This is a genomic window from Corallococcus silvisoli, assembly GCF_009909145.1.
Classification (GTDB): domain Bacteria; phylum Myxococcota; class Myxococcia; order Myxococcales; family Myxococcaceae; genus Corallococcus; species Corallococcus silvisoli.
The window spans coordinates 114,095-228,330 of record NZ_JAAAPJ010000011.1; the positions used below are offsets into that span (position 1 = coordinate 114,095).

Annotated in this window: 95 protein-coding genes and 1 tRNA gene (1 of these 96 cut by a window edge); 49 read left to right on the forward strand and 47 right to left on the reverse strand. The window is 70.9% G+C overall.

Translation table 11 applies throughout. From position 1 onward, the window contains the following. The first annotated feature begins 70 nt into the window (after positions 1-70). From GTY96_RS22385 to GTY96_RS22400, 4 genes are read left to right on the forward strand one after another with little or no spacing between them, the layout of a single operon-like run. Complete coding sequence (locus GTY96_RS22385) at positions 71-607, forward strand: periplasmic heavy metal sensor (RefSeq protein WP_161665731.1); 537 nt, start codon at positions 71-73, stop codon at positions 605-607. A gap of 30 nt (positions 608-637) precedes the next feature. Then, on the forward strand, positions 638-853 hold the full coding sequence (locus tag GTY96_RS22390) for a hypothetical protein (protein ID WP_143906904.1): 216 nt from the start codon (positions 638-640) through the stop codon (positions 851-853). Positions 854-868: 15 nt separating this feature from the next. Beyond that, a complete protein-coding gene (locus tag GTY96_RS22395; RefSeq protein ID WP_143906902.1) occupies positions 869-1,549 on the forward strand; it encodes a response regulator transcription factor in 681 nt (226 codons plus the stop codon). Beyond that, a complete protein-coding gene (locus GTY96_RS22400) occupies positions 1,549-2,952 on the forward strand; it encodes a HAMP domain-containing sensor histidine kinase (RefSeq protein WP_143906900.1) in 1,404 nt (467 codons plus the stop codon). Before GTY96_RS22395 ends, GTY96_RS22400 begins: the two co-directional genes overlap by 1 nt. A 401-nt stretch (positions 2,953-3,353) precedes the next feature. Here GTY96_RS22400 and GTY96_RS22405 read toward each other — a convergent pair whose 3' ends face one another. From GTY96_RS22405 to GTY96_RS22425, 5 genes are all read right to left on the reverse strand, one after another. Next, the gene (locus GTY96_RS22405; protein ID WP_161665732.1) at positions 3,354-4,187 is read right to left on the reverse strand and encodes a carboxypeptidase regulatory-like domain-containing protein; all 834 of its coding nucleotides are present in this window, start codon (positions 4,185-4,187) and stop codon (positions 3,354-3,356) included. Between the two features lie 87 nt (positions 4,188-4,274). Continuing rightward, positions 4,275-5,141, reverse strand: coding sequence for an ABC transporter permease (locus GTY96_RS22410; protein ID WP_143906896.1), 867 nt, complete (start codon positions 5,139-5,141; stop codon positions 4,275-4,277). Beyond that, positions 5,138-6,127, reverse strand: a complete 990-nt coding sequence (locus GTY96_RS22415; protein ID WP_143906894.1) for an ABC transporter ATP-binding protein — start codon at positions 6,125-6,127, stop codon at positions 5,138-5,140. The genes GTY96_RS22410 and GTY96_RS22415 overlap by 4 nt, the downstream gene beginning before the upstream one ends. 39 nt (positions 6,128-6,166) lie before the next feature. Next, on the reverse strand, positions 6,167-7,051 hold the full coding sequence (cyoE, locus tag GTY96_RS22420; protein WP_143906892.1) for a heme o synthase: 885 nt from the start codon (positions 7,049-7,051) through the stop codon (positions 6,167-6,169). A gap of 210 nt (positions 7,052-7,261) precedes the next feature. Beyond that, complete coding sequence (locus GTY96_RS22425) at positions 7,262-9,613, reverse strand: tetratricopeptide repeat protein (protein WP_161665733.1); 2,352 nt, start codon at positions 9,611-9,613, stop codon at positions 7,262-7,264. Positions 9,614-9,809: 196 nt separating this feature from the next. On the opposite strand from GTY96_RS22425, the gene GTY96_RS22430 reads away from it, so the two are divergent. From GTY96_RS22430 to GTY96_RS22445, 4 genes are all read left to right on the forward strand, one after another. Then, positions 9,810-9,885 (forward strand) — tRNA-Ala (locus GTY96_RS22430). 96 nt (positions 9,886-9,981) lie between these two features. Next, positions 9,982-10,596: a DUF2760 domain-containing protein gene (locus tag GTY96_RS22435; protein WP_143906888.1), complete on the forward strand. Its 615-nt coding sequence runs from the start codon at positions 9,982-9,984 to the stop codon at positions 10,594-10,596. 87 nt (positions 10,597-10,683) lie between these two features. Then, complete coding sequence (locus GTY96_RS22440; protein WP_143906886.1) at positions 10,684-12,546, forward strand: Hsp70 family protein; 1,863 nt, start codon at positions 10,684-10,686, stop codon at positions 12,544-12,546. A gap of 25 nt (positions 12,547-12,571) precedes the next feature. Continuing rightward, positions 12,572-15,352, forward strand: a complete 2,781-nt coding sequence (locus GTY96_RS22445) for an Hsp70 family protein (protein ID WP_161665734.1) — start codon at positions 12,572-12,574, stop codon at positions 15,350-15,352. Between the two features lie 490 nt (positions 15,353-15,842). Here the strand turns inward: GTY96_RS22445 and GTY96_RS22450 are convergent, their stop codons facing one another. From GTY96_RS22450 to GTY96_RS22460, 3 genes are all read right to left on the reverse strand, one after another. Beyond that, the gene (locus GTY96_RS22450) at positions 15,843-16,280 is read right to left on the reverse strand and encodes a hypothetical protein (protein ID WP_143906882.1); all 438 of its coding nucleotides are present in this window, start codon (positions 16,278-16,280) and stop codon (positions 15,843-15,845) included. Positions 16,281-16,512: 232 nt separating this feature from the next. Continuing rightward, a complete protein-coding gene (locus GTY96_RS22455; RefSeq protein ID WP_161665735.1) occupies positions 16,513-18,312 on the reverse strand; it encodes a bifunctional metallophosphatase/5'-nucleotidase in 1,800 nt (599 codons plus the stop codon). A 51-nt stretch (positions 18,313-18,363) separates the two neighbouring features. Beyond that, complete coding sequence (locus GTY96_RS22460) at positions 18,364-19,638, reverse strand: myxosortase-dependent phytase-like phosphatase (protein ID WP_161665866.1); 1,275 nt, start codon at positions 19,636-19,638, stop codon at positions 18,364-18,366. Positions 19,639-19,781: 143 nt separating this feature from the next. On the opposite strand from GTY96_RS22460, the gene gmd reads away from it, so the two are divergent. After that, on the forward strand, positions 19,782-20,753 hold the full coding sequence (gene gmd, locus GTY96_RS22465; RefSeq protein ID WP_143906876.1) for a GDP-mannose 4,6-dehydratase: 972 nt from the start codon (positions 19,782-19,784) through the stop codon (positions 20,751-20,753). A 1-nt stretch (position 20,754) separates the two neighbouring features. Then, positions 20,755-21,678: a GDP-mannose 4,6-dehydratase gene (locus GTY96_RS22470; RefSeq protein ID WP_161665736.1), complete on the forward strand. Its 924-nt coding sequence runs from the start codon at positions 20,755-20,757 to the stop codon at positions 21,676-21,678. 18 nt (positions 21,679-21,696) lie between these two features. On the opposite strand, the gene GTY96_RS22475 is transcribed toward GTY96_RS22470, so the two are convergent. Then, positions 21,697-22,434 (reverse strand): hypothetical protein, encoded by a 738-nt coding sequence (locus GTY96_RS22475; protein ID WP_235685781.1) that lies wholly within the window; start codon positions 22,432-22,434, stop codon positions 21,697-21,699. 93 nt (positions 22,435-22,527) lie between these two features. On the opposite strand from GTY96_RS22475, the gene GTY96_RS22480 reads away from it, so the two are divergent. After that, complete coding sequence (locus tag GTY96_RS22480) at positions 22,528-23,037, forward strand: NADAR family protein (RefSeq protein ID WP_143906870.1); 510 nt, start codon at positions 22,528-22,530, stop codon at positions 23,035-23,037. Here GTY96_RS22480 and GTY96_RS22485 read toward each other — a convergent pair. Beyond that, complete coding sequence (locus tag GTY96_RS22485) at positions 23,027-23,584, reverse strand: flagellar basal body L-ring protein FlgH (protein ID WP_161665738.1); 558 nt, start codon at positions 23,582-23,584, stop codon at positions 23,027-23,029. The genes GTY96_RS22480 and GTY96_RS22485 overlap by 11 nt on opposite strands. A 55-nt stretch (positions 23,585-23,639) precedes the next feature. After that, positions 23,640-24,749, reverse strand: a complete 1,110-nt coding sequence (locus GTY96_RS22490; RefSeq protein ID WP_161665739.1) for a glycosyltransferase family 4 protein — start codon at positions 24,747-24,749, stop codon at positions 23,640-23,642. 30 nt (positions 24,750-24,779) lie between these two features. On the opposite strand from GTY96_RS22490, the gene GTY96_RS22495 reads away from it, so the two are divergent. Beyond that, a complete protein-coding gene (locus tag GTY96_RS22495) occupies positions 24,780-27,017 on the forward strand; it encodes a glycosyltransferase family 4 protein (protein WP_161665867.1) in 2,238 nt (745 codons plus the stop codon). Continuing rightward, the gene (locus tag GTY96_RS37775) at positions 27,014-27,967 is read left to right on the forward strand and encodes a hypothetical protein (protein WP_235685782.1); all 954 of its coding nucleotides are present in this window, start codon (positions 27,014-27,016) and stop codon (positions 27,965-27,967) included. Before GTY96_RS22495 ends, GTY96_RS37775 begins: the two co-directional genes overlap by 4 nt. Positions 27,968-27,985: 18 nt before the next feature. Here GTY96_RS37775 and GTY96_RS22505 read toward each other — a convergent pair whose 3' ends face one another. Both GTY96_RS22505 and GTY96_RS22510 read right to left on the reverse strand, forming a co-directional pair. After that, positions 27,986-29,878 carry a hypothetical protein gene (locus tag GTY96_RS22505; protein WP_161665740.1) on the reverse strand — a complete coding sequence of 631 codons (1,893 nt, stop codon included), beginning with the start codon at positions 29,876-29,878 and terminating at the stop codon, positions 27,986-27,988. Positions 29,879-29,894: 16 nt separating this feature from the next. Further along, complete coding sequence (locus GTY96_RS22510) at positions 29,895-30,830, reverse strand: class I SAM-dependent methyltransferase (RefSeq protein ID WP_235685783.1); 936 nt, start codon at positions 30,828-30,830, stop codon at positions 29,895-29,897. A 188-nt stretch (positions 30,831-31,018) separates the two neighbouring features. Between GTY96_RS22510 and GTY96_RS22515 the strand changes: the two genes are divergently transcribed. Beyond that, positions 31,019-34,798 carry an FAD-dependent oxidoreductase gene (locus GTY96_RS22515; RefSeq protein WP_161665741.1) on the forward strand — a complete coding sequence of 1,260 codons (3,780 nt, stop codon included), beginning with the start codon at positions 31,019-31,021 and terminating at the stop codon, positions 34,796-34,798. Between the two features lies 1 nt (position 34,799). On the opposite strand, the gene GTY96_RS22520 is transcribed toward GTY96_RS22515, so the two are convergent. Then, on the reverse strand, positions 34,800-35,480 hold the full coding sequence (locus GTY96_RS22520) for a hypothetical protein (RefSeq protein ID WP_143906860.1): 681 nt from the start codon (positions 35,478-35,480) through the stop codon (positions 34,800-34,802). A gap of 187 nt (positions 35,481-35,667) precedes the next feature. Here GTY96_RS22520 and GTY96_RS22525 point away from each other — a divergent pair, with 187 nt between their 5' ends. Beyond that, positions 35,668-36,210, forward strand: a complete 543-nt coding sequence (locus GTY96_RS22525; protein ID WP_143906858.1) for a SixA phosphatase family protein — start codon at positions 35,668-35,670, stop codon at positions 36,208-36,210. 19 nt (positions 36,211-36,229) lie between these two features. Next, positions 36,230-36,562, forward strand: a complete 333-nt coding sequence (cyaY, locus tag GTY96_RS22530) for an iron donor protein CyaY (RefSeq protein WP_143906856.1) — start codon at positions 36,230-36,232, stop codon at positions 36,560-36,562. A gap of 72 nt (positions 36,563-36,634) precedes the next feature. Here cyaY and frr read toward each other — a convergent pair whose 3' ends face one another. From frr to secA, 5 genes are all read right to left on the reverse strand, one after another. Next, positions 36,635-37,189 carry a ribosome recycling factor gene (frr, locus tag GTY96_RS22535; RefSeq protein ID WP_143906853.1) on the reverse strand — a complete coding sequence of 185 codons (555 nt, stop codon included), beginning with the start codon at positions 37,187-37,189 and terminating at the stop codon, positions 36,635-36,637. A gap of 46 nt (positions 37,190-37,235) precedes the next feature. Continuing rightward, positions 37,236-37,979 carry a UMP kinase gene (gene pyrH / locus GTY96_RS22540; protein WP_143906851.1) on the reverse strand — a complete coding sequence of 248 codons (744 nt, stop codon included), beginning with the start codon at positions 37,977-37,979 and terminating at the stop codon, positions 37,236-37,238. 204 nt (positions 37,980-38,183) lie between these two features. Beyond that, entirely contained in the window at positions 38,184-38,837 is a 654-nt protein-coding gene (gene tsf, locus GTY96_RS22545) for a translation elongation factor Ts (RefSeq protein ID WP_143906849.1), read from the reverse strand. Positions 38,838-39,013: 176 nt separating this feature from the next. Continuing rightward, a complete protein-coding gene (gene rpsB, locus GTY96_RS22550) occupies positions 39,014-39,988 on the reverse strand; it encodes a 30S ribosomal protein S2 (RefSeq protein WP_143906847.1) in 975 nt (324 codons plus the stop codon). Positions 39,989-40,325: 337 nt separating this feature from the next. Continuing rightward, positions 40,326-43,151, reverse strand: coding sequence for a preprotein translocase subunit SecA (gene secA, locus GTY96_RS22555; protein ID WP_161665742.1), 2,826 nt, complete (start codon positions 43,149-43,151; stop codon positions 40,326-40,328). A gap of 449 nt (positions 43,152-43,600) precedes the next feature. On the opposite strand from secA, the gene rlmM reads away from it, so the two are divergent. Both rlmM and GTY96_RS22565 read left to right on the forward strand, forming a co-directional pair. Then, complete coding sequence (gene rlmM, locus GTY96_RS22560) at positions 43,601-44,626, forward strand: 23S rRNA (cytidine(2498)-2'-O)-methyltransferase RlmM (protein ID WP_161665743.1); 1,026 nt, start codon at positions 43,601-43,603, stop codon at positions 44,624-44,626. A gap of 122 nt (positions 44,627-44,748) precedes the next feature. After that, on the forward strand, positions 44,749-45,453 hold the full coding sequence (locus GTY96_RS22565; RefSeq protein WP_161665744.1) for a diguanylate cyclase domain-containing protein: 705 nt from the start codon (positions 44,749-44,751) through the stop codon (positions 45,451-45,453). Between the two features lie 15 nt (positions 45,454-45,468). Here the strand turns inward: GTY96_RS22565 and GTY96_RS22570 are convergent, their stop codons facing one another. The 4 genes from GTY96_RS22570 to GTY96_RS22585 all read right to left on the reverse strand — a co-directional run bounded on the left by GTY96_RS22570 (position 45,469) and on the right by GTY96_RS22585 (position 52,663). After that, positions 45,469-46,386 carry a M23 family metallopeptidase gene (locus GTY96_RS22570; RefSeq protein WP_143906839.1) on the reverse strand — a complete coding sequence of 306 codons (918 nt, stop codon included), beginning with the start codon at positions 46,384-46,386 and terminating at the stop codon, positions 45,469-45,471. Positions 46,387-46,611: 225 nt separating this feature from the next. Next, on the reverse strand, positions 46,612-47,412 hold the full coding sequence (locus GTY96_RS22575) for a Stp1/IreP family PP2C-type Ser/Thr phosphatase (protein ID WP_120526812.1): 801 nt from the start codon (positions 47,410-47,412) through the stop codon (positions 46,612-46,614). Between the two features lie 105 nt (positions 47,413-47,517). Beyond that, positions 47,518-49,251, reverse strand: a complete 1,734-nt coding sequence (recN, locus tag GTY96_RS22580) for a DNA repair protein RecN (protein ID WP_161665745.1) — start codon at positions 49,249-49,251, stop codon at positions 47,518-47,520. 157 nt (positions 49,252-49,408) lie between these two features. Next, the gene (locus tag GTY96_RS22585; protein ID WP_143907074.1) at positions 49,409-52,663 is read right to left on the reverse strand and encodes a DEAD/DEAH box helicase; all 3,255 of its coding nucleotides are present in this window, start codon (positions 52,661-52,663) and stop codon (positions 49,409-49,411) included. A gap of 310 nt (positions 52,664-52,973) precedes the next feature. Between GTY96_RS22585 and GTY96_RS22590 the strand changes: the two genes are divergently transcribed. From GTY96_RS22590 to GTY96_RS22610, 5 genes are all read left to right on the forward strand, one after another. Further along, entirely contained in the window at positions 52,974-53,510 is a 537-nt protein-coding gene (locus tag GTY96_RS22590; protein ID WP_143906835.1) for an adenine phosphoribosyltransferase, read from the forward strand. Positions 53,511-53,623: 113 nt separating this feature from the next. Beyond that, a complete protein-coding gene (locus tag GTY96_RS22595; RefSeq protein WP_143906833.1) occupies positions 53,624-54,232 on the forward strand; it encodes a TetR/AcrR family transcriptional regulator in 609 nt (202 codons plus the stop codon). Between the two features lie 85 nt (positions 54,233-54,317). After that, entirely contained in the window at positions 54,318-54,815 is a 498-nt protein-coding gene (coaD, locus tag GTY96_RS22600; protein ID WP_143906831.1) for a pantetheine-phosphate adenylyltransferase, read from the forward strand. After that, on the forward strand, positions 54,812-55,558 hold the full coding sequence (locus GTY96_RS22605; protein ID WP_143906829.1) for an MBL fold metallo-hydrolase: 747 nt from the start codon (positions 54,812-54,814) through the stop codon (positions 55,556-55,558). Before coaD ends, GTY96_RS22605 begins: the two co-directional genes overlap by 4 nt. A gap of 162 nt (positions 55,559-55,720) precedes the next feature. After that, entirely contained in the window at positions 55,721-57,313 is a 1,593-nt protein-coding gene (locus GTY96_RS22610) for a bifunctional metallophosphatase/5'-nucleotidase (RefSeq protein WP_143906827.1), read from the forward strand. A 53-nt stretch (positions 57,314-57,366) separates the two neighbouring features. Here GTY96_RS22610 and GTY96_RS22615 read toward each other — a convergent pair whose 3' ends face one another. Genes GTY96_RS22615 through GTY96_RS22625 form a run of 3 tightly spaced genes read right to left on the reverse strand, consistent with a single transcriptional unit; the run spans position 57,367 to position 60,894 of the window. Next, positions 57,367-58,146 (reverse strand): YdcF family protein, encoded by a 780-nt coding sequence (locus GTY96_RS22615; RefSeq protein ID WP_143906825.1) that lies wholly within the window; start codon positions 58,144-58,146, stop codon positions 57,367-57,369. A gap of 14 nt (positions 58,147-58,160) precedes the next feature. Next, a complete protein-coding gene (locus tag GTY96_RS22620; protein ID WP_161665746.1) occupies positions 58,161-59,996 on the reverse strand; it encodes a serine/threonine-protein kinase in 1,836 nt (611 codons plus the stop codon). A 52-nt stretch (positions 59,997-60,048) separates the two neighbouring features. Next, positions 60,049-60,894, reverse strand: coding sequence for an NAD(+)/NADH kinase (locus tag GTY96_RS22625; RefSeq protein WP_143906821.1), 846 nt, complete (start codon positions 60,892-60,894; stop codon positions 60,049-60,051). A gap of 121 nt (positions 60,895-61,015) precedes the next feature. On the opposite strand from GTY96_RS22625, the gene GTY96_RS22630 reads away from it, so the two are divergent. Beyond that, a complete protein-coding gene (locus GTY96_RS22630; protein WP_143906819.1) occupies positions 61,016-62,353 on the forward strand; it encodes a replication-associated recombination protein A in 1,338 nt (445 codons plus the stop codon). A 28-nt stretch (positions 62,354-62,381) separates the two neighbouring features. On the opposite strand, the gene GTY96_RS22635 is transcribed toward GTY96_RS22630, so the two are convergent. The 3 genes from GTY96_RS22635 to GTY96_RS22645 form a co-directional block, all read right to left on the reverse strand. After that, positions 62,382-63,857 carry a sigma-54-dependent transcriptional regulator gene (locus GTY96_RS22635; protein WP_143906817.1) on the reverse strand — a complete coding sequence of 492 codons (1,476 nt, stop codon included), beginning with the start codon at positions 63,855-63,857 and terminating at the stop codon, positions 62,382-62,384. Then, positions 63,854-65,434, reverse strand: coding sequence for an ATP-binding protein (locus GTY96_RS22640; protein ID WP_143906815.1), 1,581 nt, complete (start codon positions 65,432-65,434; stop codon positions 63,854-63,856). Before GTY96_RS22640 ends, GTY96_RS22635 begins: the two co-directional genes overlap by 4 nt. Positions 65,435-65,600: 166 nt before the next feature. Then, positions 65,601-66,551 (reverse strand): diguanylate cyclase, encoded by a 951-nt coding sequence (locus GTY96_RS22645; protein ID WP_143906814.1) that lies wholly within the window; start codon positions 66,549-66,551, stop codon positions 65,601-65,603. Positions 66,552-66,688: 137 nt separating this feature from the next. Between GTY96_RS22645 and GTY96_RS22650 the strand changes: the two genes are divergently transcribed. Then, positions 66,689-67,477 carry a glycosyltransferase family 2 protein gene (locus GTY96_RS22650; protein WP_143907072.1) on the forward strand — a complete coding sequence of 263 codons (789 nt, stop codon included), beginning with the start codon at positions 66,689-66,691 and terminating at the stop codon, positions 67,475-67,477. 6 nt (positions 67,478-67,483) lie between these two features. Further along, complete coding sequence (locus GTY96_RS22655; RefSeq protein ID WP_161665747.1) at positions 67,484-68,320, forward strand: ChbG/HpnK family deacetylase; 837 nt, start codon at positions 67,484-67,486, stop codon at positions 68,318-68,320. Positions 68,321-68,377: 57 nt separating this feature from the next. Here the strand turns inward: GTY96_RS22655 and GTY96_RS22660 are convergent, their stop codons facing one another. The 5 genes from GTY96_RS22660 to hemE form a co-directional block, all read right to left on the reverse strand. Next, positions 68,378-69,037: a class I SAM-dependent methyltransferase gene (locus GTY96_RS22660; protein WP_328700970.1), complete on the reverse strand. Its 660-nt coding sequence runs from the start codon at positions 69,035-69,037 to the stop codon at positions 68,378-68,380. Positions 69,038-69,071: 34 nt separating this feature from the next. Next, positions 69,072-70,211, reverse strand: a complete 1,140-nt coding sequence (locus GTY96_RS22665; RefSeq protein ID WP_328700971.1) for a mannosyltransferase family protein — start codon at positions 70,209-70,211, stop codon at positions 69,072-69,074. Between the two features lie 93 nt (positions 70,212-70,304). After that, positions 70,305-72,542, reverse strand: a complete 2,238-nt coding sequence (fadJ, locus tag GTY96_RS22670) for a fatty acid oxidation complex subunit alpha FadJ (RefSeq protein WP_161665748.1) — start codon at positions 72,540-72,542, stop codon at positions 70,305-70,307. Beyond that, positions 72,542-73,843, reverse strand: a complete 1,302-nt coding sequence (fadI, locus tag GTY96_RS22675; RefSeq protein WP_161665749.1) for an acetyl-CoA C-acyltransferase FadI — start codon at positions 73,841-73,843, stop codon at positions 72,542-72,544. Before fadI ends, fadJ begins: the two co-directional genes overlap by 1 nt. Positions 73,844-73,961: 118 nt before the next feature. Further along, positions 73,962-75,005 (reverse strand): uroporphyrinogen decarboxylase, encoded by a 1,044-nt coding sequence (hemE, locus tag GTY96_RS22680; RefSeq protein ID WP_143906806.1) that lies wholly within the window; start codon positions 75,003-75,005, stop codon positions 73,962-73,964. A 65-nt stretch (positions 75,006-75,070) separates the two neighbouring features. Here hemE and GTY96_RS22685 point away from each other — a divergent pair, with 65 nt between their 5' ends. Continuing rightward, complete coding sequence (locus GTY96_RS22685; RefSeq protein ID WP_161665750.1) at positions 75,071-75,694, forward strand: hypothetical protein; 624 nt, start codon at positions 75,071-75,073, stop codon at positions 75,692-75,694. A gap of 60 nt (positions 75,695-75,754) precedes the next feature. Here GTY96_RS22685 and GTY96_RS38325 read toward each other — a convergent pair whose 3' ends face one another. From GTY96_RS38325 to GTY96_RS22705, 4 genes are read right to left on the reverse strand one after another with little or no spacing between them, the layout of a single operon-like run. Next, positions 75,755-76,381 carry a peptidase associated/transthyretin-like domain-containing protein gene (locus tag GTY96_RS38325; RefSeq protein WP_161665751.1) on the reverse strand — a complete coding sequence of 209 codons (627 nt, stop codon included), beginning with the start codon at positions 76,379-76,381 and terminating at the stop codon, positions 75,755-75,757. Then, positions 76,381-78,066 (reverse strand): caspase family protein, encoded by a 1,686-nt coding sequence (locus tag GTY96_RS22695; RefSeq protein ID WP_161665752.1) that lies wholly within the window; start codon positions 78,064-78,066, stop codon positions 76,381-76,383. Before GTY96_RS22695 ends, GTY96_RS38325 begins: the two co-directional genes overlap by 1 nt. Next, positions 78,053-78,844 (reverse strand): hypothetical protein, encoded by a 792-nt coding sequence (locus GTY96_RS22700; RefSeq protein ID WP_161665753.1) that lies wholly within the window; start codon positions 78,842-78,844, stop codon positions 78,053-78,055. The genes GTY96_RS22695 and GTY96_RS22700 overlap by 14 nt, the downstream gene beginning before the upstream one ends. Before the next feature lie 3 nt (positions 78,845-78,847). Continuing rightward, positions 78,848-79,522, reverse strand: a complete 675-nt coding sequence (locus GTY96_RS22705) for an RNA polymerase sigma factor (protein WP_143906796.1) — start codon at positions 79,520-79,522, stop codon at positions 78,848-78,850. A 230-nt stretch (positions 79,523-79,752) separates the two neighbouring features. Here GTY96_RS22705 and GTY96_RS22710 point away from each other — a divergent pair, with 230 nt between their 5' ends. Continuing rightward, a complete protein-coding gene (locus GTY96_RS22710) occupies positions 79,753-80,517 on the forward strand; it encodes a hypothetical protein (RefSeq protein WP_143906794.1) in 765 nt (254 codons plus the stop codon). A 45-nt stretch (positions 80,518-80,562) separates the two neighbouring features. Here GTY96_RS22710 and uvrA read toward each other — a convergent pair whose 3' ends face one another. Then, a complete protein-coding gene (gene uvrA, locus GTY96_RS22715) occupies positions 80,563-83,106 on the reverse strand; it encodes an excinuclease ABC subunit UvrA (protein ID WP_161665754.1) in 2,544 nt (847 codons plus the stop codon). 364 nt (positions 83,107-83,470) lie between these two features. Between uvrA and GTY96_RS22720 the strand changes: the two genes are divergently transcribed. Both GTY96_RS22720 and GTY96_RS22725 read left to right on the forward strand, forming a co-directional pair. Beyond that, the gene (locus GTY96_RS22720) at positions 83,471-84,079 is read left to right on the forward strand and encodes a hypothetical protein (RefSeq protein ID WP_161665755.1); all 609 of its coding nucleotides are present in this window, start codon (positions 83,471-83,473) and stop codon (positions 84,077-84,079) included. After that, the gene (locus GTY96_RS22725; RefSeq protein WP_328700972.1) at positions 84,076-84,597 is read left to right on the forward strand and encodes a hypothetical protein; all 522 of its coding nucleotides are present in this window, start codon (positions 84,076-84,078) and stop codon (positions 84,595-84,597) included. The genes GTY96_RS22720 and GTY96_RS22725 overlap by 4 nt, the downstream gene beginning before the upstream one ends. Before the next feature lie 16 nt (positions 84,598-84,613). Here GTY96_RS22725 and GTY96_RS22730 read toward each other — a convergent pair whose 3' ends face one another. After that, positions 84,614-85,516 (reverse strand): LysR family transcriptional regulator, encoded by a 903-nt coding sequence (locus tag GTY96_RS22730; protein WP_161665756.1) that lies wholly within the window; start codon positions 85,514-85,516, stop codon positions 84,614-84,616. Positions 85,517-85,704: 188 nt separating this feature from the next. Here GTY96_RS22730 and GTY96_RS22735 point away from each other — a divergent pair, with 188 nt between their 5' ends. From GTY96_RS22735 to GTY96_RS22745, 3 genes are all read left to right on the forward strand, one after another. Next, positions 85,705-87,015: an FAD-binding oxidoreductase gene (locus tag GTY96_RS22735; protein ID WP_161665757.1), complete on the forward strand. Its 1,311-nt coding sequence runs from the start codon at positions 85,705-85,707 to the stop codon at positions 87,013-87,015. A gap of 216 nt (positions 87,016-87,231) precedes the next feature. Beyond that, positions 87,232-88,443 carry an acetyl-CoA C-acetyltransferase gene (locus GTY96_RS22740; RefSeq protein ID WP_143906784.1) on the forward strand — a complete coding sequence of 404 codons (1,212 nt, stop codon included), beginning with the start codon at positions 87,232-87,234 and terminating at the stop codon, positions 88,441-88,443. Positions 88,444-88,481: 38 nt separating this feature from the next. Next, positions 88,482-90,659, forward strand: coding sequence for a 3-hydroxyacyl-CoA dehydrogenase NAD-binding domain-containing protein (locus GTY96_RS22745; RefSeq protein WP_161665758.1), 2,178 nt, complete (start codon positions 88,482-88,484; stop codon positions 90,657-90,659). 66 nt (positions 90,660-90,725) lie between these two features. On the opposite strand, the gene GTY96_RS22750 is transcribed toward GTY96_RS22745, so the two are convergent. Further along, positions 90,726-91,229: a hypothetical protein gene (locus GTY96_RS22750; protein ID WP_143906780.1), complete on the reverse strand. Its 504-nt coding sequence runs from the start codon at positions 91,227-91,229 to the stop codon at positions 90,726-90,728. A gap of 56 nt (positions 91,230-91,285) precedes the next feature. Between GTY96_RS22750 and GTY96_RS22755 the strand changes: the two genes are divergently transcribed. From GTY96_RS22755 to GTY96_RS22790, 8 genes are all read left to right on the forward strand, one after another. After that, the gene (locus GTY96_RS22755; RefSeq protein WP_143906778.1) at positions 91,286-91,531 is read left to right on the forward strand and encodes a hypothetical protein; all 246 of its coding nucleotides are present in this window, start codon (positions 91,286-91,288) and stop codon (positions 91,529-91,531) included. 4 nt (positions 91,532-91,535) lie between these two features. Further along, entirely contained in the window at positions 91,536-92,312 is a 777-nt protein-coding gene (locus tag GTY96_RS22760) for a hypothetical protein (RefSeq protein WP_161665759.1), read from the forward strand. A gap of 121 nt (positions 92,313-92,433) precedes the next feature. After that, on the forward strand, positions 92,434-96,120 hold the full coding sequence (locus tag GTY96_RS22765; RefSeq protein WP_161665760.1) for a translocation/assembly module TamB domain-containing protein: 3,687 nt from the start codon (positions 92,434-92,436) through the stop codon (positions 96,118-96,120). Next, positions 96,117-96,656: a DUF1318 domain-containing protein gene (locus GTY96_RS22770; protein ID WP_161665761.1), complete on the forward strand. Its 540-nt coding sequence runs from the start codon at positions 96,117-96,119 to the stop codon at positions 96,654-96,656. The genes GTY96_RS22765 and GTY96_RS22770 overlap by 4 nt, the downstream gene beginning before the upstream one ends. Continuing rightward, positions 96,650-100,117 (forward strand): PD40 domain-containing protein, encoded by a 3,468-nt coding sequence (locus tag GTY96_RS22775; protein ID WP_161665762.1) that lies wholly within the window; start codon positions 96,650-96,652, stop codon positions 100,115-100,117. The genes GTY96_RS22770 and GTY96_RS22775 overlap by 7 nt, the downstream gene beginning before the upstream one ends. Before the next feature lie 58 nt (positions 100,118-100,175). Then, the gene (locus GTY96_RS22780) at positions 100,176-100,841 is read left to right on the forward strand and encodes a hypothetical protein (RefSeq protein WP_161665763.1); all 666 of its coding nucleotides are present in this window, start codon (positions 100,176-100,178) and stop codon (positions 100,839-100,841) included. A gap of 151 nt (positions 100,842-100,992) precedes the next feature. After that, entirely contained in the window at positions 100,993-102,627 is a 1,635-nt protein-coding gene (locus tag GTY96_RS22785) for an LVIVD repeat-containing protein (RefSeq protein ID WP_161665764.1), read from the forward strand. Positions 102,628-102,710: 83 nt separating this feature from the next. Then, positions 102,711-103,421, forward strand: coding sequence for a hypothetical protein (locus GTY96_RS22790; RefSeq protein ID WP_161665765.1), 711 nt, complete (start codon positions 102,711-102,713; stop codon positions 103,419-103,421). Here GTY96_RS22790 and GTY96_RS22795 read toward each other — a convergent pair. Next, complete coding sequence (locus GTY96_RS22795) at positions 103,411-104,019, reverse strand: isochorismatase family cysteine hydrolase (RefSeq protein WP_143906762.1); 609 nt, start codon at positions 104,017-104,019, stop codon at positions 103,411-103,413. The genes GTY96_RS22790 and GTY96_RS22795 overlap by 11 nt on opposite strands. Before the next feature lie 167 nt (positions 104,020-104,186). Here GTY96_RS22795 and GTY96_RS22800 point away from each other — a divergent pair, with 167 nt between their 5' ends. Beyond that, on the forward strand, positions 104,187-105,347 hold the full coding sequence (locus GTY96_RS22800) for a hypothetical protein (protein WP_161665766.1): 1,161 nt from the start codon (positions 104,187-104,189) through the stop codon (positions 105,345-105,347). A 9-nt stretch (positions 105,348-105,356) separates the two neighbouring features. Here GTY96_RS22800 and GTY96_RS38330 read toward each other — a convergent pair whose 3' ends face one another. The 3 genes from GTY96_RS38330 to GTY96_RS22810 all read right to left on the reverse strand — a co-directional run bounded on the left by GTY96_RS38330 (position 105,357) and on the right by GTY96_RS22810 (position 108,018). Beyond that, a complete protein-coding gene (locus tag GTY96_RS38330; protein ID WP_268903964.1) occupies positions 105,357-105,488 on the reverse strand; it encodes a hypothetical protein in 132 nt (43 codons plus the stop codon). 324 nt (positions 105,489-105,812) lie between these two features. Continuing rightward, positions 105,813-107,207 carry a hypothetical protein gene (locus GTY96_RS22805; protein ID WP_161665767.1) on the reverse strand — a complete coding sequence of 465 codons (1,395 nt, stop codon included), beginning with the start codon at positions 107,205-107,207 and terminating at the stop codon, positions 105,813-105,815. Positions 107,208-107,601: 394 nt separating this feature from the next. After that, entirely contained in the window at positions 107,602-108,018 is a 417-nt protein-coding gene (locus tag GTY96_RS22810) for a hypothetical protein (protein WP_143906755.1), read from the reverse strand. A gap of 149 nt (positions 108,019-108,167) precedes the next feature. On the opposite strand from GTY96_RS22810, the gene GTY96_RS22815 reads away from it, so the two are divergent. Beyond that, positions 108,168-108,590, forward strand: coding sequence for a hypothetical protein (locus GTY96_RS22815; protein ID WP_161665768.1), 423 nt, complete (start codon positions 108,168-108,170; stop codon positions 108,588-108,590). A gap of 326 nt (positions 108,591-108,916) precedes the next feature. Here GTY96_RS22815 and GTY96_RS22820 read toward each other — a convergent pair whose 3' ends face one another. Further along, positions 108,917-109,882: an alpha/beta hydrolase gene (locus GTY96_RS22820; RefSeq protein ID WP_161665769.1), complete on the reverse strand. Its 966-nt coding sequence runs from the start codon at positions 109,880-109,882 to the stop codon at positions 108,917-108,919. A gap of 51 nt (positions 109,883-109,933) precedes the next feature. Further along, entirely contained in the window at positions 109,934-111,481 is a 1,548-nt protein-coding gene (locus GTY96_RS22825) for an HD domain-containing phosphohydrolase (protein WP_161665770.1), read from the reverse strand. 244 nt (positions 111,482-111,725) lie between these two features. Between GTY96_RS22825 and GTY96_RS22830 the strand changes: the two genes are divergently transcribed. From GTY96_RS22830 to GTY96_RS22855, 6 genes are all read left to right on the forward strand, one after another. Beyond that, the gene (locus tag GTY96_RS22830) at positions 111,726-111,914 is read left to right on the forward strand and encodes a hypothetical protein (protein WP_161665771.1); all 189 of its coding nucleotides are present in this window, start codon (positions 111,726-111,728) and stop codon (positions 111,912-111,914) included. Beyond that, entirely contained in the window at positions 111,907-112,671 is a 765-nt protein-coding gene (locus GTY96_RS22835) for a hypothetical protein (protein WP_201756304.1), read from the forward strand. The genes GTY96_RS22830 and GTY96_RS22835 overlap by 8 nt, the downstream gene beginning before the upstream one ends. Positions 112,672-112,856: 185 nt before the next feature. Then, positions 112,857-113,243, forward strand: coding sequence for a hypothetical protein (locus tag GTY96_RS22840; RefSeq protein WP_161665772.1), 387 nt, complete (start codon positions 112,857-112,859; stop codon positions 113,241-113,243). A 194-nt stretch (positions 113,244-113,437) separates the two neighbouring features. Next, on the forward strand, positions 113,438-113,905 hold the full coding sequence (locus tag GTY96_RS22845; RefSeq protein WP_161665773.1) for a hypothetical protein: 468 nt from the start codon (positions 113,438-113,440) through the stop codon (positions 113,903-113,905). Continuing rightward, positions 113,902-114,216, forward strand: coding sequence for a LexA family protein (locus GTY96_RS22850; protein WP_161665774.1), 315 nt, complete (start codon positions 113,902-113,904; stop codon positions 114,214-114,216). The genes GTY96_RS22845 and GTY96_RS22850 overlap by 4 nt, the downstream gene beginning before the upstream one ends. Beyond that, on the forward strand, positions 114,213-114,236 hold the 5' portion of the coding sequence (locus GTY96_RS22855) for a DNA cytosine methyltransferase (protein ID WP_161665775.1). Its footprint extends 888 nt past the window's final position; only the first 24 of its 912 coding nucleotides appear in the window; its start codon is at positions 114,213-114,215; its stop codon lies beyond the right edge, outside the window. The genes GTY96_RS22850 and GTY96_RS22855 overlap by 4 nt, the downstream gene beginning before the upstream one ends.

The following is a 114,236-nucleotide window of genomic DNA, read 5'->3' on the forward strand; positions in this document are numbered from 1 at the left end:
TACCTTGAGCTCCGTCAGAAACGACACGGGCCCGCCTGGTCGGTGCCCGGCCTGCTTTCAGGAGCCACACATGTTCGGATTCGTTTTCGGTACCGCCTGCCTCGCCGGTCTCTTCGCCACCCTGCACCGCGGGCGGCACGGCCACTACCACCACCACGCGGGCCATGGGGGCCGCTGGAGCGCGCGCCCCCGGCTCCGCTGGCTCTTCGAGCGGCTGGAGACGTCGCCCGGCCAGGAGAAGGTCATCGTGAAGGCGGTGGAGGACGTGCGCGAGGCCTTCGCCAAGGTGAAGGACCAGTGGGGCCCCAGCCGCACGGCGCTCGCGGGGTCGATGCGCGGGGAGCACTTCGACGGCGCCATGCTGCGGGAGCTGTTCAGCCGCCACGACGTGGCGCTGGAGACGTTGCGCAACGCGGTGCAGGACGGGCTGTCCCGGATGCACGAGGCGCTGGAGCCCAACCAGCGCCGCGAGCTCGCGGACATCATCGAGCACGGCTGGGGCTACGGCTGGCGCGGGGGCCGGGGCTGGCACGGGCGAGGCTGCGGTGGACGCGGCCGTTGGGGAGGCCGTCCCCACAACGATGACGGCCCGGCGTCCTTCGTCTGAGCCCCCTGCCCTTCGTCTGGAGACCGCCACATGAGACACCGTCTGCTCGTCGTCCTGCTCGCCGCGGGTGCCATCGGAGGCTACGCCTCCGGCTTCGCGAACCTCGCCCGCCACCACCGCTCGGCCTGCCACCGGGGCGACTGGGGAGGCCCCGCCTACCGCAACGGGATGCCTCCGTACTGGGACTGGCACGCGCAACCGCCTCCAGGCGCCGCGGGCCCCGCCGACGCGCCGGGAGCGCGTTAGGATTCCGCCCCGCCCATGCCCACCCGCGTCCTGCTCATCGATGACGACACCCGGATGTTCGAGCTGCTCGCGGAGTACCTCGGGCAGAACGGCATCACCGTCAGCCACGCGCCCGACGGCGGCCGGGGGCTGGCGGCGCTGGAGGCGAACGCCTTCGACGCCGTGCTCCTGGACGTGATGATGCCGGGCATGGACGGCCTGGAGGTGTGCAAGCGCATCCGGGCCAAGAGCCGCATCCCGGTGCTGATGCTCACCGCGAAGGGCGACGAGACGGACCGGGTGGTGGGCCTGGAGCTGGGCGCGGACGACTACCTGCCCAAGCCCTTTGGCCCGCGCGAGCTGCTCGCCCGCCTGCGCGCGGTGTTGCGGCGAGCGCAGCCGTCGGCCGTGGCGGACCGGCTCGAGTCGAGCGGGGTCTCCATCGACGTGTCCGGGCGCGAGGTGCGGGTGGAGGGACGCGCGGTGGATTTGACGGGGCTGGAGTTCGACCTGCTGCTCGCGCTGGTGCGGCGGGCGGGCCGGGTGATTCCCCGCGACGCGCTCCTGGGCGAGGCGGGGCGAAATGACACCGTGGTGAGCGAGCGCACCGTGGACGTGCACATCTCCCACCTGCGCCAGAAGCTGGGGGACGTGGGCACACGCCTCATCAAGACGGTGCGCGGCGTGGGGTACGTCTTCGCGAAGGAAGGCACCTGATGGGCTGGGGCCACCGGCATCCCCACGGGGGGCCCTGGGGACGGAGGCCCCCTCCGGGTTTCCGCCACCATCACCCTGAACATCCCCACCACCGGCGCAAGTTCCACCTGGGCCGGCTCGGGTCCTTCGTGCAGGCGCGGCTGCGGCGGCGGCTGTTCGTCATGTTCGGGCTCACCATCCTGGTGACGGTGTTCGTGGTGTCGTGGGTGATGAACCTGACGGGCGGCAACTCCTGGAGGCAGGAGACGGAGCGCGTGCGCTCGTTCGTGGGCCACCGCTTCGCGGAGGTGTGGGACGCGCCCGCGGCACGCGACTCCCTGGTGCGGAGCATCTCCGACGACCTGGACGTGGAGGTCGAGCTGAAGGACCTGTCCGGCGCGGTGGTGGCCCAAGGAGGCGCCCCGTGCCCGAAGCCGGACGCCTCCATCCCCGTGATGCGGGAGGACGCGCAGCTGGGGACGCTGCAGGTGTGCTACCTGCGCACCCGCACGCGAAGCCCCTGGCAGGCTGTCTTGCCGCTGGGCATCGCGGTGCTGGTGCTGTGGACGGCGGCGGGCGGCATCTCGTACCGGATGGCGCGCCCGGTGGACACGCTGGTGCGAGCCACGCAGGAGCTGGGCGAGGGCCGGTTGGGCACGCGGGCGAGCCTCCACCACCACGCCACCGGTGAGTTCGCGGTGCTCGCCGAGTCGTTCAACGACATGGCGGCGCGCATCGAGAAGCAGATGGCGGATCAACGCGAGCTGCTGGCCGCGGTGTCGCATGAGCTGCGCACCCCCCTGGCGCGGCTGCGGGTGCTGACGGAGCTCTTGCGCGACGGAGGAGGCAACCCGCGCACGTTGGATCAGGTGGACCGCGAGGTGGTGGAGCTGGACGCGCTGGTGGGCGAGCTGCTGGCGAGCTCGCGCCTGGACTTCGGACAGCTCACGCCCAAGGCGCTGGAGGCAGGCGTGCTCGCGGCCCAGGCGCTGGAGCGCACCGGCCTGTCCGCCACGCTGTTGCAGCCGGAGACGGATGACGTGACGTTGCTGGCGGACGCGACGCTGCTGGGCCGCGCGCTGGTGAACCTGCTCGACAACGCCCGCAAGCACGGCGCGGGGGTGGAAGCGCTCCGGTTGCAGGAGCACGGCACGGAGCACCTGGCCTTCAGCGTGGAGGACCGGGGCCCGGGGCTCCTGCCTGGCGAGGAGACGCGCATCTTCCAGCCGTTCTACCGCAAGGACCGGGGCGGCGAGGCGCGCGAGGCGGGTTCGCTGGGGTTGGGGCTCGCGCTGGTGCAGCGCATCGCCCGGGCCCACGGCGGCGAGGTCTTCGCGGAGAACCGGCCCGACGGAGGCGCGCGGGTGGGCTTCACCGTCCGCAAAGCGGGCCCACCGACCCTCCCCGTGACCCCGCAGGCCTAGCGGCCGCGAACCGCCGGGCGCGCAGGCGCCGCCCTACCGAAGCGCGCCGCCGAACGTCACGACCACCGCGAAGGCGCAGCGCCCGCGAACCGCCGGGCGCGCAGGCGCCGCCCTACCGAAGCGCGCCGCCGAACGTCACGACCACCGCGAAGGCGCAGCGCCCGCGAACCGCCGGGCGCGCAGGCGCCGCCCTACCGAAGCGCGCCGCCGAACGTCACGACCACCGCGAAGGCGCAGCGCCCGCGAACCGCCGGGCGCGCAGGCGCCGCCCTACCGAAGCGCGCCGCCGAACGTCACGACCACCGCGAAGGCGCAGCGCCCGCGAACCGCCGGGCGACTCCACGCACGACGCGGCCTGGAAGGGGGCCGGATGAACCGTCCCCCCGGTCCAGGCGGACGCGCTACTGCTTCGCCTGGGCGTCGGTCACGGCGAAGGTGAAGGACGCCTCCGTGGGAGCGCCCTCCTTCACGGTGACCTCCGCCGCCTTCGTGCCCAGCGTCTCGTGCCACGCCTCCAGCGTGTACGTGCCCGCGGGCAGGCCCGTCAGGGTGAACGTGCCGTCAGCGCCGGTGGTGGTGAAGTACGGGTTGGGGTTGCTCACCACGTAGGCCGTCATCCACGGGTGCACGTCGCACTTCAGCCGCAGCACCTCCGCGTCCGAAGGCAGGGGCTTCTGCACGGGCGCACCCGAGGGCGGCTGGGCCACGTTGAACACCGGCCGGGTGCCCACCACGCCGCGCACGTTGTGCAGCGTGCCGTCGCTGTTCTTGAACACCACCTGCTGGCCCGCCACCGCGCCCTGCACGCGCGGCACATAGGCGCACTTGGACTGGTCCACCTCCACCGGCGTGGACGGCGCCGCGGGCGCGCCAGCCACCGGGCCCTTCACGCGCACCAGCACGTTCTGGAGCTTGCCGTCCTTCACCAGCACGGACTGCTCCTTCTCCGGCCGGCCGTCGCACGCGGGATCCGCGCTGGGCGCCAGCTCCGCCATCGCCGGAGGCGTGCCGGTGAACGACACCGTGCCCTTCACCACGCCATTGCCCGCGGGCGCCGGAGCCGCCGCCTCGCCCGTGCCCGCGCCCGCCGTGGGGGTGGGGGGGACGGCTTCCTGCGTGGGCGCCGACGGACGCGTGGCGGGCGCCGAGGGGGGGGCTTCGTCCTTCTTGCACGCGGGCAGGGCCATGAGCCCCGCCACACCGACCATCGACAAGCCAAGCGTACGCAGCTTCATGAGGCGGCCTCCTCTGGAAGTCTTCCGTGTTGCGATGCCCGCCGTCGTAGTGGAAGGCACCGGTCAAGTCCAACGCCCCGCGGGGGGCTACTCGCGGCGGCTCACGCTGAATGCGGCCAGCCCCACGAACACCGCCGCGAACGCCAGCAGCGCGGGCACCTCCCACCCCACCGCGACCCCACCCTCCGAGCCCACCGCCAGCGACGCCTGCGCCCCGTACAGCGCGCGGCGCACGCCCTCCACCGAGAAGCGCATCGGGTTCAGGCGCATCACCCACGACAGCACCGGCCCCGCGCCCTTCACCGGGAACATCGCGCCGGACAGCACCCACATGGGCAGCATCACCAGGCTCATCACCGCGTGGTAGCCCGCGCTGGAGCGCACCCACCACGCCAGCGCCATCCCCATGCCGGTGAGCGCCAGCGCCGACAACACCATCACCGCGGCGAGCAGCGGATAGTCCACCGCCTTCACGTCCACGCCCGCGAGCGGCGCGAAGAGCAGGAACAGCGACGCCTGCATCAGCGCGATGGTGGACGACCCCAGCGCCTTGCCCAGCACCACCGCCAGCCGCGACCCCGGCCCCGCCAGCACCGCCTGGAGGAAGCCCTCCTTGCGGTCCTCGATGACGGTGATGGTCGCGAAGATGGCGCTGAAGAGCACCACCATGGTGACGACGCCCGGGAAGAAGAACTGCTGGTAGCCCAGCCCCTGCGCGCCCTCCACGCGGAACGAACCCGCGAAGCCTGAACCAATCACGAACCAGAACAGGATGGGCTGCGCCAGCGCGCCAATCACCCGGCTGGGCTGGCGGAAGAAGCGGACCACGTCGCGCGAGAGCAGCACCCGCACGGTGGCCCACTGCAGCGCGAGCGCGCCCGGCTCCCGCCGGGGCACCGGGGCGCTGGGCGCCTCGACGGACGACGGAACAGGCACGGGGATGTCGGCGCTCATCGGCGTTTCCTCGGCGCGGGCGTGGGTGCGGGAGCATCCGCTCCCAGGGCCTTCCCGGTGAGCTGGAGGAACACGTCCGCCAGCGTGGGCCGGCGCAGCGACACGGAGGCGAACCGCCCCGGAGGGAAGGCCTCCACCAGCCGCGGCACCAGCGCATGTCCCTGCGAAGCCTCCACCTGCACCCGCCCCTCCACCACCTTCGCCTCCAGCCCCAGCCGCTCCGTCACCTGGGCGGCCAGCGCCTCCGGCTCCGGCCCCTCCAGCGTGAGGATGTCCCCGCCCATGCGCGAGGCCAGCGCGCGGGGCGTGTCACACGCCACCAGCTTCCCGGCGTCCAGCACCGCCAGCCGGTCGCACCCCTCCGCCTCGTCCGCCCGGTGCGTGGTGAGCAGCACGGTGACCCCCTGCGCGTCGCGCAGCCGCTTGAGGTGCGTCCAGAACGTGCGGAAGGCGGCCTCGTCCAGGCCCTGCGTGGGTTCGTCCATCAGCACCACGCGCGGCTGGTGCACCAGTGCCCGCGCCAGCTCCAGGCGCCGGCGCATGCCGCCCGACCAGGTGCCGACCTTCTCGTCGCCCCGGTCCGACAAGCCGATGAGCGACAGCATCGTCTCCCCGCGCGCCTTCGCCTCCGCGCCGGTGAGCCCGTACAGCCGCGCACCCAGCAGCAGGTTCTCCCGCGCGGTCAGCAGGTCGTCCAGGCTGCCGCGCTGGAAGATGACGCCCATCTGGCGCCGGAGCGCGGGATCGCTCAGCGAGAGCACCCGGCCGGCGAAGTGCACCTGCCCCGCGTCTGGCGCGAGCAGGCCCGCGAGCAGTTGGAACGTGGTGGACTTGCCGGCGCCGTTGGGCCCCAGGAGGCCCAGGATTTCGCCCGGCTGCACGGACAGCGACAGCCCGTCCACGGCGGTGCGCCCACCGAAGCGGCGCGTGAGCCCCTCGATGCGGAGCAGCGGTGGCGGCGGGTTGGGAACGGAGGTGTCAGGCATGCAGGGCGTCCGGGCGCAGGGACGCCGCGCGAGGGGGCACTAGCCGCGGGGAACGCGGTCCAGCGCCAGCGCGGCGAACAGGCCGGTGAGGTACACGAGCGAAAAGAAGAACGTCCGGCGCGCCCAGGGCTTCCCCAGGTGCTTGAAGAAGCCCCACGCTCCCAGGCCGAGGAAGCTCAGCCCGAGCACCACCGCCGCCGCCAGGTACCACGCCCCGACGATGTGCAGCTGGAAGGGCAGGAGCGTCATGGGCACCAGCGCCACCAGGTAGAGCACCACCTGCGCGCGGCTGGATTCATCCCCGCGCTCCAGCGGCACCGACTTGAGGCCCGCCGCCGCGTATTCGTCCTTGCGGAACAGCGCGATGGCGAGGAAGTGCGGCATCTGCCAGAGGAACATGATGGCGAACAGCGCGAAGCCGCCCGCGTCCACCGAGTTCGTCACCGCGGTCCAGCCCATCAGGGGCGGCAGCGCGCCCGGCACGGCGCCCACCAGCATGGCCGCGGACGTGCGCGCCTTGAGCGGCGTGTAGGCCAGCACGTAGGAGAGCAGCGCGACGAGCCCCAGCACGCCGGTGAGCAGGTTGGCCCCCAGCACCAGCGCCGGCAGCGACACCGCCGCCAGCGACAGGCCGAACCACAGCGCCGTCGCGGGGTCCATGCGCCCGGCGGGCAGCGGCCGGTTGCGCGTGCGCGACATGAACTGGTCGCTGTGGCGCTCCATGTAGCAGTTGAACGCGTTCGCCGCGCCCACGGTGCCCGCCGTCGCCAGCAGCGTCACCAGCGCCCGCACCGGGCCCAACGGCCCCGGCGCCAGGAACATGCCTCCCGCCGCGGTGATGAGCACCAGCGAGGACAGCCCCGGCTTCGTGAGGGAGATCAGGTCGGACGCGGTGGACGACAGGGACAAAGCACGCGTGCTCAAGCGGACTCCAGCAGGTGGCCCCGGACCGAGGTCGCTTCCGGACAGGGGGGCGTGGGGTGGACCCTCCCATACCGTCACCCGGCAGGGGTGGCAAGGCGCGGACGCCCCGCCACATCAGCCTGCCTTGTCGCCCCCCTTCAAAAACGAAGCGCCGCGAGCCCCGGAAAAGGGGCTTCGCGGCGCGGGAGGAAGCCAGCGGAAGGACGGGGCCTAGTTGCCCGCGAGCCGCTGCGCGTCGGCGAGGTACTCGCCCTTGGGCTCGCGCTTCACGTACTCCTGCGCCAGCGTGCGGACCTTGGCCGACTGCTTGGGGTCCTTGGAGAGCAGCGACGCGTAGAAGTAGTAGACCGGCGTGTAGTTCTCGTCGGAGGTGAGCGCGCGCTGGTAGGTCTCATCCGCCTTCGCCGCGTCACCCTTGCCCTGATAGACGCGGCCCAGCTCCGTGAGCGCCATGGCGGACCGGTCCGGCTGGCCGACGAACTCCTGGTTGGCCTTCTCCAACTGCTCCTTCGCCTTGTCCCAATCCGAACGCTCCCGGTAGATGGCGCCCATGGCGAGGCGGGCCTCGGGGTTCTTCGCCTTCGGGTCCTTCACCGCGCGCTGGTACTGCGCCAGCGCGTCGTCCAGCTTGCCCTGGCGGCGGTAGGCGTTGCCCAGCATCACCACCAGCTTGGGGCTCTCCCCCATCGTCTTGAGCGCGGTCACGAGCGCCTCGGAGGCCTCCTTCTCGCCGCCCGGCTTGCCCATGAGCGCCTTGGCCAGCTCCACATGGAACTGCGCGCGGCTGCCGTCCACGCGGATGGCCTTGCGGATCTCCTCCGCGGCCGCGTCGAAGTTGCCTTCGGCCAGCAGGCGCCGGCCCTTGATGAGGTTCAGCTCCGGGTTCTGCTTGTCGAGCGTGAAGCCGGTGTCTTCCGCCTTGGCCACCTCGGCCTTCGCCTTGGCTGGATCCACCGGCACGCCCGTCGATTCGGACAGCTTCTGCTGCATGTCCGGCTTCAGGGCGGGCATGGCCAGCGCCACGCGCGCGATGAGCAGCGAGCGCGCCAGCTGGGCGGCGGCGAGCTGGCGGGGGCTGGGCGGCGGCTCGGCCTCCAGCAGCTTCTTGATGTCGCGGCTGGCCACCGCGTAGATCGGCTCGTCCTGCTCCAGCATCAGCAGCGAGCGGCCCAGCAGCGACTCCGGGTGGTCCTTCTCGTAGCGGAGCGCGAAGTCGTAGTCCTTCCAGGCGGTGTTGTCCTGGCCCAGCCGGCGGTACACCGCGCCCAGGCCCGCGTAGACGCGCGGGTCGTCCGGCGCCAGCGCCTGCGCGCGCTCCAGGCTGTCCCGCGCGCGCTCCAGGTCGCCCGCGTTCATCTGGATGAGGCCCAGCGTGAGGTACAGGAGCGAGGACGCCTTGCCCTTGTCGTTGAGGTCCTTGACCTGCGCCTCCAGCGACGCCAGCGCGCCCTTGCCATCACCGCTGTAGGTCTTGATCAGCGCCTGCGCCGCGATGAGGTGGCTGGACAGCTCCTTGCCCTTCTGGGCCGCCGCCAGGTGCTCCTCGGCCTTGCGCCGGGCGTCGTCACCGCCGCCGTGCTCACCCCAACGGATGGCGTACGCGTACGCCAGGTAACCGTGGGCCGCCGTGGAGTCCGGGTCCACCTCCAGCGCCAGGTCCGCCGCCTCGCACGCCTTCTTGTAGCTGGCGAACGAGTCGTGCTTGAGCTGATCAGTGGCGACATCCAGGTTCTTCTTGAGTTCGCGGCCGCGCTTCTTCGCCTGCGCCGAGTACCAGCCGTAGCCACCCGCGAACAGCGGGATGAGGACGAGCAGGACCAGCGACAGCACCTTGCTGCCCTTGCCCTTGGGCGCGCTCTTGCGGCGCGACGCCGGCTCGTCGTCGTCCTCGTCCACCTCTTCCACCACCACCTGCGGGCGGCGCGGGCCGGTGGGGCGAGCGCCCGCGTCCGCGGTCCTCGCGGGACCCGCCGTGCGGGCCGCCTGCTGCGTGGGGGCGTTGACGCGGCCCACGGCGGCGGGCGCGGCCACGGGAGGGCTCGCCACGGGCACGCTCGCCGCGGCGGGGGCCTCGGGAGCGGCCGGGGGCGGCGGGGCCACCGGCGCGAGCACCGGGGTGGGCGCCGCCGGGCGGGGAATCTCCACCTTGTACTGCTGGAGGAGCGTGACGGTCTCCGGGTCACCCGGGTCCGCCTGGTAGGCCTTGAGCAGGTTGCCGCGGCCGACGTCCGCTTCGCCGCCCTTGATCTGCAGGACGCCCGCCATGCGCAGGGCTGCCTTGTCCTCGGGCTGGACCTGGAGCGCGCCCATGACCTCCTCGAGCGCCTTCTTGTCCTTGTTCTGCGCGGCGTAGACGCGCGCGAGCAGGAGGCGGGGATCGGCCGCGGTCGGGTGTGCCTTCACGCCCTTCTTGCAGACGACCATCGCCTCCATGAAGCGACCCAGGTCGAGGTACGCCTCCGCCAGGGGCTTGTACGCATCCGACGAGGGATCGGAAGCGAACGAATGCTCAAGCTTCGCGAGCTCGGTGGGGCTCAACGTCTTCGAAGGGGAGGTGGACATGAACCAGAAGGGGGCCCGGAATGGCCGGGAAGGATGCGGTACCGAAGAACGGTTTTTATGGCATCCGCTGCGCGGCACGTCAATCGCAGGGTTGTTGGCGAAAACGAGCTGCTTGACAGCGCGGTGGGGCTCCGGTACTAGCCCCATCACTTCGCCGGTCCCAACACCGGCGCGGCGGCAGCAGGCAGTCCCTTATGGGGGTGTAGCTCAGTTGGGAGAGCGTCGCGTTCGCAATGCGAAGGTCGTCGGTTCGATCCCGTCCACCTCCACCATGAAGAACCGAAGGGCCTCACGGGAAACCGTGAGGCCCTTTGCATTTCGGGCCATTGGTGAATTGCAAAGGCTTCCGGCTTTGTTATCCGGGGCCGATGACCGACCCGTCCGCCTCCCTGTCGTTCTTCGCCCGCTTCTGGCTCGCCTGGCTGTGCTTCTGGCGCTGCCTCGTGTCCCGCGAATTCGCGCAGGCCGTGCTGCCGGCCAGCCGCGCCTACGATTCGGGGCAGCTCAAGGAGCTCCCGTCCGGGGACACGGCCGCCCCAGCGCTTCCGAGGGCGCCCGCCATCCCGCCCCCGGTGGCGGCGGCGCCCCTTTCGCCCGAGCGCGAGCACGCGAGCGCGCTGGCCCTGCTCTCCATGCTCCAGCGCGAGGGTCGCTTCGTGGACTTCGTGCAGGAGAACGTGGCGGCCTTCCCGGACGCGGACGTGGGCGCGGCGGCCCGCATCGTCCACGAGGGCTGCCGCAAGGTGGTCCACCAGTACCTGACGCTCCAGCCGGTGCTCCCGCAGGGCGAGGGCGACGCGGTGACGGTGCCGGACGGGTTCGACGCGCAGCGCATCCGGCTGACGGGCAACGTCGCCGGCCAGCCCCCCTACGGGGGCACGCTCCGGCACCACGGCTGGGTGACCACGGAGGTGAAGTTCCCGTCCGTCAGCCCGGCCATGGAGCCGCGCGTGCTGGCGCCGGCGGAAGTCGAGCTCGCCTGAAGCTCGCTTGAGCCCCAGGCGGCGCTGCCCTGAAGTCCCCTTCCCTTCGAGGAACCACAAGGCCCCCTTCGGGGGTTCCTGACCGATATGGCGCGATACTCCATCGGCATCGACCTGGGCACCACGCACTCCGCGGTGTCCTACTTCAACCTCGAGGACGGCAAGCCCCGAGGCCCCTCGCAGTCCATGCTGCCCGTGCCGCAGGTGACGGCGCCCGGAACGGTGGAAGCGCGTCCGCTGCTGCCTTCCTTCCTGTACCTCCCCAGCGCGCAGGAGTTCCCCGAAGGCAGCCTGGGCCTGCCGTGGAACCCGGAGTCGAGCGTCATCGTCGGTGACTTCGCCCGCTCGCACGGCGCCAAGGTGCCCACGCGGCTCGTGTCCTCCGCGAAGAGCTGGCTGTCGCACCCCGGCGTGGACCGCCGCTCCGCGCTCTTGCCCTGGCAGGCGCCCCCGGAGGTGCAGCGCGTGTCTCCGCTGGACGCGTCCGCTCGCTACCTGCGCCACCTGAAGGAGGCGTGGGACCACACCTTCGCCCGCGCGCAGGAGGAGTCCGGCAACGCGCTGTCCCGGCAGGAGGTCATCGTCACCGTCCCCGCGTCCTTCGACGCGGCGGCGCGCGAGCTGACGCTGGAGGCGGCGAAGGCGGCGGGCATCGAGCACCCCACCCTGCTGGAGGAACCGCAGGCCGCGCTCTACGCGTGGCTGGAGGCGATGGGGGAGAACTTCCGGCGGCTCGTGAAGCCCGGCGAGGTCATCCTGGTGGTGGACGTGGGCGGCGGCACGTCCGACTTCTCCGTCATCACCGTGAAGGACCGCGAGGGCGACCTGGAGCTGCTGCGCGTGGCGGTGGGCGACCACATCCTCCTGGGCGGCGACAACATGGACCTCGCGCTGGCGCACACGCTCAACCAGCGGATGGCGGCGGAGGGGCGCAAGCTGGACGCGTGGCAGTTCAACGGCCTCACCCACGGGTGCCGGCAGGCGAAGGAGACGCTGTACGCGGACGCCTCCCTGGACCGGGTGCCCATCGCCATTCCGGGCCGGGGCTCGTCGCTGATTGGTGGCACGCTGCGCACGGAGCTGACGCGCGAGGAGCTGGACCGCGTCCTCACGGACGGCTTCTTCCCCGTGACCGAGGTGGGCGACCTGCCCCGCACCGCGCGGCGCACGGGCCTGGCGCAGATGGCGCTGCCGTACGCGCAGGACGCTGGGGTGACGCGCCACCTGGCGTCGTTCCTCACCCGGCAGGCGCAGGCCCTGGCCGCCAGCGAGGACTCCCCGGTGGACGTGACGGGCAAGGGCTTCCTGCACCCCACCGCGGTGCTCTTCAACGGCGGCGTCTTCAAGGCGGGGCCCCTCAAGGGCCGCGTGATGGAGGTCCTCAACCAGTGGCTGGCCGCGGAAGGCGCGCCGCCGGCCCAGGAGCTGGAGGGCGCGGACCTGGACCTCGCGGTGGCGCGGGGCGCGGCGTACTACGGCTGGGTGCGCCAGGGCCACGGGCTGCGGATCCGCGGCGGGACGGCGCGCGCCTACTACGTGGGCGTGGAGACGGCGATGCCCGCGGTGCCGGGCATGGAGCCGCCGGTGAAGGCGCTCTGCGTGGCCCCCTTCGGCATGGAGGAAGGGACGCAGGCGGACGTGCCCCCGCAGGAGTTCGGGCTCGTCACGGGAGAGCCCACGAGCTTCCGCTTCTTCGCGTCGTCCCTGCGGCGCGACGACAAGGTGGGCGTGCTCCTGGACGACGTGGAGTCGGAGCTGGCGTCGGGGGAGCTGGAGGAGGTGGCGCCCATTGAAACGACGCTGCCCGGACAGCCCACGCCGTACGGGGACCTGACGCCGGTGAACCTCCAGGCGGTGGTGACGGAGGTGGGCACGCTGGAGCTGCGGTGCCTGGAGAAGAACGGCTCCGGGCGCTGGAAGCTGGAGCTCAACGTGCGCATGAGGGAGTAGAAGGGGCCCCGCACACCGGAGGCGTATGCGAATCGTTGGCATCGACCTGGGCACCACCCATTGCGCGGTGGCATCCGTGGATCCAGGCAAGGGCGCGGGGGCGCCCGTCGAGGACTTCCCCCTGCCCCAGCTGGTCCGCCAGGGCGAGGTGGCCCCGCGCGCGCTCCTGCCGTCCACCGTCTACATCCCCGAGGGCCACGAGCTGGCGCCGGAGGTGCTGCGCCTGCCCTGGGGCGATGACGGCGGCCCCTGGGTGGTGGGCGAACTGGCCCGCTGGCAGGGCGCGCGCGTGCCCGGACGGCTCGTGGCCAGCGCCAAGAGCTGGCTGTGCCACCCGGGCGTGGATCGCTCCGCTCCCATCCTCCCGTGGGGCGCGCCCGCCGACGTCCAGAAGCTGTCCCCGGTGGACGCGTCCGCCCTGCTCCTCACGCACATGGCCCGCGCGTGGGACTTCGCCCACCCGGACGAGCCGCTGTCCAGGCAGGAGGTGGTCATCACCGTCCCGGCCTCCTTCGACGAGGCGGCGCGCGCCCTCACCGTGAGCGCGGCGCGCAAAGCGGGGCTGGAGAAGTTCACGCTGCTGGAGGAGCCGCAGGCGGCGTTCTACGACTACACCGCGCGCCACCGCTCGGGCCTGGAGCAGACGCTGTCCCAGGTGCGGCTGGTGCTGGTGGTGGACGTGGGCGGCGGCACCACCGACTTCACGCTGGTGCACGCGGGCGTGTCGCCGGAGGGCCCCATGCTGCGGCGGCTCGCGGTGGGCGACCACCTGATGCTGGGCGGCGACAACATGGACGCGGCGCTCGCCCGGCGCATGGAGGAGAAGCTCTCCCAGGGAGGCCGGCGCCTGTCCGCGACGCAGTGGACGCAGGCCATCCAGGCCGCGCGCACCGCGAAGGAAGCGCTGCTGGGGCGCGAGCCGCCGGAGAAGTACGGCCTGTCCCTCATCGGCGAGGGCAGCCGGCTGCTGGGCGGCACGCTCTCCACGGAGCTGGGCCGCGACGAGGCGCAGGCGCTGGTGCTGGACGGCTTCTTCCCCGTGTCTCCCGCGGAGGACAGGCCCCGGCGCACGGCGCGCATGGCGCTCCAGGAGCTGGGCCTGCCGTACGTGCAGGACCCCGCCGTCACCCGACACCTGGCGGCCTTCCTCGCGCAGCACGCGGCGGCGGGCTTCGCGGCGCTGGGGGAGACGCCGTCGCACGAAGGCGCCCTGCCCCGCCCGGACGCCATCCTGCTCAACGGCGGCGTGTTCAACTCGCCCCAGATTTCAGCGCGGTTGGTGGACGCGCTGTCCGCGTGGTGGCCGCGCGCACCGCGGATCCCGCTGCTCAAGCACGAGTCGCTGGAGCTGGCCGTGGCCCGGGGCGCCGCCTACTACGGCCTGGTGCGGCGCGGGCACGGCCTGCGCATTGGCGGCGGCGCGGCGCGGGCGTACTACGTGGGCCTGCAGCGCGGACCGGAGAGCGCGGAGCAGCCCACGCTGTGCCTCATCCCGCGCGGCTTCGAGGAGGGCCAGAAGGTGGACCTGGGCGAGCGCCCCTTCACGCTCACCCTGGGCCGTCCGGTGCAGTTCGCGCTCTACTCCACGACGAGCGACCGCATCGACAAGCCGGGGGACCTGGTGCCCCTGGCGGAGGACCTGAAGCCGCTGCCGCCCATCCACACGCTGCTCAAGGGCGCGTCGGGCAAGGTCTCCGAGGTGCCGGTGCACCTGCAGGCCGCGCTCACGGAGATCGGCACGCTGGAGCTGTTCTGCGTGTCGGACGTCGTGGACGAGCGCTGGCGCCTGGAGTTCGAGCTGCGCGGCACCGGCGGCTCGCACGAGCTGACCGTCACCGAGTCCATGCCCGCGCGCTTCGCCGAGGCGAAGGACAACGTGGAGCGCGTCTACGGCAACAAGCCGCTGCCGCTGGGGCCCAAGGACGTGAAGCAGCTGTCGCGCACGCTGGAGAAGGTGCTGGGCCCGCGCGAGACGTGGCGCGTGCCGGTGATCCGCGAGCTGTGGAGCACGCTGTACGCGGGGGCCAGCAAGCGCCGCCGCTCGGATGATCACGAGCGCGTCTTCTACAGCCTCACTGGCTTCTGCCTGCGCCCCGGCTTCGGCTACCCGTTGGACGGCTGGCGCGCGGAGCAGACGTTCAGCCTCTTCGACGCGCTGGTGCAGCACCACACGGACAAGGCCGTGTGGACGGAGTTCTGGGTGATGTGGCGCCGCATCGCGGGCGGCCTCACCGAGGCCCACCAGCAGAAGCTGTACGCCTACCTCCAGCCGCACCTGTCCCGGCGCGTGCCCCCCGACGCGCCCCCGCAGGCAGGCAAGCTCAAGGGCATCCAGCCCGAGGGCCTGGACGAGATGGTCCGCACCGTCGCCTCGCTGGAGCACCTGTCGCCGGGCGACAAGGCGGAGGTGGGCCGGTGGATCGCCGCGCGGCTGAAGGCGGATCCCCGCGCCGGTGGCCCCTGGGCCTGGGCACTGGGTCGGCTGGGAGCCCGCGTGCCCCTGTATGGCAGCGGCCACAAGGTCGTGGACGTGGAGACGGCGGAGGCCTGGCTGGAGCTGCTGCTGTCGCTCGACCTGCGCAAGGTGGACGGAGCGCCGTTCGCCGCCGCCCAGCTCGCACGCCTCACCGGGGACCGCACGCGGGACCTGGAGCCAGAGCTGCGCGAGCGCACGGCCCAGGCCCTGGTCGCGTCGAAGGCCTCGGACACCTGGGTGCGGATGGTCCGCGAGGTGGTGGCCCTGGAGGCCGCGGACGAGGCCCGGGCGCTCGGCGACACGCTGCCGGCGGGCCTGCGGCTGTCGTGAGCCGAAGCGCGGCCTCCCGACCTCACACGGCGGGTCAACCCATGACATGTGCTTGGGACGCCGTGCGTCGGCGGCCCGGTGCATCGACGCCGCGCGGCCTTGCTTCGGGGGCTCCGCGGTCCGTGCGGCTCAGCGCCGAGCGGCGGGACGAAGCTGCGGGTGGAGCTCCATCCCGCGAGGATCAGCACCGAGCAGAGGGACCGAGCTCCGGGCGGATCTCCATCCCGCGCGGATCACCGCCAAGCGGCGGGACCGAGTTACGGGTGAATCTCCATCCCGCGCGGATCACCGCCAAGCGGCGGGACCGAGTTACGGGTGAATCTCCATCTCGCGCGGATCACCGCCGAGCGGCGGGACGGAACTCCGGGCGGATCTCCATCCCGCGCGAATCAGCGCCGAGCGGCGGGACGGAACTCCGGGCGGATCCCTCCCGTGCGGGGCGTGAGCAAACTGCGCACTCCCCAGCAGGGCGGATCCGCCGTCGGGTGGATCAGACCTGGGCGGTGACTGACACGTCGCCCGCGGCCTCGCCCGCTGGAGCGCGATCGACGAGCGTGGGTTCCACCGGGGCGGCGTCGAGGGACATGGCCTCCACGACCTCCAGCACGGGCTCCACGACCGAGACGGCGGGCACCTGGACGGTGGCGGCCTGCGTCTCGTCCTTCTTCGGCTTCTTCGTGCCCGCGCCCGAGCGACAGCCCCGGCACCAGGGCTGGTTGCGGATGGCGCCATCCGCCATCTTCCGCAGCCCGAACTGCGCCAGCGGCTTGAGCGTCTTGCACTTCAGGCACATCAGCGAGATCAGCACCTCGTGGCCGTCGGCGTCGTAGACGGAGGACTTGCGCCGCTTGCGCGGTTGCCCCGGCTCACGCGCCTTGTCCTTCTCGGGCGCCGCCGGGACCATCATCGGGGTTACTTTGTAGAGCATCTCTCTGTCCCTCCCACGCACGGGCTCCGGCTTGCGCTCGCGGGCTCAGGGCCACACCGGCAAGGGATCTCGCGTGCCTTAGAGTAGGGAGGTTTCCCGCCGTTGGAAACTGATCCCAGGCCGAAAATTCGGCCTGGACTCGATGTGTCGATCTTTCGCTGGGTTGCGGCCAGATCCAGCCGCAGCGGATCAGCGCGGAGAGAAAATTTCCAACGGCGGGCACACCCTTTTTTCAGGGCTTCGCGTCCGCGCAGGGCTTCCCGCCCCGCACCAGGTGCACGCGCCCGAGCGCCGGAGGCTTCAGGGCATTGCCGTTCGCGCGCCCATAGGCCGTCAGCACCTCGCGCAGGTCCTCTCCCTGCAACAGGTGGATACGGGCCGGTGGCAGCGTGGTCGTCAGCGGTCCCACCCCGTCGCCCCCGCGCAAGAGGAAGTCCGGCACGGCGACCCGGTAGGTTCCCCGCGCCTTCAGCGGCCGGCCGCCCGGCAGCGTCACGCCCTGGAGGCGCTCCGGCCCCGGACACACGCTCAGCGTCACCTCCAGCCCGGACACCGCGAAGACGCCCTTGCGACCGCCGTAGGCCAGCGTGAGGAAGCGGCGCAGCTCGTCCGCGGACAGCTCCAACACCGCGAGCGTGTTGTCGAAGGGCAGCACCTCGTAGAGCTTCCCGAAGGTGAGCGGCCCCTGGGGCAGGTCGGTCCGGATGCCGCCGGCGTTCATCACCGCCGCGTCGGAGCGGGCCGCCTGCCGCATCGCGTCCGCGATGAGGTTGCCCAGCGCGCTCTCGCCCTCGTACACCTGGGGCATGCGGGCCTGGACCTCCACGCCCACGGTGCGGCGCTGCTCCTCCTCCACGCGCGCCTCCGCGGGGGCCACCAGCGCCTCCACCCGGGCATCCGGCGTCACCGGCTTGCCCAGGAAGGTGGCCGGCACCAGGCGCACGTCGTTCGCCTCGCGCAGGCGCTGCGCATCACAGGTGCCGAGCGTGGCGTCCACGGCCCCACACACGGGGATGGCGGCCTGGATGCGCGTGCGGTCGGGCAGCACGCGGTGGCTCACCGGATCCACGAAGAGCTCCACCACCCCGAACGAGCGCGCCATGCCCGTCGTCTCGATGACCGGCACGTCGCCGAAGAAGTGCCCCATGGTCTGGTGCGTGTGGCCCGCCACCACCGCGTCCACCGCGCCCTTCGGCAGCGCGTCCAGCACCGCGTAGATTTCACCGTCGTCCCGCACGCAGCTGGAGGTGTCGCGCGGGTGCGCCAGGTCCGTGCACTTGCCGCCCGCGTGGGCGATGGCGACGACGACCTCCGCGCCCTGCTCGCGCAGCGAGCGCGTGGCCTCCAGGGCGGAGTCCGCCAGCGACTCGAACTTCAGGCCCGCGACGTTCGCGGGGTTGGTCGTCTGCGGCGTCTGCGACGTGGACAGGCCCAGCAGCCCCACCTTCACGCCCTTCACGGTGACGACCGTGGTGCCGTCATTGCCCAGCCACGCCGGATGGCGGCCATCGCCCTCGCGCACGTTGGTGGACAAGAAGGGGAACCTCGCCTGGGCCATGCGGGCCTTCAGCGCGCCCAGCGGATCCTCGTCCGGACGGGTGGCCACCGGCCCCGGTCCCACGGGCCCGTAGTCGAACTCGTGGTTGCCGATGGCGACCGCCGAGTAGCCCAGCAGGTTGTAGACGTCCACGACGATGGCGCCCTCGACCAGGTTGGATGCCAGCGTCCCCTGGAACAGGTCGCCCGCGTCCACCAGCAGCACCCCGCCCGGGTTGTCCTCGCGCAGCCGCTCCACGTAGGACGCGAAGAGCGCTGCGCCGCCCTCCTCCACCTTCTGCCCGTCCGGCAGCGTGGCGCGGTGGGGCATCACCCAGCCGTGGAAGTCGTTGGTGCCCACCAGCGTGAGCCGCACGGGGGCCGTGGCGGCCGGCGCGGGGGGCGTGGCGGGAGCAGCGGGAGCGGGCGTCGGGCCGCCCTTGCAGGCGGCGGCGAGCACCGCGAGCGCCAGGGCGGTGGAGCGGAAGGAGCGCATGGGGCGCGCACTTCATCCCGGCCCCACCTCCCTTTCAACCCGCTTCGCGCCTCAGCCGTGACGGCGCCGGCCCCGCAGAGCCATGCCGAGCAGGCCCAGCATCGCGACGGAGGACACCGGCGCGCTCGTGCAGCCGCAGCCGCTGTCGTCGGAAACAGCCCCGCCGCCGCCAATCGGGTTGTCGTCTCCCGGCAGGACGACGACGCCGCCACCGCCATCCCGGGGGCCACCATCCGTACCGCCATCTTCAGAGCCCCCATCCGCCTGCGGCTGCGCGATGGCCAGGGGCGGCGTGAACGCCCGGGCCACGTTGCCCCAGGAGGTGAGCTTCAGGTTGTCGCCCTGCGTGCTGCTGCTCATGCCGTCAATCGCGGCGAAGAGGCCCTCCGGGAAGGCCTTCCCCAGCGAGCCCGAATACGCCACCAGGCCGCGCGACTGCTCCACGGCGTCGGTGCCCCCGTCCTGCGGCACCACCCGGAAGGCGCCCACCCGCCCCAGCGTGCGCCGGTCGAAGACCACGAAGGCGTTCGCGTTCGGATCCGACGCCACGATGTAGCCGTCCGTCGAAGACGTCTCGTACAGCGCGAGCCGCCCCACCGAGGACAGGCCGCCATCCGCGATCGCCACCACCTGCGTTCCCGCGACGCCGGCGTCCGCGGCCGCGGCATAGCGGTAGAGGCCCTGCCCCTGCTGCGCCACGTAGACGGCGCCCTGGCTGCGGTCCACCACGAGCCCCATCACCAGGCCGGCCGGGATGTCCCGCAGGGGGGTCGCCGTGACGCCCCCGTCCGTGGGCGTGAGCGCGAACTGCCGCAGGCCTCCCGACGCGAGCCCCCCGAAGGCCTGGAACGACCCGTCCGCGCCGCGGGTCATGCGCACCGTGCCATAGCTCACCCCCACGTCCAGCGGGGCCGTCGTGGGCGACAGGCGGGTGAGCCCCGCATCCGCCGTGGCATCCATCACGTAGGGAACGAGCCCCGTCAGCGTGGGGTTCGCGCTGAGCACCAGCGACTGCGATGTGCCGGCCACGCCCGGGAACCCGGACACCACGTCCACGCTCGCCGACGTGCCCTCGGTGACGGATTGCAGCTCCCCTCCGTCCAGTGCGTAGGTGAACAGGCCGTTGTTCACGTCCGCCGTGATGAGTCGGCTCGCGCCGGGATTGACCGGGTTCACCCACAGGGCCACGTCGTACACGGTGCCGCCGCCGGAGCGGGCCCCCGGCTGCGTCTGCACGGTATAGGGCACCTGGACAGGAGTCGTCTGGGCCCCAGCGGCCGCGCTCACGAAGAGGGCGGTCAACGCGGGGAGAGAGGGGTTGCGCATGGGTGGGTGGCTCCTGGGCAGGTCGCTCCCTACCTAGGCATGGGCGCACGCCACATCAAGTTCTCTGGAACCGTGGAACGGTTGGCAGACGGTGAAAGCCTCGGGTACAACGAACACCGTCTCCCAGCGAACAGACAAGGGCCATGGCCAAGCGCGCACTCATTACGGGCATCACGGGGCAAGACGGCAGCTATCTCGCGGAGCTGCTCCTGAAGAAGGGCTACGAGGTGCACGGCATGGTGCGCCGCTCTTCCGAGGAGAAGTTCGAGCGCATCGCGCACCTCCAGGGGAAGGTGCAGCTGCACCAGGGCGACCTGCTGGATCAGTTCTCGCTGGCGGCCCTGTTGAACCTCACCCAGCCGGACGAGGTCTACAACCTGGCGGCGCAGTCCTTCGTGCCCACCAGCTGGAACCAGCCGGTGCTCACCGGTGAGTTCACGGCGCTGGGCGTGACGAAGATGCTGGAGGCCATCCGGCACACCCGTCCGCAGGTGCGCTTCTACCAGGCGTCCTCCAGCGAGATGTTCGGCAAGGTGCTGGAAGTGCCCCAGACGGAGGACACGCCCTTCTACCCGCGCAGCCCGTACGGCGTGGCGAAGGCGTACGGCCACCACATCACGGTGAACTACCGCGAGTCCTTCAAGCTCTTCGCGGTGAGCGGCATCCTCTTCAACCACGAGTCGCCCCGCCGCGGCCTGGAGTTCGTCACGCGCAAGGTCACGTACAACGTGGCGCGCATCAAGCTGGGCCTCCAGGAGACGCTGCCCATGGGCAACCTGGACGCCAAGCGCGACTGGGGCTTCGCGGGCGACTACGTGGACGCCATGTGGCGCATGCTCCAGCAGGACACGCCGGAGGACTTCGTCGTCGCCACCAACGAGACGCACACCGTGCGGGAGCTGGTGGAGATCGCCTTCGGCCGCGTGGGCCTGGACTGGCAGAAGCACGTGAAGATCGACCCCGCGTTCGTGCGCCCCGCGGAGGTGGACCTGCTCATCGGCGACTACAAGAAGGCGAAGGAGAAGCTGGGCTGGGAGCCCACGGTGCGCTTCAAGCAGCTGGTGGAGATGATGGTCGACGCCGACCTGGAACGCGTCAAGGCAGGGCAGCGGTAAGATGCGCGTCCTCGTCACGGGAGCGGACGGATTCGTCGGTCGGCATGCCTGCGCGGCCCTTCGGGCAGCCGGCGACGAAGTGGTGGAGGTGCATGGACCCCGGGGCGAGGGCATCAGCAGCACCGCCCTGCATTTCGACATCGCCGACGAGGCGAAGGTCAAGGCGGCGGTCGCCGAGGTGAAGCCGGAGGCGGTGCTGCACCTGGCCGGCTTCAGCTCCGTGGCCAAGAGTCACCAGAACCCCGCGCGCGTCTTCGCGGTGAACACCATGGGCGTGGTGCACCTGCTCACCGCGCTGCGCGAGAGCGCCCCGAAGGCCCGCGTGCTGGTGGTGGGCTCCGGGGAGGTCTACGGCCCCGTCGCCGAGGGCACCCGCGCCCTGGAGACCCACCCGCACGTGCCGCTGAGCCCCTACGCCGCGTCGAAGTCCGCCGCGGAGCTGGCCGGGGAGCAGTTCTTCCGCAGCTACGGCATGGAGATCATCCTCGCGCGGCCCTTCAACCACCTGGGCGCGGGCCAGGACCCCACGTTCGTGGTGCCGTCGTTCGCGGCCCAGATTCGCGCCATCGCGCTGGGCACGGTGGATCCGCTGCTGCGCACGGGCAACCTGGACGCCATCCGCGACTTCTCGCACGTGAAGGACGTGGTGGACGCGTACCGGCTGCTGCTCCAGCGCGGCGAGGCGGGGCAGGCCTACAACGTCTGCAGCGGCGAGGGCCGCACCATCCGGAGCTTGCTGGAGGAGATGCTCCAGCTGTCCGGCGTGCAGGCGCGCATCGAGCTGGATCCCGCGCGGCTGCGCCCCTCGGACATCCCCAGCCTCGTGGGCTCGCCGGACAAGCTGCGCGCGCTGGGCTGGACCCCGAAGCTCACCGTCGCGGACGCGCTGCGCGACGTGCTGGGCCCCCGGGTGACGTCGCACTGAGCGCCCCCCGGCCGCGCCTCACGCGGGGCGCGCCAGGGACGCCCACGCCTCCAGGCGCCGGTCCAACGCGGTGAGGGCCCACAGGTCCGCCGCGTTGCCCGGCGTCACGGCGGCCAGGTCTCGCTGGACGAACTCGCGGGCCTTCACCTCGCCCCACTCGGACAGGATGCGCAGGGCCATCAGCGACGGCTTGCGCGCCACCAACCGCAGCAGCACGTCCGCCACGCGCGGGCTGCGCTCCGCGTCCGCCAGCCGCTGCACCGCTTCGTGACGGGCCTCCGGCGTGGAGTCCTCCGCCTCCAGGGGCGCGGCCAGCTCCTCGAAACGCGCCGCGTCCAGCAGCGCCATGGGGCCCCTGCTCTCCCAGTGCTCCACCGTCACCGTGGTGCGCCCCTTCGCCACGCACTCGCGGCGGATGCCGTCCCCCCGGAGCACGTCCAGCACGCGCTCTGGCGCGGGCGTTCCCCCCTCCACCGTGCGCAGCGCGCGCTGCGCCAGCATGGGGGACAGGCCCAGCAGGTGCGTGCGCAGCACCGTGGCCTCCACCGCGCTGGGGCTGGCCCCGGCCGGCACCCGGTCCCACTTGAGGAACACCTCCGCCATGCCCCGCTCGCGCACGTACCAGCGGTACTCCAGCCACACCGCCCCACCCCGCCCCGCGAAGCGCGCATCCGAAGGCTCATGGAGGCGGGGCGCGCCCTCCCGCGTGCCGGAGAAACAACGGTCCAACAGCTTCTGGGCGTCTTGAAGTCGCATGGTCGGCGGGCGGCCATTGTAGGAGGCCCCGTCAGGTTCCTCCATCGCCGCACGTTCGTGTTATCAACACACTAAGACACAAGGAGGCTCGGGATGGGGACGCGGTCTAGGCGGTTCACGTTCTTCTGGCGCGAAGACTCACCGTTCTCACAGTGGCACCCCACCCTGTTCGAGGTGGAGGGCGTCCGCTACACGTGCGCGGAGCAGTACATGATGGCGGGCAAGGCGCGCCTGTTCGGGGACACGCGCGTGCTGGAGCAGGTGCTGCGCGCCGCCACGCCGAAGCAACACAAGGCGCTGGGCCGCAAGGTGAGCCCGTTCGACGCGGGGCTCTGGGAGCGCGAGCGCGAGCGCATCGTCTACGAGGGCAACCACGCGAAGTTCACCCAGCACCGCGACCTGCTGGACGCGCTGCTCGCCACGGCGGGGACGGAGCTGGTGGAGGCCAGTCCGCTGGACCGCATCTGGGGCGTGGGCCTGGGCGTGGAGGATCCACGCATCCAGGACCCCACCCGCTGGCGGGGGTTGAACCTGCTGGGCCAGGTGCTCACCCGGCTGCGCGAGGACCTGCTCGCGCGGGGGCACGGGCCCGTCAGAACTTGAAGTTCGCGGACTGGTCCGGCACGCCGTTGAAGTCCAGGTGGAGCGTGGCGTGGTCGCCATGGCCCTTCTCGCTCCACTCCTGTCGCAGCGTGGACAGGTCGAACGCCAGGACCTTGTAGACCAGCGCCTTGCACCGGTCGTTGTTCGCGTCATGCAGCAGGGTCAGCTCCGCGCGCGGCTCGCCCGCCGCTGTCTGGGTGAAGCGCCCGTCCCACGCGAGGCCGTAGCGGTGCTCCTTGCAGCCGCCGCCGTGGCGGACGTGGAGCGTCAGGACGTGGCCCTTCACGCTCTGGGACTCGACGACGAGCCGGTCGCGGGGCGCGGGCGTCTCCGTGATTTCCAGCGGCAGCACGACGTCCGCCTCCTGGCGCTCCGCCTCCCCGGCGGGCGAGGAGGCCTGCTGCTCCGGGGGCGTCACGGGGGTGGGCGGTGCCTCCTGCTCCGCGCTCGCGGCCGGCTCCTGCGCTTCCCCCTTGCGCGCCGCGTTCGAGCCCGCGCACCCGAGCAGCAGCCCGCAGATGATTCCACTCCAGACGAGCAGTCGCATGTTCCTCCAGGGGCCCTCGCGGGCCGGTTGGCGTCACGCTCCGTCCACCGGAAGGCTACCGGTGGTGCAGCGCCGCATCGTACGCGGCCCGCGTCAACTCCGCGGTGCGGGCCCAGGTGAACCTCGCGGCCTGGCGCAGGCCCGCTTCGCTCAGCGCCCGGCGCTCGCCCGGCGACCGCAGCAGCCGGTCGATGACCGCCGCCAGCCCCTCCGCGTCGTCCGGGTCCACCGCGGGCGCGGCCTCACCGCACACCTCCGGCAGCGAGCCCGCGGTGGACACCACCGTGGGCGTGCCCAGGCGCATGGCCTCCAGGGGCGGCAGGCCGAAGCCCTCGTAGCGCGAGGGGAAGACGAACAGCGCCGCGCGGCGCATCAGCGCGTAGAAGATGGCGGGGGTCTGGTAGCCCAGGGTCCGCACGTCCAGCCCCTCCGAGCGCAGCCGCGCGATGCGCGTCTCCACCATGCCGGAGCCGTACCAGCTCTGCCCCACCAGCACGAGCGTGAAGGGCCGGCCGCGCGCGCGCAGCCGCTCCTGCGCGTCCAGCACCAGGGACACGTTCTTGCGCACGTCGAGCGAGCCCGCGTACAGCACGTAGTCCTTGGGCAGGCTCAACGCGGCGAGGAAGTCCTCGCCCGCGGCGTCCAGCGTGCCAGCGTTCACGTGGTCCACGCCATTGGGCACCACCACGGCGCGAGGCTCCACCTGGGGGAAGCGGCGCAGCAGGTCCTGGCGCGTGCGTTCGCTGACGCACAACAGGCGGTCCGCGAGCATCAGGCTGCGCGCGAGCCACAGCCGGAACTGCCAGCGGAACGCGGTGGACACCGTGTCCGGCATGTCCAGGGGCACCAGGTCGTGCACGGTGAGCACGTACGCGGTGCCGGGCGTCCTGCGCAGGGGCAGGTTGAAGTTGCCGAGCGCGTGGTAGACGGCCGGCGACGAGTCCTTCAGCCGCTTCGGCAGCGTGGCCAGCGTCCACGCCGTCCGCTTCTGGACGCCCCGCGGGTGTTCGCCGGAGCTGCGCGCGCCCATCCGGTCCAGGCGGACGCCCTGGGCCTCAAGGGCCTCCGCGAGGCAGCGGGTATACAGGCCGATGCCGGTGGTGGGCTCGTCCCAGAGGGTGGCGTCGAGGGCGATGGGTCCAGGGGTCGACACGGGCCGCCTCATACCATGCCCCTGTGGTACACACGGCCCCGCATGGCGGTCCACCAGTTGATCCCGAGCTTCGGCCCCGGTGATGCCTCCGGTCAGGCCGCGCTGCACCTGCAACTCCTGCTGCGCCGCATGGGGCACGCGGGGGACATCTACGCCGAGGAGGTCGGCGGAGGACTGGAGGGCCTTGCCCGCCACGTCTTCACGCTGCGTCCCAAGCCAGACGACCTGGTCCTGTACCACCACGGCATCGCGTCCCCGCTGAGCGGGCGGCTGATGCACCTGGAGTGCAAGAAGGGCGTGGTGTTCCACAACATCAGCCCCGCGCGCTTCTACCGGGGCACGCCGCTGGAGCACGCGCTGGTAGCGGGCCGCGCGCAGGTCGCGGCGATGGCGCCCTTCCTGGACGTGTCCATCGGGGACTCGGACTTCAACTGCGCGGAGCTGCGCGTCGCGGGCCACCGCAACGTGCACACCGTGCAGCTCTTCATCGAACCGGAGCGCTTCGCCGCGTCGGGCGCGGATCCGAAGAAGCTCGCGGAGCTGTCCGGGCCCGGCCCCACCCTGGTGTCGGTGAGCCGGGTGATGCCGCACAAGCGCTTCGAGGATCTGCTCGCGCTGCACCGGGAGCTCCTGCGGATCCGCCCCCAGGCGCGGCTGCTGCTCGTGGGCGGCTACGAGCCGGGCAGCCGCTACTTCAAGCTGCTCCAGCGCGAGATGAAGGACCTGCGCGGGGTGCACTTCCTGGGGCGCCTGTCGCACCCGGAGCTGGTGGCCGTGTACCGCTCCGCGTCCGTGTTCGTCTCCATGAGCGAACACGAGGGCTTCAGCGTCCCCATCATCGAGGCCATGGCGTCGCAGGTGCCGGTGCTCGCGTACGCGGCGGCGGCGGTGCCGGAGACGATGGGCGGCGCGGGCATCGGGTTCGACCAGAAGCGCTACGCGTTCCTCGCGGAGCTGGCGGTGGACCTGACCGAGGACCGGGAGCTGCGCCGCTCCGTGCTCGAAGGACAGGCGCGACGGCTCCAGCACTTCTCCCCCACCGCCGCGCAGGTGTCGCTGGCGCGCGCGCTCCAGGGCGTGGTGGCCCCGCCGCCCCGTCCTCGCAAGGCCCCGGCGAAGCGGCCGCGCGTGGCGCTGGTGGTGCAGCGCTACGGAGAGGTGACGGGCGGTGCGGAGAGCCACGCCGCGCAGGTGGCCGAACACCTGGCGCCCCACTGGGACGTCACGGTGCTGACGACCTGCGCGAAGAACCACCTGACGTGGGAGAACGCCTTCCCTCCCGGCGAGGACCGGGTGGGCCGGACGAAGGTGCTGCGCTTCCCGGTGACGCGCACGCGCAACATCCACGCCTTCAACGGCCTGTCACGGCAGGTGTTCGACCGGGCCAACGAACGGCTGCGCGAGGAGCAGTGGGTGGCCGAGCAGGGGCCGCTGAGCCCCGGGCTCATCGAGCACCTGGCCGCCACGCAGGACGCATACGACGGGTATCTCTTCTTCACGTATCTCTACGCGCCCACGGTGTGGGGGCTGCCGCTGGTGGCGGACCGCGCGATGCTGGTGCCCACCGCGCATGACGAGCCGCCCATCCGCTTCGGCGTCTACGGGGACGTGTTCAACCGCCCCCGCGTGTTGATGTGCAACACGCCGGAGGAGATCACCATGCTGGAGCGCTTCCACCCGGAGCACGCGCGGGCGCGGGTGGTGGGCGTGGGCGTGGAGGCGCTGCCAGCGGTGCCGGACCGCTTCCGGGCGAAGTACGGCGTGCACGGCCGCTACCTGCTCTACGTGGGCCGGCTGGAGCCGGGCAAGGGCGTGCCGGACCTGCTGACGTTCCACCGCAAGCTGCGCGCGGGCTACCAGGATGCTCCGGAGCTGGTGCTCGCGGGCGAAGCACACATGGACGTGAGCGGCGAGGGCGTGCGGCACGTGGGGCGCATCTCCGAACAGGACAAGCACGACGCGCTGGCCGGAGCGCTGGCGGTGGTGGTGCCGTCGAAGTTCGAGAGCCTGTCGCTCCTGACGCTGGAGGCGTTCGCGCAGGGGACGCCGGTGTTGGTGAACGGGCACTCGGACGTACTGGTGGGACAGGTGGAGCGCAGCGGCGCGGGCCGGGTGTACCGGGGGCTGGCGTCGTTCATCGAAGGGCTGCGCGAGGTGGGCGAGGCCCGGGACGCGATGGGCCAGCGGGCCCGCATCTACGCGCAGCGGCACACGTGGCCCCAGGTGGTCGCGGCGTACCGGGAAGAAATGGCGCGCATCGTCGAGGAGACACACCGATGAAGCTGCTCGGACGGGACATTCCCACGGGGGCCCTGGTGGCCCGCATCGAGGAGCGGCTGCGCGTGCGCGGCCTGCCCACGTCGGAGGCGGCGCAGGTGCCGGACGACGGCGTGGAGCCGCGCGTGGATCCGCTGTCGTTCAACATGCACGCGCTGGAGGACAATGCGGACACGACGCGCGCCCTGCCGCTGCACACGCACCGAGGGGGGGCGGGCCGGGTGGTGCTGCTGGCCAAGTGGGCCTTCCGCAAGTCGTGCCAGGTGTTGATCAACGAGACCCTGGGCAGGCAGCGCGTGTTCAACGGGCTGGTGCGCGACTCGTACGCCCAGCTCTCCGCGGAGGTCCTGAGGCTGCGCCGAGAGGTCGACATGCTGAGGGCCCAGGCCGCGCGCGCACCGCAGGTCGAAGCCCCCCGGCCGCCCAAGCTCGCCCCAGACACCGGCTCCGAGCGTCCGCCGAAGCCGCCGCCGCACGGGGAGCACGCCCGTCCTCCCAAGCCGCCCCCCGATATCGATTACGGACGGCCTCAGAAGCCGCCGCACGGGGAGCACGCCCGTCCTCCCAAGCCGCCCCCCGCTATCGACTCCGGACGGCCTCCGAAGCCGCCGCACGGCGAGCACACCCGTCCGCCCGAGGCCGGACCGGGTCGCTCCCGCCCAGGAGACAAGGCCCGAAAGCAGGCCCGTGCCTCCTCTCCCGAGCCGGGGCAACAGGCTGCCTCGCGAAGCCCCGTGCACTCCACGCCGCCACGGTCCGTCGCTGCTCGCGGAACCCCCGCGCCCACCTCCCGTCCGTCAGGGCGAGCCCCGCGTGAGCCCACCGCATCCGCGCCCCGCCCGTCGAAGCCTCCTCGCGCGCCCCTGGAGCAGACGCCTCGCCCGGAGGGGGGCGCGGCCCCAGCCGCTTCGCGCCGCTCCCGTGCGAAGCGGGGCGGCGCGAAGAAGCCCTGACGACGAAGCGCGCCCCCGTCAGGGGAAGCGATAGACCGTCACGTAGCCGTCCTGGTGCACCAACACGCCCCCCAGCTCGTCCTCGATGAACCGGTGACGGATGGGGTGGAAGAGGTGCGTCACGTACCACTTGAAGTGGTGCTCCTTCAGGTAGCGCCGCATCTCCTCGCGCTCCTGCGGAGAGACGGTGCCGAACGCGTTGCGCATCCCTTCCGCCGCGCGAATCAGCCGCGAGTCCACCATCGCTGACTCGCGCACCGGCAGCCGGGACAGCCGCGCGAAGGACACCGGCTTGCCGTGGTAGATCTGCTCCCACTGCCCCTGGACGTTGTCCGTCAGCACCGCCGCGGGCATCGGCGCGTCGCGAATCTCGTCGAACACCTGCGGCAACCGAGGCACCGGGGGGACCGGCATCAGGAGGCCCCGGTACTCCACGTTCGGCACCAGCGCCACCGCGAGCGCCACCGCCACGCCCAGCCGCGCATCCCGCCGGGACGCCCACGCGCCCGCATGCGCCGCCGCGAACGCCACCAGCACCGCCAACGCCAGGAACGTGAGCAGCACGAAGCGCATCGGCATGCCGCCCCGTGAGAACAGCGGCACCACCTGCTTGAACACCACGTACGGCATCGGGATCTGGACCTTGAGGGGCACGTTGAACGCCGTCAGCGGCTCCGACAGCGCCAGCCAGATCGACACCGCCATCAGCAGCAACACGTCCCGCCGCCACACCCGCTCACGCCAGGCCGGCATCAGCGCCACGGCCACGAAGAGGGCGATGAGCAGCACCACCGGCGACACCCGGTCCTCCATGCCGATGTTGAGCACCGTGCCCATCGACAGCACGGCGAACCCCAGCCCCAGCCCCAACCACCGGCGCCCGTCCGGGACTCCGCGCCACAGCGCGAAGACGGCCAGCAGCGGCGTCACCCACCCCACGAAGGTCCCGGACTCCTCCGCGTTGCCAGACATCTTCGCGCGCAGGAGATCCTGGGCGAAGGCGCGGGCCTTCTCGGGCACCTCCGTCATCCACGCCGAGCGCGTATCCGGAATGAAGAACGCATACAGGTCCGTGAAGTAGTCGGAGTCGCCGTGGTGGATCTGCAGCGGGGCGGGAAAGGCATGGAGCAGCAGCGGCACCATGGGCGGCACGCACGCGAGCCCCGCGGCCACCCCCGCCACCACCGCGCGCCGCACGACCGGATCCTTCCACGTGTCCACGGAGAACAGCGGCCCCCGCTTCCACCGCTCCGCCACCACCCACAGCAGCGAGAAGAGCGCGATGTAGACGAGGTAGTAGTAGTCACACAGCAGCACGTACAGCGCGCACAGCGCCAGCCCCACCAGCCACTTGCGCTTGCCCTCGTCCAACCAACGGAAGAAGCAGAGCAGGTACAGCGGCAGCCCCTCCAGCGCGGAGAGGTTCAGGTGCGCGATGGCGTGGTCCAGGTGGTAGCGCGAGAAGTTGAACACGCACGCGCCCGCCAGCGCCGCCGCCGCCGAAAGCCACGGCCCGTGGCCCGCGCGCTCCAGCAGGTAGCGCAGCAGCAGCCACGACGTGTACCCCGTCAGCACGAACGAGCCGAACAGCACGACGTTGTACGCCGTCTCCACCGGCATCCACGGCAGCAGCACGACCCCCCAGAGCGTCTTCGCGGGCGCGAGCGTGTGCCAGTACAGCTCCGCCCCCAGCGGCCAGTGCAGCAGCGGCGCGAAGAACGGATTCTGCGGCTGCACCCAGAGCGCCTGGCGCATCCACCACAGGTGCCACATGTTCATGTAGACGTCTTCGCGCCCGCCCAGGACGAAGCCCTTCAGGTGCGACAGCAAGGGCCAGGTGTGGAACACCGACAGCGCGAAGAACGCGAGCAGCACCAGCGGGTGGAGCACCCGCCGCATCAAGGGGGACATAGGGCGCGGAGGGGACTCAGAGGGGCCGTTCGGCGGCCATCAGCATGTTGTCGCCCAGGTTGAACGGGATGGACCAGTTGGACGGCACGCCCCGCCGCATCAACTCCAGCACCGGCGCCGCGGGCGTGAAGCTCGCGCCCACCTTCCGCAGCAGGTAGTCCGCGGAGATGATGTGCGTGTACGTCCGGACGTCCGAGACGTGGAAGCCCACCTCCTCCAGCAGCATCGCCAGGGTGCGGCGGCCGAAATAGAACAGGTGCATGTCCATCAGCCACGGCCACTGCCCGCCCAGCACGCGCGCCAGCAGGCTGCCCGCGTCGATGGTGGACAGGTAGATGCGGCCACCGGGGCGCACCAGCTTCAGCGCCGCCTTCAGCTCCTCGCGCGGATCCGCGAAGTGCTCCACCACGTCCCACAGCGTCACCACGTCGTACTGGAGCCCCCTCGCCGCCAGCTCCTTCAGGGGCACCCCATGCACGGTGAAGCCCAGGCTCCGCGCGTTGCCGGCCGCCCAGCGCGACAGCTCCAGCCCCTCCGGGCGGAAGCCCGCCTCGCGCGCCACATCCAGGAAGTAGCCACAGTAGGCGCCCACATCCAGCAGCGTGCGCCCCTGGGCGGGCCCCAGCTCGCGCAGCACGCGGCGGAAGGTGTGGTAGCGGTTGTCCTTCTCCGCGACGTAGAGCGGATCCTCCACGTCCTGGTACGCTTGGAGCAGCGCGTCCGGGGCCTGGATGGGCCACTGGAACATCATCCCGCAGTCCTCGCAGCCCCAGATGGGCGGGTGGCTCCGGTGGCCAAAGGACGTGCAGTTGTAGGCCGCCGCCCCCTCGGGTTGGGCGCCGCCCCGCGCCCGGTGCCGCAGCCGCAGGCGCCCTCCCTTGCACAGATAGCAGGCGTCCGGCACGGGGGTGAGGTGGGGTTCGGCGGCGCGCCGGGCTGCGTTGTCCATCATGGCGGCGCACCGTAGCCCCAAGGGCCCACCGCCTCAACACGTCGGAAGGGACAAGCCCGGCCAATGGCGTCCATCGCGCCATGGCCCTGCCGGACCGTCTGCCCCCTTGCTTTCCGGGCGGCACGCCGCGAAATAGGCCCCCCTTTGGAATCGTTGCTCCAGGTTCACTTCCCCTGAAGTCCTGTCACATGCGCGCACTGAACGACCCCGCCTCCGCCCCTCCCTCCACCCTGCACCTGGGCCTGCCGGGATTCTCCTTCGAAGACCTGTACCGCCCCAGCGGCCTGCGCCGGCTGGCGGAGCGCTTCGACGCGCAGCTCCAGAGCGACGCCCCCGACCTGTTCCAGGCCTTCGACGCCTATCGCAAGTCCGGCGGCACCGCGCCGTCCGGACCAGCGGAGTCCGACCTGCTCATCCAGGTGGCCCGCCACGTCTCGCGCTTCGTCGCCACCCTGTTCGGCGTCGGCACGGAGTCCGAGCGGCTGGCCCGCCACCTGCGCGGCGAGCTGCCCCTCTTCGACTTCAAGCGTGAGTTCATCACGCGCCGCGTCTTCAAGAAGGGCGCGCAGGACCGTCCCGCGCTGGCCGAGTTCCCGTCGCTGGACGGGCGCATGCGCCTGCTGATGCAGCTGGGCTTCCCGGACGCGCTCACCCACGGCGACCTGGAGCGGGGGCTGGCGGAGTCCATCCTGACGCTGCTCGACATCGAGCGGCTCTACTCCGGCAACCTGCCCCCCGCGCACCAGGACCGCGCCCCCGCCCTGCGCGAGCGCTGGGCCGCCCTGCGCGCCGCGCTGACCGCGGCCCCCGAAGGCGCGGACGCGTTCGGCTCCAGCCTGGTGACGAAGGGCGACGACGCGGCCGAGCTCCAGGCCGTGCGCGCGCTCATCTCCCTGGCGGACCGGTGGACGTACGCCCGGGCCCTGCACCCGGAGACCAAGGCGCTCTTCCACACCTGGCCCACGCTGCGGCTGCCCAAGCCCCTGGTGTTCGACCAGTTGGTGCAGCTGCAGCGCCCGGACGCGCAGCTGGAGGAGAAGACGGAGGGCCTGGAGCACCACCTGCGCCACCGCGACGGCTTCAAGCTGACCGACCGCCGGGGCACGCCTCGCGACGTGATGAACGAGGTGGACTACTGCGTCATCTGCCACGAGCGGCAGAAGGACTCCTGCAGCAAGGGCTTCCCCGCGAAGGACCCGGTGGCGGAGGGGCACTCGTTCAAGAAGAACCCCCTGGGCATCCCGCTCACCGGCTGTCCGCTGGACGAGCGCATCTCGGAGGCGCACGCGCTCAAGCGCGAAGGGGACTCCGTGGCGGCGCTGGCCATGGTGACGCTGGACAACCCCATGTGCCCGGGCACCGGCCACCGCATCTGCAACGACTGCATGAAGGCCTGCATCTTCCAGAAGCAGGAGCCGGTGAACATCCCGCTGGCGGAGACGGCCACCCTCACCGACGTGCTGGAGCTGCCCTGGGGCTTTGAAATCTACGGCCTGCTCACCCGCTGGAACCCGCTCAACATCCGCCGCCCGTACGCCCTGCCCTACGTGGGTCGCAACGTGATGGTGGTGGGCCTGGGCCCCGCCGGCTACACGCTGTCGCACTACCTGCTCAACGAAGGCTTCGCCGTCACCGGCGTGGACGGCCTCAAGATCGAGCCCTTCCCCGACGAGCTGGTGGGCCGCAACGGCCACGCGCTTTCGCCCATCCGCGACTGGCGCGCGCTCACGCGGGAGCTGGACGAGCGCGTGCTGGAGGGCTTCGGCGGCGTGTCCGAGTACGGAATCACCGTGCGCTGGGACAAGAACTTCCTCACGCTCATCCACCTGACGCTCGCGCGCCGCGAGGGCCTGCGCATCTACGGCGGCATCCGCTTCGGCGGCACGCTGACCCTCGACGACGCCTGGGCCCTGGGCTTCGACCACGTGGCCATCGCCGCGGGCGCGGGCCGCCCCACCATCATCGGGATGAAGAACAACCTCATCCGGGGCATCCGCAAGGCGTCCGACTTCCTGATGGCGCTCCAGCTCACGGGCGCCTTCAAGCGCGACTCGCTGGCGAACCTCCAGGTGCAGCTGCCCGCCATCGTCATCGGCGGTGGCCTCACCGGCATCGACACCGCCACGGAGCTGATGGCGTACTACCCGGTGCAGGTGGAGAAGACGCTGGAGCGCCACGAGAAGCTGGTGGCGGACCTGGGCGAGGCGGCCGTCGTCGCGCGCCTGGACGCCGAGGAGCGCGCCACCTATCAGACCTTCCTGGAGCACGGCCGCGCCGTCCGCGAGGAGCGCCAGAAGGCCCAGGTGGAGGGCCGCTCGCCGGACTTCATCCACCTGGTGCGCGCCTGGGGCGGCGTGAGCCTGGTGTACCGCCGCGGCCTCACCGAGTCCCCCGCCTACCGCCTCAACCACGAGGAGGTCTCCAAGGCGCTGGAGGAGGGCATCCGCTTCATTGAACGGATGAGCCCCACGGAGGCGCTGCCGGACGACACCGGCGCGGTGCGCGCCATCCGCTTCGAGCGCATGGTGACGGTGGACGGCAAGCTCAAGGGCAGCGGCCAGTTCTTCGAGCTGCCGGCGAAGACGGTGTGCGTGGCCGCGGGCACGTCCCCCAACGTCACCTACGAGAAGGAGTACCCGGGCACCTTCCAGCTCGACGAGGCGAAGGAGTACTTCCAGGGCCACGCCCTGGTGGAGGGCGACGCGGGCTTCACGCTCCAGCCGGTGGAGGCGCAGGAGGACCCCGAGGCGAAGGTGGGCTTCTTCACGTCCTATCAGCAGGACGGCCGCTTCGTGTCCTTCTACGGCGACAACCACCCGACCTACGCGGGCAACGTGGTGAAGGCCATGGCCAGCGCGAAGGACGGCCACCCGGAGGTGGCGCGCCTGTTCGCGAAGGAGGTGGCCGCCATGGACTTCCTGGACACGGCCGCCCAGGCGTCACGCGAGGCCGGGCGCGCCTCCCACTTCGCGAAGCTGGACGAGGCCTTCCTCGCCACGGTCGTCGCGGTGAACCGGCTGACGCCGACCATCGTGGAGGTGGTGGTGCGCGCGCCCTTCGCCGCGAGCCACTTCTCCCCCGGCCAGTTCTACCGGCTCCAGAACTTCGAGCGGAACGCGCCCGTCGTGGACGGCGTGCGCCTGACCATGGAGGGCCTGGCCCTCACCGGCGCGTGGGTGGACAAGGAGAAGGGCCTCATGGGCACCATCGTGCTGGAGATGGGCTCCTCCTCCCGCCTGTGCGCCGCGCTCAAGCCCGGCGAGCCGGTGGTGCTGATGGGCCCCACGGGCGCGCCCACGGAGATCGGCCACAACGAGACGGTGGTGCTGGCGGGCGGAGGCCTGGGCAACGCGGTGCTCTTCTCCATCGCGCGCTCGCTCAAGGCCGCGGGCTGCCGCGTCGTGTACTTCGCCGGCTACCGGCTGAAGTCGGACTCGTTCAAGCAGGACGAGATTGAGGCCGGCACCGACCAGGTCATCTGGTCCGTGGACTCCGGGGAGCTGTTGGACGTGCGCCGTCCGCAGGACACGGCGTTCCGGGGCAACGTGGTGCAGGCGATGGTGGCCTACGCGGAGGGCAAGCTGGGCGTCGCGCCGGTCATCTCCCTGAGCGAGGTGGACCGCATCATCGCCATCGGCTCGGACCGGATGATGCGCGCGGTGGCCGAGGCGCGGCACGGCGTGCTCCAGCCGTTCCTCAAGCCCGGACACGAGGCCATCGGGTCCATCAACTCGCCCATGCAGTGCATGATGAAGGAGATCTGCGCCCAGTGCCTCCAGCGGCACGTGGACCCGGTCACCGGAAAGGAGACCTGGGTCTTCTCCTGCTACAACCAGGACCAGCGGCTGGACCACGTGGACTTCGTCAACTTGAACCAGCGCCTGCGCGGCAACACGGTGCTGGAGAAGGTGGGCGACACCTTCCTCGCGCAGCTGCTGAAGAAGGCCCCGCAGCTCAAGCGCGTCTAGGTCAGCGCCGCACGCCCGCGAAGGCCTTGAGCATGTCCTGGTAGTTCTTCGTCAGGTCGGCTTCGCGGGTGAGCACCACGTCCACGTTGGCGTCGCCGAAGTCACGGCGCGCCTCCGGGAGCTTCTGGAAGGCCTCCACCTGGCGCCGCATGGACTCCACCTGCGGCGCCAGCTCCTGCTGCTGCTCCACGGGCATGCGCGACTGGAGCGCCTCCAGCTTCTTGAGCTCCTCCTCGTACTGGAGCGTGCGCCCCATCTGCCGCTGGCTGATGACGGCGGTGACGACCTCCGCGATGCGGTTGACCTCCTCCGTGGACAGCCCCGCCGCCTTGCGCGCGTCCGCCTCCGCCTGGGCCTTGCGCTCAATCAGCTTGAGGCCCGAGCGCGCCGCCTCCAGCGCCTGGGGCGTGCCCGCGTCCATCAGCGGCCCCATGTCCTGCAGGCCCCGCATCAGCGACCCGTAGACCTCCAGCATCTTGCGCTGGTAGCCCACGTACGCATCCAGCTTGGCCTTCGTCACGGAGAAGGGTCCGGCCGCGTCGCCGTCTCCCGCCGCCCCACCCTCCAGGCGGGCGACCGTCTCCCCTACCTCGCTGCCCTCCTCCGGGGTGCCCTCCGTCGGTTCCTTGCGACACGAGGAGAGGGCCAGGACGACGGCCAGACACCACCACGGCTTGCGCATGCCACCTCCACTGAACGCCACCGGCATGAGGGCAGTGTATGCTCCAGCAGGCCCCCGCGAGCGGCGGTTCCCGAACGCCTCCCATGGGCAGGCTGTTCCGGGCACTGAACATTCGCCTCATTACCTTTGACCAACCGGGCCACGGTCATGTACGAACCGCGGTCTTGTCGCGACCGGTGGAGGGACTTTGAGGATTTTCCTGGTAAGGCACGGCGATGCGGACGCGGAGATCCCTGACGGTCTCGGCGACGAGGCGCGCGCGCTGACCGCGAAGGCCCGCGCGAACGTCGCCCTGCACTTCGCGGCGCTGTCGGAGCGCATGGGGCCCATCAGCCTCATCCTCACCAGCCCGCTGGTGCGCACGGTGCAAACCGCGCAGATCCTCTCCTACTCCACGAAGCATGAAGGCCTCCTGCGCGTTCACCGCTGCCTGCTGCCGGACATGCCGGTGGGCGCGGTGGAGCCCGTGCTCAAGGAGTACTCCGACGAGAACCTCGTCCTGGTCGGCCACCAGCCCTCCATGGGCGCGCTGGCGGCGCACCTCTTGGGGATGCAGTCGTTCCCCAAGCCGGTGAACCCGGGCACGGTCATCGCCATGGAGTGGCCGGACACGCCCACCAGCACGGCGGACCAGGTGCCCGGCGAGAAGGGGGAGAATCCCCCGGCCCAGCACCTGAAGTTCCTGTTCTACGCCGCCCCGGGCCAGCAGGTCCTCGACGTCATCCAGTGACGTCCCCGGGAGCGCGGCCATGATGGATGAAGCCCGCTACAACCCGCTCGTCGCCGCCGCCTTCAAGCGCATCCTGGCGGCGGCGGACGCCTTCGACCCGGACGTGATGGAGGCCGACGCCACCGGCGACATGGTGACGCTCACGGCCCAGTCCCGGGAGAAGTGCATCATCAACACCCAGCGCGCCGTGCGGCAGCTCTGGGTGGCCGGCCAGGGCCAGGGCATCCACTTCGACTACGACGAAGCCACGCGCACCTGGAAGGACGACAAGGGGCGCGGGCTGGAGCTGTTCGCCTTCGTCGCGGGCGTGGTGAAGCACCTCACCGGCCAGGACCTCGTCTACCCGTCCTGAAGCCGCGCCCCGCGCACGGCAAGGAGGCCCGTGGAAGTCCCACGAGCCCCCCGGCTCGGAGCGGGAAGCCGCTCAGACCTTCATCACTTCCTGTTCCTTGGCGGCGAGCAGCGTGTCCACCTGCTTGATGCCGGCGTCCGTCTTGTCCTGGACGTCCTTGGTGAGGCGCTTGAGGTCGTCCTCGGTGATCTTCTTGTCCTTCTGCTGAGTCTTGAGGGCCTCGTTCGCGTCGCGGCGGATGTTGCGGATGGCGACCTTGTGCTCCTCGCCCTTCGCCTTCACCTGCTTCACGATGTCCTTGCGGCGCTCCTCCGTGAGCGGCGGGAAGGGCAGGCGGATCATCTCGCCGTCGTTCATCGGGTTGATGCCCAGGTTGGCTTCACGCAGGGCCTTCTCGATGTCCTTCAGCACGCCCTTGTCCCAGGGCTTGATGGTGATGAGGCGGGGCTCCGGCGCGTTGATGCTGGCCACGCCCGCCAGCGGCGTCGGCGTTCCGTACTGGTCCACCTTGATGCCGTCCAGGATGGCGGTGCTCGCACGGCCGGTGCGCACCTTGGCCAGCTCCCGCTTGAGGTCGTCCAGTGACTTGTCGATACGGCTCTTCAGTTCCGCGGCGGCGTCAGCCATTGCAGTCTCCTCCAGAAAGGGGGGTTGTCGCAGTCCTGCTCGGGGTTCAGGCCCAGACGGTCTCGGAGGCACCCACGACGGTGCCGAACTCGCCCTGGCCCATGACGGCGCGCTGGATGTTCCCGCGCGTTCCCAGGTCGAACACGATGATGGGCAGCTTGTTGTCCATGCACAGCGAGATGGCCGTGGAGTCCATCACGTTGAGGTTCTGCTTGAGGACGTCCATGTACGTGAGCGTCCGGTAGCGCCTCGCGGCCGGGTCCTTCTTCGGGTCCGCGTTGTAGACGCCGTCCACCTTGGTCGCCTTGAGGATGACCTGCGCGTTGATCTCCATCGCGCGCAGCGACGCGGCCGTGTCGGTGGTGAAGTACGGGTTGCCCGTGCCCGCCGCGAAGATGACCACGCGGCCCTTCTCCAGGTGGCGCACCGCGCGCCGGCGGATGTAGGGCTCGGCGATCTGCTCCATCTTGATGGCGGACTGCACGCGCGTCTTCAGGCCCTGCTTCTCCAGCGAGTCCTGCAACGCCATGGAGTTGATGCAGGTGGCCAGCATGCCCATGTAGTCCGCGCTCGCGCGGTCCATGCCTTCGGTGGCGCCGGCCACGCCGCGGAAGATGTTGCCTCCGCCAATGACGACGGCCAGCTCGATGCCCGCCCGCGACAGCTCCGCGATTTCTTCCGCGATGCGCGTGAGGGTGGGCGGGTGGATGCCGTACTTCCCCTCGCCCATCAGGGCTTCGCCCGACAGTTTGAGGAGGATGCGCTTGTAGGGAGAGGTGGATTCGGACATACGCGTCCGCTTCTATCCCCCGCCCCGCGCCCAAGCAACGACGGAAGTCGTGACGCGCGCCGCACCGTCAGGTGCAGGGCGTCCGGGGGGCGCGGAGGGTCCTGGAATACCAAGGGCCGCGCTCCCAGCGCCCTTCCCCGTGAGGAAGGGCTCCAGGCACGCGGCCCCAGGTGACGGCGCGAAGCCGTGCGACGCGCGGGTTGCTTACGCCTGGCCCAGCGTCTTGGCGACCTCGGCGGCCAGGTCGTCCTTCTTCTTCTCGATGCCCTCGCCCACTTCGTAGCGGACGAAGCGGCGCACGGAGATCTTCTCGCCAATCTTGGCGGCGCGCTCGTTGATCATCTCGCCGACCTTCTTCTTGTCGTCCTTCACCCAGAGCTGATCCACCAGGCAGACGCCCTCGTAGTACTTCTCCATCTTGCCCACGAGGATCTTCTCCAGCATCGCCTCCGGCTTGCCCTGCTGCTTGAGCAGCTCGCGCTGGATCTCCTTCTCCTTGTCCATCGCGTCGGAGGGGACCTCCTCACGGCGGACGAACTTGGGGTTGGCCGCGGCGACCTGCATGGCCACGTCCTTCACCAGCTCCTGGAAGTCCGGGTTGCGGGCGACGAAGTCCGTCTCGCAGTTGACCTCCACGATGACGCCGATGCGGCCACCGTGGACGTAGGTGCCGACGATGCCCTCGGCGGCGACGCGGCCCGCCTTGCCCTCGGCCTTGGAGATGCCCTTCTTGCGCAGCCACTCCTCGGCCTTGGCGAAGTCGCCGCCGGACTCGGCCAGCGCCTTCTTGCAGTCCATCATGCCGGCGTTGGTCCGCTCGCGGAGGTCCTTCACCATCTGGGCAGTGATTTCAGCCATGTCGTGTCTCTTTCTTCGTCTGCTCCGAGCCCGGCGGCGTGCGCAGGGGGCGGAGGCCTGAGTTCAAAGGGGGGGAAACGCTGGAACGAAAAAACGGAGACGGCCGGACAGCGGGCCTTGGAAGGTGCCGCCCGGCCGACTCCGGAAGCTGCTGGGGAACGCGAAGGGACGGGCGGTTACTCCGCCGACGTGCCCTCGCCACCCTCGGGCGCCTGCTCGGTGGCGACGGGGGCGGCGGAGGCGCCCTTCATCTCCACGAGGGGCCCACGGCGCTCGCCGCCGCGGTCACCACCGCCCCGGCGGTCATCGCGGTCGCGGCGGTCATTGCGGCGCGGCCCACGGCGGTCGTCGCGGTCGCGGCGGTCGTCACGGCCCTCGCGCTCCTCCTGCTCGTCGCGCTCGGCGGCGCCGGACGCACGGTAGCGCGCCGCGCCCTCGAGGCACGCGTCCGCGATCTTCGACGTGAAGAGCTTGATGGAGCGGATGGCGTCGTCGTTGCCCGGGATGACGAAGTCGATGCCGTCCGGATCGCAGTTCGTGTCCACCAGGCCAATCACCGGGATGCCCAGGCGGGTGGCCTCGTGGATGGCGATGTGCTCCTTCTTCGGGTCGATGACGAAGACGCAGCGGGGCAGCTTCGCCATGTCCTTCACGCCGCCCAGGTTCTTCTCCAGCTTCTCGCGCTCGCGGTCGAGCTGGGCGACTTCCTTCTTGGGCAGGCGCTCGAAGGTGCCGTCCTCGGCCATCTTCTCCAGCGTCTTGAGGCGGTCGATGCCCTGCTTGATGGTCTTGAAGTTCGTCAGCGTGCCACCCAGCCAGCGGCTGGTGACGTAGAACTGACCGGCGCGGGCGGCCTCCTCGTGGATGACGTCCTGCGCCTGCTTCTTGGTGCCGACGAAGAGCACCGACCCGCCGCGGGCCGTGATGTCCGCCACGAAGCGGAAGGCCGCGCGGGCCATCGCCACGGTCTTCTGCAGGTCGATGATGTAGATGCCGTTGCGGGCGCCGAAGATGTACGGCTTCATCTTCGGGTTCCAGCGCTTGGTCTGGTGGCCGAAGTGAACGCCGGCCTCGAGGAGCTGGCGCATCGTGATGCCGCTGGCGGCGGCCATCGCCTGGGCCTGGGTCTGCGTATCCTGCTGGCTATCCATGGTGCGTGTACCTTCCGGTTGTTCCGCCACGCCCGTCGGACAACTTCCGGCCCTTGCCCTTCCACCCTGGAGGGGCACCGGGGACCGGTGACGTGCGTGTGAGTAGTGGGTGCTTCGACTGCGTCCGGGCGTACGGCCCGACCCCTTCCATAACGGGGCGCGGCGTCCTTAGCAGAACGCTCGAGAGGGGCGCAAGCTTCGGCACACCGCCCGTCCGGCCCGCTGGCGCCGGGCCTGCTCCCCTGCCCTCCAGGAAGACGACCGGCGCGGCCCCGCTCCCCGTTCCAGGGGAGGGCGACCGCGCCGGAGGGTCCACGGGGAGCCCGCGAAGACGCCCCTAGGCGTTGGCCTCGCTGGCGCCGTGGCACTTCTTGTACTTGCGACCGCTGCCGCAGGGGCAGGGGTCGTTGCGCCCGACGGTGCGGGCAGGGGCGGCGGCGGCCTCGCGCTGGGCGACCGGCGTGGCGGTGGACTCCTCGATCTTCCCCTCGGCGTCCGCGCGGCCCTCGACGGCCCGCTTCTGCTGCTGCGCGAGCTGCCGCTGGATGCGGGCCGTCTCCTCCGCCGCGTTGGACGCGGAGCGGGCCTGGACGCGCATCATCTGGCTGACGAACTGCGTCTTGATGGCGCCGAGCATCTGCATGAAGCCCTCGTAGCCCTCCTTCTTGTACTCCTGCTTCGGGTCCTTCTGGCCGTAGCCGCGCAGGCCGATGCCCTGGCGCAGGTGGTCCATGGCCAGCAGGTGGTCCTTCCACAGCTGGTCGATGGTGGCCAGGTACCGGTACTGCAGGAAGCGCATGAAGTCTTCGCTGAACTCCTGCTCGCGGGCGGTGAAGACCTTCTCCGCCGCCGCGTAGATCTGCTCCTGCAGCTCGTCGCGGCTGCCCGTGCCCTCGAAGCTCATCTCGAGGTTGAGCGACTCCTTCACCGCGTTGGACAGCGACGCGATGTCCCAGGTGTCGGAGCTGCGCGTGGGGGCGTAGGTGTCCGTCATGGACACGACGACGTCCTCCACCGCGTCCAACACCATCTCCCGGAAGTCCGCCCAGGAGATGACGCGCTCGGAGCGCGTCTTCACCCGCGTCTTCACATCCTCCTCGTACTCCACGAGGGGGATGCCCGCGCCCGACGCGAGCACCTGGCGGCGCAGCTTGTAGATGGTGCGCCGCTGCTGGTTCATCACGTCGTCGTACTCGAGCAGGTTCTTGCGGATGTCGAAGTTGTGGCCTTCGACCCGCTTCTGCGCGCTCTCGATGGCGCGGGAGAGCCACACGTGCTCGATGACCTCGCCCTCCTCCATGCCCAGGCGCTCCATCAGCATCTGGATGCGCTCGGACCCGAAGATGCGCATCAGGTCGTCTTCCAGCGACAGGAAGAAGCGGCTGGCGCCCGGGTCACCCTGGCGGCCGGCGCGGCCGCGCAGCTGGTTGTCCACGCGGCGGGACTCGTGGCGCTCGGTGCCGATGATGAAGAGGCCGCCAGCGGCCATGACCTCCCGGCGCTCCTGCTTCGTCAGCTCCTCGTTCTGCGTCTTCGTCTGGGCGAAGCGCGCCTCGTAGTCCGCCAGCGCCTGCTGGTAGCCGGTGAGGTCCAGCGGCTGTCCGTCCACGGCCTCCGGCGGCTCCGGCGGCGCGCCCATGGCGCTCTTGGTCATGGCCTCCGCGTTGCCGCCCAGCAGGATGTCCGTGCCGCGGCCGGCCATGTTGGTGGAGATGGTGACCGCGCCCTTGCGGCCCGCCTGCGCGACGATGTCCGCCTCGCGCTGGTGCGCCTTGGCGTTGAGGACGTTGTGCGGCACGCCCCGCTTCTTGAGGAAGTTGGACACCACTTCGCTCTTGGCGATGGACACCGTGCCCACGAGCACCGGCTGACCGGCCTTGTGCAGCTCTTCAATCTGGCCGGCGACGGCCTCGAACTTCTCGCGCTCCGTCTTGTAGACCACGTCCTGGTCGTCGCGGCGGACCGCGGGACGGTTGGTCGGGATGACGCGCACGTCCAGGTTGTAGATCTTCGCGAACTCCTCGGCCTCCGTGTCCGCGGTGCCCGTCATGCCGGACAGCTTGGAGTACATGCGGAAGTAGTTCTGGAACGAGACCGTGGCGAGCGTCTGGTTCTCGTTCTCGATCTTCACGCCCTCCTTGGCCTCGATGGCCTGGTGGAGGCCGTCCGACCAGCGCCGGCCCTCCATGAGGCGGCCGGTGAACTCGTCGACGATCTGCACCTCGCCGTCCTTCACCACGTAGTCCTTGTCGCGCTTGTAGAGCGTGTGCGCGCGCAGGGCCTGCTCGACGTGGTGGAGGGTCTCGATTTCGCCCGGGTCGTAGAGGTTGCCGACGTTCAGGCGCTTCTGGAGCTTGTCGATGCCGTCGTCGGTGAGGGCCACGGCGCGGTGCTTCTCATCCAGGGTGTAGTCCTGGTCCGGCACGAGGCCCGGGATGACCTGATCCACCCGGTAGTACTTGTCGGTGCTGTCCTCGGTGGGGCCGGAGATGATGAGCGGCGTGCGGGCCTCGTCGATGAGGATGGAGTCCACCTCGTCGACGATGGCGTAGTTGAGCTCGCGCTGGACGTAGTCCTGCAGACGGAACTTCATGTTGTCGCGCAGGTAGTCGAAGCCGAACTCGTTGTTCTGCCCGTACGTGATGTCCGAGCGGTACGCCTCCTGGCGCTGCTTGTCGGACAGCTCGTGGAGCACGCACCCCGTCGTCATGCCCAGGAACTTGTAGACGCGGCCCATCCACTCCGCGTCGCGGCGGGCCAGGTAGTCGTTCACGGTGACGACGTGCACGCCCCGGCCCGACAGCGCGTTGAGGTAGGAGGGCAGCGTCGCGGTGAGCGTCTTGCCTTCACCGGTGCGCATCTCCGCGATGCAGCCCTCGTGCAGGAACATGCCGCCCACGAGCTGCACGTCGTAGTGCCGCTGGCCGATGACGCGGCGCGCCGCCTCACGGGTGAGGGCGAAGGCCTCGAACAGCAGGTCGTCCAGCGGACGGCCGTTCGCGATCTCCTGCTTCATCCGGGCGGTTTCACGCGCGAAATCATCGTCCTGGAGGGCCTTCATGCGGCCTTCCAGTTCGTTGATGCGGGCGACCTTCACGCGGGCTTTCTTGAGCTCGCGCTCATTCTTCGTCCCGATGAGCTTCTTTAGCGTCCATTCAATCATGTTGGCTCTCTCGCCGGAGGATCCACGAAGGAGCGCGGCGAGTGAAGGGAATTCCCAGGAGATGTAAGGGAGAACCAGACCAAAACCACGCGCGCCCCCCGAAACTTCCTCTCGGCTGGCCGCCCGGCGCGCGGTGGCCCAGAGTAAAGCGGAACCGAGTCCACGCAATGTCCCCTAAGCAGATTCACCGTCCCCGCGCCGCGAAGACTTCTTCCGGCCGCTCCTCCCCGGGCCCCCGCCGACCAGGCGCCCCCTCCCGGCCCGGCAAGCCTGCCCGCTCCGGTTCCCCCACTCATCCCAAGGCCGGCCCGAAGCCCGGCCCCCGTCCAGGAGGCAAGGCCGGGGCCAAGGCGGCCCCCCCACCCCGCCCCGGGGCCTCCGGGCGCTCGGCGCCAGCCCCCATCGCCTCGCCCGCGCCGCGCATCCCACCTCGGGCGCGGGTGCCGTCCATGCCCTCACAGACCCTGGCCGCCCAGCCGGGCCGCTGGCTGTGGACCTGCCGGGAGGGCTTCGAAGCGCACCTGTTCGAGGAGCTGTCCTGGGCCGACGCGGGCCCCCGGTTGCTGGGCCCCGCCCTGGTGGAGTCCGAGCGGCGGCCGGACGTGCCCCCCGCCTTCGGCCGGGCGGCGGAGAAGGTCCTCGCCACCTGGGCGCCCCCGGGTGGGGCCCAGGTTCCCGTGGAGGACATCGTGGCCGCGTTGTCCGGGCTGCCTTCGCGGGTGCCCTGGCTCGTGCGCGCCTTCACCCCGGACAGCGCGCGCGGCAACACCCAGGCGGGCCGTGCGGAAGCGCTGGAGGCGGCGGTGCGCTCGGCGCTGCCGGCCGGGCGCGTGCTGGAGGACGACGCCCGGGCGCGCGAGGCGGGGGCCCTGCTGGTGGGCCTGTGCGTCGCGCCGGACGGGGTGCTGATGGCGGGCGCGGTGAGCGCTCGCGAGGCACTGTCGCTGGCGCCGGGCGGGCGGCGGCGGATGAAGCGCGCGGGCGAGTCCCCCTCCCGCGCGGCGATGAAGCTGGAGGAGGCGCTGGACGGGCTGGCGCATGAGCCGGGGCGCGGCGACGTCTGCGTGGACCTGGGCGCGGCGCCGGGCGGCTGGACCCAGCGGCTGGTGGCGCGCGGCGCGCGGGTGGTGGCGGTGGACCCGGCGAAGCTGATGCCGGAGCTGGCGAAGAACCCCCGCGTCCAGCACGTGCAGGAGAGCGCCTTCGCCTATGCCCCGGAGGAGCCCGCGGACTGGCTCTTCTGCGACATGGCCTGGCGGCCCCTGGAGGTGGCGCAGCTCCTGGCCAAGTGGGGCCGGCGCCGCTGGGCGCGCAACCTGGTGGCCAACATCAAGCTGCCCATGAAGGACAAGAACCCGCTCCTCGTGCGGGTGCGCCAGACGCTCGTGGACGACGGGGGCTGGGAGGGCCTCACCGTCCGCCAGCTGTACCACGACCGGGACGAGGTGACGGTGACGGCGCACCGCATGCGCTGAGAGGACATCCCGCCGCGCGGGAGCCCTCGGAGGCACGGGGGCTTCCCGCGTCGCTGGCGGCGCTGGTCGCGGGGAAAAGCCCCCTGCGCCCGGCGGCGGTCCGCGCTACACACGCGGGGACCATGCCCTATTCGCTCGACGACGCCACCGCCACCGCCCTCGTCGCCCTCCACCCCCGGGCCGCCCGGCCCGGGCATGCGCAGGAGGCGCCCCAGGCGGCCGCCCAGGAACTCATCGCCTCCGAGCAGCGCCGGCGCGGCCAGCCGGACGCCACCGGGGCCATGCACGTGCTGGCGCTGACGCAAGGCACGCTCCTCAAGGAGGAGTTCGACCTGTCCACGCACGCGCACCACGACGGCTGGCGGGTGGGCGCGGTGATGGTGGACGTGAAGGAGATGATCCACTTCAACGCGCGCTTCGGCTTCCCCGCCGGGGACGCGCTGCTCAAGGCCACCGTCGCTTCGCTCGCGGCGCAGTACCCGGGAGCGCGCATCGTGCGCTTCCAGCCGGATGGCTTCGCGGTGCTGCTGCTGCCCACCTCCCAGCTCACCGTGCGCGAGGACGGGGCGGACACGACTCGCGCGAAGCTGGCGGAGGCCCTGCGCCCCACGCTGCCCCCGGGAGCCGCGGACACCGACGTGCCGGACTTCACCGTGGCGCTGCTGGAGCTGACGGTGCACCAGCCGTCACACTGGCAGGTGCTGGGGCCGCTCCTCTGGGCGGAGGTGGAGCGGGCCTACATCATGGAGCGCACCGGGCGGACCCACGGGCTGCAGCGCCGCCGCCTGCGCCTGGATGCGTTCCTCCCGGAGCCGGAAGGAACCTGAGGCGTCCTCGGAAGCCTACTCCTCGAGGATGAACTTGCGCGGGTTCTGCGGCACGCCGTTCACGCGCACCTCGTAGTGCAGGTGCGGGCCGGTGGAGCGGCCCGTGTTGCCCACCGCCGCGATGGGCGAGCCGCGCTTGATGCGGTCGCCGGCCTTCACCAGGATCTTGGACAGGTGGCCGTAGCGCGTCTTGATGCCGTAGCCATGGTCGATGACGAGCACGTTGCCGTACCCGCCCTCCAGGCCCGCGAACACCACCGTGCCGTCCGACGGCGCGGTGACTTCCTTGCCGTGCGGCGCCGCGATGTCCAGGCCCGCGTGCGTCACCCGGTCCGCGGTGTACGGGTCCAGGCGCTGGCCGAAATCGCTGGTCACCCAGCCGCGCGCCGGCCACACCGACGGCGTGGAGGCCAGCAGCGACTTCTGGTCCTGGAAGTAGGCCTGCAGGTCCTGGAGGCTCAGCTCCTGACGGGTGGCCTCCGCGGAGAGCCGGTCCAGGCGGCCCAGCAGCACCTTGGGCGTGTCCGTGGTCGTCAGCTGGGTGAACTGCGTGTCCGTCGCGGGCGCGGACGTGCCGGTCTCCGGCTCCGTGGGGCCCATGGCCAGGTTGCGCTGCGGATCCGACAGCAGCGTCACCGCGCGCAGCTTCTGGTCGAAGCGCTCCACGCGGTCCAGCGTGGACCCGATGTGCTCGATGCGCTCGCGCACCGACTTCAGCTGGGAGCGCAGCGTGAGGTTCTCCTCACGCAGGATGCGGTTCTCCGACGCGTCCGCGGCCACCTGGAGGTAGTGGATGCTCGCACCGGCGCCCAGGCCCGCCATCAGCATCAGGCCCATGCCCACCTGCACCAACCAGGAGCGCTGGATGGTGTAGCGCTTCACCGGAGCGTCGTGGTCCGGGATGACCATCAGCGTGAAGGACTTTTTGGCCACGGACCACTCCTGGGGAAACCCTTGCCGCTACGTGGGACTTCCGGCGCCAGAAGCTAAGTCGCTCCCCGCGCGCGCAACACCTCCCCCACCGCCCGCCCCTCCCGCACCGTCACCCATTGGCGTTTCTCAATGGGTGGAAAGGTTGGGGCAGCTATCATCCGCCTTTGAAGAGTGTCAAGGTCAACAGACTCGGGGGCACGCCCCATCGCGCCCCGGAGCCGGACCTCACCCGCCCTGCATGCGCACGACGATGACGCTGATGTTGTCGTCGCCGCCGCGCTCGTTGGCCAGGTCGATGAGGTGCTTGGGCACCTCGTCGAGGCTCGCGTGGCGCGCCACGGCGTCGTGGATCTCCCGGTCCTCGAGCATGTTCGCGAGGCCGTCCGAGCAGAGCAGGAACACGTCGCCGGGCTCGGACACGAGCCCCATGACGTCCACCTGCACCTCCTCCTCGAAGCCGACGGAGCGGGTGATGATGTTCTTGTACCGGGAGTGCTTGGCCTCCTCCGGTGTGATCATCCCCGCCTTGATCTGCTCGTTGACCAGGGAGTGGTCCTCGCTGATCTGCTGGATGAGGTCGCCGCGGATGAGGTACGCGCGGCTGTCACCCACGTGGGCGAAGAACGCGTGCTCGTCACGGACCACCAGGGAGATGACCGTCGTGCCCATGCCGGACAGGCGCGCATCATCCTGGGCGGTGAGGTAGATGGCCTGACAGGCCTTCTCCACCGCGCCCCGGAGCGCTTCCGGAATGGGCGAATCCTGGAGGTTGGGAACGCTGACGAAGGGGTTGTCTCGCCCTTCTCGCGCGCGCCTCAGCTCCTTGTCGATGGTCTCGACGGCGATGCGCGACGCGGTACCGCCACCCGCGTGCCCACCCATGCCGTCCGCCACGACGTAGAGCTGGAGCTCATCGTCAATGAGGAAGCTGTCCTCGTTGTGATTGCGCTTGCGCCCGACGTCCGTCAGGCCAGCGGAGATGACTTTATGGCGGGGGGCCGCGGTCTGCCCTGCGGTGCTGGACACGCGCCGGATGCTATGTGAGCCCCAAGGAGGGGGCAAGGACGCGCACGAAAACTCGCAGTGCGTCATACCCCTCCCCCTGGGTCACCCCCACCTTCCGGCCCCGATTCAGGCCGTCCGGCGCAGCCGGCCCCGGGGGCTGGTGCCCTCCGGACCCGACTCCCGGCGCGCCCGCGGGGAGCGGTGGGCCGAGCGCATCAGGGCCTCCGCCGCGCCCAGCGCCTCGCGCGTGACCTCCACGCCGGACATCATCCGCGCCAGCTCCTGGGTGCGCTCGGGGCCCGCCGCCAGAGGGAGAACCTGGGACACGGTGCGCTCCCCCTTCATGCTCTTGCGGATGAGCAGGTGCGCGTCCGCGTAGGCCGCCACCTGCGGAAGATGCGTGATGCACAGCACCTGCCGGTGGGAGCTGACCTCGCGAATCATCCGACCCACCACGTCCGCGATGGCGCCGCTCACGCCCGCGTCCGCTTCGTCCAGCACGTAACAGCCGCACGCGTCACTGTCCGCCAGTGCACGCTTGAGCGCGAGCAGCAGCCGGCTCGCCTCGCCGCCGGAGGCCACCTTCGCCAGGGGCCGCGCCGGTTCGCCCGGGTTCGCGCTGAAGAAGAACTCCACTTCGTCCAGGCCGTCCGGACGCAGCGCCTCTCCAGGCGTGACGCGCACCTCGAAGGCGGCCTTGCCCATGGCCAGCCCCCCCAGCCCGTCGCGCACCTGCTGGGAGAAGGCCCCGGCGCTCGCCTTGCGCGCGCGGGACAGCGCCTGCGCCGCCTTGCGCGCCCGCTCCTCCACCCGGCGGCGCTCCTGGTTCAGCTCCTCCAGGATTTCGCGCCGGTTCTCCAGCGTGCCCAGCTCCGTCTCCAGCTCGCCGCGCTTCTGGAGGACGCCGTCCAGCGTCACGCCGTGCTTGCGGCACAGCCGCTTGAGCGCGTCCAGCCGCTCCTCCACCTCGCCCAGCCGCCCGGGGTCGGACTCCAGCCCCTCCACGTAGCGGTTGAGCCGGCGCGCCGCCTCCTCCAGTTCGGACAGCGCCGTGCTGAGCGACTGCGCCACCGGCGCGAGCGTCGCGTCGCACTTGACGCCCTCGTGCACGAGCCCCAGCGCGCGCCCGACGATCTCCACCGCGGAGGGCGCCTCGCCCGCCACCAGCAGCTCCGCCTCCGCCCCCTGGCGCTTGAGCTTCTGCGCGCTGCCCAGCCGCCGGCGCTCCGCGTCCAGCTTCACGTCCTCGCCGGACTCCGGCTCCAGGCGCGTGATTTCGTCCAGCTGGAAGCGCAGGAACTCCGCGCGCTCGCGCACCTTGGCGTCGTCACCGCCCAGGGCGTCCATGCGCGCGTCCACCTCCCGCAGGTTCGCCCACTCGCGGCCGTACGCGGCCAGCGCTTCGTCCAGGCCCCCGTACTTGTCGAGCAGCACCCGGTGCAGCCCGGAGTCGAAGAGGCTCACGTGCTCGTGCTGGCCGGCGATGTCCACCGCGCCCCGGGTGAGCTTCCCCAGCACGCCCAGCGTCACCAGCGCGCCGTTGACGTAGACCTTTCCGCGCCCGGTGCGCCCGAGCACGCGGCGCACGAGCACCTCTTCTCCCAGGTCCGGCAGGCCCAGTTCCTCCAGGCGCGCGCCGAGCACGGGCGTCCGGGCGAACACGCCCTCCACCGCCGCGTCCTCGCAGCCCGCGCGGATGACGTCCGCATCCGCCCTGCCCCCGAGCAGCAGGCCCAGCGCGTCCACGAGAATGGACTTGCCGGCCCCTGTCTCACCCGTGAGGACGGTGAGGCCGGCGCCAAACGCCACCTCCACCTCCTCAATCACCGCAACGTTCGAAATCCGAAGACCCAGCAGCACGCGCGCCCTCCGCGGTCCGTACGACGGCCCCAACACCTGAACACCCTAGCAGGTCCTGATGACACTGCACAGGTGTTCGGGTCGTGCGCACGACGGGAGAGCGGGTGGGAGGGCGGCGCCGTTGGGGCTACAACCCTTCCCACGCTCCTGGGTCGCATCAGATTTCGGTGAACAGCTCCTGGATGTCCTGTTCCGTGAGGTTGCGGCCCATGTCGTCCCCGTCCGTGCCGAGCACGCCGGCGGCCAGGTCGCGCTTGCGGCGCTGGAGGCTGAGGATCTTCTCCTCCACCGTGCCGCGCGTAATCAGCTTGTAGCTGATGACCGCGCGCGTCTGGCCGATGCGGTGCGTGCGGTCCGTGGCCTGGTCCTCCACGGCGGGGTTCCACCACGGGTCGAAGTGGATGACGTAGTCCGCGGCGGTGAGGTTCAAGCCGGTGCCGCCCGCCTTGAGGCTGATGAAGAACAGCGGCGGGCCGTCAGGGCGGTTGTACTCGTCCACCTTGCCCATGCGGTCCTTGGTGCGGCCGTCCAGGTAGAGGTAGCGCAGGCCCTTCTTGTCCGCCTCCTGCTTGAGCAGCTCCAGCATCTCCGTGAACTGGCTGAAGACGAGGGCGCGGTGGCCCTCCGCCACCAGGTCCTCCACCAGCTGCATGAAGCGCTCGAGCTTCGCGCTGGACGGCAGGAGCGTGCCGGGCGGCATCTTGAGCAGGCGCGGATCGCAGCACACCTGCCGCAGGCGCATCAGCGCGGCGAGGATGGACACGCGGCTCCTCTTGAAGCCCACCTTCTCGATGGACTCGTGCACCTTGCGGCGGCTCTCCTCCAGCACCTCGCGGTAGAGCGCGGCCTGGCCGGGCTCCATCTCGCACCACGCGACGCTCTCCGTCTTCGGCGGCAGGTCCTTGGCCACCTCCGTCTTGAGCCGGCGCATGATGAAGGGCTGGATGCGGCGGCGCAGCCGGTCCTTCGCGGTGGCGTCGTTGGCCACCTGGATGGGCTGCTCGTACCGGTCGCTGAAGCCCTCCGCGCTGCCCAGGAAGCCGGGCATCAGGAAGTCGAAGATGCTCCAGAGCTCCGACAGCCGGTTCTCCAGCGGCGTACCGGTGAGCGCGAGCCGCGTCTCGCTGGGCAGCGACTTGCAGGCCTGCGCGGTGGCGCTGTCCGCGTTCTTGATGTTCTGCGCCTCGTCCAGGATGACGTACCGGAAGCCCACCTGGGACAGCTGCTCCAGGTCGCGGCGCACCAGCGCGTAGGACGTCAGCACCAGGTCCATGCCCTTCAGGTCCTCGGCGCGCTCGCGGCGGTCCTGCCCGTGCCACACCATGGCCTTGAGGCCCGGGGTGAAGCGCTCCGCCTCGCGCTCCCAGTTGGCGAGCACGCTCGTGGGCGCGACCACCAGCGACGGCTTGCGCCCCTCGTCGTTGGCCACCTTCTGCATCAGGCTCAGCGACTGGATGGTCTTCCCCAAGCCCATGTCGTCCGCGAGGATGCCGGACAGCCCGTGGCGGCGGAGGAACCAAAGCCAGGACAGGCCCGCCTCCTGGTAGTGGCGCAGCGTGGCCTGGAGCCCCTCCGGCACGGCCACCTTGGGCACGCCCGCGGACTCGCGCAGGGCGAGCATGGCCTGACGGGCCTTGGCCTCCACTTCGGTGAACTCGCTCAGGTCCGCGAGCAGGTCCAGCGCCACCGCCTGGTGCAGGGGCAACCGGGTGCGGGTGCGGCCGGGCATGGCGCCCGCCTCCTCCAGGAGGTCCGCGACGCGCTTGAGCTCCTCGACGTCCGCCTCCGCGAAGGAGCCGTCCTTGAGGGGCACGAACTTGCGCCCCGAGTCCAGCCACATGCGCACGGCGCCCAGGTCCACGGCCTGGTCGTCGGTCACGAACTCCGCGTCCAGGTCGAACCACTGCACGCCGCTCATGCCCACGCGGATGCGCGGCTTGAGCTTCGGACGCAGCCGCACCTTGAGCGCCTGCACGCCGTAGCGCTCCCACTCCGCGGGCAGGCTCGCCAGGCCTCGCGCCCAGAACTCCAGGGCCACGTCACCCGTCGCGTCGAACGCCTGCGCGCCCGGGTCGAAGCGCAGCCCCTGGTCCAGGAGCAGCTTGCCCGCGGAGCGCTCCACCTCGTCTCGGCGGCGGTACAGCTTGCGGGCCTCCTCGCCCACGCCGCTCGCGTAGCCCAGGTGCGTCGCCGTGGGGGACACCGCCACGGTCGTCTGTCCGTAGCGCGCGGCCAGCTGCACCTTCACGCGCTCGGCGGCGCCCTCCAGGGTGAGCACGAAGCGCGGCTCCACCGACTCGTCGACTTCGATGTCGTCCGCCTTCAGCGACATGCGGAAGCGCGGCAGGTGCGCGGCGAAGAACGTCAGCACCCGGTCCAGCTGTCCGGCCGGGAAGGCCATGGACGGCTCCAGCAGCCACTTGCGCAACAGGCGCGGCGGGAAGTCCGGCTCCACCGGGTGGAGGTTCTGCGCCTGGATGACCCAGGTGCGCCGGCCCGCCAGCACGATGACGTCCTTGAGCGGGTAGCCCACGCCGTCCGGGAACAGCAGCTCGATCTGCGCGGTGGCGCCGTCCGGACGCGACTCCAGGTGGATCTGCGGCCGCACCGGCGCGTCCATGTAGACGAGCGGCGTGCCCCGGTAGATGACCCGGCGCTGGCGCAGCAGCTCCAGCACCTCGCACAGGTCCTCGTCGGACAGCACGATGCGCGAGTCGTAGCGGTGCTCATGGCGCGACAGCACCATGAAGATGCGCTCGTCCGCGGGCGCGATGCGGCTGCCCGCCTGGAGCAGCCGCTTCACGTGCACGGGGCCCTTGGTCTGCGCGTCCTGACGGCGCACATCCACGACCCAGTGGCGGCCGTTGGAGCCCCCCGTGCTCGTGTTGGCGGGGGTGAGCCGGTAGAGGAACTCGTAGTCTGGCAGCGACGACAGGCCCAGCCAGCTCTCCACCTTCGCGAGCGCGGGGAGGACGACGCCGTCCACCCCCGGCACTCCGCCGGGGAGCTCCGCCTCGTCGTCCATGGGCGCTTCCTCCACCACGTCAGGCGGCGGTGGCGGAGGGGCGACCTTCTGCGGCGGGGGCGGCGGCCGGAACCGGGCCGCGTAGATGAGTGCCACGGCGACCACGTGCTCGCAATGCGGGCCCATGGTGTTCCACACCGGGCAGGTGCAGGAGGAAACAACCTTCCCCTCTCCTGGAACCAGGGCGACGTCGTAGCGTTCCCCGGACGGTCCCGCGACCTGCGCGCGGATGCGTTCGGGTTCACGTGTCAGGCCGAAGACGCGGCGGCCCTCGGCCACCTCACGGCCTTTCTTGAACGTGGCGGGCTGGACCTCGGCCTTGAGGGCGCGAAGCCAGAGTCCGTCCTGGGGGGAGAGAGGGTCTCGGGTGTCAGCGGTGGTTTGCACGGCTTGCAAGGCCCCAGACTCCTTGGTCGGGGGGAACCGCCTCGCTTAACACAGCGACGGCTTCCCCGCGCGCGGGAAAAAATACGGCGTCGGCCAGCGGATGCGGTCCGCCAGCGCGAAGCTGTGAGATCATCAACGTCCGCCATGTCCTGGTCCCGTCCCAGCCCGCCCGTTCCGCGGCCGTCGCCCCTCCGGCCTCCCACCCGGGGGCCCGACGGGCCGGACGCCCCCCGGGACAGGTGCCCGGGGCACCGGGGCCCCCGCCAGCAGCGTCCGCCGCCCTGACCGCCGTCCCCCTTCCGGAGCCCCCATGTCCCTCGACCCCACGCTCGTCTCCGACCTCCAGGCCGTCCTGCGCGACGTGCCGGACTTCCCCAAGCCCGGCATCGTCTTCAAGGACATCACCCCCATGCTGGCCGACCCCCGCCTCTTCGGCCGCGTGGTCAACGCCATGTCCGCCCCCTTCCGGGGCCAGCACATCACCAAGGTCGTGGGCGTGGAGTCGCGCGGCTTCCTCCTGGGCGCCCCCATCGCGCTGGCCCTGGACGCCGGCTTCGTCCCCGCGCGCAAGCCCGGCAAGCTCCCCCACAAGCGCATCGTGGAGCGCTACTCGCTGGAGTACGGCGCGGACGGCGTGGAGATGCACGAGGACGCCATCCTCCAGAACGAGCGCGTCCTCGTGGTGGATGACGTGCTCGCCACGGGCGGCACCGCCGACGCCACGGGCCGGCTCATCGGACGGCTGGGCGGGCAGATTGTCGGCTACAGCTTCCTCATCACCCTCGACTTCCTCGAGGGCGCGAAGCGGCTGGGCCCGGACAAGGTCACCTCCCTCCTCACCTTCTAGGCCACCCTCCTCCCCAGGCACGCCGTCCCGGCCCCGGCGGCACGCGGGTCCGGTTGACGGCCGCGCCGGGCGTGTTTATAAGTTGGTCACACAACCTAGAAACAAATCGGACCATGCCTCGACCCTCCAACACCGAAGCGCGCCGGGAGCAGATTGTCGCCGGGCTGCTCAAGGCCATGGCCGAGCGCGGCTACGAGGGCGCGTCGGTGGCGGAGATCGCCCGCGCGGCCGGGCTGAGCGCGGGGCTGGTGCACTACCACTTCGAGGACAAGCAGGAGATCCTCCTGACCCTGGTGCGCTCGCTGGCGTCTCGCGCGCGGCAGCGCTTCGCCAGCCGGCTGTCGAAGCTTCCGGCGGACGACGCGCGCGGGCGGGTGGAGGCGTTCGTGGAGGCGTTCCTCGCCACCGGGCCGGACGCGGACGTGGCGGCGGTGGCGGGCTGGGTGACCATCAGCGCGGAGGCCATCCGGCAGCCGGAGGTCCGCGTCGCCTACGAGGAGGTCGTCCGCGCGGACCTGGAGCAGTTGGAGTCACTGGTCGCGGCGGTGGTGGGCAAGCGCCGCGCGCGTCCGCTGGCCGCGGGCCTCTTCGCCGCCATCCAGGGCTACTTCGTGCTCTCCGCGAGCGCGCCCGGGCTCGTGCCTCCGGGGTCCGCGGCGGGCACCGTGAAGCGCATGGCGGCGGGGCTCCTGGACGCGGCCAGCGCGAAGGACGACGAATGAGGCCCCCTTCCCCCCCGCCGCGCGGGGCCGGTCTGTCTTCTTCCCCCGGACCTTCAAGGGCCGGGAGGACTCGTGAGGTGTCGTGATGACCATCGCGATCTACGCAGGCAGCTTCGACCCCGTCACGGCGGGACACCTGTCGGTGGTGCGCCAGGCGGCCCGCCTCTTCAGCCACGTGGTGGTGGTGGTGGCCGTCAACCCGAACAAGCGCACGCTGCTCACGGCGGACGAGCGCATCGCGCTCATCCGTGAGGCCGTGGCGCGGCACCCCAACGTCACCGTCACGTTCACCGAAGGGCTCATCGTGGAGCTGGCGCGGGAGATTGGCGCGAGCGTGCTCCTGCGCGGGGTCCGCGGCGCCACGGATGCGCAGTTCGAGACGGAGCTGGCGCAGATGAACCGGGCGCTCGCGCCTGAACTGTCCACCCTCTTCCTCCCCGCGGAGGCGCACCTCGCCGAGGTGTCCAGCAGCGCGCTCAAGGAGCGCATCACGCGCGGCGAGGACGTGTCCGCCTACTGCCCTCCCGCCGTCGTCGCGAAGCTGCGCGAGCGGCTGTCCCCTTCCGTCCGGAGCCACCCATGAGCCTGTCCTTCATTCCCCTCGGCGTCGGTGATGCCTTCTCCGCGCTCCACTACTCGTCGTGCCTCGCGGTGGAGGCGGAGGACCAGGTGCTGCTCATCGACTGCCCGCACCCCATCCGCAAGATGATGCGCGAGGCCTCCGAGTCCTCTGGCGTGCCGCTGGACGTGGAGCGCGTCAGCGCCGTGGCCCTCACGCACCTGCACGCGGACCACGCCTCCGGGCTGGAGAGCCTGGCCTACTTCTCGTTCTTCGTGCTGCAGCGGAAGATGGAGCTGCTCGCGCACCCGAGCATCACCCGGCGCCTCTGGGAGGGCCACCTGGCCGCGGGCATGGAGTGCCTCATCGAGGAGCACGGCGCGGGGCCCAGCGACAAGCACTTCGAGGACTACTTCACGCACACGCCGCTGCACCTGGAGCGCGCGGTGCGCCACGGCCCGTTCGAAATCGAGTGCCGCTTCACCTACCACCACGTGCCCACCACCGCGTTCCGCATCCGCGCCGGAGGCCGGTGCCTGGGCTACAGCGCGGACACCGCGTTCGACGAAGGCCTCATCGCGTGGCTGTCGGAAGCGGACCTCGTCATCCACGAGACGAACTACGGGGTGCACACGCCCTACGAGAAGCTCGCCGCCCTGCCGGAGGCCACGCGCGCGAAGATGCGCCTCATCCACTACCCGGACCTGTTCGACGCGAGCGGCAGCGTCATCGAACCGCTGGCGCAGGGGCGGCGCTACACCGTCTGAGGGAGGACCGCGCGGCTGGCCGGATGCCCTTCATCCTCCGGGAAGAAGGGCTGCGAGCTTGCGCGTTGCGCCATGTCCAGTCCGCTCGCCTTCATGCGCCGAGTGCGCTAGGCCGAGTGGGATTGGCGCTCCCCCGTCCCCCTGCCAGAGAACGACTTGCCGATGATGAAGAAGACCGTGAGCACCTGGGCGGTGCTGCTGCCGCTCGCGCTGGTGCTGGCCACCCGGGCCTCCGGGGCCGACTCGCCGACACCGCCCGCCGACACGGTCCGGCTCACGATCCTCCACCTCAATGACGTCTACCAGTTCCAGCCCACCGCCCAGAACCGGGGCGGGCTGTCGCGCGTGGCCACGCTGCGCCAGCAGGCGCTGAAGGAGTCGCCGCACGTCCTCACGCTGCTGGCGGGCGACACCCTCTCCCCGTCGGTGGAGTCGTCCGCGGAGGTGGCGGGCGAGGCGCTCAAGGGCAAGCAGATGATCGACGCGTGGAACGCGCTCGGCCTGGACTACTCCACGGTGGGCAACCACGAGTTCGACTTCGGGGACGACGTGCTGCGCGCGCGCATCCACCAGTCCCGCTTCCCGTGGCTGGGCGCCAACGTGCTGAGCAAGAAGTCGGGGCAGGTGTTCGACGGGCTCAAGGCGTGGGACCTGCGCGACGTCGGCGGCGTGAAGGTGGGCCTCTTCGGCGTGGTGCTGCCGGAGACGCAGAACTCGTCCAAGCCGGGCAAGGACACGCGCATCACGCCGTTCTGCGAGGCGGCGAAGCGCTCCGTGGACGAGCTGCGGGCCGCGGGCGCGCAGCTCGTGGTGGGGCTCACGCACCTCTCGGTGGAGCAGGACCGCGAGCTGGCCAAGTGCGTGCGCGTGGACCTCATCATCGGCGGGCACGACCACGACCGCGTGGAGGAGACGGTCGCGGGCACGCCCATCTTCAAGCTGGACGAGGACGCCATCGACCTGGGCCGGCTCACGCTGGACCTGGACGCGAAGACGGGCGCGGTGAAGAAGCTGGCGTGGAAGGTGATTCCCATCACCTCCAAGGTCCCCAACGACGCGGCGTTCGATGAGCAGATGAAGCCCTACGCGCCGCTGCTGGCCACGCTGGCGGAGGGGATTGGCCGCTCGCCCGTGGCGCTGGATGCGCGCAGCGCGCAGAACCGGCTGGGGGAGACGAACCTGGGCTCGTTCCTGGCGGATGCGTTCCGCGAGGCCACGGGCGCGGAGGTGGCGCTCGTCAACGGAGGCGCCGTCCGCGCGGACCGGGTGCTGCCCGCCGGGAGGATGACCCGGCGCGAGCTGTACTCGCTCATGCCCTACCGCAACGAGCTGGTCGTGCTGGATGTGAAGGGCGCCACGCTGCGCGCGGCGCTGGAGAATGGCGTCAGCCTGAACAGCGTGGATGGCAAGCCTCCGGGCCGATTCCCGCAGGTGTCCGGCCTGCGCTTCACCTACGACCTGCGCAAGGCGCCGGGCGAGCGCGTGACGAAGGTGGAGGTGAAGGGACGGCCGTTGGACGACGCGGCGGTGTACCGGCTGGCCACGTTGAGCTTCGTGGCCGCGGGCAACGACGGCTACACGATGCTCAAGGACGTGCCCCTGCTCCCCATGAGCAAGGACATCCCCTCACCGTGGGACGTGCTCAGTCGAGCCTTCAGCACGGGCAAGCCCGCGCCCCGCGCGAAGCCCCAGGGGCGCATCGCGCTGGTGGGGGCGCCTCCGGGCGGAGTCCACGTGACGCCGTCCATGAAGTAGCGGGCCACGCGCCCGCGCCGGTGCGCGGGCGGACCGCTTCGAGCCCCCCGTCCCTACCGCCAGGGCGTGGTCCAGCCACGCAGCCGGTACACGACCCTCCCCGCCAGCTCGCGCAGCATGTCCGTGCTCTGGCTGAGGCCTCCGGCCCGCGGCAACCAGCTCATGCTCCCCAGGGGCAGGGACGAGGAGCGGATGTCCACCGCGAGCGTGTCCGCCCGCAGCCCCACCGCCGCGTAGCAGCCGGCCGCGCGCGGCAGGTGCGCGGCGCTCGTCACCAGCAGGAGCGACTTCCAGCCGTGCTCGCGCACCAGCGGCGCCGACTCCAGCGCGTTCTCACGGGTGTTGCGGCTGCGCCCCTCCTTCACGATGCGCTCGGGCGCGATGCCCCAGTGCTCCAACTGCGCGGCCAGCACGTCCGCCTCCACCAGCGCCTCGGGCCTCGTGTCCAGGGTGCCGGCCGAGATCAGCACCTGCTTCGCGCGGCCGTCATGCAGCAGCTCGAACGTCCGCATCATCCGCTCCGGCGCGGCGTTGTACTCCGGCTGGCCTGAGCGCTCGGTGGCCGCCGCATCCAACCCGCCGCCCAGCAGGATGACCGCGTCGTACACGGTGTCCGGCCGCCAGGTGCTCACCGCGGCCGCCTCCGTCGCGCGCGTCAGCACCGCCACCGTGGGCTCGATGGAGAACGCATACAGCACGACCCCCGCCGCCACCTGACAGCCCACCGACAGGCGCTTCCACCGGCGCAGCAGCAGGCCCGCGACGCCCAGGAGCAGCCCCCAGGTGAGCGGCGAGAGCAGCAGATCCAAGAGCTTGGACAGGACGAGGAACATCGCCGCTCGCCGCGCTACCGGGCCGACCGGGAGTTGAGATACCGGCGCGCCTCGTCCGCCCCCGCGCCTCGCGGACGCAGGTCCAGATAGCGCTCGTAGCCCTCCCGGGCCATGGCGTCCCGGTCCGTCCGCGCCCCCACGCGCCCCAGGCCCAGGTGGCACTCCGCGGCCGTCGCCTTCAGCTCCAGGCAGCGCCAGAACTCCTCACCCGCCTGGGATGTCTTGCCGGCCACGAGCAGCTCCTGGCCCAGCGTGTACGCCGCGCCCGCCGCGGGGGACTGCGCCATCCAATCCATCGCGTCGCGGCTCTCCTTCCGGAGGCTCACCGGACTCCGCTTGCGCTCCGGCACGTCCGGCGGCGAGTCCTTCACCCGCGGCTCCACCACCGGCTCGGGCGGAGGCGGCGGGGGCGGCAGCCGCTCCAGCGCCACCTGCACCCGCTCGGGGACCGCCGCCTCCGACACGGAGGTCGTCCACGGCCGATACCCCACGAACCGCAACTCCAACTGATGGGACGCCTGCCCCGGGGCGACGCGGACGGTCATCGGCGTCATCCCGACCTGCGTGCCGTCCCAGTGCACCGCCGCGCCGGGCGGATTCGTCACCACCTGGAGCTTGCGCACCGACGGCGCGGACACCTGCGGCAGCACCGCCTGCCCCACGAAGAACAGCACCGCGACGGCGACGAGCGCCGGCCAGACCCAGCCGGGCACCACTCCGCTGGACTCCTCCGCGGCGGCCCCCACGAGCGCCCCGGGCACATGGTCTTCCGGAAACGCGGTCGCGTGCGCGCGGTGCACCGACGACGCCCGCGACGGCTCCTCCGGCCCCCCGCCCCCTCCCTCCCCCGTCCACACCGCGACCTGACGCAGGAAGGACTCCGGGATGCGCGGCGGCTGCCCCGCGAGCTTCAGCTCCTCCTCGAAGAGCCAGCCCATCAGGTGGCGCAGCGTGGACGCGGGGAACAGCGGCGCCCGGTACGCCAGCCACTCCGCCAGCGCGCGCTGGAAGTCCTCCGCGCTGAGGAAGCGATCCTCGCGCTTCAGCGCCAGCGCCCGCGACACCAGGGCCCCCAGGGACGGGTCCAGGTCCGGCGCGTACGTCTGCGCGGGCGTGAGGTGGCCCTTCGCGATGCGCTCCATCACCTCGCGCGTGTCCCCTTCCACGGGCCTGCGGCCGGTGAGCAGCTCGAAGAGCACCACGCCCGCCGTGTACACATCCGAGCGCGCGTCCACCGCCTCCGCCCGCGTCTGCTCCGGGGACAGGTAGAGGTACTTGCCGCGCACCACGCCGGCCTCCGTCTCCGGCCGCCCGGACAGCTGCGCCTTCGCGATGCCGAAGTCGGTGAGCTTCACCTCTCCCTCGTGGCTCACCAGGACGTTGTCCGGCGACACGTCGCGGTGCACCAGCCCCAGCGCGCGGCCCTGCTCGTCGCGGCGCGTGTGCGCGTGGTGCAGGCCCTTGCAGACCTCGATGAGCAGCTGCACCGCCAGCGGCGCCGGCAGGTGCGACAGGCCCTTCAGCTTCGAGCGCTTGAGCACCTTCGACAGGGGCTGCCCGTCCACCCACTCCATGGCCAGGAAGTACTCCCCTTCCTCCTGCCCGAAGTCGAAGACCTGGACGATGTTGCCGTGCGACAGCCCCATGGAGATGCGCGCTTCGTTGAGGAACATCTGCACGAAGGCGGGGTCCTGCGCGAACGGATCCCTCACGCGCTTGATGACCACGGACCGGGACACCCCCTGCGCCACGGTGAAGCGCGCGCGGTGCACCACGGCCATCCCGCCCGCGCCCAGGCGCTCCTGCAGCTCGTACTTCCCGAAGCGCGTCGTGGGCCCACCCGTCGTCACGGGCTGGACGCTACCCCAGCGCTCGCCCCGGAGGGGAGCCCCACCCCGTCCGTCAGCGCTCGCCCCAGTGGAGCTTCTGACGGAGGATGGTGAAGTAGGCCACGCCGGGGTTGCGCACCAGGGCCACGCGGTTGGGCGAGCGCACCACCTCGATGCAGTCGCCGCCCTGCAGCGAGTGCCCCGTCTGTCCATCCAGCGTGAGGTACGTGTCCGCCGTCTCGCTCTTCAGCGTGACGCGAATCGTGCGGTCCGCCGGCACCACGATGGAGCGCTGGGTGAGCGCGTGCGAGCAGATGGGCGACAGGATGGTGCAGTCCACCGAGGGGTGCACGATGGGCCCGCCCGCGGACAGCGAGTACGCCGTGGAGCCGGTGGGCGTGGCCAGGATGACGCCGTCCGCCTTGTAGGTGGTGATGGGCACCCCGTCGATGGACGTCTCGTGGTCCGCGATGCGCGCGAGCGCGCCCTTGTTGATGACCACGTCGTTGAGGACCTCGTCCTCGATGAGGACCTTGCCCCCGCGCAGGAGCCGGCACGACAGCTTCATCCGCGAGTCCACGTGGAAGTTCCCCGCCAGCACGTCGTCCAGCCGGCTGAAGAGCTCCTCCACGGACACTTCCGTCATGAAGCCCAGGCTGCCCAGGTTCACGCCGATGATGGGCACGTCGCGGCCCCCCAACAGCCGCGCCGCGTAGATGAGGGTGCCGTCCCCGCCCAGCACCACCACCAGGTCCGCGCGCGACGCCAGCTCCCGGTCCTCCATGCGCGGCCAGTTCAGCGCGTGCGCCAGGGCGCGGTCCGCCAGGACGGTCAGGTCCGGGTGCCGTTCGTGGATCTCCGCCGCCAGGGCCACGGCCTGCGGGGTGTCTCGCTTCGCGACGATGGCCAGGGTCTTCACGCCCCCCAGGTTCTAGTCCAGCCCGCCAGCCAGCCCTCCAAGGAAAATGACGCACCTGCCCAGCCCCGGACATCACAAGGGGGCGCGACAGGGAGATTTGGACGCTAGGTTTGCGGACCCCATGGACCTCTTCGACCACGCCAGCCAGAAGGAACAGGCCGTCCTGGCGCCGCTCGCCGAGCGCATGCGCCCCACCTCGCTCAGCGAGTACCTGGGCCAGGAGCACCTCACCGGGGAGGGCCGCTTCCTGCGCCGCGCCCTGGAGAGCGACCAGGTGCCCAGCCTCATCCTCTGGGGCCCGCCCGGCACGGGCAAGACGACGCTCGCCCAGCTCGTCGCGCGCTCCACCGGCGCCGCCTTCGAGACCATGTCCGCGGTGCTCGCGGGCGTGAAGGACATCCGCGAGACGGTGGCCCGCGCGCAGGACCGCTGGAAGCTCCACCGCCAGCGCACGCTGCTCTTCATCGACGAAATCCACCGCTTCAACAAGTCGCAGCAGGACGCGCTGCTCCCCCACGTGGAGAAGGGCACCGTCACGCTGATTGGCGCCACCACGGAGAACCCCTCGTTCGAGGTGAACGCCGCGCTCCTCTCCCGCTGCCGCGTCATCACCCTGCGCGGGCTAGAGCAGGAGGAGCTCATCGCGGTGATGCGCCACGCGGTGGCGGACCCGCGCGGCCTGGGCGGCAAGGTGACGGTGGACGACGCGGCGCTGGAGTTCATCGCGGACGCGGCCGGTGGCGACGCGCGCAAGGCCCTCACCGCGCTGGAGGCCGCGGCGGCCTACGGCCGCACGGCGGTGGACCGCAAGGTGGCGGAGGAGGCGCTCCAGCAGAAGATGCTGCTCTACGACAAGGGCGGCGAGGAGCACTACAACGTCGTCAGCGCCTTCATCAAATCCATGCGCGGCAGCGACGTGGACGCGGCGCTGTACTGGATGACGCGGATGCTGGAGGCGGGCGAGGACCCCGTCTTCATCTTCCGCCGCATGGTCATCTTCGCGTCGGAGGACGTGGGCAACGCGGACCCCCGCGCGCTGGGCGTGGCGGTGGACGCGCTGCGGGCCTTCCAGCTGATGGGCCTGCCCGAAGGGACCCTGCCCCTCACGCAGGCCGTGACGTACCTGGCGCTCGCGCCCAAGTCGAACGCCGTCATCGCCGCGTACGCGGCCGTGCGCGAGGCGGTGACGAAGGAGGGCGCGCTGCCGGTGCCCATGCACCTGCGCAACGCGCCCACCCAGCTGATGAAGTCGCTGGGCTACGGCGGCGGGTACAAGTACCCGCACAACTTCGAGGGCAACTACGTCCCGGAGGACTACCTGCCCGAAGCGCTGCGCTCGCGCTGCTTCTACACCCCGACGCAGAACGGCTTCGAGGCGGAGCTGTCCGAGCGCTACGAAGCCATCCAGCAGCAGCTCGCCGCCCGGCGCGGCGAGCGCGAGCCCGGAGAGGACGGCTGAAGGCGCCGCCCCTCCCGGACAGGGCCCATCAAGACACGGCTTCCAGCGCGGGCACGGCCGCCCCGCTGTCCGCGTCCGGGCCCTTGGGCGAGCGCGGCTTCATGCTGCGGCCGGCGACCTCGTACTGCTTGAGCAGGCGGCGGAAGTTGGAGCGGTCCACGCCCGCCGCGCGCGCCGCGCTGGAGACGTTGTGGTTGTTCTTCTCCAAGAGCGCGGACAGGTAGCGGCGCTCGAAGGCGCGCATGGCCAGGCGCTTGGCCTGGGCATACGGCAGGTGCGCCAGGCTGAACACCTCCACCGCCGAGTCGGCCTGGGGCGCGGCCTGGAAGCCGGGCGGCAGGTCCTCCACGTCGATGGCGTCGTTGGCCGTGAGCACGACGGCGCGCTCGATGACGTTCTCCAGCTCGCGCACGTTGCCCGTCCACCGGTTGCAGGTGAGCGCCTCCATGGCGCGCGGGCTGATGCCGGTGACCTTCTTGTCCGCCTTGGAGGCGTAGACCTTGAGGAAGTGGTGCGCGAGCAGCGGCACGTCCTCCGGGCGGTCGCGCAGGGGCGGCAGGTCGATGGTGATGACGTTGAGGCGGTAGAACAGGTCCTCGCGGAACTTGCCCTGCTCCTTGGCGCGCGACAGGTCCACGTGCGTGGCGGCGATGACGCGCACGTCCACCTTCACGGGCTCGTTGGCGCCCACGCGCTTGACCTCGCCCTCCTGGAGGACGCGCAGCAGGCGCACCTGGGTGGCCGGGGGCACGTCGCCAATCTCGTCCAGGAAGATGGTGCCGCCGTCGGCCGCCTCGAAGAGGCCCTTCTTGTTGCCGGTGGCGCCGGTGAAGCTGCCCTTCACGTGGCCGAAGAGCTCGCTCTCCAGCAGCGTCTCCGTGAGCGCCGAACAGTTGACGGCGACGAAGGGCTTGTCCCGGCGCGCGCTGCGGTAGTGGATGGCGCGGGCGACCAGCTCCTTGCCCGTGCCGCTCTCACCCTGGATGAGCACCGTGGCGGTGGAGTGGCTGACGGTCTCCACCAGCTTGAACACGGCGCGCATCTGCGAGGACTGACCGATGAGGTCCTCGAACTGGCTGCGCGCGGTGAGCGCCTCCTCCAGCGCGCGGGTGCGGTCCTTCAGCGCCTTGCGCTCGGCGGCCTTGGCCACCGTGAGGCTCACCTCGTCGATGTTCTCGAAGGGCTTGGTGAGGTAGTCGTACGCGCCCGCCTTCACCGCCTCCACCGCCGTCTCCACGGTGGCGAAGGCCGTCATCATGATGACCTCCACGTCCGGGCGGTCCGCCTTGATGGCGCGCAGGAGGTCCATGCCGGACAGGTGCGGCATCTTGATGTCCAGCACGACCACGTCGATGGACGGATCCTTCGCCGCCGCGAGCCCCTCCACCGCGTCGTCGATGGCCACGACCGGGTGCCCCTCCCGCTGGAGGATCTGGGTGACGGCCTTGAGGACGACGGAGTCGTCATCCACGACGAGGACCTTGGCGCGCTTGACTTGGTTCACGGCAACCTCTCGAGCTGCAGGGGAATGGGCAGGAAGACGGTGAAGCGGGAGCCCTGGCCGACGTGGGTGTCCACCTGGAAGGTGCCCCCGTGGTCCTGGACGATGCGATAGGCGATGGACAGGCCCAGGCCCGTGCCCTCGCCGGGAGGCTTGGTGGTGAAGGACGGCTCGAAGATGCGCGGCAGGTGGCGCTCCTCGATGCCCGTCCCGGTGTCCGTCACCGCGAAGAAGGTCCGGTCGCCCTCGCGCCCCGTCTCCAGGGACAGGCGCCCCTCGGCCTGGGGCAGCGACTGGAGGCCGTTCTGCAGCAGGTTGAGCACCACCTGCGCGAGCGTGCCGGGGTCGCCGTACACCTTGGGGAGGCCGTCCTTGAGGCCCAGCGTCAGCTCCACCTTGGGCATGGACTTGAGCTGCGCGCGGAAGAGCACCGCCGCGTCCTCCACGCACTTGGACACGTCGAAGAGGCGGCGGTCCTCCACGCGGCTGTGCCGGCTGAACTTCAGCAGGCTCTCCACGATGCGCTTGCAGCGCAGCGCGCTCTCTTCAATCAGCTTCAGCGACTCCAGGTCGCCGTCGCTGCGGCCCGCGTCGCGCGACATGAGCTGCGCGAAGGCCAGGATGCCGCCCAGCGGGTTGTTGATTTCGTGGGCCACGCCGCCCGCCAGCTGCCCCACCGCGGCCATCTTCTCCGTCTCGATGAGCCGGCGCGTCATCGCCTGCTCCTCGGTGACGTCGCGGTAGGTGCACACCGCGCGGTCGTCGCCGGAGAACGGATAGGCGGCCACCACGTAGCTGCGCCCGCCCTGCTGCACCTCGCCCCGCGCGCCCTTGCCGCTCTCCATCGCGGAGGGCAGCGGGCAGCCCGCGCACGGCGTGTCCCGGCCGAAGAGGTACTGGTGGCACGGGACGTCGGAGGGCACCTCTTCGATGGAGCGGCGGGCCACCTGCGCGTACGCGACGTTGGCCCGGCGCACCGCGAAGTCCCGCGCGCGCACCACCGCGAGCGGCGTCTCCATGCAGTCGAAGGACAGCTCCCATTCGCGCTTGGCCGCGGACAGCAGGCGCGTGCGCACCGCGACGCGCTCCTCCAGGTCCGCGTTGAGCTGCTTGAGCTCCGCGTTCTGCTCCTGGGTGACGCGGTAGAGCCGGTCGTTCTCCGTGTGGAGCGCGTACTGCTCGAAGGCGCTCTTCACCGTGAGCACCAGGTGGCTGTCGTTCCAGGGCTTGGAGATGAAGCGGAAGATCTCGGAGCGGTTGATGGCCTCTTCGATGGCCTGCTGATCCGCCTGCCCCGTCAGCATGATGCGCTGGGCCCGGGGCTCCTGGAGCTTCACCTGGGTGAGGAACTCCACCCCGTTCATCCCCGGCATGCGGAAGTCGGAGATGACGACCTCCGGGCGGAACCGCTCCAGCGCGCGCAGGCCCGTCTCCGCGTCCGTCGCCGTCTCGATGTCCCACTCACCACGTCGCAGCACCCGCCGGATGGACTTGAGGATGTTCTCCTCGTCGTCCACGAGCAGCAGCCGCCCTCGGGCGACCGGGTCCTGCGCCTGCGCTTGTGCCACCAGGGTTCCCATGGACTTTCCGGAGTCCGACATTTGCAATGGCCTTGCCAAACCGGAGATTTGGATAAACCCCGGGAATCACGCCCATTTTCCAGGACATGACAAAAAGGGTCAGGGTCATTATAGACCCTCCCCTTTCAAACGGGTCAAATCCGACCCCGGGTTTTTGACCCCTGGGTCAGCCAGCCCGGGAGGGCGGCGCGGAGAACAGGGGCGCGGGGGGGTGCAGACAGACGCGGTCGCGGCCCTCGCGCTTGGCTCGGTAGAGGGCCTCGTCGGCGGTCACCAGGAGCTGCTCGGGGGCGAGGATGGCGCGGTGGGGGAAGCTGGAGACGCCCAGCGAGGCGGTGACGCGCAGGGCCCCCTCCGGGCCGGCGTGCAGCTCCCGGACGCCCTTGAGGATGCGCTCGGCCACGGTGAGGGCGCCGGGCAGGTGGGTGCAGGGCAGCAGGATGGCGAACTCCTCCCCTCCGTAGCGGGCCACCAGGTCCGTCTCCCGCACGCTGTGCTGGAGGGCGGCGGCCACTTCCCGCAGCACCCGGTCCCCGGCGCCGTGGCCGTGGGCGTCGTTGATGTTCTTGAAGTGGTCCAGGTCCACCAGGATGAGCGACAGGCTCTCGTCGTAGCGCTGCGCCCGGCGGAACTCCTCGCGCAGCCGCTCCTGGAAGTAGCGGTGGTTGTGCACCTGGGTGAGCCCGTCCGTCACCGCCAGCCGCCGCAGCTCCTCCACCTGGGAGTGGAGTGACTTCCACTTGGAGTGCGCCTCCAGGCTCCGGTAGAGCCTCAGACGCAGCTCTTCCTCGTCCAAGGGGGTCAGAATCACCTCAGCACCCCGGCGCAGGGCGGTGAAGCGAAGGACCCGCGCTTCCGGGGGTGCCAGGACGACCACCGCGGGCCGGGGCGCGGGTTGGGGAGGGGTGAGGGCCTCCATCAGGTCGTGGGCCGCGGCGGGGTCCCCTTCGCCGGGGCAGAGCAGGACGCCGTCTACCTCCTGGGTCAGCCCCAGCGCCTCCTGGCTGGAGCGCGCCACCCGGAGCGCGAAGTCCTCCGGACCGAGCGCGCGCACCAGTTGTGGCAGCAACATCTGCGAGTCATCCACCACCAGAAGCGAGTAGGGCTGGGCTTTCACCGTGTCCCCGTAAAATGATGATTACGCGGTACTATAAGGGTTTGTCACGAGAAGGGCCATGGGGTTTGCCACCGGGTTGACCCTCTGGTACCGAGCGCCCGTTTCCTTCTGGATGGAACGCGCGCGAGATGACGACCGTGGCCAAGTACCCGAGCATCAGCCTCTTCTTCCCCGCCTGGAACGAAGAGGACTACGTGGAGCGCGCAGTCAGCCGCGCCCTGGAAGTCCTGCCGAAGCTCACCGACGACTTTGAAATCATCGTCGTCAACGACGCCTCCACGGACCGGACGCAGGAGGTCTGTGACGCACTGGCCGCGAAGGTGCCTCAGCTGCGGGTCATCACCCACCCCGTGAACCTGAAGCTGGGCGGGGCGATGCGCACGGGGCTGTCCGCGAGCACGAAGGACCTGGTGCTGTACTCGGACATCGACCTGCCGTGGGACATGCGGGAGCTGGAGCGGGCGCTGCACCTGATGGACTACCTGGAGGCGGACATGATCTGCGCCTTCCGGTTCGACCGCACGAGCGAGGGCCCCAAGCGCATCGTGTACTCGTTCGTCTACAACCTGCTCATCCGGGCGCTGTTCGACATCCAGATCAAGGACGTGAACTTCAGCTTCAAGCTGATGCACCGCCGGGTGCTGGAGTCGATGGAGCTCAAGAGCCAGGGCTCGTTCATCGACGCGGAGCTGGTGGTGAAGGCCATCCGCAAGGGCTTCCGCGTGTTCCAGATGGGCGTGGACTACTTCCCGCGCACGCGCGGCATCTCCACGCTGGCCTCGCCGTCAGTCATCCTGAAGATGGTGAAGGAGCTGGTGAACCTGTACCCGGAGACGCGCTCGCCGTCCGCGCCGCAGCAGCCGGTGCGGCTGCCGCCGTCGGTGCAGCCCCTGCGCTCGGTGTCAGGCAGCGCGGGGCGCGGGTAGGTTTCCATGGGGCCGCGCACGCGCCTCATCGTCAACGCGGATGACCTGGGCCTGCATCCGTCGCTGGACGCGGGCATCCTGAGGGCGCACCGCGACGGCATCGTCACCAGCGCGACGCTGCTGTCCATGGGCCCCTCGGCGGCCGAGGCCGTGGGCCGGGCGAAGGCGCAGGGCCTGCCGGTGGGCGTGCATCTGGCGCTCTCCACGCGCCTGCCCTGCGCCGCGCCGGAGGACTCCGTGCGGACGGTGGCGCCGGGGGGACGGCTCCGGGGCAGCTGGGCGGACTTCGCGAAGGCGTGGCTCACGGGGCGGGTGCGGCGCGAGGAGCTGGAGCGGGAGCTGACCGCGCAGCTGTCCCGCGCGCGGGAGCTGGGCGCGGAGGTGGACCACCTGGACGGGCACCAGCACCTGCACCTGTTGCCGGGCGTGCGATCCGTGGTGGAGGGGATCGCGGCGCGGGAGGCGTTGCCCCTGCGCTGGCCGGATGCGCTGCCGCGCGCGGCGTGGCTCCGGGCGCCGGGGCCCGCGTTGAAGACCACGGTGCTGGCGGTGCTGGCGCGCACGGCGCCCAGGGCTCGGCCGGGCGTGCGGCGGGTGAGCGCGGGGGGCGTGTTCGAGGCGGGCCGGCTGGATGAACCCGCGCTGCTCGCGGTGCTGGACGCGCTGCCCGCGGGCGACTTCGAGCTGGGGTGTCACCCCGGCGAGGGCGCGCCGCACGTGCCGGAGGATCCGGCGTGGCGCTACGGCTGGGACGCGGAGCTGGCGGCGCTCACCAGTCCCCGGGTGAAGGCGAAGCTCGCGGAGCGGAACATCGCGCTCGCGAGCTACGGCGCGCTCGGCTGAGGCGAAGCCCCGTCACGCCCGCGAACACCCGGGGTTCGGGGGGCCCGCGCGAAGTGGCTAGCGGGCCTCGGCGTCGTAGAGCAGGTGCGGCGTCGTGTAGCCCGCGCCCAGCCCCACCACCTCGCGCACCTCGAAGCCCGCGTCGCGCAGCAGGCGCTCGCCGTCCACGCGCGACTTGAGCACCATGCCGCCGCTGGCCTTCGTGCGGCCCAGGAGCGACACCATCACCCACTCCTGCGCGAGCGCCTTGGCGTGCTTCCAGGAGCCGTCTCCCTCCACCTCCTTCAACAGGAAGCGCCCGCCGGGCCGGAGCAGCCCTCGCACGGACTGGAGAAAGCCGGGCCACCGCGCCTCGGGCAGCAGGTACAGCACGTCGCAGACCACCACCGCGTCGAGCGTGCCGGGGTGCGCCAGCGCCAGCTGCTCCACCGACCCCACGTCCAGCGTCAGGTTGGGCAAGCCCGCCAGGGCCTGCCGCGCCCAGCGCACCTTGCGCTCATCCAGGTCCACGCCCAGCACGCGGCGCTCTGACCCCGAGACCGCCAGCAGCGCGGACAGCAGCCCATGCCCACAGCCGATGTCCGCCACCGTGCCTCGCGGCAGGCGGGAGGCCACCTCGAGCAGCGGCGCCGAGGACGCTCGCGCGTGCACGTGGAACCGCTCGCTCGCGGGCAGCCCCGCGTAGAGCGCCAGCACCTGGGCCATCCGTCCGCTCACGACGCGGCCTCCGCATCCGGCGTCATCCGCCCGCTCATGACACGTACTCCGCGGCGCCATACGCCACCGTCAACGCCAGCATCGCGCAGGCGCTCGTGGCCAGCACGCCCCACCGCAAGCGGGGGCGCTCCCTGAGCAGCAACGCCAGCGTCAGGAACAGCGGGAAGGCGGCCAGCAGGTAGCGCCCCATGCCCATGAAGTCCTTGCTGGACATGGCGGGCAGCCCCACGATGGCCAGCGCGTAGACGCCATAGCCCCACCCCAGCCGCTTCGCCGTCGGCCACACCAGCGAGAGCGCGCCCAGCGTGACGGCGGCGTGCCCCACCAGCCGGAGGCCGTCCGACAGCGACATCTCCCGGCTGAAGCCCTGGAACCAGCGCAGCTTCGCCCACGTGCGCCAGCCCGGCTTCTGGTCCCACCCCGGCGCGGACTGCACCTTCACGAACGCGAACGGCTCGCCGAACGCCTTCCACTGGTAGAGCACGTACAGCACGAAGCCCGCCGCCGCGAACACCGGCAACAGGTCCACGAGGCCCCACTTCAGGCCGCGCTCGCGCTTCCACTCCAGCCGCCGCGCGAGCAGCCCCACCACCAGCGCGGGCGCCACCGGCCGCGCCGCGGTGGCCACGGCGGCCAGCAACACCGCGAACCCCAGCTGCCCCCGCTCCAGCAGCAGGAACGCGCCGATGACGAGCAGCAGGAACAGCGCGTCCGAGTACATGGCCCCGTAGAGGAAGAACGCGAACGGGTAGAACGCCAGCAGCAGCCCCGCGCTCCGCGCCGCCGCTTCATCCGCCCGCGTGCGCGCCCACAGCGTGAAGACGTACAGCGCCCCCAGGCCGCACAGCATGGTGACGAGCATGCCCGCGAGGAACGTGTCCACGTGCACGAGCCCCAGGCCGCGCAACACCAGCGGGTAGAGCGGGAAGAACGCCACCGGGCTCTGCTGGCCGGGCGTGTAGCTGTAGCCCTCCGTGGCGATGCGCGCGTACCAGCCGGCGTCGAAGTGCGCCCAGCCCAGGAGGATGGGGGCGCCCGGCCACGTCAGCCGCGCGGGGCTGTAGCCCAGGGGGAACGCGAGCGCGGACACCGTCACCAACGCGGTGCACACCACCAGGGCGGCGAGCCCGGCGAAGAGGACGGCACGAGGAGCGGAGCGGACCATTCGGGCCATGCCCTTGGTCCAGAACCGCCCTCGCCGTCAAGTCAGGCCCCGGAAGCGGGGAGGGACTTCGCGGCCCCCTCCCCCTCCCGGTCCGTCACGACCTCAGGCCTCGTAGAAGCCCTTGCCGGCCTTCACCTTCTCCACCAGCAGCGGCGCGGGCGTGAAGCGCTCGCCGTACTTGTCCTGGTAGTGCTCCAGCTTGCGCAGCAGGTTGGCCGGTCCCAGGCTGTCCGCGTAGCGCAAGGGGCCGCCCAGGAACGGCGGGAAGCCCAGGCCGAAGATGGCGCCCACGTCGCCGTCGCGGGGGCTGCGCAGGATGCCCTCCCCCAGGCAGCGGATGGCCTCGTTCACCATCTGGAGCGCGCAGCGCTCCGCCATCTCCGTGGGGTCCATGGACTTGCGGTCCTTGCCGTGCGGCAGGAGCAGGTAGACCTGCGGGTCGACCTCCTTCTTCTTCCCGTTCTCGTACAGGTAGAAGCCCTTCTGCGTCTTGCGGCCCAGGCGGCCGTCGGACACCACGCCCTCCAGGGCCTTGGGCGCCGCCATCCGCTTGCCGAAGGCGCCCTCCATCACGGGCCCCACCTTCTGGGCCACGTCGATGCCCACCTCGTCCAGCAGCGTGATGGGCCCCACCGGGAAGCCGAAGTCCACCAGCGCCTTGTCCAGCTGGAGGATGTCCGCGCCTTCCGCCAGCAGGTACGCCGCCTCGTTCATGTACGGCGCGAGGATGCGCGACGTGTAGAAGCCGGGCCCGTCGTTGACGACGATGACCGTCTTGCCCTGCTTGCGGCCCACGTCCACGCAGGTCGCCGTCACCCACTCCGCCGTGCCCGGGTGGGTGATGATCTCCAAGAGCGGCATCTTGTGGACCGGGCTGAAGTAATGCATGCCAATCACCTGCGAGGGCCGCTTGCTGCCCTTGGCCAGCTCGCCAATGGGCAGGCTGGAGGTGTTGGACGCGAAGATGGTGTCCGCGCCGGTGACGGCCTCCACCTCCGCGATGACCTTGTGCTTGAGCTTCAGGTCCTCGAAGACGGCCTCGATGATGAGGTCCACCGACTTGAAGCCGCTGTAGTCCGTGGCCGCGGTGATGTTCGCCAGCTTCGCGGAGGCCTCGCGGTGGGTGAGCGAGCGGCGCTTCACGCGCTCGTCCAGCACCGTCTGCACCTGCTTGAGCGCGCGGCCCGCGCCCGCGTCGTCCTTGTCCTTCACGCGCACGGGCACGCCCTGGAGCACGCCGGCCACGTAGGCGATGCCGCCGCCCATCAGGCCGCCGCCCAGCACGCCCACCTTCTTCACCTCGCGCGGCTTCACGCTGGGGTTGGCGGTGCCGTTCTCCTTCTTCAGCGCCGTCGTGGCGAAGAAGATCTCCACCAGCCGCCGCGACACGTCCGTGAACACCAGCTCCCCGAACGCCTTCGCCTCGGCCTCCAGGCCCGCCTTGCGCCCGGACTCCAGGCCCACGCGGATGACCTGGAGCGCCTTCTCCTGCGCCGGGTACTTGCCGCGCGTCTTCTTCAGGAGCGCCTTCTTCGCCTGGTCGAACAGCACCTTGCGGCCCAGCGGGTTGTCCTCCAGCGCCGCCTCCGTCCACAGCTCCTTGCTGATGAGCCCCTGGAAGAAGCCGGCGAGGCCCCTCTTCTTCCCGCTCTGGGCCACGGCCTTGAAGCCCTGGTGCGCGCGCTCCACCTTGAGCGTGCCCGCCGCCAGCTCCGCCGCGCGCTTGAGGGCGAGGTCCTTCAGCATGGGCACCGGGACGACTTCATCCACGATGCCCAGCTTCTTCGCCTTGGACGGCTTGACGCTCTTGCCGGTGAGGATGAGGTCCAGCGCCGCCTGCGCGCCGATGAGCGCGGGCAGCCGCTGCGTGCCGCCGGCGCCGGGGATGAGGCCCAGCTGTGTCTCCGGCAGGCCCAGGGTCGTCTTGGGGCTGTCGGTGGCGATGCGGTAGTGACACGCGAGCGCCCACTCCAGGCCGCCGCCCAGACACGCGCCGTGGATGGCCGCGACCACCGGCTTGGAGAAGGACTCCAGCCGGTCGAACTCCGTGTACGCCGCGTAGCTGATGGCCATGACTTCATCCGGGGACTTGAGGGTCTGGAGGAAGTCGATGTTCGCGCCGACGACGAAGCTGTCCTTCTTGCCGGAGATGAACACGACGGCCTTCACCTCCGGGTCGCGCTCCGCCTGCAGGAGCAGCTCCGTGGACGCGGTGCCCACCTCCGGCGACAGCGTGTTCACCGGGGCGCCCGGCAGGTCCACGGTGATGACCGCGATGCCGTCCGTGACGCCGTAGCTCAAGCCCTGCTTCGCTTCGACTGCCTCTTGCTTGGTCGCCATCACGCACGCTCCAGGATGACCGCGGCGCCCAGCCCGCCCGCGGCGCAGACGGTGCACAGCACCGTGTTCTTGTTCCGACGCTTCAGCTCGTTCAGGGCCTGCGTGACGATGCGCGCCCCGGTGGCACCGAAGGGGTGCCCGATGGAGATGGAGCCGCCCGTCACGTTGAGCCGCGACCGGTCGATTTCACCCACCGGCGCGGCGAAGCCCGCCTTCTTCGCGAACTCCTTGGACGCCAGCGCCTGGAGGTTGCTCGCCACCTGCGCGGCGAAGGCCTCGTGCATCTCCACCAGGTCGATGTCCGCGAGCTTCATCCCCGCGCGCTTGAGCGCCACGGGCGCCGCGTACGCCGGGCCCTGGAGCAGCTGGTCGCCCGGGTCCGTGGCCGCGAACGCGTGCGAGCGCAGGAAGCCCAGCGGCTCGTAGCCCAGCGCCTTCGCCTTCTCCTCGCTCATCAGGATGAGCGCCGCGGCGCCATCCGTCAGCGGGGACGCGTTGCCAGCGGTGACGCTGCCATAGCGGCGGTCGAACACCGGCTTGAGCTTGGACAGCGCCTCCAGGCTGGTGTCCTCGCGCACGATGTTGTCCTTGGTGGCGGACTGCTCGTACTTGGGCGGCACCAGGACGTGCATCACCTCGTCGTCGAAGCGGCCTTCCTTCCACGCCTTGGCCGCGTTCTGGTGCGAGTTGAACGCGATGAGGTCCTGCTCCTCGCGGGTGATGCCGTTCTCCTTGGCCATCTTCTCCGCGCTCTCGCCCATGGTCTCGCCGGTGGAGAACTCGGCGATGGCGGGGGGCACGGGGATGAGGTCCCTGGCCTTGAGCTTCTGGAAGGGCTTGAGCCTGTCCGGCAGGCTCTTGCCCTTGGACGACGCGGCCAGCGCGTGCGCCAGGGGACGGCTGGTGAAGATGGGCGCGTCCGACAGGGACTCGGTGCCGCCCGCGATGACGACGTCCGCGTCACCCAGCGCGATGGCGTTGGCGCCCGCCACCATCGACTGGATGGACGTGGCGCAGGCGCGCGCCACCGTGAAGGCGTCGATGTTCTTGGGCAGGCCCGCCGCCAGCACCACCTCGCGCGCGATGGAGGGCGCGGTCAGCGTGGGGATGACCTGTCCGAAGACGACCTGGTTGATTTCGCGGGGGTCCAGGTCGCTGCGCTGCACCAACTCCTGGACCACCATCCGGCCCAGGTCCAGCGCCGTCAGCCCGGCGAAGACGGTGCCCGCCTTCGCGAACGGCGTCCGCAGCCCCCGGACAATGGCCACCCGCCGGTGGCCGTTGCGCTTCTCGCTTGCCATGTGTGCCTCACCCTCTGTGAAACGAGTGAGGCACTTCTAACGACCAGCAATGCACCGCGTCAACGGCGGATTGATTCAAGAGTCAACTGCCCACCAGGAGGGGGGACGGGCCCCGGGCTCAGCCCAGGGTGCCCTGGCGGAGGGCAGCGCCGTGGCGGTGGACGGCGTCCACGAGGAACTTCGCGGCGTCCGGGTCGGTGGGGGGGAGGATGCCGTGGCCCAGGTTGAAGATGTGCCCCACGGGGCCGGCGCGGCGGAGGATGTCCTTCACGCGGCCGTCCAGCTCCTCGCGGGGGAGGAACAGGTGGAGCGGGTCCAGGTTGCCCTGGGTGGCGACGTCGGGCCCGAGGATGCGGCGGCCCTCGTCCACGTTCACGCGCCAGTCCAGGCCGATGACGTCCGCGCCGGTGCGCTTCAAGAGCGGCAGGTGCGGGGTCATGTTGGTGCCGAAGAGGATGACGGGGACGCCGGTGGCCTTGAGCTCCGTGACCATGCGGGTGAGGTACGGGAGGCTGAAGCGTTCGAAGTCCCAGGGGGACAGCTCGCCGCCCCAGGAGTCGAAGATCTGGACGATGCTGGCGCCGGCCTCCACCTGCATCTTGAGGTACGGGATGAGGGTGTCGGTGAGCTTCTGGAAGAGGCGGTGGGCCAGCTCCGGCTGCTCGAAGAGCAGGCGCTTGATGACGATGTAGCTCTTGGAGCCGCCGCCCTCGACCATGTACGCGGCCAGGGTGAAGGGCGCGCCCGCGAAGCCGATGACGGGCACGGAGTCGTTGAGGGCCTTGCGCGTGCGGCGGATGGCCTCCGCGACGAAGCCGGTGCCTTCGACGGGGTCCGGGACGCCGAGCTTGTCGATGTCCGCGGCGGTGCGCAGCGGGTTGGGGAAGTGCGGGCCCTTGTCCCCGAGCTCCAGGTGGATGCCCATGGCCTCCACGGGGATGAGGATGTCGGAGAAGATGATGGCCGCGTCCACGCCCAGGCGGGTGATGGGCTGGACGGTGACCTCCGCGGCCAGGTCCGGGTGCTTGCAGAGATCGAGGAAGGGGATGGTGCCGCGGATGGCGCGGTACTCGGGCAGGTAGCGGCCCGCCTGACGCATCAGCCACACGGGGGTGGTGTCGGTCGGCTGGCGGCGCGCCGTGCGCAGGAGTCGGTCGTTCACGTCGTCACCTTGAAGGGGCGGGAGGGAGTCACGGGCTTCACGGCCCGGGGGTGTACCCTATCCGCATGGACCAAGCGTATCGCTACATTCCGAGCCTCCTCGCGCTTGCATGCATGGCCTGCGCGACGGGCCGGAGCGCGTCACCGCCGCTGCCCCGGTGGCCGCTGCCCGGCGAGTCGGTCCGCTGGGAGCCGGTCCCTGGCGTCAGCGTGATTGCGCCACCCCTTCCCCCAGCGAAACCGGAACCTGAGCGCTCGGCGACCCATGCTGAATGCAAGCACCTCGACCCCTCCGCCATCATCGACCTGGCGTCTCGCGCCACCACGCTCTTCGTCTGCTCCTGGTATCACCACGACTCCGACAGGCAGCTCCGCATGGACTGGTCCGCCAATATCTTCGACCCCGAAGCGTCACCAGAAGACAACCTCCAGCGGCTCGAACGGGAGCAGGTCCGTCCCTTCGCAGGAACCGAGTACACGCGCCTGCCCGCGCCATGGGTGGGCTGGGAATGGCACAAGGCGGTCCGCGAATGGGGCGGTCCAGGTCCCGGCGAAAACATCAGCGACCGATGGATTGTCGTTGGGAGAGGACTGCTCTTCCTTCAGACGATCTCCCTCGAAAACGACCCGTTCCCCGAGGGAGAGGCGTTCCTCGACTCGCTGAGGGTCACCGCCACGGAACAACGGTGAACCCGATGACGAGCCCGTTGTTTCCCGCGTTCAATCAACAAGGCCCCTTGGGAGCCTCGCTCAGCCGCCATCCTTGCCGCCGCCGTGGTCATCGCCTCCGTCGTCGTCCCCGCCGCCGTGGTCATCCGATGGCAGCGTGATGTCGCGCACCTGCTCCTCCCCCTCGCGGACGCAGACCTCCTCCTCCAGGTCCTCCAGGTGGTCGGCCTTCACCTCCAACTCGTAGCAACCCGCGGGCAGCGGCCCCAGTCGCGCCTCGCCGTTCCCAGCGTCCACCTTCACCTTGTCGCCGCCCGTGCCCTTCAGCTCCACCTCCACACCGGAGGGGATGGCGCCCCGCTCGTCCGTCACCCGCAGGGTGAGGAAGGCGCCGGGTCCGGACTGGATGTCGCCCACGTCGGTGACTCGGGCGCCCTGGGCCACCACGGGCTTTCGCGCCGCCCGCGTCTTCGTCGCGATGACGAACAGCTCCAGCGACGTCGCGGGCACGCCGTCCAGTTCGAACCGCCCGTCCGAGTCCACTGACACGCGCAGGTCGGAGCGCCCCAGCACGCTCACGCGCGCCACGCCCGACTCCGCGCCGAGCACGCGCCCTCGCACCGTGCCCGTCCGCAACGGCCCGTTGTCGAAGCCGCCACAGCCGGCCAGCGCCAGCACCATGGCCCACCCGCATGCATTGGCTCGCATCAGAAGCGGTACCCTCCGGCCAGCATCAGGCCTCCAAAGCCCACCATGCGCGTCTGCCCGTCCACCGGGACATAGGCCCACAGCAACTGCGTGCGTGCTTCCAACACCCATGCCGGGCTGAAACGGAACGACACCGCGGCCATCCACCCCGGCCATGCCGTCAGGTAGTGCTCATTCCGGTCCAGCAACTCCAACTGGAAGGAGCGCTCCAGCCACAAGCCGGCCACGCGCGGACCCGTGGAGAAGCCCAGCCGTCCCCACGTCCACGTCGGCCCCAGGGCCACGCCCACGAGCAGCGTGCGATGGCGCACCGGAACGAACCCGCCCGGCTCCAACCGCAGCGACTGGCTCCCCTGCCCCGCCGCCACGTCGACCCAGAGGTCCAACCTCCCCTCCAGCAGCACGCCCTCCCAGCCCAGGCCCACGCCCGCGAGCCCGGACGCGGGCAGCACCTGCTCGCGGCTGCGCGTATCGAGGAAGCCCAACACGCCCGCCCCCAACGTCACCGTGCGCCGGGGCCCGTCCGCCACGGAGCGCAGGAGCGCCTCCAGCTCCCGCCGCTCACCGGAGCGCAGCGCCACGGTGTCCTCCCACAACACCTGGCCGCCCTTGCGCAGCTCCAGCCTGCGCCGGCCTTCCGGCACCACCACGCCCCCAGGCAGCTCCCCCGCCTCCTGGCCATCCACCTTGAGCGTGAAGCCCTCCAGCCGCGCGCTGTAGGAGAAGACCTCCGGCTGTCCGGGCCGCTCCAACGTGCCGGCCAGCAACACCGGATCCGCGCCCACCTCCAGCATCTGCGCGCTGGGCCGCTGACGCCCTTCCGTATAGGCCCATGTGTTGCGCCGGGCCCAGTCGTGCGCCTCCGTGGCGCTCACCGCGCCGTCGCGGTTGCGGTCGCCGCGTCCATCCAGTGCCTGGATGAGGAAGTGCGTGTAGATGTCATTGGCCAGCGCGTCGTCCTCTCGCGCCGCCTCGCCCCAGTCGCTGGCGGACAACACCAGCGACGCGCGGCTCGCCGCCTCCAGCGGCTGCATCAGGAAGGGCGCCTTGGTGTGCGACAGCTCGTCGCGCACCTCCGGGGGGAGCAGCGACTTGCCCGTGCCGCTGTGACAGGTGGCCAGCACCAGCACCCGCCGCCGGGACCCCAGCCGCTCCAGCGCCTGCTCCAGGCTCGCCATCTCCAGCCCCGTTCCGGCCACATCCCGGTAGCGGGTGTCCGACGTCACCAGGTAGCGCCGCAGCTCGCCTCGCGCGTCGCGCGCCAGCGAGCCGTGGCCGGACACGTAGACGACCACCACGTCCTGTGGACGCCACGACCGGGCCTCCAAGGCCTGGAGCGCGGCGAGCACGGCGGTCCGCGTCGTCTGCTCGGGGCGCGTGAGCACCGTCACGGAGCGGAAGCCCCCACGCGAGGGATCCGCCAGCACGCGGCCCAGGTCGTCCGCGTCCTTCGCCGCGTAGCGCAACCCATTCCACGAGGGGTCCGCGTACGCGGAGATCCCGATGAGCAGCGCGTGCCGTTCGCCCTCCTGCGCCGTGGCCAGCACGCCGTCCTCCAGGCGCACCCGCACCGCGCGGCCCTTCTCCCGCGAGTCCGCCGTGCGGCATGCGCCGAGCGTCACCAGCGCAAGCACCAGGGGGATGAACAGCAGGCGGGACACGCGCGGCTCCTCAGGGAGCAGCATGCCCCGACTCCACCCTCAAGCGAAGACGGACCTGGGCCGCGTCCTGGGGCACCTGCCCGCTGACGCGCACCGCCTCCAGCGCCGCGGCCCCCTGCTCCCCTTGTGGCCAGGCGACCAGCACCAGCGTCACCGGTCCGTGTTCGTCCTCCAGCGACACGCCCGCCAGGTCCGCGCCGTCCCGGAGGTCATGCGTGCCCGGGGTCAGCGCGTGGCGGCCCAGGACCTGCGGGGGCACACCGGGAGCCTCGCGCACCAGCAAGGCGTCGCCGGACTCACTGGCGTGGTAGCGAAGGAGCACCACCGCTTCCGGCGGGAGCACCGCCCCGTCGGCGACCGCGCGCACCTCTCCGTCCGGCAGCCGCGCCGCCGCCGTGACCTCCAATGCCAGGGGCGCGCTCCCCTTGGTGCGCTGCGAGGACGGCGCCACGCCCGGCCTATCGGTGCCTGGACGCACGACGAGGGCCAGGACGACCGCGGCCGCCGCCCCGAGCGCTCCGGTCAACCACGCCCGCCTCGGACCGCCGAGCTTCCGGCGCACCCGGGCCCAGCCGACGGCGTCCTCCCGGAGGGGCCGTCCGGAGGTCTCGACGAGCGCTTCGTCCGCCAGCGCATCCAGACCGAAGGCGTCACCAGATTCCGCGTCCTCTCCGGCGAGGAACGTCTCGCAGGTCTCGCAGGGGCGCGAGAGGTGGTCGGCGAAGTACCGCACCGCTTCGGGCTCCCGCTGCTGGAGGGCCTTCAAGGACTCCACGTCCAGGTGTCTGTCGCTCCCGCTCATGGCTCACCCCACCTCCGCGGCCAACAGCCGCGCCAGCAGCTCACGCTTCACCCGGGCGCGGAAGCGCTCCAAGCGCATCGTCACCGCGCTCTTGCCCAGCCCCAGGCGGTCGGCGATCTCCCGCGCGCTCAGCTCTCCCTCCAGATAGAAGAGCCGGGCCGTGTCCTTCTCCGGCCCCTCGGGCAGCCCTTCGATGAGCGCGCGCACCACCGCCACCCGGCGCTCCAGCGTCAAGGATGGCGGCAGCGCGGGCACGGCGGCGTCCGCCTCTCGCGCCAGGTCCTCCGCCACGCGGGCCCGGGCCTTCGCGCCACGGCTGAGCGCATACGCGTGGTGCCGGGCGATGGTCAGCAGCCAGCCGCTGAACGCGCGCGGGTGCTGGAGCCGGGGCAGCTCGCGGAAGGCACGCACGAACGTCTCCTGCACCACGTCCTCCACCTCCGCCGCCCCCAGCGCCCCCGAGCCCTGCGCCACACGGCGCACGGCCCCGTGGAAGCGCTGGTAGAGCTGGCCGCATGCGGGCTGCTCGCCCCGCGCCGCCCGGCGGATGCAGTCCGCCAGCTCCTGCTCCGTCACCACGCCGCCCTCCCAGCCCTCGCGCCAGACCGACGCCCGCGCGTGGGTCCCCGTTCGGGGCGACGCCCCGGCCGGGATGCCCGTCCAGCTGTGAAGGTGCACGCCATGGCTCCCGTCGAGTACCCCGTCGACAGGGAAGGAGTCACGAAGGGCTTTTCCGGCCACGGCCCCCGCCCGTCCGGAGGCTGGAGCCCCTGGAAGCGGATGTCCCACCCCGCAAGAAAGCCGCGGGGAAACTCCCGGCCGTGGCCGTTTCGCGCGGCCGGACTCCTTCCTTTTCAACGGAAGGCGGCCCATCGCAACGCGCCCTCCAGAACCTGGGGATACACGTCATGCGTTTCATCGGTCTGTTCGCGTCCATCCTGTGCCTGTCCGCGTGTGGCAATGGGACCTCGTCGGTGGGGTTGAGCACGCGGATGGGCTCCGCGACCTCGAGTGCCGGCCTCCCGCGCCAGGTCACGCAGCGGTTGGAGCTCTCCAATGGCATCACCGTGGAGCGGGTGCGGCTGTCGATCCGCGAGCTGGAGCTCAAGCGCGAGGGCCATCACGACGACGTGTCGAAGGAAGACGCTGGCACGGGCACCGACGACAATGGCGAGCACAAGCAGCGCACGGGCGCGTTCCTCATCGACCTGTCGGGCACGGCGCTGGAGGGCCAGGTCGTCCAGTTGCGCGACGTGTCGGTGGTGGCGGGCATCTACGATGAGATTGAGTTCGACATCGGCAAGGTCTCCGTCACCGAAGCGGGCGACAACGCGGCGCTGAAGGAGCTGGCGGAGCTGGGCGCCTCCATCGTCATCAACGGGCGCATCGACGGCGAGCCCTTCCAGTTCGTGTCCAGCGTCCGGGTGGAACAGGAGCGCGAGGCGAGCTTCGAGGTCACCGGCGGCGGCGACCAGAACGTGACCATCAACATCGACCCCAGCAGCTGGTTCACGGGCGAGGGCGGCGCGCGGTTGGATCCGCGTGACGAGCGCAACCGCTCGCGGCTGGAGAACAACCTGCGCGACTCCATCGACGCCTTCGACGACGACGATCGCGACGGCGGCGAGGACTCCGACGATGACCACGGCGGTGGCCATCACGGCAAGGACTGAGCCCGTCCGCCTCCAGGGCTGACGGCGCACCGGCCGCGGGCGCCGTCACCCCAACACGCGCGCGAGGTACGGCGCGGTGCGGCTGTCCTTCACCTTCGCCACGGACTCGGGCGTTCCCTGCGCCACCACCCGGCCTCCGGCGTTCCCCGCGCCGGGTCCCACGTCGATGACGTGGTCGCTGGCGGCGACGACGCGCAGGTCGTGCTCCACGACGATGACCGTGTTGCCCGCGTCCACCAGCCCCTCCAGCTGCGTCATCAGCTTGTCCACGTCCGCCGGATGCAGCCCCGTCGTGGGCTCGTCCAGCACGTAGAGCGTGTCCCCGTGCTGCGTGCGTTGCAGCTCCGTGGCCAGCTTGATGCGCTGGGCTTCGCCACCGGACAGCTCCGTCGCGGGCTGCCCCAGCCGCAGGTAGCCCAGGCCCACGTCGCGCAACACCTTGAGCGCGCGTTGGAGCGGCGGCGCGTCGGTGAAGAAGTCGAACGCGCCGTCCACCGTCATGCCCAGGACGTCCGCGATGCTCCGCTCGCGGTAGCGCACCTCCAGCGTCTTCGCGTTGTAGCGAGTGCCGTGGCACGTCGGGCACGGCGCGTAGACGCTGGGCAGGAAGAGCAGCTCCACGCTGACGAAGCCTTCGCCCTCGCAGGTCTCGCAGCGTCCGCCCACCGTGTTGAAGGAGAAGCGCCCCGCGCCGTACTTGCGCGACTTCGCCAGGGGCGTCGCCGCGAACAGCTTGCGCACGTGGTCGAACAGGCCCGTGTAGGTGGCCAGGTTGGAGCGCGGCGTGCGGCCAATGGGCTTCTGGTCCACCGTCACCAACCGCTTGAGCGAGTCCATCCCTTCCACGATGTGCCCCTCGCTGGCCACCGACGGCTCGCGGTCCAACGGCTCGCCCTCCTCCTCGTCCGGCGTCAGCGTCTGCCCCAGCCTCGCGGCGACCAACTCCACCAGGGCCTGGCTCACGAGGCTGGACTTGCCGGAGCCGGACACGCCCGTCACGGTGGTGAAGACTCCCAGCGGGAAGTCCACGTCCAGCCCGCGCAGGTTGTTGCGCTTCACGCCCTCCAGCCGCAGCCGCCCGGTGGCCTTTCGGGGCGCGCGGCGGCGCACGGCCTCCTCGTCGAAGAGGTAGCGCCGCGTCCGGGACGCCTCCACCTTCGCGAGCCCTTCTGGCGGCCCGCTGTAGAGCACACGCCCCCCGTGCTCCCCCGCGGCGGGCCCCACGTCGACGAGCCAGTCCGCGTGGCGGATGACGTCCACTTCATGCTCCACGACGAAGAGCGAGTTGCCCGCCTCCTTCAGCCGGTCCAGCGCCGTGAGCAGCGCCTCCGTGTCCGCCGGGTGCAGGCCCGCGGACGGCTCGTCCATCACGTACACCACGCCGAAGAGGTTGGAGCGCACCTGGGTGGCCAGCCTCAGCCGCTGCAGCTCGCCCGGAGACAGCGCGGGCGTGGCGCGCTCCAGCGACAGGTAGCCCAGCCCCAGGTCCGTCAGCACCTGGATGCGCGCGAGCAGGTCCTTGGTGATGCGCTGGGCGACGATGACCTTCTCCGGGTGCTCCCGCGCCATCGCCTCCGCGGCCTTTCCCTTCCCTTCCGCCGTGGCCCGCAGGAGGTCCGCGACCTGCTCCAGGGGCAGGCGGGACAGCTCACCGATGTCCCGCCCCCCGAACGTCACCGACAGCGACTCGCGCTTCAGGCGCTTGCCTTCACAGGTCGGGCACTCGCTGGCGACCATGTAGCGGGCGACGCGCTTCTTCATCATCGCGCTCTGGGTCGTCGCGAAGGTGGTCAGCACGTAGCGCTTCGCGCCGGTGAACGTGCCCATGTAGCTGGGCGGATCCTTGCGCGCGAGGGCCCGCTTCACCTCCGCCGACGTGAAGCCCGCGTAGACAGGGACGGTGGGCTGCTCGTCGGTGAAGAGGATCCACTGGCGGTCCTTCTTCGGCAGGTCGCGCCAGGGCGTGTCGACGTCGTAGCCGAGCGTCACCAGGATGTCGCGCAGGTTCTGGCCGTGCCACGCGGGCGGCCACGCGGCGACGGCGCGCTCGCGGATGCTCAGGCGGTCGTCGGGCACCATGGAGCGCTCGGTCACTTCGAACGTCCGGCCGATGCCGTGGCACGTCGGGCACGCACCCGCGGGGGTGTTCGGCGAGAACGCATCCGAGTCCAGCCGCCCCAGCTTCGGCGGATACGTGCCCGCGCGCGAGTACAGCATGCGCACGGAGTTCGACAGCGTCGTCACGCTGCCCACCGACGAGCGCGACGTCGGCGCGCCCCGGTGCTGTTGGAGCGCCACCGCCGGGGGCAGCCCGTCGATGGCGTCCACCTCCGGAACCCCCACCTGATCAATCAGGCGCCGGGCATACGGGGCCACGGATTCGAAATAGCGCCGCTGCGCTTCCGCGTAGAGCGTCCCGAACGCGAGCGATGACTTGCCGGAGCCGGAGACCCCAGTGAAGACCACCAGCGCATCGCGGGGGATGTCCACGTCGACGTGCTTCAGGTTGTGCTCCCGGGCCCCCCGGACTCGGACGAAGCCGGTGGGGTCGGAAGTCTTGCGGGAACGCGGAGCCTTGGGGGGAGCCATGGGAGACGGATAGCGCGGCGACCGCCGCCACAGGGGAACGAAGTGGAGGCCGTCGTGGAGGATGCGAAATGGCGCGCCGTCGCGCTGTCGGATTCCAGCCAGAGGTCTCCGCTCACGCCCTGCGTCCGCCGGCGTCCCAGCTCCCGCGCGCGGGCAGCTCGCGCACGCGTGCCGCCTTCTCCCGCGGCCCGTTCAAGAATGCGACACGGGTGTCGCGCCCGGGGGCATGGTACGCGCCGTGTGGGAAGCCCTCCCCCTCTGTACGGCACATGGCATCCGGATTGCTGTGCGCTCGGGCCACACCTCGCGGAAGCCCCCCATCCAGACGTCACCGGGACGCTTTGGAGAAAGTGACTTCGGAACCATGTTTGAAGCGTCGCGGCCCCCTGTCGCGCCTTCGCTGACCACGCCCCCTCGCGCCCACCTGTCGCGATGGGCCGCGCGCGCGGGCCTGCTGCTGGCCTGCGCGGCCTCGGTGGCGACGTCGGAGGCGTTGTCGCCCCTCGTCACCTCCGAGGTGTTCGCCGGCGAGCCAGTGACGCTCACGAACCAGGCCCCGAACTTCCAACGCGACCTGGTGATCCGCGTGACCGCTTCGAAGTCGCACGCGAGGACCGTCGAACCGACCGCGCTTACGAAATTCACCCTGCGGTGGTTGCCCGAAGACCCTGACGAGACGGCCCGCCCCCGGTTCAGCTTCTCGCTGTCCACCGGAAACGAAGTCGCCGGAGGGAGGATGCAGGACACCGCTCCACTGGCGGGCGAACCCATCACACGGGAGCACCTCACGCGCCTGGAGACGACCTGCAAGCTCGAGGGCCCCTGTGAATACACCGCGCGCGTGCGCTTCGAGATGCAGGCGGAGGGTCCCAAGGGCTCGCTCCAGATTGACTGGACTGTCGTGGCCGGAGCGCGCGTCCGGGGAATGAGCGCAGTGCCGGAGGGCTTCAGCGTGACCGTGTCAGCGCCGTGATCGTCCTGGAGCCACCCCGCACGCCCCCCACCCGAGGCAGTGGCCTCCTGCACCCCGTGGTGCTGGGAGCCATCGTCCTGCTCGTCTTGAATGACCACGTCTTCAAGGCGCGCTGGCCCTCGTGGTGGACGGGGAAGCTGTCCGACGTCGCCGGGCTCGCGATGTTCCCCCTGCTCCTCCAAGCGCTCTGGGAACAGGTAGCGGGCTTTCGTGCTCGGGACTTCCGCCCCTCCTTCTCCGTGCTCGTGGGCGCGGTGCTGCTGACGGGGCTGTGCTTCTCCGCGACGAAGCTTTCACCGGACGCGGGGGATGCGTGGAGTTGGGCCTTGGGCGGGCTGCAATGGCCCTTCCGCGTGCTCGGCGCGTGGTTGAGCGGCGCGCGCATCCCGTCACTGGTGCCCACGCAGCACACGATGGACCTCACGGACCTGTTCACGCTGCCGGCCTTGGGGGTCTCCCTGTGGCTGGGCTGGCGGCGAGCGGCCAGCGCCACGGACTGCGCCGCGCCTCCGCGCTGACGCTTCCGGGGGGTGCTCAGGGCTGAGGCAGCGTGCTTCGCGCCACGTCGATGAAGGCCCGCAGGGGGGCGGAGGCCCGCGCACGGTGGGGATAGTAGAGGTAGAGGCCGGGCACGGTGGGCGACCAGTCCTCCAGCACGGGGACGAGGCTGCCCTCGCGCAGGTGGGGCGCGACCGAGAGTTCGGCCATGTACGCGAGTCCCAGCCCCGCCAGCGCCATGCGGATGATGAGCCCCGAGTGGTCCGTCACCAGCGGGCCCGTCACCGGGACGCGCAGCTCGCGCCGGCCGCGCTCCAGCTCCCAGCGGTAGGGCAGGCCCGTGGTGGGCGAGCGGAAGCCGATGCAGGAGTGGTCCGACAGGTCCTCCGGCTTCACGGGCCGGCCGTGGCGCTCCAGGTAGTCCGGGGACGCGACGACGAGGAAGCGGAAGGCGGGCGTCAGGCGCACCTGCACCATGTCGCGCTCCACGGACTCCATCAGCCGGATGCCCGCGTCGAGCCCCTCCTCCACGATGTTCACGAAGCCGTCCGTCACCCCCACCTCGATGCGCACGTGCGGATGGGCCTGGGCGAAGCGGGGCAGCACGGGCTCCAGCACGCCCGGCAGCGCCATGGTCGGCGCCGTGAGGCGCAGGGTGCCGGTGAGCTGGGTGCCCTCCGCGGGGAACCGCTCGAGCGCCTCCAGCGCGGACTCCAGCCCCGGCGCCGCGAGCGCCATCAGCCGGCGGCCCGCGTCGGTGAGGGACACGTTGCGCGTGGTGCGCGCGAGCAGCGCCGAACCCAGCCGCGCCTCCAGCTGCCGCACCGACTGACTCACCGCCGACGTGGAGACGCCCAGCTCGCGCGCGGCCTGGGTGAAGTTCCGTCGCCTCGCCACGGTGACGAACACGGCCAGCTCGTTGAGGGGCGTCAGCGCCATCGTGGCGCCATCATAGTCAGCCCGTTCAGGCCCCGCGTCTTCTTCGCGGAGCCGGACGGGCTCCGACAGGCGGCGCGATGCACGGGTCGGTCGCGCGCAGGACAGACGGACAGGAAGGCCGCACGCCGTCGCCCAGGGGCTCGCGGCGCGCCGGTATCCTCTCCACCGCACCCACCCCGGAGGGAAGGATGTCCACGGTCCATGAGGCGAAGGTGGAAGCCATCGCCCGGCAGCTGCGACAGCGAAAGGGAGCGGGCCCGGCGTCCTTCAAGAAGAAGACGCCGCCCCACCAGGTCCCCAAGCGGTTCGATTCGCGGCGCCGCGATGAGAAGGTGGACCTGGGGGACCTGGACCAGATCCTGGAGATCGACCCGGTGGGGATGACCTGCACGGCCGAGCCCGCGGTCACCTTCGACGCGGTGGTGCGCGCGACGCTGCCCTTCGGGCTCGTCCCCTTCATCGTCCCGGAGCACAAGACCATCACGCTGGGAGGCGCGGTCGCGGGGTGCTCCATCGAGTCCATGTCCTTCCGGCAGGGCGGCTTCCACGACACCTGTCTGGAGTACGAGGTCCTCACCGCGAAGGGCGAGGTGCTGCGCTGCTCCCCCCAGGAGGAGCCGCTCCTCTTCCAGATGATGCACGGCTCGTTCGGGACGCTCGGCATCCTGTCGCGGCTCAAGTTCAGGCTCGTGCGCGCCGCCCCCTTCGTGCGCGTGACGTACGAGCCCCACACCTCGCTGGAGTCCTTCCAGCAGGCCATCCTGCGCCACTTCCATGCCCAGGACGCGGACTACCTGGACGGGCAGATCTTCTCCCCCACGAAGCACGTGCTGTGCGTGGGCCACTTCGTGGACCGGGCGCCATACGTGAACCGCTACGAATGGATGACCGCGTACTGCGAGACCATCCCGCGCCGGCGCGAGGACTACCTCACCACGTATGACTATCTCTTCCGCTACAACCGGGGCGTCACCCACGCGAGGCCCCGGAGCCTGCTGGCGCGGGCGTTGTTCGGGAAGCTGATCCATTCAGACAGCGTGCTCAGGACCGCGAACCGCTTCCACCAGCTGCTGCCCGCGAAGGACCCGCCGGTCATCGTGGACGTGTTCGTCCCGTTCTCACGCACGGCCGAGTTCATGGACTGGTACCACCGCGAGATGAAGCACTACCCGGTGTGGTGCGTGCCCTTCCGGCGGACGCGGGACTACGAATGGCTGACACCGCAGTGGTGGGCCGGCATGAGCGATCCGCTCTTCCTGGACCTCGCCGTCTACGGCATGCCCCAGCCACCGGGCCGCAACCTCTACAAGGAGTTCGAGGACGCGTTGCAACGCATCAACGGCACCAAGACGCTCATCTCCTACAACTACTATGACGAGCAGACCTTCTGGAGCATCTGGAACAAGGAGACGTTCCAGGCCGTGAAGCGGCGCACCGACCCGGACAACCTCTTCCGGGACCTCTACACGAAGACCTGCAAGGCGGCGCTCGGGCTGTAGCGGCGCGCATGCGCTGCTTCAGCGAGGCACGACGCTGTAGCGCCCCAGCTTCGACACCGAGCCGCGGGCCGCGGGGGCCGCACTTGAAGTGATGGCATGTTCTTCTCCCAGGTGATGAAACCGGGATGTCATCGGCCGTCAAGGCCCCGGGACGCTCGACACGGTGTCGGCGGGCATGGCGAAGTACCCCTCCCCATCTTCCAAGGAGGCTCCCCCGTGAGCCAGGAAGCTTTCATCTTCGACGCCGTTCGTACCCCTCGCGGCAAGGGCAAGAAGGGCGCCCTGCACGGCACCAAGCCGGTGTCGCTGCTCGTCGGCCTGGTGGACGCGCTCAAGAAGCGACACCCGACCCTGGACCCCCAGCGAATCGACGACGTGGTGCTGGGCGTCGTGTCTCCGGTGGGAGACCAGGGTGCGGACATCGCGCGGACCGTGGTGCTCGCGGCCGGACTGCCGGACACCACCGGCGGCGTGCAGCTCAACCGCTTCTGCGCCTCCGGCCTCACGGCGGTGAACATGGCCGCGCAGCAGGTGCGCTCCGGCTGGGAGCAGCTGGTCATCGCGGGTGGCGTGGAGAGCATGTCCCGCGTCCCCATGGGCTCCGACGGCGGCGCGTGGGCCATGGACCCCGCCACCAACTACGACACGTACTTCGTCCCCCAGGGCATCTCCGCGGACCTCATCGCGACGCTGGAGGGCTTCACCCGCGAGGACGTGGACCGCTACGCCGTGCGCTCGCAGGAGCGCGCCGCGAAGGCCTGGGCCAACGGCTACTTCCAGAAGTCCGTCGTCCCCGTGGTGGACCAGAACGGCCTCACGGTGCTGGCGCGCGACGAATACATGCGCCCGGACTCCACGGTGGCCTCGCTGGGCCAGCTCAACCCGGCCTTCGCCGGGATGGGCGAGGCGGGCGGCTTCGACGCGGTGGCGCTCCAGAAGTACCACGCCGTGGAGCGCATCCATCACGTGCACACGCCGGGCAACTCGTCCGGCATCGTGGACGGCGCGGCGCTCGTGCTGGTGGGTTCGGAGAAGGTCGGCCGGGAGCTGGGCCTCACGCCGCGCGCGCGCATCGCCGCGGTCGCCACGTCCGGGGCGGACCCCACCATCATGCTCACGGGGCCGCTGCCGGCCACGCGGAAGCTGCTCGACATCGCCGGCCTGAAGGCCCGCGACATCGACCTGTTCGAGCTCAACGAGGCCTTCGCCTCCGTGGTGCTCAAGTACCAGAAGGACCTGGACATCCCGGACGACAAGCTCAACGTCAACGGCGGCGCCATCGCCATGGGCCACCCGCTGGGCGCCACCGGCGCCATGATTTTGGGCACCGTGGTGGACGAGCTGGAGCGGCGGCAGGCGCGCCGCGCGGTCGTCACCCTCTGCGTTGGCGGCGGGATGGGCGTGGCCACCCTCGTCGAGCGCGTCTGAAGCCTTCCCTCCCCTTTCGACCCCATTCGAGCGAACCCATGAGCGAACAGAACACCCTGCGCTGGGACCAGGACGCCGACGGCATCGTCGTCTTGACGATGGATGACCCGAGCCAGTCCGCCAACACCATGAACGCCGCCTACGTGAAGTCCATGCGCGCGGCGGTGGACCGGCTGGTCCAGGAGAAGGACCGCATCACGGGCGTGATCATCACCTCCGCGAAGAAGACGTTCTTCGCGGGCGGCGACCTGAACGACCTGCGCCGCGTGAAGAAGGAAGAAGCCCAGCAGGTCTTCGAGCTGGGCCAGGAGATCAAGTCACAGCTGCGCGCCCTGGAGACGCTGGGCCGGCCCGTGGTCGCGGCCATCAACGGCGCGGCGCTGGGCGGCGGGCTGGAGATCGCGCTCGCGTGTCACCGCCGCATCGCCGCGGACGTGAAGGGCGTCCAACTGGGCCTGCCGGAGGTGACGTTGGGCCTGTTGCCCGGCGGCGGCGGCGTGGTGCGCACGGTGCGCATGCTGGGCATCGTGGACGCGCTGATGAAGGTGCTGCTCCAGGGCCAGCGCTACCGCCCGCAGGAGGCGAAGGAGCTGGGGCTGGTGCATGAGGTGGTGGCGTCCGTGGACGCGCTCCTGCCCGCGGCGAAGGCGTGGGTGAAGGCGAACCCGACCGCGCAGCAGCCGTGGGACCAGAAGGGCTACAAGATTCCCGGCGGTACGCCCTCCTCCCCGGCCCTCGCGGCGAACCTGCCCGCGTTCCCCGCCAACCTCCGCAAGCAGTTGAAGGGCGCGAACATGCCGGCGCCCCGCGCCATCATGGCGGTGGCGGTGGAGAGCACGCAGGTGGACATCGACACGGCGTTCACCGTGGAGTCGCGCTACTTCACGGAGCTGGCCACGGGGCAGGTCGCGAAGAACATGATGCAGGCGTTCTTCTTCGACATGCAGCACATCAACTCCGGCGGCGGCCGTCCGAAGGGCTTCCCGCAGCACACCGCGAAGAAGGTCGGCGTGCTGGGCGCGGGGATGATGGGCGCGGGCATCGCGTACGTGTGCGCCAAGGCGGGCATCGACGTGGTGCTCAAGGACGTGAGCGTCGCGTCCGCGGAGAAGGGCAAGGGCTACTCCGTCAAGCTGGTGGAGAAGTCCGTCCAGAAGGGCTCCCTCACGAAGGAGAAGGGCGACGCGCTGCTGGCGCGCATCACCCCCGCGGAGGACCCGGCCGCGCTCGCGGGCTGCGACCTGGTCATCGAAGCGGTCTTCGAGGACGTGAAGCTCAAGCACAAGGTGTTCCAGGAGATTCAAGGCGTGGTGGCGCCGGACGCGGTGCTGGCGTCCAACACCTCCACCCTGCCCATCTCCCTGCTCGCGGAAGGGGTGTCGCGCCCGCCGGACTTCGTCGGGATGCACTTCTTCTCGCCGGTGGACAAGATGCCGCTGCTGGAGCTCATCGCGGGCAAGCAGACGGGTGACGCGACGCTCGCGAAGGCCATCGACATCGCGGTGCAGATTGGAAAGACGCCCATCGTCGTCAATGACAGCCGGGGCTTCTTCACCAGCCGCGTGATTGGCACGTTCCTCAACGAGGCCCTGGCGATGGTGGGCGAAGGCATCGCGCCCGCGTCCATCGAGCAGGCGGGACTCCAGGCGGGCTACCCCGCCGCCCCGCTCCAGCTGATGGACGAATTGACGCTGACGCTGCCCCGGAAGATCCGCGAGGAGACGAAGGCGGCCACCGTGGCCGCGGGGCAGCCGTGGGCGGAGCACGGCAGCTACGCGGTGGTGGACTCGATGATCGACCAGCACCAACGCAAGGGCCGCTCCACCGGCGGCGGGTTCTACGACTACGAGGACGGCAAGCGCACGAACCTCTGGCCGGGGCTGGCGCGGCACTACGCCAAGGCCGGGCACACCATCCCTTTCGAGGACATGAAGGAGCGGATGCTGTTCGCGGAGGCCATCGACACGGTGCGCTGCTTCGACGAGGGCGTCCTGCGCTCGGTCGCGGACGCGAACGTGGGCTCCATCCTGGGCATCGGGTTCCCGCCGTGGACGGGCGGCGTCGTGCAGTACATCAATGGCTATGAGGGGCCGTCCGGCACGGGTCCTCGCGGCTTCGTCAGCCGCGCGCGGGAGCTGGCGGAGCGCTACGGGAAGCACTTCCTGCCGCCCGCTTCGCTGGTCGCCAAGGCCGAGCGCGGCGAGAAGCTGGAGTAGCCGGCGCGAAAACGCTCCCGCCGTGTTGGCGCGGCGGGAGCGGCTGGCGCGGCGATTCGCGCCCCCTCAACGTGGGACGATGGCTCCCGACGCATCCCGCGCGATCGTCCCACGCGGGATGCCATCCTCGTCGTACACGTCCTCCATGGACCCATTGAATTTCCGGTCCGGCGTCAGCCAGACCGTCTTGAAGCGGCGCCTGCCGTCCGGGCTCCACCAGCCCTGGACGATCTCGAACAGACAGGTTGGATCGAGGTAGCTCAACCACTCCTGCATCAGGAATCCATCCACTGGCATCATCGGGCTGCGCAACCGGAGGGCGACCGCTCTCTCTCCATACAGCGCGCGGTGGCGCTCCAGCAGGGCAGGATCCAGCGAAGTGCGATCAAGGTAGGTCACCCTGACCACAGCGTCTTCCTCCAGGGTCTCCACCCGGTCCATCCGGCCATCCACGTACCAGGCGCGCAGGTACTCCCGGCTGATGAAGGAGTCCGACAGGTCCTCGGGTTTCACCTCGTCGGAGGGCTTGAAGGTCCAAGCCCGGAACAGCCTCTGGGTCTCCTCGGACAAGCTCACCTCGTTTCAGGGCAACGACTCTCGATACGTGTCGAGTTAGATTTCCGGGCATGAAAATCCTTCGCGCCCTCTTCCCCCTGACGGCCGCGCTCACACTGCTCACCGGGTGCGCGACCATCGACACGTCGAACCTCTCACCATCGTGTCGCGGCCAGTACGACGCCTGCCTCAACAGCTGCCGGTCCGCGTACCAGCCTCCGCAGCGGATGACCCCGGACTCCAATCTGAGCCAGATCGACACCCAGACCCCGAGCTGTGTCGACGACTGCAACCGGAAGGCGAAGTCCTGCACCTGAGACCATGCAACCCGAGCGATACGAACTCCTGGATGGCTCGACACCGGACGTCACGCCGCTGGCGGCGGAGGTCGGACGCAAGCAGCCCCTGAGTGCGTTCACCCTGCTGGATGGCGGAGACGTCTTCGAGGCCCGAGGTGGCCGGCCTCCCGCGGAAGGCCCCACGCGGGCCCGCGCCTATGTGAGCGCGAAGCTGGAGTTCAAGCCATACGGCGCACCGGCGGCGCAGGTGAAGCGGGTCCAGGAGGAGATTGCCCGTCAGCTCTCCGGCAACCTCCAGCTCATCGCCCGGTTGGAGGCCGCCCGGCCCCTCACGCTGGAGCTGATTCCGTCCGGCCACACGCTGGCGAAGTATGGCTATCCCAAGGCGGTGTCCCCCCGGGCCGCGGGCCTGTTCTGGGACCACCCGGACTGGCCCCGCGCGAGGATCGCCCTGCGGCAGGACAAGCTCGACACGGAGCAGTACCTGGTCTTCCACGAGATGGCGCATGCCATCCAGGGGCTGGCGTTCACCCAGCAAGAGAGCGAGCTCATCTACCGCACGATGCTGCGCACGTACCGCAGCCGCGCGGCGGTCGATGAGGTGTTCGCCATCTACAGCGAGCGCGAGTTCGTCGCCGGCGTCTCCGCCCACGACCTGCGCGCCCCGGGCGTGTACGGCATGGCCCGTCAGCGGTGGAACGAGGAGCACCTGTTCACCCGCTTCGTGCGCAACCTCTACTTCCCCTACAAGCCGCTGGCGGGAGGCGCCGCGGGAATGTCCCCGTCCGGCTTCGGTTGAGGCCGGATCCGAGGCGCACGGCGAGTCCTTGCGCGCCCTGCCCACGCAGGCACCCTCGGATTGAAGCCCGATTCCGCCACATGGTAGGACCCGGGTGGCCGGTTCGCCTCGACGGAACATCATGGAATCCCCCGGAGCTGGACGGCCTCGTCGGCGATTGAAGCGGATCATCGCGGGCGTGCTCCTGACCCTCGTCGCGACCCTGGTGATGGGGGTGGGCGCGGCGGTCCTCGCGCTGCACCACCTGGGCGCGCCCTGGCTGAAGGAGCGCATCGTCGCCAGGGTCGAAGCCTCGACGGGCCTGCGGCTGGACTACCGGACCGCCCGGGTGGAGGTGTTCTCCGGCCTGTGGCTGGAAGGACTGGTGGTGTGGACGCCTCCGCCGTTCCAGGACGCCGCGCCCGAGTTGCTGCGCGTCGGCACGCTGGAGGCACGCTGGTCGCTGTCCGACCTGCTGAGCGAGACCCCACGGGTGGAGCAGGTGTCGGCGCGGGACGTGGCCGTGACCGTGGTGGCCCAGGACGCGGGCCCCACGTCCCTCACGGTCGCGACAGGAGCGCGGAGCCCCGAGCCCCCACCGGATGAGGCCTCCCTGGGCGCCTCACGGCAGGCCGCGGACTTCTTCGCCTCCGCGCCTCCGTTCGGGACCCTCGACGTGTCGGGCGTGTCGCTGGGCTATGTCCGCGTCCGGAATGGCGCGGTGGTCGACCGCTGGTCCCTGCGGGGGCTCTCGGCCCACATCGAAGGGAAGCCCGAGACCGGGGGATGGAAGGTCCTCGCGACCCTGGGCCAGACCGGGGAGCCCCTCATGCTGGAGCTGGGCCGTGAAGGTCCGGCGCTTCCTCCCGCCCTCGCGCGATTGGAGTTGGCCTTGTCCGTGGAGGCAGGAGCCGCCGCCGCGAGCGCCCGCGTGGACCTGGATGTGGAAAGGCAGACCTTCGACCCACGCTTCACGGTGCGCACGCTGCTGCACGGCGCGGCCCTGGCGAAGTTCGATGCCCAGAAGCAACACATCACCGTCGACCTGGAGCGCACGCGGCTGACCGATAGCGCCGAGCTCCAGTTGCAGGTGGTGCTTCCGGACGCGGCGGAGGACTCGCCCGTGGTGACGCGGGCCCTGGCGGACGTGGACCTGGGACGCCTGTTGCAATGGCTCCCCGCGGATCTGCGCCCCTGCTCGCTCGAGCGCGGCAAGGTGCACCTGGACGCCCAGGACGTCACGCTCGGCGCCATGCCCCAGTTGGGAGCCCAGGGCAGGTTCGGGCTGGAGGTCGAGGCCGCCGCGCTCCAGTTCATCCAGGCTCCGCTCCGGGTGACGCTCGGCGAGGGACGCATCACCCTGGCGGCGACACCGGATCCACGCCAGGGGTTGGCCGCCCGGCTGGCGTTCACGCTCCAGGGGCTCGAGGTCCAGGGCCCGACCGCGCTTCGCCTTCCGAAAGCGTCTGGCGAGCTGCAAGGCAACCAGCTGAGGCCCGACCTCGCATCGCCCCTCAAGGTCGCGGGGGACGCGTCGCTGTCCGCGAAGGTGGATGCCCTGGAGGTCCGTGCCGCCGGGCTCCGCGCGACGGCGGAGCGGCTGGGATTCCAACTCCAGGCGCCGCTCGCGGGCGAGCCGCCCTTCGCGCTGAAAGCGGACGTGCCCGTGGGGGCGCTCCGGGTGTTCACCTCGGAGGGGCGCGAGGTGCTGAAGGGCCCGGTGCACCTGAAGCTCCACGCGTCGGAGGTGTTCCCCCAGTTGGACGATCCCCCACGCAGCCGCGCCCGCGCGCGGCTGGAGCTGGATGTTGGCGTCCTGCACGCATCCCTCGACGCGACCAAGGGCACGGACGATGTCGCCTACACCCTGGAGGTGGCGACGCCGGACCTCGTCGCCGCGCGCCCCTTCCTACCGGACGCCATCGCCGCGAGCCTTCCCTGGCAGCGTCTGGGCGTGGGCCTGGCATCCACGGGCCGGCTGACGGCGCTCTTCGCCCCTTCTCCGCGCGTGGAGCACCGGACGGAGCTGCGCTTGCAGCGGCCGGGATGGGACGACGTGTCAGCCACCAGCGCCACCGCCGTGCTGAGCTCGCGAGGGGACTCCTGGCGGCACCAGGGTGAGCTGGACCTGCACGTCGAAGGGCTGCGCATCGGAGAAGCCGACGCCGGGCCCCAACACCAGACACTCACGCTGGAGGTCGACCGCCGGAAGCCGTCGCTCCGGCTGGGGATCATCAGCCAGGCGGGCCTGAAGCTCGCGGTGGATGCCGCGCTGGCCTTCGACCGGAAGACCCGCGCCCTGCGCATGGACCTGAAGGGAGACCTTCCGCCCCTGGGGCCCCTGGCCCCGCTCCTGACACGGGCCGGCGTGCCCACGGAGCTGGAGCCGTCGCGGCTCGCCTTCAACGGCGAGCTGCATGGCGCCCTGTTCGGAGTGCTCACGGGCATCGCGGCGGATGGGACTCCCCGCCTGGCCCCGACGCCCTTGCGGACCGCGGCCTTCGAGGGAACCGCCGCGGTGGACGTGCGGGGGTTCCGCTGGAAGCAGCCCGAGGTCACCGTCCACGTCCCCGCGTTGCGTTGGCAGGCCGAGTCCCGCATCAACGGGCCCCAGCGCATCGTCCACAGCAAGGTGATGGTGGAGAAGGCCTCCGTGGGCATGAACGACCGCCGGCTGACCTTCGCGGACATGTCCAGCGACGACACCGCCACCTTCACCGACCAGTGGGAGGCGGGGGAGCTTGAATCGAAGCACCGGGTGAAGGTCCGCTCCCTGGAACAGAAGCCGGCGCTGCCCTACCCGGTCCAGGACCTGGAGGGGTCGTTCACCGCGCGCCGCAAGGCCAACGGCGTCATCCACGTCCCCGACCTGCGCGTGTTCAACGCGGCGACCCGGACGCAGCTCCAGCTCCAGGGCCGGCTCGACCTCAGCGAGGGCCGGCGCCGTCTGGCGCTCCGGGGGGAGCTGGAGCAGGACATGGCGAGCCTCGCGCAGCCCGGCCGCATCGAGAGCAGCGGCAAGGTGTCCGTGGATTTCCGGGTGGCCTCCCCCGACCTGGTGGTCTTCAGGACCCTGTCCCATCTGGCCTTCCAGAACGTGAACCTGCGGCTGCCTGAAGCGGGCATCGAGGTCGAGACGCTGGATGGCAGCGTGCCGCTGACCGAGAACGTGACCCTCGCGGACGGCCTGCCGCGGCTGTTGAGCGACGTCGACGTCAATCCGTATTCGATGCTGCGGTTCGCGGACCAGCACCCGCTGCTCTCGCGCAGCAGCTTCGTGTCGGTGGGCCGCATCACCACGCCGCACCTCTCCATCGCGCCGCTGGCGGGCAACCTGACCATCAACCAGAACGTGGTCTCCATGAGCCAGCTGGAGATGGGCGTCCGGGGCGGGCGCATCACGGGGCAGTGCCTGCTGGACTGGCAGGGGAAGAACTCCACCCTGGAGGCCCACGTGCGGGCGACGGGCGTGAAGTCATCCCGGGGCGAGCCCTTCGACGGCAACGCCGCCGTGGTCATCTCCGCCAGGGACCGGAGCGTCAACGGACGCGCGGAGATCCTCCGCATCGGCAACCGCCACCTGCTCGACCTGCTGGACATCGAAGACCCGCGCCACACCGACCCGGCCACCAACCGCGTCCGCTATGCCTTGAGCCTGGGCTATCCGGAGCACGTGCGCGTGAGCTTCAACCACGGCTTCGGCAGCCTGCGCATCACCCTGGGCGGGCTGGCGCAGCTGATCCGCATCGATGAAATCCGGGGCATCCCCATGGGCCCCATCGTCGACCGGCTCATCCAATCCATGACCCCTCCGGAGGCCACGCCATGAAACACCGTGGGTTGCTGCTGCTCGCCGCCCTCGCCGCTCCCGGGTGCATCCGCGCTCCGGAGATCGTCATGGTCGACCGCGCCACGGCGCTGGAGGAGCAGGCCGCGGGCTCGTTCAAGGACGGGGAGCAGCGGCTCGCCCGCGCGGGGATGAACCCGACGCCGGTGCCGCTCACCCCCAACCAGTTGGAGGACCTGGGCATCCAGCCCACGCCGCTGGTGGAGAACATCAGCAAGACGCCCGCGGACCGCGTCGACGACCTCTTGCGCCGCCACTGCGTGGGCGAAGGGCGCGACGGGCTGCTGGTGGACACCCGGCGCCAGTGCCAGGCCGGACGCTTGTCCGCCGACGATGTCGCGCTGGTGGACCGGGTGAACCGGGCCCGGCGGCAGCTCTGGAGCTGGATGGGAACGGTCCGTCCCGGCGTCCCCGAAGCATCGCTGCGCCGCAACTGGCAGCAGGTGCACGCGGAGGGCGTGGTGTGCGGCGGCTGGGTGGAGGCCGCGGACGGCACCTGGGGAGAGAAGAAGTGCTGACGCTCCGGGGCCGGTGGTTCATCACCCTGGCCGTGCTCCTCGCGAGCGGCGCCCAGGCCCAGGACGATGAGATCGACGGAGGCGTGATCGCCCCCACGCGGCTCACCGTGGGCGTGGGGGACCAGTTCCTGGGTCAACTGGGGCCGGATGGAAACACGCTGTTCTTCGTGTCCAACCGCAACATCGCGACGGAGATCTACTCCCAGGACGTGGAGCAGGGCCGCGAGCGGCGCCTCTTCGACGAAGGCGCGGACGTGACCTGGCCTCGCGTCAGCCCCGACGGCAAGCACCTGCTGTACATCTCGTTCCGGAACCAGGCCAGCGGGCAGCTGTGCGTGCGCGACCTGCCGGGCGCGGAGGAGCGCCGGTGTCTCGAGGAGGAGACCAGCGCGTTGCAGGCGGAATGGATGGATGCCTCGCACATCGCGCTGGTGAGCCGCGCCACCATCCAGGGAGATCTCCGCCTGTCGCGAGTCACGGTGGGGCGCGAGTGGAGCGTGAGCCCCCTGCTCGAACGCAACCTGACCAGCCCCACCCTCTCTCCCGACGGCCGCTGGCTGGTGTACGTCCCGGTCGAACGCTCCGTGCAGCAGGTGGGACCCGGCTTCGCCGCGCGGGCCGCCCCCCATCTGGAGGCCATCCGGGTGGACCGCCCTGACGCGGTCCCGGTGCCGCTGGCGCTCGACCTGCCGGGGCAGACCGGGCAGCCGGTCTTCGCGCGCGATGGGCGCTCGCTGTACGTGGTGCAGTTCTTCACCGACTCCAACGCGGACGGAGTGATTGACGCCAGCGACAGCGGGGTGCTGTTCCGCGTGCCTTTCGCCACCGAGCAGGACGACGCGCCCGAGCGGGCCGCCGCCTCCAGCCCGGATCAGCTCACCAGCGAGGGCTGGAACTGCGAGTACCCGGCCCCCGCGGCCACGACCCTGCTCGCGACGTGCGCCCGCGACCGCTCGCTGGATGTGTATCAGCTGCCGCTGGATGGCCAGGTTCCCAGCGACTGGGACGTGCCCCGGCTCAACGAAGAGCTGGGGATGGTCGGCAAGCGCGCGGATCAGCTCCTGCTCTACCGCCAGCGCCTGCTGCGCGAAACGCGGCCCAAGCCCCGCCGACTGCTGATGATGCGCCTGAGCCAGCTCCACCTGGCCTTCGAGGACTTCGACGCGGCGGACTTCTACGCCCGTCACATGACCGCGGTGGATGACCCGGCCACCGCGGGGCTCTCCGAGCCGCTGCGGATCCTCATCGCGCACCGGCGCGACATGAAGGAGCGCGAGCGGGGCCGGATGCTGGATGAGCTGAGCGAAGCCGAGGAGCAGCGCATGGCCGCGCTGGATCCCGCCAAGGCCCCCAGCCCTCCCTCCGCCGTGTTCCGGCATGTGGTGCGCAGCGAGCTGGCGGAGGCCGACGGAGACTTCACTCGGGCGCGTCAGGAGTTGGAGGCGGCCCAGGTGACGGACACCACGCCGCGCGCGGTGCTGGAAGCCTGGTTCGAACGGGCGGACGGGCTGTACCGCAAGCTCGACGACCGGGAGGCCCTGGTCGAAGCAGGCCGTCGGCTCTCCACGAACAAGGTCTTCCGGGACGACGACCAGCTCGACTTCGCCCGCGCCGCCGTGCGCGCCCTGTACCGGGGGCGCACGTACGCGGAGGCGGACGCCGCGATGGCCCAGGCGCTCGCGGCGGCGCCAGCCGGATCCGCCTATGCCTTCGCGCTGGAGCTGGGCCGGCACGTCAATGCGTTGCATGAGGAGCGGCCCCCGCGCCCTGTCCGGGATGCGCTGATTGCCTTCTACCGTCAGCAGACGGACCCCTTGCGCCGGCGGGCCCTGGTGCAGGACGCCGTGGAGCGCGCGGCGGGACTGGGCGCGGACGGAGTGCTGGAGGCCCTGGCGACGGTCTACGTCGAGGACGCGCCGGCCGGCACCGAGGAGCGCCGCCGGGCCGAACGGTTGTTCCGCCGCGCGATGATGGGGCGCGCGTATCGCCGCATGGGGAGGCAGCGGTGGGAGGAAGCGCGCGCGGACTTCGACCTGGTGACGCGGCGGACAGGCTCCCTGGAGAGCGCCGTGGAGTCCATGAGCCTGCGGCTGCGGGCCGGCGTCAGCCCCGAGGTGGTGGAGAAGGAGGTCACCACCACCTCCGCGAAGATGGCCGGGCCGCTCGCGCACTTCGTGAAGGCCTATGTCATCGCGCGCCAGCTGCCGAAGCTGGAGGACGACCGGGCCCACGCCCAGGCCGTGGCCGCCGCCGTGAAGGAGCTGCGAGCCGCGTGGCCGGAGCTCAAGAACCAGCGCGCGGTGCGGGCCCTCTACGGCGCCATCCAGCACGAGGACTTCCTGCGCGGCCACGACCCCGCGGCCGCCGAGCGCGCCAACCGTCACTACATGGTGGCCCTGGACCTGGTGCGCAACAACGTCCGCTACAAGGCGATGGTCCTCGGCGCGCTGGGGCTGCTCCACACGCAGGTGGGCAACTTCCACATCGCCCTGGGCTACCTCGACCAGCGGGACAAGCTGCCCTACGTGGAGAACGGAGCGGGGCTGGCGGTGTCCCTGGCCCGCGCCCGGGCGCTGCTGCACGTCGGCCGGGAAGCGGAGGCCGCGCAGGCCGCGGATCAAGCCCTGGCCATGGTGGACGCCACGCCCAAGCAGGCCCGGTTCCTCCCCCTCGCGTTGGACCGCGCGGCGCTCTCCAACCTCGCCGCGGGCCGGTTCGAGCGCGCGCTGACGCTCTACGACCGGGAGCTGCCCGCAGTGGAGGCAAGTCCCCGCGACGCGGAGGGGCTGCGCAACCGGCTGGTGGTGCGTCTGGCCCGCTGCGCCGCGGCGCTGGGCGCGGGTCAGCCCCAGCGGGCCTTGGAGGACCTGGATCAGGTGGACCGGGACCTGGGGACCCCCGCGGTCCGGGCGACGCTGACGTGGGCGCGCGCCACGCCCGAGCACGTCCAGCGGGCCTACCGCATCATCGCCGCGGGCCTGCGCGCCAACGCGGAGGCCCGGCTCGGCAGGCTGGACGCCGCGGCCCGTGCGCTGGAGCAGCGGCGTGCGCTGTTTTTGGAGCAGTTCGACGCGTTGGACCGGGATGAGGACCTTCGTGCGGCGACGCTGGCGGAGACGCGGCTGGCGGAGAACGCCGTGGACCGCAAGGACCCGGCGCAGGCGGCCCGCTGGCTGGGACAGGCGCTGGAGCACGCTGATGCCCTGATGGCTCGCACCCATGCGCCGGTCGATGTCAGCCAGTTGGACGTGCTCGGGTTCGCGGCCCGGTTGCAGGTGGCGGGGGACGCGCGGCTGCCGTTCGACGTGGACCGGCGGGTGGAACAGGCGCGGCGCACCCTCGTGGAGCAGAAGGATCCGTCCTGGCGCTCCTATCTGGCGTGGTTCGAAACCTATCTGGCGCTGGGTGTGAATCCATCAGCGGAGGTCAGAGACGCGGTGCTCCTGCCCCCACGGCCTTGAGGTGGGCTGGGGGCGTCTGGCTGGAGATCCACGTCCAGGGTGTGGGAACTTCCACCCCATGGCCCTGCCCAAGACCCGCTTCATCGAGACCACCCTGCGTTCGCCGCTGCTGCAGTTGCCCGTTCGCTCCGTGGTCTTCGAGTTGGATGCAGCGCGTGTGCTGTATTCGCCGGCGTCGGTGCTCACCCCCGAGCAGCTTCGGGATGCCGGTGCCATCACCGACCTCGTGGCCCCGAGCCTGATGCACACCGCGGGCATGAAGGCGGCGGCGGCGGCGCACCCGAGCGCGCGGCTCTGGGGGCCGGTGGGCGTGCGGGAGAAGCACCCCGACCTGTCCTGGCACGGAATCCTCGGCGTCGACCCCTGGCCCTTCGAGGCGGAGCTGGCGCTCATTCCGCTCCCGGGAATGCCGAAGATGAACGAGAGCCTGTTCCTGCACCACGCCTCGAAGGCGCTCTTCGTGACGGACATGGCCTTCAACGTCTTGGAGCCCAAGGGCCTCGCCGCCTGGATGTTCTATGGGTCCTTCGGCATCTACCGGCGGTTCGCCGTCAGCCGGCTGTTCCTGAGGTTCGCCAAGGACCGGCCCGCGTTCGAGGCCACGCTCGCGAAGGTCGCCGGGCTCGACTTCCAGCACGTGGTGCCCTCTCACGGCGAGCCGGTGCTCGACGATGGGAAGGCCCGGCTGATCGCCGCGTTCCGCGAACGCGGGCTGATCAAATAACCGCCGTGGGAACGACAGCCCCTGGGCCTGATCCAGGCCGGTCTCGTACCGGGGCGCGACTGCTTCACACCCGCGCGAGCGCCTACGCTGGGCGGTTCCACCGGGCGCGGCTTCCCATCCGGGCCGCGCTCCTCGACAGGAGCCCCGTGCCATGGTCCTCGAGCCTCGCGTCCTCCGTGCCGTCCTCATCGGATCCCTGCTGTCGCTGGCCTGCTCCGACAAGCCCGGACCCGTGGAGCCCCCTCCTCCTCCGGCGGAAGCCTGGGACGGAACGTACACACCCCTGGCCGAGTCGACGGATTGGGTCGACCGGGGCGAGTACGCGGCCTGCGCGTTCACTCCGCCCCCGGGGACAGTCATCGACTGCGACGACCCATCGCTCTTCGACCTGTCGCGGTGTGACACCGCCTCGCTGGCCAGCGTGGACCCGCACGGCATCTACCAGGTGGACATGCGTCATGCGGCGGGCTTCTCGGACTTCGCGGGCATCCGGGTCCCCGCCGATGGCAGCACGGGGACCCTGAACGGCCTCACGGGGCTGAGCACCCCGCTCACGCGGCAGCAGCTCCAGGGGAGCTTCTTCGTGTCCTCGCGGCACACCCAGGGGTCCAGCGTGCGGCAGCTCGTCTTCGCGGGCTGTGGCGTCACTGGACCCGGGCTGGTGACGGGGTGCTTCGCCCGCTGCGGGAATGGCAAGGTCAACTCCACGGGCACCTTCGAGGCCGCGCGGATGACCTGGGGGCGGGGCGAAGCCGAGGCGTCGGGTGGGCTGCGCCTCCTCTCGGAGACCCACGTCCAGACCGACTTTCCGGTGGACGTGTATGTCCACCGTGGCCACGCCTACGTCGTGTCCGTCGACGACCTGTACACCGGAGGCACGGGCGGACTCACGGTGGTCGACGTCCGCGACCCGAGCCACCCGGTCATCACCCAGCACATCACCCTCCCGGGTGACTCTTTCTGGAACGCGGCCTGGGCCAAGGACGACGCGCTCTACATCGCCAGCAGGCGCTCGGGCGTCATCGTCTTCGACATCACCCACCCCAAAGCCCCGGCCTACGTGCGCAACGTGCCCGGTGGCCCCGCCCTCAATGTCCACACGATGTTCGTGGACGGCGACCGGCTCCACGCCGTGTCCCCCGGGCCCGCGCCCACCGGAGAGACCCTCATCTTCGACATCTCCACGCCGCTCAACCCCGTCCTGCTCAACCGCTTCGTCGCCGCCGACACGACGTCGTACATTCCCTCGGCGCACGACTCCTTCGCCTACCAGGACCGCCTCTACGTCAACCACTTCAGCGCCGGCTACGTCGTCTTCGACGTGAAGGACCCGATGAGCCCGCGCGAGCTGGGCCACTACACCTTCGAGAGCGACAACAGCTTCGCGACGAGCCACGCGAGCGCGGTGGGCACCTTCGCGGGGAAGACCGTCGCCTTCGAGGGGGGCGAGTACCAGGGCGCCCACCTGCGGGTGCTGGACGTCACGGACCCCACGAACATCCAGCTCATGGGCGAGTACAAGCTGCGTCCGCAGACCTCCATCCACAACATGATCCTCCGGGGCAAGCGTCTCTACGTCACCTACTACCAGGAGGGCCTGCGCGTGCTGGACGTCTCCGTCCCCCCACGCCCCCGCGAGATCGCCTACTTCAACACCTTCCGCGAGTCCGACCCCCACCGGACCGACGACCTGCTCGAGGGAGCCATCGGCATCCGCGTCCCCGGGGACGGCTACGTGTACGTCGTGGACACCTCGCGCGGGCTGCTCATCCTGAACGAGCTCTGACCCACGTCCGCGGATTCCTGAGGGCCGCCTTGAATATTGATTCGAGTCCTTCGTCGGGCACGCCATTCCACCACGAGGCCCTCATGCTCCGGATGCTCCCCCAAGCCCTCCCCTTCTGCCTGTTGGCCCTGGGCTGTGAGTCCCCACGGCACGCTCAACTCCTCGAGCGGCGCGCGGCCCTCCGCGAGGTCCACCTGCAGGCGTTCAGCACTGCCGCCACGGGCTTCGCGGACACCCGCTGGAGCATGAGCCTCGACGAGGTGCGGGCCCAGCATCCGGACGCCGTGCCCCTGGACCAGGACGTCCTGGAGCTTCGGACGGAGCTCTGGAACAGGCCTGCGTCGATTCACTTCGTCTTCTCCCAGGAGAAGCTCGCGGAGGTGTCCATCCACCTCGCGGAATCGGGAGACCTCCGCGACGCCTACCGTGAAGTCGCGAGCAGGCTTCAAGCGACCTACGGCGAGCCGCAGGAAGTCCAGGACACGGCGAAGGACGCCGCCAACCAACGGGCCGTGCTCGGTGCGCTCACGCTCCTCACCTTCGCGGCCGACAGCACCCAGGCCCTCCACGACCGCAGGCCTCCGGACGAAAACCTCCTGCACCAGTTGAACGGACAGGCAGCCCAGGGCGCCGTGGAGGCCTATTGGGACACTCAGGAGTACACCCTGCGGAGCCGGTGGAACACCGTCGAGACGAAGGTGCACCTCGTCGCAAGGCGCACCCTGAACCGGCAGGGGCTGATCCTCTCGTACTCGAGCACGGTCCTGGCGGCGGCCTCGGGCCCTAGGCCTTGAACATGCCAATCACTTCCGACGACGGCAGCGGGCGCGAGAACATCGGGAAGTCGTACTTGAGCGCGTTCTTGTGCTCTTCCGACGAGGTGGCGGCGGTGCAGTCCGTGAGGGTGATGACGTCGTAGCCGTGCTCGTACGCGGTGCGCATGGTCGACTCGACACAGCAGTTGGTGAGGAAGCCGCCAATCACGACCGTCTTGATGCCCTTGCTGCGCAGGATGAAGTCCAGGTTCGTGCTGGCGAAGGTGTCGAGTCCTCGCTTGCCTTCAATCACGATGTCGCCCTTCTGCGGCGCCAGCGAGTCGATGATCTGCGCGCCCCAGCTCCCCTTCACGAACGCCTTCCCATCGACCACGCCCTTCAGGATGCCGTAGGGGTGCCGGGTCAGCTCGCCGTAGCCCTCGGCGAAGGTGATGGGCGCGTGCATCACCGTCACGCCCCGCGCCCGCGCGGCCTTCACCAGCGCCTGGGTGTTCTCCAGCATCTTCGTCTCCGCCATCACGCCCTTCACCGCCGGATGCAGCACCCCGCCCTCGGTGGTGAACTCGTTCTGGTACTCGATGAGCAGCACGGCGGTGGTCGAAGGGTCGAACGACATGGCGGACTCCGAGGTGAAGGGCCGGACCATTCCGGGGCGGTCCGACAGGTTTGACAGCCCCCCGAAGACGCGGTCAAGGCGCGCCCCGAGCATCCGTCCACTACCGCTTCGGAGGTCTGGCGGCGCCAGCGCCATGCGCTGGGCCTGGAGGCGCTAAAGTCCCGCGCATGCTCACGGGTCTCTCCGCCCTCGAAGCGACCGACTGGTCCCGCCTGCTCCACGCCTATGGTCGCGCCACGGACGCCCCCGACCACCTGCGCGCGCTGGTCGAAGGCGATGAATCGGCCCGGAGCGCGGCGCTGTCCTATCTGGGCTCCGCCATCCTCCACCAGGGCACGCCCTGGACCGCGACGGGCCCGGTGACGTGCGTCCTCGCGGGGCTGCTCGCGGAGCCCCGGCTCGACTCCGGCGGGCCCCGGCTCCGGGTGCGCGTGCTCGCGTTCCTCGCGGGCGTCGTCGAGGCCGTCGGGGACCGCTGGGCATCCAGGCAGGAACTGGAGCGCATGGCCCGCTACGACCTGGCGCCGCTCCTCGACGCGGGCGACGACGATGCCCTCTACGAGGACGAGGAGGCCGCTGACGCCCTCTACGCCACGTCCCTCCTAGGGTGTGCCCGGGTCGTGCCGCTCCTCGTCGAACCGGTGCTCGCCAGCCTCGACCACCCGGATACCGGCGTCCGCGCCCAGGCCGCGACGACGGCGGCCCAGCTCGCCCGGGTGCCAGAGGTGTTCGGGGAGGCGCGGCGGCAGGCACTCGTGCTGCGACTGACCGCCCTGGCCCAGGCCACCGCGAACACCGACGAGCGCTCCACGCTGGTGCTCATGTTGGGCGAGCTGGGAGTGGCCCCCACGGCGTTCCTGGAGGACGCCTCCCCGGCGGTGCGCGTCTGCGCCGCGATGGCGAAGACCCTGGCGACGAACGAGGCCGCGACCCGCGAGCTGCTCCAGGCGCTGGAGCACCACGCCGCCCGAATGGACGACTGGTTCACCGTTCGCCCGCCTCCGTTCGAGATGCGCCCCCGCTTCTACGTGCTGGAGCGCCTGCTCGAGCGCGTGGAGGACTTCGACCGGCTCCTCCCCGTGGCCGTCGCCCTGGCGCGCGTCACGACCAAGTCCTTCGTCGATCAGGAGTGGGGCCCGCTGCTGGCCGCGGCCTTCCCGGCGGGAGATGGACAGGTCCGGACGGACGCGCAGCGGCGCTTCCTCTCCGAGCTGGTCGCGAACGCGGACCTCTGGGAACCGACGTTCGGCAATCCCGGGAGGTGGTTCCTGAAGGCCGGGCTGCCGTACCAGAGGGAGTCCTGCGCGGAACGGCTCCAGGGCGCCTGAGCGGCGGCGCTAGTCGGAGCGCAGGGAGACGGAGGGCATGACGCGGCTGGCGCGCAGCGCGGGCACCCAGCACGCCACCAGCGAGCAGACAGACAGCACCCCCGCCACGCCCGCGAAGATGGCGGGATCGCGGGCCTCCACGCCGTGCGGAGGGAATCCATGGGGTGCCCAGAAGCGAACCGCGTGCCAGGGGACCGCCCCCGTCAGCTCCCCGCGGCCCCCCCGAACCGCGGGTCCAAGCGGCTCGGGCCTGCGCGGATCCGGGATGTCGCGTCCCGAAAGCGGACAGCGACCCGTGGGCTCCAGGACGCGTGTCCGTGCTCGGCCCGTGAAGCGACCCCAGCGCTCGGGCTCATCGGAGGGCTCCGAAGGCTCACCCGGCGAGACACGAGGCCGCGCCTCTCACCAAGACGGAAGCGGGCGGAGGTGGAGCCCGCGCCCGCCTTCGCCCCGGGGCCCGCCGGGCTACTGGAAGTTCACCTTGCCATCCAGTTGGTAGCAGACGTGCGGCGCGCCGTCGGTGGGACGAATGGCGACGCTGAGGCGCGAGCCATCCTGCACCGAGCCCCACTGCGAGTACGTCCACAGCCCCTGGGCATCCGGCGAGCTGAGCTCGAGCGTCGTCCCGCGGCGCAGCGCGGCGATGGGCTTGCTCCCGTCGAACGCCAGATCCGCGGCGTCGTTCTCGAAGTCGGTGATGGAGGTGAGCATGACGCTGGTGGACATGGGCGTGCCCGGCGCGATGTCCATCAGGCCCTTGGTCGCGCCGTCCGCGCCCCCGCTCAGGAGCCCGAGCACGTGGTTGTTCGCGTCGAAGGTCGCGGAGATGCTCTGGCTGTACTGGAACGCGATGTAGCCCGGACGAAAGATGTCGACAGTGCTCCCCCGGATGGCGGACAGCACGGTGGCGCTATCAAACAGATACAGCGTCCCAGCTGCGTCGAAGAGCGGGTTGCTGAGGAGCACGGTGCTGGAGCTCACCGGCCTCACGATGCTCCAGGTCCCCGGAGCGGTGCGCGTCGCCACGAAGGTCGCCGGTGTCGACACGGTCTCCGTGAAGACGATGGTGGGCTGCTGCCCCTGTGCGGGGTTGAGCGCGATGCTCAGCGCGGGGACGTTCAGGCGGGACGTGGCGGAGATCTCCTCCTTGCTCCAGACGCCGTTCACGCGCGTGGCGTAGACGATTCGCTGCGCCTCCCCCGACGGAGTGGTGCTTCCGAAGCGCCGGAGATAGGTCACGTGCGGCGTGCCGCTCCGCGGGTCGAGCGCCATCGCGGCGTTGGTGATGTAACCGCCGGTGTTGAACCCGGGGCCGTCGATCTGCTCCTTCCGCCACGTCGTGCCATCCCACGTCGCGTACCAAAGGGAGCGGTGGGTCTCGTTCGAGTAGAGCAGGTGCCCCTTGCCGTCGTCTCCGAAGGCGAGCTCGCAGGTGCCGCCCGTCTTGTCCGGACTGGCGTCCACCACGGTGTTCGTCGTGAGCTGGGGCGCCACCACGCTGAAGCTGAACGAGCCCTCCGCCTTCTTCCCGGACTCCGTCTCCACCTCCACGGACAGCGAGGCCTGCCCCACCTCGCCCGGCAGCGTCCAGGTGACCGCATCCGAGTCCGGCGTGAGCGTGCCGCTGCTCGCGCTCCAGCGGACGGACTTGAAGGCCTCATCCGAGGCGACGACCCGGAAGCGCTCCTCCGCGTGCCCCACGTAGGGCCCCGTCCCGCCCACGCGCTCGATGAGCAGCGAGGCGTTGCCCTTCTCGTGCGAGGAGATGACCTCCGGCGCCTTCGACTCGCTGTCGCAACCCGCGAGCATCGTGAAGCCACCCAGCAGGAGCATCCCCGAGACAATCCCCTTCTTCAGCATTGTATGAACTCCCCCGTGACGCCTCTGACTGGACCGGCCCGCCAGGCGGGAGGCGCCGCCCCATCAAAGACATCCACGAACCGGAAGAGTTCCCTCGAATTTCCACTCACCTCAAAGACAGCCGCGACAGAAGCGACGTGAGAGGGATTCGAGCAGCAACCCCTGGAGTCGACGTGGCGGGTGGCCTCTGGAGGGTCCTGGCCCACGGAAGCCCTCGCCGCGCCCCACGCACCGGGCCCGATGTGCCAGGGCACCGAGCCCCGTCCAGACACCGGAGCCGGCACATCCCCAAACGCGAGTCCCTCATCGCCTCACGGTCCGGCTCCGCCGCGGTGCCGGTGGCGGCACGCGCCGAGCCGCTCGCTCAAGGCTTCCAGGTAGACGTCCAGGGCGGTCAGGCGGATCGCGGAGGCGTGCGCGCGACGAGGGTCCTGCCGAGCCTCGATTCGGAGCGCCGCTGGCACTCGCTCGTCCAGCCACAGCTCGGGAGACGGGAAGCTGGCGTGCGGCCCCCCTCGATGTGCTCGATCACCAGGTGCCCGCGCCAGGGCGCCTCGTAGAGCCGGCCCGCGATCTCCGAGACGAAGAGGACGGCCCGCTCCCCCACACCCAGGGCGGTGTTCCCCCAGACGGAGGGGGCCTGGACGAACTCGAACTCTCCGCCGAGGCACGAAGGGTCGATTCCGTTCCTCGCGACGTAGATCTTCTCGATCCTCGCGCACAGGCTCTGGGGCCGCGGCGCGCTCACGGCCCGCACCTGGACCACGCCGTGCCGAGCCACTTTGTCTTCCAGGAAGCGAGCGCCGCTCATCGGGGCCTCCTTGTCGTGCGCTGCGCGGCCCGCGGACGAAGGTATTATCGCATGAGCCCATGCGAACCCCGTTCACGCGGTCTGCCCGCCCCGCCCTGCTCTTCTCGCTTCTGTGCGCGTGTGCCGGCGGCCCACCGCCAAGGAACCCCGTGAACCCGAACGATCCATCTCTCCGGCAAGGCGAGGCGTCGTCGAGCCCTGGCTCGGGCAGCAATCAGCCCTCCCCGCTCGATCCCTTCCTCCGACGAGGCGAGGCGCTGTTGCGCCATGGCGCGGGCAGCGCCGAGCTCTCGCCGGCCGATCCAGCTCCCGCTGTCCAGGACCTCGGCGCCCAAGCGGGTTTCGGCCGGGCCTGGACGTCGAACTCCATGCGGGCATCGGTCTACGTGTTCAACAGCTACAAGGAAGCACGCGTCGCGGAGGACTGGCTGAAGGCACACGTGCCCAATGGCCTGCAGGGCGACGGAACGGTCAATGGCGATCTGCTCGTGTGGGTGACCGCCGACGCAACGGACGCGGCGGCCCGAGCCGTCATCGGAGACCTGATTGGCGCGTTCGCGGGCGAGGAGTGAAACCGTGAGTCATTGACGGCTCTTTGCGGCCCGCATGAGCCTGGGCATGCATTGCGGGTCCCACGGGCAGCCAACACGGTCCCCGCTTCGGGTGCCCGCCGCCACATCTTCAGCCGGTGCTGCGCCACGCCGTCGTTGCAGTTCCAGAGCTGCACGTCGGCACCCGCCGCCGGGTTCGCGTTGGAGACGTCGAGGCACCGGAAGGCGGCGATGACATTGCTGAAGACCGTGGCGATTTCGGCGAAACACTGCCAGCGCTGCTCATTGCAGGAATAGAGCCGCACGTTGGTGCTCTCCACGGACATTCCGTGCGGAGGCTCCCGTTGTCAGGGGGCGGCGGTCGCGGCGGCGCTCGGCGGGACGTGGGCCTCCACCCAGCCCACGATGTCTCCGACGACCTTCGCCGCGTCGGGCTCGTGCGCGAGGTCGTGGCGCTGGCCCTCGTAGATGATGAGGCGCTTGTCGGCGCTCGTGGCCTGCGCCACCAGGGCGCGGCTGCCCTCGATGGAGGTGATGACGTCCTCGCCCCCATGCACCACCAGCAGTGGGAGCTTCAGGTCCTGGAACTTCCCATCGAGCGCTTCGATGCCGGCGATGAGCGCCTTGGCGGAGCGCGCGGGCAGCTTCTCGTGGGTGATGAGCGGATCCGCGAGGAACCGCTCCTTCTCCGGGCCGTCGTGCAGGAACAACTGGCTGTCCAGGTCCTGCGCGGGCAGCCCCGGGAGGATCGTGCCGAAGATCTTCGCCAGGCGCGTGTCGAAGCCGGACACCCCCGGCGGCAGCACGACGCCCGCGCCGCTCAGGATGAGCCCCGACACGTCGGAGGCGTGCTGGAGCGCGTAGTGCGTGGCGATGAGCCCGCCCATGCTGTGACCGAAGACCACCACCGGCACGCCCGGGTGTCGCGCGCGGGCGTCCTGGACGACGCCATCCACGTCGTCCACCAACTGCTGCATCGACTCGATGCGCTGGCGGTCACCGCCGGAGTGACCGTGGCCCCGGTGGTCCTGCGCGACAACGGCGAAGCCCTGGAGCTGGAGCGCCTCCGCGAGCCGGCCGTAGCGGTCGGAGTAGTCCCGCAGGCCGTGGATGAGGACCACCACGCCACGCACGGGCGGCTGGGCCGGCTCCCACCGGACGCTGCTCAGGCACATGCCGTCGGAGGCGGTCCGCTCGAAGCCGGGGGAAGTTGCGGGACGCGTGCGGCACGCGGTGGCGGCGGCGCAGCCCTGCAACAGGACGAGCGCGGCCAGGGCGCTGAGGAAGGGGACGAAGGGCAAGGGCTTGTTCATGGCGCCCAATGCACCATGCGGCGTCCCAGCCCACATCGGCCAGATGGCGGATCACACGAGGCCCGCGCGCGCGGCCACCAGCGAGGCGCCCGCACGGGTGCTCACGCCCAGCTTTTCGTAGATGTGGATGGTGTGGTGCTGCACCGTGCGGTCCGACACCCCGAGCTTCCCCGCGATCTCCTTGTTCGTCGCTCCGCCCGCCAGCAGGCGCAGCACATCCACCTCACGGGGCGTCAGCGCGGACGTGGGGCCGGGCTCCGGCGCGCGCCGGACGGCCTTCGTCCCGGCCACCACCGCGACGCAGTCCGCATCCAGCCGGCCCGCCTTCACCTCGGCCTCCAGGACCTGCCGGGCCACGGGCGCCGTCCGCGCGGGACGGTGGGGGCGCTCCTCCTGGAGCGCGACCCAGACGTCGGCCACCGCGAGCAGGCGCGCGGCCCGGGACAGGGCGGCGGGCGAGAGGCCCCGGGGATAGCCTCCGCCATCCAGGCGCTCGTGATGCGAGCCCGCGAGCCTCGCCGCGTCCCGCAGCATGGGCGTGGCGGTGAGCAGCTGCTCGGTGGCTTGGGCGTGGGCCCGGGACGACTCCCGGTCCGAGGAGGACCAGTCGGGCCTCAGCCACAGGCCGGTGGGCAGGGTCACGTGTCCCAGGTCATGCAGGTACGCCGCGAGTTGGAGCGTGGCCTGTTCCGCCGCGTCCAGACCCAGCCGGGGCGCGGCGGTCGCGCACGCCTCCGCCACCCGCCGCGAGTGTCCTCGGGTGAAGGGGCTCTGCAGGTCCGCGAAGTCCCCGAAGGTCGTCGCCAGAGCGGTGGCGTCGATGGCGGGCGGGGCTTCGAGCAGGCACGCCTCCGCCGCCTCGATGCGCGCGTCCGACAAGGTCAGGAGCGAGGCGGTCGCGGCCAGCGCCCGCTTCGCCCACGCCGGATCCAGCGTCGTCCCGGCTTGCAGCGCCAGGGCCTCCTGCGCGACGGCCGTACCCGAGCCGACGAAGAAGACGACGGCCACGTGCGCCGCCTGCGCGACCCGCCCGACCTCATGCAGGTCCGTGCCGCCCAGGAGACGCGGGCCGCCCGCGCCGTCCCAGCGCTCATAGGCCTCATCCAGCCCCTGGAGCACCCGCGCGTCCAGCCCCAGGCCGGAGGCGAGCAGTCGCGCCGCGCCACACGCCTCCGCGAACCACTCCGAGCGCAGCCGCCGAGAGGACGTCAGCAGGCGCGCCAGTCCGGCGGCGCGGCGGGGCAGGCTGGGGTTGGCGTCCAGGACCGAGCGCACGACATGCGAGGGGCGGCCCGCGTCCCCGCGCAGCAGGTTGCGGCGCAGGTGCACGTCATTGCCCAGCCGTGACTCCTCGGCGGCGTAGGCGGTGCAGCCCAGGTGGCGCAGCAGGCCCACGTAGAAGGCGGCCCGGGCGTCGTCCCGGGACAGGCCGCCGTCCAGCGCCAGCTCCAGCGCGAACAGGCCGGTCAGCAGGCTCTTCTCCCCCTCCAGCCCATTCGCGAGGTCGAGCACGGAGGACAGCGCGGAGAGCGAGGCCACCGGATCCAGGCGCAGGTTCATCACGGGCATGGCGACCTGTGACAGCGGGGTGAGAGCCACGCAGGACAAAAAAAATCCCCTGCAAACCCGAAGGCTTGCAGGGGACTGGGTGGCGAGGAGTACGGGACTTGAACCCGTGCGACCTGACGCAGTTCGCGCCAGCCCGCCGCAGGCTGCCTCGGAAAATCAGGGACTTGGCGTCACCAGCATCAGACTGGCGCAGGCTGCGCCAGTTGAGCGTAGCAGTGCTGTTACGGCCACCCAGGCGCTGCCCGGTGCCGTCATCCGGCAGTCCCTGGGCCTCATGGCCGCTGGTGCCGGGCGCGGGAAGCGCGAGGAGGCGAAGACGGTCGCGTTCGCCGGGGTGGACGCCCTCGAGCGGCTCGCGGAGGCGCTCCACGCGGAGGCCGGCCACGGGCCCCACCCCTGGACGAAGTGCAGCCGCTGCCTGGACCTGATGGGCGTCGCCAGCATTGGGGTGCGTCATGGGTAGCCCGGCCCTCGCTGCGCCCGCCATCCGCGAGCGGCCCATCCTCTTCAGCGGGCCGATGGTCCGCGCAATCCTCGCCGGCCGGAAGACGGTCACGAGGCGGCTCATCAAGCCGCAGCCGACGGATGTGGAGTTCTGGCTGCATGGCAAGCCCTCCAACAGCCGCGACGGGTTGCCGACCATGCGGGACGCGACGGGCAAGGGCTGGGCTGCGTGCGGCCCGTTCACCTGCCCCTACGGCAAGCCCGGTGACCGGCTCTGGGTGAAGGAGACCTACGCTCTGGACCGCATCCACGATCCGACCCGGCCGAGCGCCGTGCTGCCCACGCTTCTGCGCGACCGCTGGTATCGCGCCGACGGCGAGCAGTGGGTGCCTCTCCGGGGCCGCTGGCGCCCCTCCATCCACATGCCGCGCTGGGCCTCGCGCCTGACGCTGGAGGTGGCGTCCGTCCGCGTGGAGCGCCTGCACGACATCACCGAGGAGGACGCGCAGGCGGAGGGCTGCGCGGCTGTCGTGCACGAAGGCTGGAGCGCGTGGGACCCGGAGACGGAGAGCTATCCGGAGTTCACCGTGGAGCCCGATGCCGAGATGGTGGCTCGGCGGAAGCTTGAGAACGTGCGCCACCACAAGCCCCGAGTCTTCGCCACAGCCCGCGAGCAGTTCCGGCGCCTCTGGACATCCATCAACGGCGCCGAGTCCTGGGCCGCCAACCCGTGGTGCTGGAGGGTGGAGTTCACCGTCCTGCCCGCCGCGCAGTAGCAGCACCAGCAACACGCGCCTCGGCCTGGTGAGGGCCTGACGGCAGCACCCGCCTCCGGGCGGTCCCTCTGCTCCGGCTGTTGGAGCACGGCACGCAGTCCCCCGCGCGAGCGCAGCAGCAGCGCAGCCGGGCTTCCACCCTACCCCGTCACGGGCCGCGCCCTACGCGCGGAGGAAGACGTGCCATGCCTACGAAGAGGGGCGCCCGCGCGGCGCCGCGCAGCACCCGCAGCGAGTTGTTCGCCGCCACGGATGATCTTGCATCGATTCCTCATCCGACGCTGTCAGCCGCGTACCGGGGCCTGGAATCCGCTGTGCACGACGTCTGCGACGTCTACGGAGTGCCGCCGTGCATGGGGAGCGCCCCGGCCCGCCTGCACACCCTCCAGGGCACTCTGGTGGCCAACGATGCGCGCCACGAGTCCGAGAAGGCCGCCCTCCACGCGCAGTTCGCCACCGTGCAGTCCCTGGTGCGCGGCGCGGCCGAGGCTTTCGACGGCACGGCCACAGGCCAGGTGCTGGACGGGCTGCTGCTTCAGATGGCCGCCGTCACGAAGGGCGGTGCCCAGTGAAGGCGGACACGGACGCCGCAGGCTGGAAGCGCATGGCCGTGAAGTGGCAGCGGCATGCGAGCAAGGCAGACGAGAGGACCCGCCGAGCGGAGCGCCAGCGCGATGCCGCCCTCGCTCGCGTGGAGGAGTTGGAGGACCTCCGCGTTGCCAGCATGGGACCGGGAGCCACACGCGATGGGAAGACGGCGTTCAACATGTCCTTCACGGCCGCGAAGGGCACGACGCTCCGCATGGCCGAAGCCCTGGTGACGTTCTTCCGAGGTGAGGGCGCGACCAACTACGTGGAGTTCAAGGTCCACCACCCCACTGACGGAGACTTCATCCTTTGCATCCAAAGGGCCTCTGGGAAGACGCCGCACGAGTTGCGGCAGGATGCCGAGTCTGAGCGCGACGCCCTCCGCGCGCAGGTAGCCGAGGTGACGAATGCCGCCCACAAGGTGGTGTCCGACGCCAAGCGGCCAGATGCCAAGGGCCGGGAGTGGCAGGACGAGCACGGCGAACGACTCGTGCTGGTCCAGTCGACGCTGGTGGGCTTCTTGGAGTCCGCCCTCTCCGCCCTGCCCGCGCCGGAGCGCAAGGAGTGGAGCACCGCGAAGCCGCCCCACGCCTGCCCCATGGGCGACGTCTGCCCCACCTGCGACGAGCCGGAGGTGTCGCCATGACGTGTCCCATGCCCAAGCGCGAGGCGCGCGGCGGTGCCCCGCGCAGCATCGCCACGGAGCGCCAGGTGGACGTGCTGAGCTTCATCGCCGGCCACATCGCGACGCACGGCTACGCTCCCACCACCAGGGACATCGCCGCGCACTTCGGGTGGGCGAGCCACACGGCCGCCGTCGTCCACATGAACGCGCTGCGGACGAAGCGCCTGGTGACGTGGGTGCCCAACATCGCCCGGTCCCTGCAACTCACCGAGTCCGGGCGCGAGTTCGTCGCCCAGCGGCAGGCACGTCAGCCTGTGGAGGAGTCGCGATGAAGGCCGTGGACCTCTTCGCG

What these genes read in the sequence shown, in the direction of transcription:
- GTY96_RS22385 (WP_161665731.1), top strand. Translation starts at nt 71, where the DNA reads ATGTTCGGATTCGTTTTCGGTACCGCCTGCCTCGCCGGTCTCTTCGCC.
- GTY96_RS22390 (WP_143906904.1), top strand. Translation starts at nt 638, where the DNA reads ATGAGACACCGTCTGCTCGTCGTCCTGCTCGCCGCGGGTGCCATCGGA.
- GTY96_RS22395 (WP_143906902.1), top strand. Translation starts at nt 869, where the DNA reads ATGCCCACCCGCGTCCTGCTCATCGATGACGACACCCGGATGTTCGAG.
- GTY96_RS22400 (WP_143906900.1), top strand. Translation starts at nt 1,549, where the DNA reads ATGGGCTGGGGCCACCGGCATCCCCACGGGGGGCCCTGGGGACGGAGG.
- GTY96_RS22405 (WP_161665732.1), bottom strand. Translation starts at nt 4,187, where the DNA reads ATGAAGCTGCGTACGCTTGGCTTGTCGATGGTCGGTGTGGCGGGGCTC.
- GTY96_RS22410 (WP_143906896.1), bottom strand. Translation starts at nt 5,141, where the DNA reads ATGAGCGCCGACATCCCCGTGCCTGTTCCGTCGTCCGTCGAGGCGCCC.
- GTY96_RS22415 (WP_143906894.1), bottom strand. Translation starts at nt 6,127, where the DNA reads ATGCCTGACACCTCCGTTCCCAACCCGCCGCCACCGCTGCTCCGCATC.
- GTY96_RS22425 (WP_161665733.1), bottom strand. Translation starts at nt 9,613, where the DNA reads ATGTCCACCTCCCCTTCGAAGACGTTGAGCCCCACCGAGCTCGCGAAG.
- GTY96_RS22435 (WP_143906888.1), top strand. Translation starts at nt 9,982, where the DNA reads ATGACCGACCCGTCCGCCTCCCTGTCGTTCTTCGCCCGCTTCTGGCTC.
- GTY96_RS22440 (WP_143906886.1), top strand. Translation starts at nt 10,684, where the DNA reads ATGGCGCGATACTCCATCGGCATCGACCTGGGCACCACGCACTCCGCG.
- GTY96_RS22445 (WP_161665734.1), top strand. Translation starts at nt 12,572, where the DNA reads ATGCGAATCGTTGGCATCGACCTGGGCACCACCCATTGCGCGGTGGCA.
- GTY96_RS22450 (WP_143906882.1), bottom strand. Translation starts at nt 16,280, where the DNA reads ATGCTCTACAAAGTAACCCCGATGATGGTCCCGGCGGCGCCCGAGAAG.
- GTY96_RS22455 (WP_161665735.1), bottom strand. Translation starts at nt 18,312, where the DNA reads ATGCGCTCCTTCCGCTCCACCGCCCTGGCGCTCGCGGTGCTCGCCGCC.
- GTY96_RS22460 (WP_161665866.1), bottom strand. Translation starts at nt 19,638, where the DNA reads ATGCGCAACCCCTCTCTCCCCGCGTTGACCGCCCTCTTCGTGAGCGCG.
- gmd (WP_143906876.1), top strand. Translation starts at nt 19,782, where the DNA reads ATGGCCAAGCGCGCACTCATTACGGGCATCACGGGGCAAGACGGCAGC.
- GTY96_RS22470 (WP_161665736.1), top strand. Translation starts at nt 20,755, where the DNA reads ATGCGCGTCCTCGTCACGGGAGCGGACGGATTCGTCGGTCGGCATGCC.
- GTY96_RS22475 (WP_235685781.1), bottom strand. Translation starts at nt 22,434, where the DNA reads ATGCGACTTCAAGACGCCCAGAAGCTGTTGGACCGTTGTTTCTCCGGC.
- GTY96_RS22480 (WP_143906870.1), top strand. Translation starts at nt 22,528, where the DNA reads ATGGGGACGCGGTCTAGGCGGTTCACGTTCTTCTGGCGCGAAGACTCA.
- GTY96_RS22485 (WP_161665738.1), bottom strand. Translation starts at nt 23,584, where the DNA reads ATGCGACTGCTCGTCTGGAGTGGAATCATCTGCGGGCTGCTGCTCGGG.
- GTY96_RS22490 (WP_161665739.1), bottom strand. Translation starts at nt 24,749, where the DNA reads ATGAGGCGGCCCGTGTCGACCCCTGGACCCATCGCCCTCGACGCCACC.
- GTY96_RS22495 (WP_161665867.1), top strand. Translation starts at nt 24,780, where the DNA reads ATGGCGGTCCACCAGTTGATCCCGAGCTTCGGCCCCGGTGATGCCTCC.
- GTY96_RS37775 (WP_235685782.1), top strand. Translation starts at nt 27,014, where the DNA reads ATGAAGCTGCTCGGACGGGACATTCCCACGGGGGCCCTGGTGGCCCGC.
- GTY96_RS22505 (WP_161665740.1), bottom strand. Translation starts at nt 29,878, where the DNA reads ATGTCCCCCTTGATGCGGCGGGTGCTCCACCCGCTGGTGCTGCTCGCG.
- GTY96_RS22510 (WP_235685783.1), bottom strand. Translation starts at nt 30,830, where the DNA reads ATGATGGACAACGCAGCCCGGCGCGCCGCCGAACCCCACCTCACCCCC.
- GTY96_RS22515 (WP_161665741.1), top strand. Translation starts at nt 31,019, where the DNA reads ATGCGCGCACTGAACGACCCCGCCTCCGCCCCTCCCTCCACCCTGCAC.
- GTY96_RS22520 (WP_143906860.1), bottom strand. Translation starts at nt 35,480, where the DNA reads ATGCGCAAGCCGTGGTGGTGTCTGGCCGTCGTCCTGGCCCTCTCCTCG.
- cyaY (WP_143906856.1), top strand. Translation starts at nt 36,230, where the DNA reads ATGATGGATGAAGCCCGCTACAACCCGCTCGTCGCCGCCGCCTTCAAG.
- frr (WP_143906853.1), bottom strand. Translation starts at nt 37,189, where the DNA reads ATGGCTGACGCCGCCGCGGAACTGAAGAGCCGTATCGACAAGTCACTG.
- pyrH (WP_143906851.1), bottom strand. Translation starts at nt 37,979, where the DNA reads ATGTCCGAATCCACCTCTCCCTACAAGCGCATCCTCCTCAAACTGTCG.
- tsf (WP_143906849.1), bottom strand. Translation starts at nt 38,837, where the DNA reads ATGGCTGAAATCACTGCCCAGATGGTGAAGGACCTCCGCGAGCGGACC.
- rpsB (WP_143906847.1), bottom strand. Translation starts at nt 39,988, where the DNA reads ATGGATAGCCAGCAGGATACGCAGACCCAGGCCCAGGCGATGGCCGCC.
- secA (WP_161665742.1), bottom strand. Translation starts at nt 43,151, where the DNA reads ATGATTGAATGGACGCTAAAGAAGCTCATCGGGACGAAGAATGAGCGC.
- rlmM (WP_161665743.1), top strand. Translation starts at nt 43,601, where the DNA reads ATGCCCTCACAGACCCTGGCCGCCCAGCCGGGCCGCTGGCTGTGGACC.
- GTY96_RS22565 (WP_161665744.1), top strand. Translation starts at nt 44,749, where the DNA reads ATGCCCTATTCGCTCGACGACGCCACCGCCACCGCCCTCGTCGCCCTC.
- GTY96_RS22590 (WP_143906835.1), top strand. Translation starts at nt 52,974, where the DNA reads ATGTCCCTCGACCCCACGCTCGTCTCCGACCTCCAGGCCGTCCTGCGC.
- GTY96_RS22595 (WP_143906833.1), top strand. Translation starts at nt 53,624, where the DNA reads ATGCCTCGACCCTCCAACACCGAAGCGCGCCGGGAGCAGATTGTCGCC.
- coaD (WP_143906831.1), top strand. Translation starts at nt 54,318, where the DNA reads ATGACCATCGCGATCTACGCAGGCAGCTTCGACCCCGTCACGGCGGGA.
- GTY96_RS22605 (WP_143906829.1), top strand. Translation starts at nt 54,812, where the DNA reads ATGAGCCTGTCCTTCATTCCCCTCGGCGTCGGTGATGCCTTCTCCGCG.
- GTY96_RS22610 (WP_143906827.1), top strand. Translation starts at nt 55,721, where the DNA reads ATGATGAAGAAGACCGTGAGCACCTGGGCGGTGCTGCTGCCGCTCGCG.
- GTY96_RS22615 (WP_143906825.1), bottom strand. Translation starts at nt 58,146, where the DNA reads ATGTTCCTCGTCCTGTCCAAGCTCTTGGATCTGCTGCTCTCGCCGCTC.
- GTY96_RS22630 (WP_143906819.1), top strand. Translation starts at nt 61,016, where the DNA reads ATGGACCTCTTCGACCACGCCAGCCAGAAGGAACAGGCCGTCCTGGCG.
- GTY96_RS22640 (WP_143906815.1), bottom strand. Translation starts at nt 65,434, where the DNA reads ATGGGAACCCTGGTGGCACAAGCGCAGGCGCAGGACCCGGTCGCCCGA.
- GTY96_RS22655 (WP_161665747.1), top strand. Translation starts at nt 67,484, where the DNA reads ATGGGGCCGCGCACGCGCCTCATCGTCAACGCGGATGACCTGGGCCTG.
- GTY96_RS22665 (WP_328700971.1), bottom strand. Translation starts at nt 70,211, where the DNA reads ATGGCCCGAATGGTCCGCTCCGCTCCTCGTGCCGTCCTCTTCGCCGGG.
- fadJ (WP_161665748.1), bottom strand. Translation starts at nt 72,542, where the DNA reads ATGGCGACCAAGCAAGAGGCAGTCGAAGCGAAGCAGGGCTTGAGCTAC.
- fadI (WP_161665749.1), bottom strand. Translation starts at nt 73,843, where the DNA reads ATGGCAAGCGAGAAGCGCAACGGCCACCGGCGGGTGGCCATTGTCCGG.
- GTY96_RS22685 (WP_161665750.1), top strand. Translation starts at nt 75,071, where the DNA reads ATGGACCAAGCGTATCGCTACATTCCGAGCCTCCTCGCGCTTGCATGC.
- GTY96_RS38325 (WP_161665751.1), bottom strand. Translation starts at nt 76,381, where the DNA reads ATGCGAGCCAATGCATGCGGGTGGGCCATGGTGCTGGCGCTGGCCGGC.
- GTY96_RS22695 (WP_161665752.1), bottom strand. Translation starts at nt 78,066, where the DNA reads ATGCTGCTCCCTGAGGAGCCGCGCGTGTCCCGCCTGCTGTTCATCCCC.
- GTY96_RS22700 (WP_161665753.1), bottom strand. Translation starts at nt 78,844, where the DNA reads ATGAGCGGGAGCGACAGACACCTGGACGTGGAGTCCTTGAAGGCCCTC.
- GTY96_RS22710 (WP_143906794.1), top strand. Translation starts at nt 79,753, where the DNA reads ATGCGTTTCATCGGTCTGTTCGCGTCCATCCTGTGCCTGTCCGCGTGT.
- uvrA (WP_161665754.1), bottom strand. Translation starts at nt 83,106, where the DNA reads ATGGCTCCCCCCAAGGCTCCGCGTTCCCGCAAGACTTCCGACCCCACC.
- GTY96_RS22720 (WP_161665755.1), top strand. Translation starts at nt 83,471, where the DNA reads ATGTTTGAAGCGTCGCGGCCCCCTGTCGCGCCTTCGCTGACCACGCCC.
- GTY96_RS22730 (WP_161665756.1), bottom strand. Translation starts at nt 85,516, where the DNA reads ATGGCGCTGACGCCCCTCAACGAGCTGGCCGTGTTCGTCACCGTGGCG.
- GTY96_RS22735 (WP_161665757.1), top strand. Translation starts at nt 85,705, where the DNA reads ATGTCCACGGTCCATGAGGCGAAGGTGGAAGCCATCGCCCGGCAGCTG.
- GTY96_RS22745 (WP_161665758.1), top strand. Translation starts at nt 88,482, where the DNA reads ATGAGCGAACAGAACACCCTGCGCTGGGACCAGGACGCCGACGGCATC.
- GTY96_RS22755 (WP_143906778.1), top strand. Translation starts at nt 91,286, where the DNA reads ATGAAAATCCTTCGCGCCCTCTTCCCCCTGACGGCCGCGCTCACACTG.
- GTY96_RS22760 (WP_161665759.1), top strand. Translation starts at nt 91,536, where the DNA reads ATGCAACCCGAGCGATACGAACTCCTGGATGGCTCGACACCGGACGTC.
- GTY96_RS22765 (WP_161665760.1), top strand. Translation starts at nt 92,434, where the DNA reads ATGGAATCCCCCGGAGCTGGACGGCCTCGTCGGCGATTGAAGCGGATC.
- GTY96_RS22770 (WP_161665761.1), top strand. Translation starts at nt 96,117, where the DNA reads ATGAAACACCGTGGGTTGCTGCTGCTCGCCGCCCTCGCCGCTCCCGGG.
- GTY96_RS22780 (WP_161665763.1), top strand. Translation starts at nt 100,176, where the DNA reads ATGGCCCTGCCCAAGACCCGCTTCATCGAGACCACCCTGCGTTCGCCG.
- GTY96_RS22785 (WP_161665764.1), top strand. Translation starts at nt 100,993, where the DNA reads ATGGTCCTCGAGCCTCGCGTCCTCCGTGCCGTCCTCATCGGATCCCTG.
- GTY96_RS22790 (WP_161665765.1), top strand. Translation starts at nt 102,711, where the DNA reads ATGCTCCGGATGCTCCCCCAAGCCCTCCCCTTCTGCCTGTTGGCCCTG.
- GTY96_RS22795 (WP_143906762.1), bottom strand. Translation starts at nt 104,019, where the DNA reads ATGTCGTTCGACCCTTCGACCACCGCCGTGCTGCTCATCGAGTACCAG.
- GTY96_RS22800 (WP_161665766.1), top strand. Translation starts at nt 104,187, where the DNA reads ATGCTCACGGGTCTCTCCGCCCTCGAAGCGACCGACTGGTCCCGCCTG.
- GTY96_RS22805 (WP_161665767.1), bottom strand. Translation starts at nt 107,207, where the DNA reads ATGCTGAAGAAGGGGATTGTCTCGGGGATGCTCCTGCTGGGTGGCTTC.
- GTY96_RS22810 (WP_143906755.1), bottom strand. Translation starts at nt 108,018, where the DNA reads ATGAGCGGCGCTCGCTTCCTGGAAGACAAAGTGGCTCGGCACGGCGTG.
- GTY96_RS22820 (WP_161665769.1), bottom strand. Translation starts at nt 109,882, where the DNA reads ATGAACAAGCCCTTGCCCTTCGTCCCCTTCCTCAGCGCCCTGGCCGCG.
- GTY96_RS22830 (WP_161665771.1), top strand. Translation starts at nt 111,726, where the DNA reads ATGGCCGCTGGTGCCGGGCGCGGGAAGCGCGAGGAGGCGAAGACGGTC.
- GTY96_RS22835 (WP_201756304.1), top strand. Translation starts at nt 111,907, where the DNA reads ATGGGTAGCCCGGCCCTCGCTGCGCCCGCCATCCGCGAGCGGCCCATC.
- GTY96_RS22840 (WP_161665772.1), top strand. Translation starts at nt 112,857, where the DNA reads ATGCCTACGAAGAGGGGCGCCCGCGCGGCGCCGCGCAGCACCCGCAGC.
- GTY96_RS22845 (WP_161665773.1), top strand. Translation starts at nt 113,438, where the DNA reads ATGTCCTTCACGGCCGCGAAGGGCACGACGCTCCGCATGGCCGAAGCC.
- GTY96_RS22850 (WP_161665774.1), top strand. Translation starts at nt 113,902, where the DNA reads ATGACGTGTCCCATGCCCAAGCGCGAGGCGCGCGGCGGTGCCCCGCGC.